Annotated in this window: 108 protein-coding genes and 2 tRNA genes (2 of these 110 only partly in view); 59 read left to right on the forward strand and 51 right to left on the reverse strand. The window is 72.3% G+C overall.

The window, feature by feature from the left end:
* Window positions 1-901 carry the 5' portion of an HD domain-containing phosphohydrolase gene (locus tag ASG32_RS27315; RefSeq protein ID WP_056532491.1) on the reverse strand. Its footprint begins 137 nt before the window's first position, so the window shows 901 of its 1,038 coding nt (coding positions 1-901); the start codon lies at window positions 899-901; its stop codon lies beyond the left edge, outside the window.
* Between the two features lie 53 nt (window positions 902-954).
* The gene (locus ASG32_RS27320) at window positions 955-2,346 is read right to left on the reverse strand and encodes a Tad domain-containing protein (protein ID WP_082558077.1); all 1,392 of its coding nucleotides are present in this window, start codon (window positions 2,344-2,346) and stop codon (window positions 955-957) included.
* A gap of 428 nt (window positions 2,347-2,774) precedes the next feature.
* Here ASG32_RS27320 and ASG32_RS27325 point away from each other — a divergent pair, with 428 nt between their 5' ends.
* A complete protein-coding gene (locus ASG32_RS27325) occupies window positions 2,775-3,386 on the forward strand; it encodes a TadE/TadG family type IV pilus assembly protein (protein WP_056532494.1) in 612 nt (203 codons plus the stop codon).
* Complete coding sequence (locus tag ASG32_RS27330) at window positions 3,380-3,967, forward strand: TadE/TadG family type IV pilus assembly protein (protein ID WP_056532499.1); 588 nt, start codon at window positions 3,380-3,382, stop codon at window positions 3,965-3,967. The genes ASG32_RS27325 and ASG32_RS27330 overlap by 7 nt, the downstream gene beginning before the upstream one ends.
* Window positions 3,968-4,055: 88 nt before the next feature.
* Here the strand turns inward: ASG32_RS27330 and ASG32_RS27335 are convergent, their stop codons facing one another.
* The gene (locus ASG32_RS27335) at window positions 4,056-4,277 is read right to left on the reverse strand and encodes a hypothetical protein (RefSeq protein ID WP_020092213.1); all 222 of its coding nucleotides are present in this window, start codon (window positions 4,275-4,277) and stop codon (window positions 4,056-4,058) included.
* Between the two features lie 454 nt (window positions 4,278-4,731).
* On the opposite strand from ASG32_RS27335, the gene ASG32_RS27340 reads away from it, so the two are divergent.
* Window positions 4,732-4,899, forward strand: coding sequence for a hypothetical protein (locus ASG32_RS27340; RefSeq protein WP_244492242.1), 168 nt, complete (start codon window positions 4,732-4,734; stop codon window positions 4,897-4,899).
* 60 nt (window positions 4,900-4,959) lie between these two features.
* Here the strand turns inward: ASG32_RS27340 and ASG32_RS35410 are convergent, their stop codons facing one another.
* Window positions 4,960-5,157 (reverse strand): TonB family protein, encoded by a 198-nt coding sequence (locus ASG32_RS35410; RefSeq protein ID WP_244492244.1) that lies wholly within the window; start codon window positions 5,155-5,157, stop codon window positions 4,960-4,962.
* 278 nt (window positions 5,158-5,435) lie between these two features.
* On the reverse strand, window positions 5,436-6,185 hold the full coding sequence (locus ASG32_RS27350) for a sigma-70 family RNA polymerase sigma factor (RefSeq protein ID WP_056532505.1): 750 nt from the start codon (window positions 6,183-6,185) through the stop codon (window positions 5,436-5,438).
* Between the two features lie 299 nt (window positions 6,186-6,484).
* Between ASG32_RS27350 and ASG32_RS27355 the strand changes: the two genes are divergently transcribed.
* Window positions 6,485-6,730, forward strand: a complete 246-nt coding sequence (locus ASG32_RS27355; protein ID WP_020092217.1) for a hypothetical protein — start codon at window positions 6,485-6,487, stop codon at window positions 6,728-6,730.
* Between the two features lie 37 nt (window positions 6,731-6,767).
* On the opposite strand, the gene ASG32_RS27360 is transcribed toward ASG32_RS27355, so the two are convergent.
* The 7 genes from ASG32_RS27360 to ASG32_RS27390 form a co-directional block, all read right to left on the reverse strand.
* Window positions 6,768-7,085 (reverse strand): metal-sensitive transcriptional regulator, encoded by a 318-nt coding sequence (locus ASG32_RS27360; protein ID WP_026604783.1) that lies wholly within the window; start codon window positions 7,083-7,085, stop codon window positions 6,768-6,770.
* Window positions 7,086-7,173: 88 nt separating this feature from the next.
* Entirely contained in the window at window positions 7,174-8,031 is an 858-nt protein-coding gene (locus tag ASG32_RS27365; protein WP_020092219.1) for a manganese catalase family protein, read from the reverse strand.
* 422 nt (window positions 8,032-8,453) lie between these two features.
* Window positions 8,454-8,735 carry a hypothetical protein gene (locus tag ASG32_RS27370; protein ID WP_020092220.1) on the reverse strand — a complete coding sequence of 94 codons (282 nt, stop codon included), beginning with the start codon at window positions 8,733-8,735 and terminating at the stop codon, window positions 8,454-8,456.
* Between the two features lie 123 nt (window positions 8,736-8,858).
* A tRNA-Thr gene (locus tag ASG32_RS27375) sits at window positions 8,859-8,933 on the reverse strand.
* Between the two features lie 102 nt (window positions 8,934-9,035).
* Entirely contained in the window at window positions 9,036-9,470 is a 435-nt protein-coding gene (locus ASG32_RS27380) for an NUDIX hydrolase (RefSeq protein ID WP_020092221.1), read from the reverse strand.
* 226 nt (window positions 9,471-9,696) lie between these two features.
* Entirely contained in the window at window positions 9,697-11,361 is a 1,665-nt protein-coding gene (locus ASG32_RS27385) for a heme biosynthesis HemY N-terminal domain-containing protein (protein ID WP_056532507.1), read from the reverse strand.
* Window positions 11,362-11,486: 125 nt separating this feature from the next.
* Window positions 11,487-13,415: a translation initiation factor 2 gene (locus ASG32_RS27390; protein ID WP_244492246.1), complete on the reverse strand. Its 1,929-nt coding sequence runs from the start codon at window positions 13,413-13,415 to the stop codon at window positions 11,487-11,489.
* On the opposite strand from ASG32_RS27390, the gene ASG32_RS35415 reads away from it, so the two are divergent.
* Window positions 13,405-13,806, forward strand: coding sequence for a hypothetical protein (locus ASG32_RS35415; RefSeq protein WP_244492248.1), 402 nt, complete (start codon window positions 13,405-13,407; stop codon window positions 13,804-13,806). The genes ASG32_RS27390 and ASG32_RS35415 overlap by 11 nt on opposite strands.
* Here the strand turns inward: ASG32_RS35415 and ASG32_RS27395 are convergent.
* The 5 genes from ASG32_RS27395 to ASG32_RS27415 all read right to left on the reverse strand — a co-directional run bounded on the left by ASG32_RS27395 (window position 13,803) and on the right by ASG32_RS27415 (window position 18,384).
* A complete protein-coding gene (locus ASG32_RS27395; RefSeq protein ID WP_056532516.1) occupies window positions 13,803-14,510 on the reverse strand; it encodes a uroporphyrinogen-III synthase in 708 nt (235 codons plus the stop codon). The two genes, ASG32_RS35415 and ASG32_RS27395, sit on opposite strands and share 4 nt — an antisense overlap.
* Window positions 14,511-14,513: 3 nt before the next feature.
* Window positions 14,514-15,389 (reverse strand): aldose 1-epimerase family protein, encoded by an 876-nt coding sequence (locus tag ASG32_RS27400; protein ID WP_056532521.1) that lies wholly within the window; start codon window positions 15,387-15,389, stop codon window positions 14,514-14,516.
* 76 nt (window positions 15,390-15,465) lie between these two features.
* Window positions 15,466-17,217 (reverse strand): ABC transporter ATP-binding protein, encoded by a 1,752-nt coding sequence (locus ASG32_RS27405; protein WP_056532523.1) that lies wholly within the window; start codon window positions 17,215-17,217, stop codon window positions 15,466-15,468.
* Between the two features lie 79 nt (window positions 17,218-17,296).
* Complete coding sequence (locus ASG32_RS27410) at window positions 17,297-17,560, reverse strand: hypothetical protein (RefSeq protein ID WP_348271903.1); 264 nt, start codon at window positions 17,558-17,560, stop codon at window positions 17,297-17,299.
* A gap of 137 nt (window positions 17,561-17,697) precedes the next feature.
* On the reverse strand, window positions 17,698-18,384 hold the full coding sequence (locus ASG32_RS27415; protein WP_056532524.1) for a hypothetical protein: 687 nt from the start codon (window positions 18,382-18,384) through the stop codon (window positions 17,698-17,700).
* A 291-nt stretch (window positions 18,385-18,675) separates the two neighbouring features.
* Between ASG32_RS27415 and ASG32_RS27420 the strand changes: the two genes are divergently transcribed.
* On the forward strand, window positions 18,676-19,341 hold the full coding sequence (locus ASG32_RS27420; RefSeq protein ID WP_020092230.1) for a response regulator transcription factor: 666 nt from the start codon (window positions 18,676-18,678) through the stop codon (window positions 19,339-19,341).
* Entirely contained in the window at window positions 19,341-20,666 is a 1,326-nt protein-coding gene (locus ASG32_RS27425; RefSeq protein WP_056532525.1) for a sensor histidine kinase, read from the forward strand. The genes ASG32_RS27420 and ASG32_RS27425 overlap by 1 nt, the downstream gene beginning before the upstream one ends.
* Window positions 20,667-20,675: 9 nt before the next feature.
* Here the strand turns inward: ASG32_RS27425 and ASG32_RS27430 are convergent, their stop codons facing one another.
* Window positions 20,676-22,067: a PLP-dependent aminotransferase family protein gene (locus tag ASG32_RS27430; protein WP_056532528.1), complete on the reverse strand. Its 1,392-nt coding sequence runs from the start codon at window positions 22,065-22,067 to the stop codon at window positions 20,676-20,678.
* Between the two features lie 114 nt (window positions 22,068-22,181).
* Here ASG32_RS27430 and ASG32_RS27435 point away from each other — a divergent pair, with 114 nt between their 5' ends.
* Together ASG32_RS27435 and ASG32_RS27440 are read left to right on the forward strand one after the other, a co-directional pair.
* A complete protein-coding gene (locus ASG32_RS27435; RefSeq protein WP_056532530.1) occupies window positions 22,182-22,505 on the forward strand; it encodes a DUF1127 domain-containing protein in 324 nt (107 codons plus the stop codon).
* 40 nt (window positions 22,506-22,545) lie between these two features.
* Window positions 22,546-23,448: an EamA family transporter gene (locus ASG32_RS27440; RefSeq protein ID WP_056532532.1), complete on the forward strand. Its 903-nt coding sequence runs from the start codon at window positions 22,546-22,548 to the stop codon at window positions 23,446-23,448.
* 101 nt (window positions 23,449-23,549) lie between these two features.
* On the opposite strand, the gene ASG32_RS27445 is transcribed toward ASG32_RS27440, so the two are convergent.
* Window positions 23,550-23,626: transfer RNA gene (locus ASG32_RS27445), tRNA-Asp, on the reverse strand.
* A 383-nt stretch (window positions 23,627-24,009) separates the two neighbouring features.
* Here ASG32_RS27445 and ASG32_RS27450 point away from each other — a divergent pair.
* From ASG32_RS27450 to ASG32_RS27555, 22 genes are all read left to right on the forward strand, one after another.
* The gene (locus ASG32_RS27450) at window positions 24,010-24,375 is read left to right on the forward strand and encodes an NADH-quinone oxidoreductase subunit A (RefSeq protein ID WP_007560754.1); all 366 of its coding nucleotides are present in this window, start codon (window positions 24,010-24,012) and stop codon (window positions 24,373-24,375) included.
* Between the two features lie 42 nt (window positions 24,376-24,417).
* Complete coding sequence (locus ASG32_RS27455; RefSeq protein ID WP_010686017.1) at window positions 24,418-25,005, forward strand: NADH-quinone oxidoreductase subunit B; 588 nt, start codon at window positions 24,418-24,420, stop codon at window positions 25,003-25,005.
* 9 nt (window positions 25,006-25,014) lie between these two features.
* Window positions 25,015-25,662 carry an NADH-quinone oxidoreductase subunit C gene (locus ASG32_RS27460; RefSeq protein WP_056532537.1) on the forward strand — a complete coding sequence of 216 codons (648 nt, stop codon included), beginning with the start codon at window positions 25,015-25,017 and terminating at the stop codon, window positions 25,660-25,662.
* Between the two features lie 16 nt (window positions 25,663-25,678).
* Window positions 25,679-26,869, forward strand: a complete 1,191-nt coding sequence (locus tag ASG32_RS27465) for an NADH-quinone oxidoreductase subunit D (RefSeq protein ID WP_020092237.1) — start codon at window positions 25,679-25,681, stop codon at window positions 26,867-26,869.
* Window positions 26,870-26,879: 10 nt separating this feature from the next.
* Window positions 26,880-28,241 carry an NADH-quinone oxidoreductase subunit NuoE gene (gene nuoE / locus ASG32_RS27470; RefSeq protein WP_056532541.1) on the forward strand — a complete coding sequence of 454 codons (1,362 nt, stop codon included), beginning with the start codon at window positions 26,880-26,882 and terminating at the stop codon, window positions 28,239-28,241.
* A gap of 9 nt (window positions 28,242-28,250) precedes the next feature.
* Complete coding sequence (gene nuoF / locus ASG32_RS27475) at window positions 28,251-29,552, forward strand: NADH-quinone oxidoreductase subunit NuoF (protein ID WP_056532544.1); 1,302 nt, start codon at window positions 28,251-28,253, stop codon at window positions 29,550-29,552.
* A 192-nt stretch (window positions 29,553-29,744) separates the two neighbouring features.
* Entirely contained in the window at window positions 29,745-31,826 is a 2,082-nt protein-coding gene (gene nuoG, locus ASG32_RS27480; protein ID WP_056532547.1) for an NADH-quinone oxidoreductase subunit NuoG, read from the forward strand.
* 13 nt (window positions 31,827-31,839) lie between these two features.
* Window positions 31,840-32,862 (forward strand): NADH-quinone oxidoreductase subunit NuoH, encoded by a 1,023-nt coding sequence (nuoH, locus tag ASG32_RS27485; RefSeq protein WP_020092240.1) that lies wholly within the window; start codon window positions 31,840-31,842, stop codon window positions 32,860-32,862.
* Window positions 32,863-32,889: 27 nt separating this feature from the next.
* Window positions 32,890-33,378 carry an NADH-quinone oxidoreductase subunit NuoI gene (nuoI, locus tag ASG32_RS27490; RefSeq protein ID WP_007560744.1) on the forward strand — a complete coding sequence of 163 codons (489 nt, stop codon included), beginning with the start codon at window positions 32,890-32,892 and terminating at the stop codon, window positions 33,376-33,378.
* 222 nt (window positions 33,379-33,600) lie between these two features.
* Complete coding sequence (locus tag ASG32_RS27495; RefSeq protein ID WP_020092241.1) at window positions 33,601-34,221, forward strand: NADH-quinone oxidoreductase subunit J; 621 nt, start codon at window positions 33,601-33,603, stop codon at window positions 34,219-34,221.
* 34 nt (window positions 34,222-34,255) lie between these two features.
* Complete coding sequence (gene nuoK / locus ASG32_RS27500) at window positions 34,256-34,561, forward strand: NADH-quinone oxidoreductase subunit NuoK (protein ID WP_010686008.1); 306 nt, start codon at window positions 34,256-34,258, stop codon at window positions 34,559-34,561.
* 82 nt (window positions 34,562-34,643) lie between these two features.
* Window positions 34,644-36,767: an NADH-quinone oxidoreductase subunit L gene (gene nuoL / locus ASG32_RS27505; RefSeq protein ID WP_056532550.1), complete on the forward strand. Its 2,124-nt coding sequence runs from the start codon at window positions 34,644-34,646 to the stop codon at window positions 36,765-36,767.
* Between the two features lies 1 nt (window position 36,768).
* Window positions 36,769-38,289, forward strand: a complete 1,521-nt coding sequence (locus ASG32_RS27510; protein WP_020092243.1) for an NADH-quinone oxidoreductase subunit M — start codon at window positions 36,769-36,771, stop codon at window positions 38,287-38,289.
* Window positions 38,290-38,299: 10 nt separating this feature from the next.
* Window positions 38,300-39,745 (forward strand): NADH-quinone oxidoreductase subunit NuoN, encoded by a 1,446-nt coding sequence (gene nuoN / locus ASG32_RS27515; RefSeq protein WP_056532553.1) that lies wholly within the window; start codon window positions 38,300-38,302, stop codon window positions 39,743-39,745.
* A 7-nt stretch (window positions 39,746-39,752) separates the two neighbouring features.
* Window positions 39,753-40,556 (forward strand): biotin--[acetyl-CoA-carboxylase] ligase, encoded by an 804-nt coding sequence (locus ASG32_RS27520; RefSeq protein WP_056532563.1) that lies wholly within the window; start codon window positions 39,753-39,755, stop codon window positions 40,554-40,556.
* A 16-nt stretch (window positions 40,557-40,572) separates the two neighbouring features.
* Window positions 40,573-42,246, forward strand: coding sequence for a ribonuclease J (locus ASG32_RS27525; RefSeq protein WP_056532566.1), 1,674 nt, complete (start codon window positions 40,573-40,575; stop codon window positions 42,244-42,246).
* A gap of 201 nt (window positions 42,247-42,447) precedes the next feature.
* Window positions 42,448-42,852, forward strand: a complete 405-nt coding sequence (gene mce, locus ASG32_RS27530) for a methylmalonyl-CoA epimerase (protein WP_020092246.1) — start codon at window positions 42,448-42,450, stop codon at window positions 42,850-42,852.
* Window positions 42,853-42,857: 5 nt separating this feature from the next.
* Window positions 42,858-43,184 carry a DUF1467 family protein gene (locus ASG32_RS27535; RefSeq protein ID WP_020092247.1) on the forward strand — a complete coding sequence of 109 codons (327 nt, stop codon included), beginning with the start codon at window positions 42,858-42,860 and terminating at the stop codon, window positions 43,182-43,184.
* 507 nt (window positions 43,185-43,691) lie between these two features.
* Complete coding sequence (gene proS / locus ASG32_RS27540) at window positions 43,692-45,017, forward strand: proline--tRNA ligase (protein ID WP_020092248.1); 1,326 nt, start codon at window positions 43,692-43,694, stop codon at window positions 45,015-45,017.
* 9 nt (window positions 45,018-45,026) lie between these two features.
* Window positions 45,027-46,349 (forward strand): lipoprotein-releasing ABC transporter permease subunit, encoded by a 1,323-nt coding sequence (locus ASG32_RS27545; RefSeq protein ID WP_082558078.1) that lies wholly within the window; start codon window positions 45,027-45,029, stop codon window positions 46,347-46,349.
* Between the two features lie 13 nt (window positions 46,350-46,362).
* Complete coding sequence (locus tag ASG32_RS27550) at window positions 46,363-47,076, forward strand: ABC transporter ATP-binding protein (RefSeq protein ID WP_020092250.1); 714 nt, start codon at window positions 46,363-46,365, stop codon at window positions 47,074-47,076.
* A 299-nt stretch (window positions 47,077-47,375) separates the two neighbouring features.
* Window positions 47,376-47,636, forward strand: coding sequence for a hypothetical protein (locus ASG32_RS27555; protein ID WP_056532569.1), 261 nt, complete (start codon window positions 47,376-47,378; stop codon window positions 47,634-47,636).
* A gap of 173 nt (window positions 47,637-47,809) precedes the next feature.
* On the opposite strand, the gene ASG32_RS27560 is transcribed toward ASG32_RS27555, so the two are convergent.
* Window positions 47,810-49,177, reverse strand: coding sequence for a glycosyltransferase (locus ASG32_RS27560; protein WP_244492250.1), 1,368 nt, complete (start codon window positions 49,175-49,177; stop codon window positions 47,810-47,812).
* A gap of 440 nt (window positions 49,178-49,617) precedes the next feature.
* Here ASG32_RS27560 and dnaE point away from each other — a divergent pair, with 440 nt between their 5' ends.
* Window positions 49,618-53,136: a DNA polymerase III subunit alpha gene (gene dnaE / locus ASG32_RS27565; RefSeq protein ID WP_056532572.1), complete on the forward strand. Its 3,519-nt coding sequence runs from the start codon at window positions 49,618-49,620 to the stop codon at window positions 53,134-53,136.
* A 188-nt stretch (window positions 53,137-53,324) separates the two neighbouring features.
* Here dnaE and ASG32_RS27570 read toward each other — a convergent pair whose 3' ends face one another.
* Window positions 53,325-53,999 carry a L,D-transpeptidase gene (locus ASG32_RS27570; RefSeq protein WP_056532575.1) on the reverse strand — a complete coding sequence of 225 codons (675 nt, stop codon included), beginning with the start codon at window positions 53,997-53,999 and terminating at the stop codon, window positions 53,325-53,327.
* 101 nt (window positions 54,000-54,100) lie between these two features.
* Here ASG32_RS27570 and ASG32_RS27575 point away from each other — a divergent pair, with 101 nt between their 5' ends.
* Window positions 54,101-55,012, forward strand: a complete 912-nt coding sequence (locus tag ASG32_RS27575) for a LysR family transcriptional regulator (RefSeq protein ID WP_020092257.1) — start codon at window positions 54,101-54,103, stop codon at window positions 55,010-55,012.
* A 64-nt stretch (window positions 55,013-55,076) separates the two neighbouring features.
* On the opposite strand, the gene ASG32_RS27580 is transcribed toward ASG32_RS27575, so the two are convergent.
* The gene (locus tag ASG32_RS27580) at window positions 55,077-55,700 is read right to left on the reverse strand and encodes a hypothetical protein (RefSeq protein WP_056532577.1); all 624 of its coding nucleotides are present in this window, start codon (window positions 55,698-55,700) and stop codon (window positions 55,077-55,079) included.
* A gap of 175 nt (window positions 55,701-55,875) precedes the next feature.
* Here ASG32_RS27580 and ASG32_RS34630 point away from each other — a divergent pair, with 175 nt between their 5' ends.
* Window positions 55,876-56,019 carry a hypothetical protein gene (locus tag ASG32_RS34630; RefSeq protein ID WP_020092259.1) on the forward strand — a complete coding sequence of 48 codons (144 nt, stop codon included), beginning with the start codon at window positions 55,876-55,878 and terminating at the stop codon, window positions 56,017-56,019.
* A 69-nt stretch (window positions 56,020-56,088) separates the two neighbouring features.
* Here ASG32_RS34630 and ASG32_RS27585 read toward each other — a convergent pair whose 3' ends face one another.
* Window positions 56,089-56,784 carry a gamma-glutamylcyclotransferase gene (locus tag ASG32_RS27585; RefSeq protein WP_056532580.1) on the reverse strand — a complete coding sequence of 232 codons (696 nt, stop codon included), beginning with the start codon at window positions 56,782-56,784 and terminating at the stop codon, window positions 56,089-56,091.
* A gap of 20 nt (window positions 56,785-56,804) precedes the next feature.
* Window positions 56,805-57,230 (reverse strand): hypothetical protein, encoded by a 426-nt coding sequence (locus ASG32_RS27590; protein WP_056532583.1) that lies wholly within the window; start codon window positions 57,228-57,230, stop codon window positions 56,805-56,807.
* Between the two features lie 136 nt (window positions 57,231-57,366).
* On the opposite strand from ASG32_RS27590, the gene recO reads away from it, so the two are divergent.
* On the forward strand, window positions 57,367-58,086 hold the full coding sequence (gene recO, locus ASG32_RS27595; RefSeq protein ID WP_056532586.1) for a DNA repair protein RecO: 720 nt from the start codon (window positions 57,367-57,369) through the stop codon (window positions 58,084-58,086).
* A gap of 175 nt (window positions 58,087-58,261) precedes the next feature.
* Window positions 58,262-60,508: a DNA topoisomerase IV subunit A gene (gene parC / locus ASG32_RS27600; RefSeq protein ID WP_056532589.1), complete on the forward strand. Its 2,247-nt coding sequence runs from the start codon at window positions 58,262-58,264 to the stop codon at window positions 60,506-60,508.
* A gap of 284 nt (window positions 60,509-60,792) precedes the next feature.
* Here the strand turns inward: parC and ASG32_RS27605 are convergent, their stop codons facing one another.
* From ASG32_RS27605 to gltX, 4 genes are all read right to left on the reverse strand, one after another.
* On the reverse strand, window positions 60,793-61,041 hold the full coding sequence (locus ASG32_RS27605; RefSeq protein WP_020092265.1) for a hypothetical protein: 249 nt from the start codon (window positions 61,039-61,041) through the stop codon (window positions 60,793-60,795).
* Between the two features lie 73 nt (window positions 61,042-61,114).
* Window positions 61,115-61,996: an AlkA N-terminal domain-containing protein gene (locus ASG32_RS27610; protein ID WP_056532592.1), complete on the reverse strand. Its 882-nt coding sequence runs from the start codon at window positions 61,994-61,996 to the stop codon at window positions 61,115-61,117.
* 68 nt (window positions 61,997-62,064) lie between these two features.
* Window positions 62,065-63,354: a citrate synthase gene (gene gltA, locus ASG32_RS27615; protein ID WP_020092267.1), complete on the reverse strand. Its 1,290-nt coding sequence runs from the start codon at window positions 63,352-63,354 to the stop codon at window positions 62,065-62,067.
* Window positions 63,355-63,643: 289 nt separating this feature from the next.
* Window positions 63,644-65,071: a glutamate--tRNA ligase gene (gene gltX / locus ASG32_RS27620; RefSeq protein WP_056532595.1), complete on the reverse strand. Its 1,428-nt coding sequence runs from the start codon at window positions 65,069-65,071 to the stop codon at window positions 63,644-63,646.
* A 193-nt stretch (window positions 65,072-65,264) separates the two neighbouring features.
* Between gltX and ASG32_RS27625 the strand changes: the two genes are divergently transcribed.
* Window positions 65,265-67,580: a ComEC/Rec2 family competence protein gene (locus tag ASG32_RS27625; protein WP_056532598.1), complete on the forward strand. Its 2,316-nt coding sequence runs from the start codon at window positions 65,265-65,267 to the stop codon at window positions 67,578-67,580.
* On the opposite strand, the gene lexA is transcribed toward ASG32_RS27625, so the two are convergent.
* Window positions 67,574-68,302 (reverse strand): transcriptional repressor LexA, encoded by a 729-nt coding sequence (gene lexA, locus ASG32_RS27630; protein ID WP_056532601.1) that lies wholly within the window; start codon window positions 68,300-68,302, stop codon window positions 67,574-67,576. The genes ASG32_RS27625 and lexA overlap by 7 nt on opposite strands.
* Before the next feature lie 250 nt (window positions 68,303-68,552).
* Between lexA and ASG32_RS27635 the strand changes: the two genes are divergently transcribed.
* The gene (locus tag ASG32_RS27635; RefSeq protein WP_026604787.1) at window positions 68,553-69,002 is read left to right on the forward strand and encodes a hypothetical protein; all 450 of its coding nucleotides are present in this window, start codon (window positions 68,553-68,555) and stop codon (window positions 69,000-69,002) included.
* Window positions 69,003-69,020: 18 nt separating this feature from the next.
* Here ASG32_RS27635 and ASG32_RS27640 read toward each other — a convergent pair whose 3' ends face one another.
* Window positions 69,021-69,236 (reverse strand): hypothetical protein, encoded by a 216-nt coding sequence (locus tag ASG32_RS27640; RefSeq protein WP_020092272.1) that lies wholly within the window; start codon window positions 69,234-69,236, stop codon window positions 69,021-69,023.
* A gap of 342 nt (window positions 69,237-69,578) precedes the next feature.
* Between ASG32_RS27640 and fae the strand changes: the two genes are divergently transcribed.
* Window positions 69,579-70,118 carry a formaldehyde-activating enzyme gene (gene fae, locus ASG32_RS27645; protein WP_020092273.1) on the forward strand — a complete coding sequence of 180 codons (540 nt, stop codon included), beginning with the start codon at window positions 69,579-69,581 and terminating at the stop codon, window positions 70,116-70,118.
* 39 nt (window positions 70,119-70,157) lie between these two features.
* Here the strand turns inward: fae and ASG32_RS27650 are convergent, their stop codons facing one another.
* The 4 genes from ASG32_RS27650 to ASG32_RS27665 form a co-directional block, all read right to left on the reverse strand.
* Window positions 70,158-70,622 carry a hypothetical protein gene (locus tag ASG32_RS27650; protein WP_056532603.1) on the reverse strand — a complete coding sequence of 155 codons (465 nt, stop codon included), beginning with the start codon at window positions 70,620-70,622 and terminating at the stop codon, window positions 70,158-70,160.
* A 67-nt stretch (window positions 70,623-70,689) separates the two neighbouring features.
* Window positions 70,690-73,974, reverse strand: a complete 3,285-nt coding sequence (locus tag ASG32_RS27655; RefSeq protein WP_056532606.1) for an error-prone DNA polymerase — start codon at window positions 73,972-73,974, stop codon at window positions 70,690-70,692.
* Window positions 73,971-75,656 (reverse strand): DNA polymerase Y family protein, encoded by a 1,686-nt coding sequence (locus tag ASG32_RS27660; RefSeq protein ID WP_056532609.1) that lies wholly within the window; start codon window positions 75,654-75,656, stop codon window positions 73,971-73,973. Before ASG32_RS27660 ends, ASG32_RS27655 begins: the two co-directional genes overlap by 4 nt.
* On the reverse strand, window positions 75,583-76,368 hold the full coding sequence (locus ASG32_RS27665) for a hypothetical protein (RefSeq protein ID WP_056532612.1): 786 nt from the start codon (window positions 76,366-76,368) through the stop codon (window positions 75,583-75,585). The genes ASG32_RS27660 and ASG32_RS27665 overlap by 74 nt, the downstream gene beginning before the upstream one ends.
* Before the next feature lie 225 nt (window positions 76,369-76,593).
* On the opposite strand from ASG32_RS27665, the gene ASG32_RS27670 reads away from it, so the two are divergent.
* On the forward strand, window positions 76,594-77,478 hold the full coding sequence (locus ASG32_RS27670) for a collagen-like protein (RefSeq protein ID WP_056532615.1): 885 nt from the start codon (window positions 76,594-76,596) through the stop codon (window positions 77,476-77,478).
* Between the two features lie 10 nt (window positions 77,479-77,488).
* On the opposite strand, the gene ASG32_RS27675 is transcribed toward ASG32_RS27670, so the two are convergent.
* Window positions 77,489-78,706 (reverse strand): TIGR03862 family flavoprotein, encoded by a 1,218-nt coding sequence (locus ASG32_RS27675; protein WP_056532618.1) that lies wholly within the window; start codon window positions 78,704-78,706, stop codon window positions 77,489-77,491.
* A gap of 256 nt (window positions 78,707-78,962) precedes the next feature.
* Here ASG32_RS27675 and ASG32_RS27680 point away from each other — a divergent pair, with 256 nt between their 5' ends.
* Window positions 78,963-80,510, forward strand: coding sequence for an MDR family MFS transporter (locus ASG32_RS27680; protein WP_056532621.1), 1,548 nt, complete (start codon window positions 78,963-78,965; stop codon window positions 80,508-80,510).
* A 271-nt stretch (window positions 80,511-80,781) separates the two neighbouring features.
* On the forward strand, window positions 80,782-81,816 hold the full coding sequence (locus ASG32_RS27685; protein ID WP_056532624.1) for a TerC family protein: 1,035 nt from the start codon (window positions 80,782-80,784) through the stop codon (window positions 81,814-81,816).
* Window positions 81,817-81,840: 24 nt separating this feature from the next.
* Here ASG32_RS27685 and ASG32_RS27690 read toward each other — a convergent pair whose 3' ends face one another.
* The 3 genes from ASG32_RS27690 to ASG32_RS27700 form a co-directional block, all read right to left on the reverse strand.
* Window positions 81,841-82,596, reverse strand: coding sequence for an N-acetylmuramoyl-L-alanine amidase (locus tag ASG32_RS27690; RefSeq protein ID WP_056532626.1), 756 nt, complete (start codon window positions 82,594-82,596; stop codon window positions 81,841-81,843).
* Window positions 82,593-83,333, reverse strand: a complete 741-nt coding sequence (locus ASG32_RS27695; protein ID WP_056532629.1) for a TerB family tellurite resistance protein — start codon at window positions 83,331-83,333, stop codon at window positions 82,593-82,595. The genes ASG32_RS27690 and ASG32_RS27695 overlap by 4 nt, the downstream gene beginning before the upstream one ends.
* A gap of 152 nt (window positions 83,334-83,485) precedes the next feature.
* Window positions 83,486-83,755 carry a hypothetical protein gene (locus ASG32_RS27700; protein WP_012318984.1) on the reverse strand — a complete coding sequence of 90 codons (270 nt, stop codon included), beginning with the start codon at window positions 83,753-83,755 and terminating at the stop codon, window positions 83,486-83,488.
* A gap of 251 nt (window positions 83,756-84,006) precedes the next feature.
* Between ASG32_RS27700 and ASG32_RS27705 the strand changes: the two genes are divergently transcribed.
* Window positions 84,007-84,696 (forward strand): urease accessory protein UreE, encoded by a 690-nt coding sequence (locus ASG32_RS27705; RefSeq protein ID WP_056532632.1) that lies wholly within the window; start codon window positions 84,007-84,009, stop codon window positions 84,694-84,696.
* A 95-nt stretch (window positions 84,697-84,791) separates the two neighbouring features.
* Here the strand turns inward: ASG32_RS27705 and ASG32_RS27710 are convergent, their stop codons facing one another.
* From ASG32_RS27710 to ASG32_RS34210, 3 genes are all read right to left on the reverse strand, one after another.
* Complete coding sequence (locus ASG32_RS27710; protein ID WP_056532787.1) at window positions 84,792-85,217, reverse strand: GFA family protein; 426 nt, start codon at window positions 85,215-85,217, stop codon at window positions 84,792-84,794.
* A 164-nt stretch (window positions 85,218-85,381) separates the two neighbouring features.
* Window positions 85,382-85,597, reverse strand: a complete 216-nt coding sequence (locus tag ASG32_RS27715; protein WP_056532635.1) for a hypothetical protein — start codon at window positions 85,595-85,597, stop codon at window positions 85,382-85,384.
* Between the two features lie 13 nt (window positions 85,598-85,610).
* Window positions 85,611-85,781: a hypothetical protein gene (locus ASG32_RS34210; RefSeq protein WP_157862090.1), complete on the reverse strand. Its 171-nt coding sequence runs from the start codon at window positions 85,779-85,781 to the stop codon at window positions 85,611-85,613.
* Between the two features lie 321 nt (window positions 85,782-86,102).
* Between ASG32_RS34210 and ASG32_RS27720 the strand changes: the two genes are divergently transcribed.
* On the forward strand, window positions 86,103-86,978 hold the full coding sequence (locus ASG32_RS27720; protein ID WP_056532638.1) for an SDR family oxidoreductase: 876 nt from the start codon (window positions 86,103-86,105) through the stop codon (window positions 86,976-86,978).
* 68 nt (window positions 86,979-87,046) lie between these two features.
* Here the strand turns inward: ASG32_RS27720 and ASG32_RS27725 are convergent, their stop codons facing one another.
* From ASG32_RS27725 to motA, 3 genes are all read right to left on the reverse strand, one after another.
* Window positions 87,047-88,657, reverse strand: coding sequence for a cache domain-containing protein (locus tag ASG32_RS27725; protein ID WP_244492252.1), 1,611 nt, complete (start codon window positions 88,655-88,657; stop codon window positions 87,047-87,049).
* Between the two features lie 934 nt (window positions 88,658-89,591).
* Window positions 89,592-90,452, reverse strand: a complete 861-nt coding sequence (locus tag ASG32_RS27730) for a flagellar motor protein MotB (protein ID WP_056532644.1) — start codon at window positions 90,450-90,452, stop codon at window positions 89,592-89,594.
* A gap of 22 nt (window positions 90,453-90,474) precedes the next feature.
* Window positions 90,475-91,338 carry a flagellar motor stator protein MotA gene (motA, locus tag ASG32_RS27735; protein WP_020092314.1) on the reverse strand — a complete coding sequence of 288 codons (864 nt, stop codon included), beginning with the start codon at window positions 91,336-91,338 and terminating at the stop codon, window positions 90,475-90,477.
* A gap of 291 nt (window positions 91,339-91,629) precedes the next feature.
* Here motA and dusA point away from each other — a divergent pair, with 291 nt between their 5' ends.
* The gene (dusA, locus tag ASG32_RS27740; protein WP_082558080.1) at window positions 91,630-92,688 is read left to right on the forward strand and encodes a tRNA dihydrouridine(20/20a) synthase DusA; all 1,059 of its coding nucleotides are present in this window, start codon (window positions 91,630-91,632) and stop codon (window positions 92,686-92,688) included.
* A 21-nt stretch (window positions 92,689-92,709) separates the two neighbouring features.
* Here dusA and ASG32_RS27745 read toward each other — a convergent pair whose 3' ends face one another.
* Genes ASG32_RS27745 through cobS form a run of 3 tightly spaced genes read right to left on the reverse strand, consistent with a single transcriptional unit; the run spans window position 92,710 to window position 94,497 of the window.
* Window positions 92,710-93,402 carry a TIGR02281 family clan AA aspartic protease gene (locus ASG32_RS27745; RefSeq protein ID WP_056532650.1) on the reverse strand — a complete coding sequence of 231 codons (693 nt, stop codon included), beginning with the start codon at window positions 93,400-93,402 and terminating at the stop codon, window positions 92,710-92,712.
* Window positions 93,399-93,611: a DUF1289 domain-containing protein gene (locus ASG32_RS27750; RefSeq protein WP_020092317.1), complete on the reverse strand. Its 213-nt coding sequence runs from the start codon at window positions 93,609-93,611 to the stop codon at window positions 93,399-93,401. The genes ASG32_RS27745 and ASG32_RS27750 overlap by 4 nt, the downstream gene beginning before the upstream one ends.
* A 52-nt stretch (window positions 93,612-93,663) precedes the next feature.
* On the reverse strand, window positions 93,664-94,497 hold the full coding sequence (gene cobS, locus ASG32_RS27755; protein WP_056532653.1) for an adenosylcobinamide-GDP ribazoletransferase: 834 nt from the start codon (window positions 94,495-94,497) through the stop codon (window positions 93,664-93,666).
* 86 nt (window positions 94,498-94,583) lie between these two features.
* Between cobS and cobT the strand changes: the two genes are divergently transcribed.
* Entirely contained in the window at window positions 94,584-95,624 is a 1,041-nt protein-coding gene (cobT, locus tag ASG32_RS27760; protein ID WP_056532656.1) for a nicotinate-nucleotide--dimethylbenzimidazole phosphoribosyltransferase, read from the forward strand.
* 139 nt (window positions 95,625-95,763) lie between these two features.
* On the opposite strand, the gene ASG32_RS27765 is transcribed toward cobT, so the two are convergent.
* Window positions 95,764-97,356: an ABC transporter substrate-binding protein gene (locus ASG32_RS27765; RefSeq protein WP_056532659.1), complete on the reverse strand. Its 1,593-nt coding sequence runs from the start codon at window positions 97,354-97,356 to the stop codon at window positions 95,764-95,766.
* Window positions 97,357-97,473: 117 nt separating this feature from the next.
* Here ASG32_RS27765 and ASG32_RS27770 point away from each other — a divergent pair, with 117 nt between their 5' ends.
* From ASG32_RS27770 to queC, 4 genes are all read left to right on the forward strand, one after another.
* A complete protein-coding gene (locus ASG32_RS27770) occupies window positions 97,474-98,151 on the forward strand; it encodes a GntR family transcriptional regulator (protein WP_056532662.1) in 678 nt (225 codons plus the stop codon).
* 104 nt (window positions 98,152-98,255) lie between these two features.
* Window positions 98,256-99,209 carry a dihydrodipicolinate synthase family protein gene (locus ASG32_RS27775; protein ID WP_056532666.1) on the forward strand — a complete coding sequence of 318 codons (954 nt, stop codon included), beginning with the start codon at window positions 98,256-98,258 and terminating at the stop codon, window positions 99,207-99,209.
* 100 nt (window positions 99,210-99,309) lie between these two features.
* Window positions 99,310-99,666: a 6-carboxytetrahydropterin synthase QueD gene (queD, locus tag ASG32_RS27780; protein ID WP_020092323.1), complete on the forward strand. Its 357-nt coding sequence runs from the start codon at window positions 99,310-99,312 to the stop codon at window positions 99,664-99,666.
* Window positions 99,656-100,375 (forward strand): 7-cyano-7-deazaguanine synthase QueC, encoded by a 720-nt coding sequence (gene queC / locus ASG32_RS27785; RefSeq protein WP_056532669.1) that lies wholly within the window; start codon window positions 99,656-99,658, stop codon window positions 100,373-100,375. Before queD ends, queC begins: the two co-directional genes overlap by 11 nt.
* On the opposite strand, the gene ASG32_RS27790 is transcribed toward queC, so the two are convergent.
* Window positions 100,362-100,928: a TetR/AcrR family transcriptional regulator gene (locus tag ASG32_RS27790; RefSeq protein ID WP_056532672.1), complete on the reverse strand. Its 567-nt coding sequence runs from the start codon at window positions 100,926-100,928 to the stop codon at window positions 100,362-100,364. The genes queC and ASG32_RS27790 overlap by 14 nt on opposite strands.
* 160 nt (window positions 100,929-101,088) lie before the next feature.
* Here ASG32_RS27790 and ASG32_RS27795 point away from each other — a divergent pair, with 160 nt between their 5' ends.
* The 6 genes from ASG32_RS27795 (at window position 101,089) to ASG32_RS27820 (ending at window position 106,488) form a co-directional block, all read left to right on the forward strand.
* Complete coding sequence (locus tag ASG32_RS27795; protein ID WP_056532675.1) at window positions 101,089-102,051, forward strand: quinoprotein relay system zinc metallohydrolase 2; 963 nt, start codon at window positions 101,089-101,091, stop codon at window positions 102,049-102,051.
* A 42-nt stretch (window positions 102,052-102,093) separates the two neighbouring features.
* The gene (locus ASG32_RS27800) at window positions 102,094-102,948 is read left to right on the forward strand and encodes a quinoprotein dehydrogenase-associated SoxYZ-like carrier (RefSeq protein ID WP_056532678.1); all 855 of its coding nucleotides are present in this window, start codon (window positions 102,094-102,096) and stop codon (window positions 102,946-102,948) included.
* 2 nt (window positions 102,949-102,950) lie between these two features.
* The gene (locus tag ASG32_RS27805) at window positions 102,951-103,547 is read left to right on the forward strand and encodes a rhodanese-like domain-containing protein (protein WP_056532682.1); all 597 of its coding nucleotides are present in this window, start codon (window positions 102,951-102,953) and stop codon (window positions 103,545-103,547) included.
* Window positions 103,548-103,670: 123 nt separating this feature from the next.
* Window positions 103,671-104,489, forward strand: coding sequence for a 3-methyl-2-oxobutanoate hydroxymethyltransferase (panB, locus tag ASG32_RS27810; RefSeq protein ID WP_020092329.1), 819 nt, complete (start codon window positions 103,671-103,673; stop codon window positions 104,487-104,489).
* A gap of 13 nt (window positions 104,490-104,502) precedes the next feature.
* The gene (locus tag ASG32_RS27815; RefSeq protein WP_020092330.1) at window positions 104,503-104,784 is read left to right on the forward strand and encodes a DUF333 domain-containing protein; all 282 of its coding nucleotides are present in this window, start codon (window positions 104,503-104,505) and stop codon (window positions 104,782-104,784) included.
* Between the two features lie 147 nt (window positions 104,785-104,931).
* Window positions 104,932-106,488: a serine hydrolase gene (locus ASG32_RS27820; RefSeq protein ID WP_056532684.1), complete on the forward strand. Its 1,557-nt coding sequence runs from the start codon at window positions 104,932-104,934 to the stop codon at window positions 106,486-106,488.
* 9 nt (window positions 106,489-106,497) lie between these two features.
* On the opposite strand, the gene ASG32_RS27825 is transcribed toward ASG32_RS27820, so the two are convergent.
* On the reverse strand, window positions 106,498-107,493 hold the full coding sequence (locus tag ASG32_RS27825; RefSeq protein WP_020092332.1) for a membrane protein: 996 nt from the start codon (window positions 107,491-107,493) through the stop codon (window positions 106,498-106,500).
* Window positions 107,494-107,710: 217 nt separating this feature from the next.
* Here ASG32_RS27825 and thiE point away from each other — a divergent pair, with 217 nt between their 5' ends.
* The 3 genes from thiE to ASG32_RS27840 all read left to right on the forward strand — a co-directional run bounded on the left by thiE (window position 107,711) and on the right by ASG32_RS27840 (window position 110,014).
* On the forward strand, window positions 107,711-108,439 hold the full coding sequence (gene thiE, locus ASG32_RS27830) for a thiamine phosphate synthase (protein ID WP_056532687.1): 729 nt from the start codon (window positions 107,711-107,713) through the stop codon (window positions 108,437-108,439).
* Window positions 108,436-109,251: a bifunctional hydroxymethylpyrimidine kinase/phosphomethylpyrimidine kinase gene (thiD, locus tag ASG32_RS27835; protein ID WP_056532690.1), complete on the forward strand. Its 816-nt coding sequence runs from the start codon at window positions 108,436-108,438 to the stop codon at window positions 109,249-109,251. The genes thiE and thiD overlap by 4 nt, the downstream gene beginning before the upstream one ends.
* A 136-nt stretch (window positions 109,252-109,387) precedes the next feature.
* Window positions 109,388-110,014, forward strand: coding sequence for an XRE family transcriptional regulator (locus tag ASG32_RS27840; protein ID WP_020092335.1), 627 nt, complete (start codon window positions 109,388-109,390; stop codon window positions 110,012-110,014).
* On the opposite strand, the gene ASG32_RS27845 is transcribed toward ASG32_RS27840, so the two are convergent.
* Window positions 109,989-110,714: the 3' portion of an AraC family transcriptional regulator gene (locus tag ASG32_RS27845; protein WP_244492254.1), read on the reverse strand. 48 nt of this gene lie beyond the right edge of the window; 726 of the gene's 774 nt are visible here — the last part of the coding sequence; the start codon falls outside the window, past its right edge; it ends in the stop codon at window positions 109,989-109,991. The two genes, ASG32_RS27840 and ASG32_RS27845, sit on opposite strands and share 26 nt — an antisense overlap.

Raw genomic sequence — 110,714 nt, forward strand, 5'->3', positions numbered from 1 at the left:
TGTAGGGCCGCTCGGTCACCAGGGCGTCGAACACGTCCGCCACAGCCACGATGCGGCCCGAGAGCGGGATCCCCTCGCCGCGCAGGCCCTTCGGGTAGCCGGTGCCGTCCCAGCGCTCGTGGTGGCTCTCGGCGATCTCGGCGGCGAGCCGCACGACGTCGGAGGTGCTGCCCTCCAGGATCCGCCGGCCGCGCTCGGCGTGCTTCTCCATCTCGGCGCGCTCCTCGGCGGAGAGCGGTCCGGGCTTGAGCAGGATCGCGTCGGGCACGCCGATCTTGCCGACGTCGTGCATCGTGGAGGCGAGCTTCAGGATCCGGATCTCCTCCGGGCCGAAGCCGAGGTTCCGGGCGATGACGCCCACGTAGCCGGCCACCCGGGCGATGTGGTCGCCGGTATCGGTGTCGCGGTGCTCGGCGGCCCGCATCAGCAGGGCGATGATCTCGCGCTCCCGCGCCTCGATGACGGCGACCGCCGCCGCGACCTCGCGGGCGAGCCACGCGGCCCGGTCCTGCTCCTGCCGGTGGGCCGCGCTGATCTTCATCAGGTTGGTGATGCGGGCCTGGATCTCCACGGGATCGCAGGGCTTGCCGAGGAAGTCGGTCGCGCCCGCGCGCAGGGCCTCGTGGCGCAGACTGCGCTGGTCGAGGCTCGTCACCATCACGATCGGCACGTGCGCGAAGCCCGGGACCGCCCGCGCCGCCGCGATCACCTCGAGGCCCGTCAGGCCGGGCATGTCGTAGTCGGTGACGACGACCCCGATCCGGTCGACATGCGCCCGCAGGAAGTCGAGCGCCGTCACGGGACACGTGAAGGCGACCGGCTCGCAGTCGGCCACGGGCTTGAGCGCCTGCGTGATCAGCAGGTTGTTCATCTCGGAATCGTCGAGGATCAGCGCGAGCACCGTGTCACTCCCAGGCGACGAGTAGTCGACGCAGGATCCGCATCGCGTCCTCCCTACTGGGACAGCAGCAGCTTGCCCGAGAGGGGTCCGACCCCCTTCGGCACCGGCACGCTGGTCCCGTCGTAATTGGCGTTCAGATAGAGGTTCGGGCCCTGGTACAGGTTGACCTGCTGGGCCACGATCACCGTGTAGGCCGACTGGTCGGCGACGGGCTTGTCGGCGTCGATCACCACGCGGCCGGCCGGCAGGTAGAGCGTCCCCAGCATGGTCCGCGCGTTGTCGCTGATGATGCGGTAGGTCCGCATGGGCTTGGTCGCCGCCAGCGGCGGCGGGGTCGGCGACGGTGGCGGCGGCCCGGGCAGCAGCGGCGTGACGATCTGGTCCACCAGGCCGGCGAGGATCGCCGCGGGGTCGACGGGATCGCTGACCGTGCGCTCTTCCATCATCAGCAGGCCGGCCATGGGGCCGGTGGTCGGCGCCGACAGGCTGATCGTGGTCTTCTTGTCGAAGAGCAGACCGCCCTTGTTGCCGGTGAAGTAGAAGGCGACGTCGGTCCCCGTCATGGCGGCATTCTTGTCGACGATGAGCGGGCCGTCCTTCATCACGTAGATGCCGGCGCGCAGCGTCACGGAGGCGTTCTTGGTGATGTACAGGCCGCCGCAATAGGTGCCCGGATCGAGGGTGACGCTCTGGTCGACGATGTTGCCGGAGGTGTCGCGCTTGCTGTTCGCCGAGGACGGGATCGCCGTGCACGCGCCGACCGGCGGCGCTGCCCGGTCCTTCAGGGGGTCCTGGATCGGCGGGCAACCCGTCTGCGGCGGCGGCGCGAAATTCGCGCGGGCGCCGTCGAAGCCGCCCGCCGTGCAGATCGTCTGCGCCCGGGCATAGGCGCTGTCCTTGCCGACCATGCCGCGCGGGCTCTGCGAGTTGCTGTAGAGCGAGCAATCCTGGGCGGTCACCTCGGCGCTCTTCTCCAGCTCGAACGCGCCGGCGGCGAGCGGGTCCAGCGTCAGGAGGCACAGGCGCATCTTGCCGACGACGCGGACCGTCGAGCGGACCGAGACCTTGACGGTGGGCACCCCGACGAAGCCGCCGAAAGCGAGCTTGACGGTCTCGTCGACCGTCGTGGCGACGCTGGTCTTGTCGTCCGCCACGTCGACCCGGAGGGCGTAGGGACTCTCGGGCCGCGGCGCCGCCTGGGCGTGGACTGTGTCGACCACGATGCTCTTGGCCGCCGCCGAGGTCGAGACGGCGAGCTTGAGGTAGTTGCCGGCCGCGAGGACTCCGGCATCGGCCGCGTTCTGGAGCTGGCTGCGCCGCGAGGCGAGGCGGGCGTAATCGATGCCGCCCCCGGTCAGGCCGAGCAGCACCACGGCGCTCAGGCCGAAGGTCAGGGCGACCGAGCCCGACCGGTCCGTCAGGGCCCGCGGGCCGGCGCGGAGCACTCTCCAGAACAGGGAAATGGACGCGTCTCCCAGGGCGGGACCGGATCGGCGGCTGCGGCGGCACCGGCCACCGAACCGTTGGCCTAAGGCACAGCTCCTAAAAATCCGTGGCGTCCGAGCACCGCGAAGCTATCGCCACGCGATAGAGCCGCCTTTAGCTGTGAACAACTTCTATATGCGGCCGCACAATGCCCGGCACGGTCTCGACGACTGATCGCCTCACCGGCCTGCCGCCGAATGAACACAACGGCACACAACCTCAGGGTGAATTTGCGTCCTCATCACAGATCGCGGCCGCAAAATCTTGCTGAACCCGCAATTTCTACCCAGATTTGAACCGTTTTTAAACGGCCTCATCATAGGGTTATTTCTGTCCGCGCCTCTACGGCCGGACGGCCGCAGGCACGAACCTGCAGAGTTCGTTTGGCATGATGGGCATCTTTCGGCGCGTCGCGACCGTCCGCCGTCCGGGCGGGACCGAGGGCCGCGCCGGCACGGCCGGACGCGTCCGACGGTTCGCCGGCCACCGGACCGGCGCCTCAGCGGTGGAGTTCGCGCTCCTGGCCGCGCCGTTCCTGGCTCTCCTGGGCGTCGTGGCGGAATCCGGCGTCATCGCCATCGAGCAGCAGACGCTGGATATCGCGGTCGACCGGAGTGTCCGGCAGCTGCGAACCGGCACCTTCCAGGACGGGTCCGACGGCAGCGATCCGAGCGAGCGCCTCCGCAGGATCGTCTGCACCGGCCCCTCGGCGCTGTTCCCCTGCGCCGACCTGCGCCTCGACGTCTCCCGGACGCCCTCGTTCTCGACCTCGCAGCCGGCGGAGCCGTTCGACAAGACCACGAAGACCTGGACGCAGGGCTTCGGCCAGCGCTTCGAGTGCCCGCAGGGCGGCGACACCGTCACGGTCCGGGTCGCCGTGCCGGTGATGCGGCTGTTCCAGATGCTCGATTTCACCGGCCGGATCATGGCCGACAAGACTCAGCTGCTGGTCACGACCGAGATCTTCCGGGCCGAGGATTACGAGCCCAAGCCGTGCTGAGCGGTCGCCTGCGCGCCCGCCTGATCCGCCTGATCGGCGACCGGGAGGGCGTGAGCGCGATCGAGTTCAGCGTGATCGCCCCGATCCTGCTGCTGATCCTGATGGGGTCGATCGAGCTGCCCCGCGCCTACATGATCGGGAAGCGGCTCGACAACGCGGCGGCCACGATGGCGGACCTGATCTCGCGCGGCAGCTACGCCGACCTCAAGCCGGTCTTCGCCGCGACGAGCGCGATCTCCAACCCCTACGACGTGAGCCGGGCGAGCATCGTGCTCACGGCGGCGGGCACCTACAGCGACGGCAGCTCGGCGGCGACCAAGGTCTGCTCGAGCGCCGAGTCCAACGGACAGGCCCGCACAGCGGGCTCCTCGCTCGGCGCACCGCCCGCCGGGATGACCCGGAACGGCGACCGCTTCGTCGTGTCGGAAGTCACGATGACCTACCACCCGATCTTCCCGGTCCTCTCGAACCTGACGCGGTGGACCTTCCGGTACAAGAAGATCTGGCCGGTGCGCGGCGGCGAGATCTACAACGGGCAGAGCGAGGTGGTTCTGCCGGGGGGAAAACCCTGCCCGGCCTGACAGGTAGGCTGACGCTTCGTACCGGGCCGGCGCTGCGGCCGGCGCCACCGGATGGCCCGGTGACGCCGGATCGCGGACACGCCCCGCCTCAGCGGGCCGGGACCGCGGTGGCGACGACCCGGCGCGAGGCCGGGCTCGCCGGGACGAGACGCGGCGTCGTGGCCAGCTCGGAGGCCGGCCGCACGGCGGCCGTGGGACGCGCCTGCTCGCGATAGAGCGGCGGCGTCAGCGCGATGCTCTCGTCGGCGCGGGCGGCCCCGATCATCGGAACGGCAGCGAGGGCGGCGAGAACGATGGTGCGAACGGTCATGATCTGAAGTCCTCTCGTTGTCCGGGGCATCCCCGGCTTCGAGGGGATATTTACGCTGCAGAGCAACATGATCCAAACAGATGCTATCGATTTTCATTATCGATCTCGTCAATGATGGATCGCCGGTGAAACTGCCGGTCGGCGCCGCCTGCTGCCTGGCTCGCATTCTGCATCCCCGGCCCGCCGAGCGGCCGGCGCGGAGTTGAGGCGTTGCTGGACTCGGACCGTGACCGGGTCGTTCTATGACGGACGGCCCCAGCGGACGGGCCGAGTTAATGGAAAATTAAAACTCCCCCCCGAATGTCGGGCGCGCGGTCGAAAATCTTCGAAATACCAGAGGTTTAGCGCGTAAATTTTATCTGTTCGCGCGGAAGGAGATGGCCCGTTGCTGGTTGCGGCCCTGCTTTTCGCGGTGGGCATATGGGAGGGCTGGCGGTATCGGGCATCGGTTCTGATGGCCAGCTCGATGCTGGTCACCCTCGGGTGGCTGGCCCTCTCGATCTTCGTCTGGGCCCAGCTCGACACCGAGAAGGTGCTGCTGCTCTTCGCCTACCTCACCGCCCTCCAGGCCGGCTATCTCGTCGGGGCCTATATCAGCGCCGATACCGGCCCGAGCCGCTGACCGGTCCGGCGGCGCCGCCGGGATTGGGGTCGGGCCGGCAGACGCATACTCGGCGCGCGCTCAGTGGCCGAGCGCGACCGGGATGCTGAGATCGACGATCCCGTCCACACCCAGGAGTGCGGCAGGCGGCGCGGGCGCCGGACTGATGCCCTGCACGGCGCGGAGCGCCCGGTGATCGAGCTTCACCGAGCCCGAGCTCTCCTCGATCTCCGCGCCCTGAACCGCACCGTCCGCGGCGATCTGCACGTGGACGACCACGGTTCCGCGGCCACGGCCGGCCGCGTCCCGGCGCGGTCCGCGGCATCGATCCGCGTGACGAGGTCGGAGAGCCAGGCCCGCGCTGCGGGTCCCGGTGCGGTCCGCGCCGCCACCGCCGCCGACGAAAGGGCGAGGCCGAACACGACGGCAGCGGCGATCACGGCGCGCGGCAGCATGGGGAGCGGCGACATGGGGAACGGCGGCTCCTCGAGCCCGGGATCGGGGATCGACCCTACGCGCAGAGGCGGGTCCCTAGCGACCCCGTCCGCCGGTCGCCGTCACGAGACAGCGGTGGATTTCCGGCCCTTCGGTCCCGCGGCGGCCAGCATGATGTCGTCGCTGCCGACCTCGAGGCCGGTGTAGCCCAGCATCTCGGCGAGTTGCGTCCGGGCCCGCCATACCCGGCTCTTCACCGTGCCGATGCGGCACTGCATGACGGCGGCGGTCTCCTCGTAAGTGAGGTTCTCGATCGCCACGAGCACCAGCGCCTGCCGCATCGGCGGCGCCAGGCGGTCGAGGGCGGCCTGGACGTCGCTCAGGTCGAGATGGCCGCCCTGCTCGGGCAGCGAGACCATCCGCTCCGCCTGCGCGCCGTCCTCGTCCTGCACCTCGCGCCCACGCTTGCGGTGCTCGTTGTAGAACTGGTTGCGCATGATGGTGAACAGCCACGCTTCCAGGTTCGTGCCCGGCGCGAAGCTCGCGCGCGAGCGCCAGGCCCGGAGGAGCGTGTTCTGCAGGAGGTCGTCGGCACCGACATGGCTGCGCAGGAGCGAGCGGGCGAAGCGCTGCAGGTTCGGCACCAGGGCGAGGAGCGAGGCCTGGAACGCCTTCTCGCGCCCGTCCTGCGCCCGGCCGAAGGCGCCGTCGAGCAGCCTCAGCAGTTCGGCGAAGCGATCCGCGATGGTCGGCTCGACGTTGTCCTGCGCGTAGGTCGCCGCGAGCAGATGGCCGAGGTGATACTGCACGCTGTCGGGGAGCCGGGGGCCCTGCGCGTCGATTGTATCAGCGTCGAGCGAGAGTTCGAGCATGATAGCCGATCACCTGAAGGGTACGAAAAATCGCGTGGCGCCATTAATCGCTGAATACGCCGCATCCGCCGCAACATAGATCAGCGGATCGGCACATCTTCGGATCAATATATGCTGGCATCCGCGACAATCGCGACAGAGATGTCGACGGAAAGAGGGAGTTCGATGAGGTCATACGCACCGGAAAACTGTTCGCCGCACGGCCGTATCTGCGGCAGCGCACGCGAAGATCTCGCTGCTGCGAATGCCCGCCCCGAGCGGGGCGGCCGCAGGACGCTCTCGACCGCGGGATCGCGCCCATGACCCGGCTCTCGGATCTCGAGGACGATCCCGCCTTCCAGGAGGCCGTCCTCGCCGTTCGGGGCGCGGCCAGCACCCTGAGCGGCCGGGCCGTGACCGTCGAGGAGGCCCGGTTCCTCGTCGGCATCGCCCTGACGACCTTCGCGCATGCCGGCGGTCTCGAGGAGCCCAGCCGCAGCCGGCTGGCCCGTTTCTCGGCGCGCATCGGGCCAGGCACCGTCGTCGAGACGCTGACCAAGCACTGAGCGTGGGCGCCGGGGGGTGCGGGCCGGCCGCCCGCGCCTATCCGGCCTCCGCCATGGCCGCCCGCAGAACCCGGAGGAGGTCCGCCATGACCGCCTCCCGGTCCGGATCGCGCGCCGCGAGGCGGAGCCCCGCGGCGACGTGCTGGTCGATGATCAGGAGGCCGACCTCGCGCAATGCCGCGGTGGCGGCCCGGATCTGCTGGATCTCGTCGAGGCAGTGCCTGTCGGCCTCGACCATCGCCCGCAATCCTCGAACCTGACCCTCGATCCGCGCCAGTCGCCGGACCAGCGGGGCGCGCTCCGCGTCGGTCCGGGCGAGGCAGACACGACCGTCGACGAGCGTGCCGCGTGTCACCGTCCTGCGAGCCACCTGTTCCCGTCCGCGCGCGGGTCGCGGCGCACCGGAGCGCCGCGACCTCGGGTGAGCCGTCCCGGCCGGCGGATCAGCCGATCTGCTGGCTCTCGGCACCGCTGTCGGGCCGGGCCGGGCCGAGCACCGGCTCCTCGCCCATCGGCTGGTTCTGGACGACGCTGAACTCGCCCTTGCCGTCGAGCGACGGGCCCTGGGTCCAGCGCCCGGCCGGCGGCGGCGAACCGTCCGCCGACGTGGAGAAGAAGTTGTAGTTGAACTTCTGGTTCTCCTTCTCCTGCGGGAAGGAGTTCGGGATCGGCAGCGTTCCGGCGTGGCCGCCGAGTTCCTCGATCACCGCCAGCCATTGCTGCTGGTGCATCGTGTCCCGGGCGATGAGGAAGCTCCACATGTCGCGCATGCCCGCATCGTTGGTGGCGTTGTAGAGCCGCACCGCTAGGACGCGCCCGGTGCTCTCGGCGGCGACATTGCAGTACATGTCGGCCGCGATGTTGCCGCTGGCGTAGATGTGGCTCATGTCGAAGGACTGGCCGTCAGAATTACCCGGGAAGGCGGCCATGCCGGTCGACAGCAGCGTCTTGTGCAGCATGCCCTCGGCGATGTGGCGCGGGTTCTCGCCGCCCATCACGGCACCGACGATCGCGTCGGCCGCGCCGGCCTCCTGGACCTTGGTAGGGGCGTTCTCGAGGTTCAGCGCCACCGCAGTCGCGAGCATCTCGATATGGCCGATCTCCTCGGTGGCCGTATTGAGCAGCATGTCGCGGTACTTGGTCGTCGGGGCGCGGTTCCCCCAGGCCTGGAAGAAGTACTGGAAGGCGACCCGGATCTCGCCCTCGATGCCGCCAATCGCCTGCTGGAGCATGCGGGCGTAGATCGGGTCGGGACTGTCGACCTTGACCGGGTACTGAAGCCGCTTGTCGTGATAGTACATGATGTCTGTCCCTCGCGAGAGGCACGGCGTGCTCAAGCCCACCGCACGATCGGCCGTCGGCCCGGTACTCCGTGGGAGCATCGCGCCTTGCACTCTGTCCAACCCCGCCTCGGGACCACGGTTCGATCTTTCGCGAATTTTATAACGATCAATATTTGACCGAACGCATTTTCCCGCGCCGCGCCAGGGTATTGTCGTGAAAATCCACGATCAGGGCCGCGCCTAACCGGCCAGAATTACACAATGTAAGTTAAGGGCGCTTCACCCATGTTAAGGGGGCGCCGCGAATGACCGGATCAGCGGCCCCTTTCTCTGCCCGCGATGCGCCGCGTGAGCGCGCTCGGTGGTCGGACAGGGGACAGTTCTCTCGGGATCGCCGGGCGCGCGCGGCGCGGCCGCGGAACGCGCCGCTCTACGAGCGCCTACAGGAGCCCGGTGCGCCGGGCGAGCATGATCCCGAAGGCGAGGCAGGCGGCGAGGCTGACGGCCAGCATGGCGACGTTGGTCCAGAACCGGACCGGCCGGCTGGACCCGTCGATCCCGCTCGCCCGCAGCCGCACCCACGGCACGTAGAGGTAGAGGGCGATCAGCGTCAGGATCAGGAACGCGAAGGTGGCGACCCGCCCGGTGATCAGGGCCGCGCCGGCCAGGACCGCCCATCCGATGACGAGGCCCAGCATGGTGAACAGGGCTGTCGAGTTCACGTCCGCGCGTCCCCTTCAGCGGATGGTGTCGGCCGGGCAGCCGACGCGATCCTCAGTCTGCGACGGGTTCCGCTAGGGAACCGTTAGCATCGTCCGAACTGATTGCGAGATCGGGAAGGTTTCTGGTGCTGCGAGAGAGGATTGAACTCTCGACCTCTTCATTACCAATGAAGTGCTCTACCACTGAGCTACCGCAGCAGGTGACCGGGGCGCTCCCGCGAGGGCGTCTCCGTCCGGCCGAGTGGGGCCATAACGGATCGCCGCCGGGTTGGCAACGCCGTGTTGCGCTTCCGCGCCGTTTTAGGTGCGCGATGCGGCCCGGATCAGGGCGGCGAGCCCGGGCTCGGACACGGCCTCGGCGGCGTCCGACGGGGTGAACCATCGGAGTTCCCGCTGGCGCGCCTCCGGGAAATGCTTGAGCTGCTTGCGCACCTCCAGCGGAAACACCTTCACCTGGCACAGGACGGTGTCGAGGTTCCTCAGACGCTTCTGGTAGAGGTACAGCCCGATCGGCCGCTTGCCGACCGCACCGCGCAGGCCGGCCTCCTCGTAGGCCTCCCGCGCGGCCGCCTCGAACGGCTTGCGACCCTTCATCGGCCATCCCTTGGGGATGACCCAGCGGCGGCTCTCCCGGGAGGTCACCAGCAGGATCTTGGTCTTGCCGTCCCGCCCGTGCCGGAACGGCAGGGCCCCGACCTGCCGCCGCGGCTCGCCGTCCTCCTCGAGGACGGTCACGGGCGCACCCGGCGACGCGGGACGCCCCTCCGATCCGACCAGATCGACGGCGCGCGCGGGCTGTGAGCGGGCTGGGGGATGATCGGATCCTCGGTCGGCAGCTCACGACAAGCTACACGGCGCGCCGGCTCATTCAACTTGCAATAGTCGAACGCCCCGGCGTGTCCGTGACCCCGCGGCGCTCCTGTCATCTCGCGCTCGGACGGCCGGCGCGCCGTGAAACCGGTCACCCGATCCGACGAACCGGCCGCTCACCCGAGCCGGAAGGCGGCAGCGCCGCCGACGCCATCCCGGCCGAGACCGGGTCGGCACCGGCCGCCTTCGAGGCGCTCGCCTTCGCCGGAAGGACGGTCGGGATCGGGCCGGTGGAGGTCGACGCCGCGGACGCGACCGAGGCCGAGGACGCGGCCTGGGCCGACGCGGAGGTCGACGCGGGTGTCGGCGACGGGACCGGAGCAGTCGCGGCGGCGGGGGACACGGTCGGAGGCGACACGGGGACCGATGAGGCGAGCGGTCTGGCGCCCGGCGCCGCGGCGTTCGGGGCCGCCGGCACGAGGGCCGTGCCGGCGGCATCCGCCTCCGGCTCCACCGCGGGCGCGGCACCGAGCGTGTTCGGGGGCTCGCGCCACGCGAAGGCGTCGAGGCGCCCGGTCACCGGCGAGACCGGCGCCCAGATATCGGTGGCGATGCCGTCGGCGATCCACACGCGGTCGCGCGGGGCGCGGGCGGCCCGGGCCAGCCACTCGCGGGCCTGACCGGAGGCGGCCCCGTGCTCGGCCTCCTCGATGGCCGCCATCATCAGGCAGGCCCGGGCGGTCGGACGGTCGGAGAGCAGGGGCTTCACGGCCTCGCGGGCCCGCTTGTAGTCCCGCGCGTCGAGGGCGGCCTGGCCCAGGGCGAGGCGGGATTCGGGGTCCCAGACCGACAGCTTCGCCAGGACTTCGGCGCGGGCGAGGCGGTCGCGGACCGAATCGCCGGGACGCAGGCCCAGATAGACCTTCGCGAGGTCGGGATGGGGATTGGCCTTCCAGGCCGCCTCGACGATCCGGGCGGCCTTCTTGACGTCGCCGCGACGGGCGAGGAGGCGGCCGGCGATGCAGGCCGCCGGCACGAGGTCGGGGGCGAGCTTGACCGCCTGCAGGGCCCGCTCCGTGGCGATTTCCGGCTCGCCGGCCTCGCGCTCGCCAGCGATGGCGGTGAGGAGCACCGCCCGCTGGCGTCGGGCCGCGGCCTTGTCGATCAGTCCGAGGGACGAGCGGCGCTCGATCGTCTCCAGGGCGGCCGCCCAGTCGCCGTCGGCGCTCTGCGCCTCCAGAAGGGCCTCGTTGGCCCAGGTCACGCTCGGGGCGAGGCGGGCGGCCTCGGTGGCGTAGGCGCGGGCGGCCGTCTCGTCCTCGCGGCGCCGGGCCTCGACGAACAGGCCGCGCAGGCCCAGGACCCGGGTCTCGGGATCGTCGACCATGCGCTGGAAGGCGCTCTCGGCCGCGTCCCGGTCGCCGGAGATCTGCGCCGCCTGCGCCTTCAGCAGCAGGGTCAGCGGCTCGGTGCCGAGGAGCCGCTCGGCGTCGCCCGCGAAGCGGCGGGCCGCCAGGGGATCGCCCGAGCCCACCGCCACCATGCCGCGGGAAAGGGCCGAGAGGCCCTTGGTCCGGCGCCGCTCGGCCGAGCCGCGGACCAGGGCCTCGGGCAGGCCGATGACACCGCGCACGATCGCCCAGAGGACGCCTAGGACGATCGCCGCCGCGATCACGCCGACGAGGGCGACCGCGAGGCTGGTGCCGATCTGGTAGCCGTTCCAGACGACGGTGACGGTGCCGGGCCTGTCGGCGATCCAGACCGCCCCGAAGGCGGCGAGTGCGAGCAGGGCCAGGAAGGCGAGGGCGCGCCACATGGGGTCAGTATCTCCTGTCGGCGGCCGGCTGGCGGCCGTCGCGGGGTGCGGGAGGAGCGGGGCGCCTGCGCGCCCGCTCGGAGATGGTGCGGCCGCGCAGCGCGCGGATCGGGGCCCTCACCGGCCTAGCGCCCGGGGGCAGCCTGGGCCGGCTGGGCGGCGCCGACCGGCAGGGCCTTGAAGGCGCCATCGAGCAGCGCGCGCACGGCCTGCTCGGCCTCGGCCCGGGCCTTGAGCTTGGCGCCGAAATCCCCGGCCTGCTCCTGGGCCTCGGCCGGGAGCGCCGCGAAGGCCGCCGAGGCCGCCGGCAGGTCGCCGCGGTCGAGGGCCGCCTGGACCTTGCTCTCCGGATCGTCCGCGGCCTCGGGAGCGGGTGCGTCGGCCTTGCGGATCTGCACGAGACCGTCGGCCATGCTGAGGAGCTTGGTGCGGAAATCGCCGGTCTCGGCCGCACTCTTGGCCCGCTGCGCCTGCCGCTTGGCCGCGATCCGCTCGGCGATCGGCCGGAACGTGTCGGCAAGATCCCCAGCCGAGGGAGCACCGCCGTCGGCGAAGGGCGCCAGGGCCTTGGCTTGCGCGTCGGTCCCCGGATCGAGCTTGCGGAGGGTCGCGAGCGGCTCGGCGTAGCTCGTCCCGGATTCCAGGGCGGCCGCCACGCGGTCGGCGACGACGACCCGGAGCGCCGCCTGGACGGTGCTGGCCTCGGCGCGCTGCGCGACGCTCTTGTCCAGGGCGGCGATCTGGTCGGCCTGCTCCTGCAGCCGCCGGTCGACCGCCTTCGCGGCCTCCGCGGCCTGGGCCTGTCCGGCCTCGGCGGCGGTGCGGCTCGCCTGGGTCGCCGCCTGGACCGCCTCGGTCGCGGCCTTCACCCGCGCGTCGACGGCCTGCTGCAGCGCGTCGAGGCGCTGCCCCAGGGCTGCGTCGGCCTCGGAGTTCGCCTTGGTCTTCTGCTCCACCTCGCTCTGCAGCGCCGCGACCTTCCGGGCGGCCTCCTCGGCCGCGCCCTTGTTGGCGCCGCCATCCTCCACCGCCTTCAGGCGGGTCTCGAGGTCGGCTATCTGCTTCGCGTTGTCCTGGACCACGCCGAGCTTCGAATCGGCCGGTTGGTCGCGGCCGGGCTCCTGACCCGGCTCCTCCTGCAGGGCCGCGACGCGCTGGTCGAGGCTGTCGAGGCGGGCGACGAGATCCGGCGGCACGGCGGGGGCCTGACCGGAGGCCTGACCGGCCGCTTGCCCGTCGGCGGTGGACGCGGGCGCCGCACCGGACTTGTCCAGGGCCTGCTTGGCGCTCGCCTCGGCGGCGGCGACGCGCTTGTCGAGCGCCGTCACGGCGTCGCGCGGGGCCAGCCCGTCGAGACGCTTGTCGAGGGACGCGAGCTGGCCGGAGAGCCTCTGATCCAGGGCGCTCAGGCGCGGGTCGGGACCGATCCCGGCCTTCTCGGCGCCGAACAGCAAGCCGGCGCCGATCACGCCGCCGAGCAGCCCCGCGGCCGCGAGCGAGCCGAACCCGGCCCGGGCCCGGCCGGCGGGCGCGGCGGCGCTCCTGCTGGGATCGACGGCGGCCACCGCGGGGATCGGGCCCTTCGGCGGCTCCTTGCCGTCCCTGGAGGCGTCCTTGGAAGTATCCCTGGAAGCGTCCTTGGAAGCGTCCTTGCCCGGCTCCTTGCCGGCGGCCGGCGGATCCGGGATCCGCTTGGCCTTCAGGTCGATGATCGGGCCGGCCGTCACCGCGCTGGCCGCCGCCGGGCCCGCGGCGCCGGGTGCGCCTCCCCCCGGACGGGGACCGCCCTGCGGGCCGGGTCCGGGCTGCGCGGCCTTCGGATCGATCTTCGCGCCGGACATCCCGGACGCGGCGGTGGAGGCCGTCGACGACGACGAGGGGGACGCTCCGGTCCTGCCGTCGGAGACCGACGACGCGGCGCCCGCCGTCACGGGATCGGGCTTCGCACCGGCCGACTGGGCGGCCGGGCCAGTCGACGGCTTCAGGCTGTCGGCCCCGGAGACCGGCTTGCCGGCGTCGGCCTTCGGATCGGTCGTGCCGGGCTTGGCGGTCACGACCGGGTCGGTCGCGGGCCTGGGCGGCGTTCCGGACGCGGATCCCTGCGGCCCCCGCACGCCGCCGGCGGCGGTGGAAGAGGTGGAGGCCGACATCGAGGCCGACGTGGAAGCGGACGTGGAAGCGGACGTCGAGGCCGACGTGGAGGCTGTGGACGCCGACGTCGCGGCCGGTCGGGACGCGCCACCGGGCGGGCTGGACTGCCCGGGCTTGCCGGGCGCGGCGTCCGGCTTCCGGCCGCCGGGGCCGGGCTTGTCGGCGTCGCTGGGTGGTGGCGTCACGGGCAAGTCCTCCAACTCTTCGGCGTCGCCGCGCCCCCCTAGCACCGCGGCGGCGCCGGGCGCGAGGGCGAGATACGGCGGCCCGGCCTCCCTGTCACCGCGCGGTTAGCCCGGTCGCCCTGTCAGGGCGCCGAGCAGGTCCGCTTCGCGCGGCCGTGCCGCGACGAAATGGACCGGAACACCGGCCGCTTCCAGGGGTGCCGCAACATCCGGCGATAGGCAGTAATGCCTCAGCCGGCGGAAAGCTCCGCCGTGCTCCGATCCATCCGCGAGGGCAAGGGCGACGGCGGCGCTGCGCCGGGAATAGTGAAGGGCTGCCTCGAGGCGGTTCCCGGCGAGTTCGCGGCCGACCGCCGGCGGCAGGCGGTCCAGCGGTTCGGCCCGGTACGCCACGAAGGCCGTGACCCGGAATCCGGCGGCCGTGAGCGTCGCCGCCGGTTCCGGCTTGCGCTCGGCTCCCGTCGCGTGGAGGAGCGACTGGCCGGGCGGCAGCGTCGCCGCCACCAAGCCGGCGAGGCCCGCGGCGTCGCCGGGCCCCTCCCGGACGGGGCCGAGACCGGCCGCGCGGGCCAGGGCGGCCGTCCGCGCGCCGACGGCGAAGACCGGGAGGCCGAGCAGGGCCTGGGCGTCGCGGATCGCTGGAACCGCGTTGGCGCTGGTCAGAAGCAGCGCGGCGAAGGGTCCCATGGGCGGGGCCGCCGCGGTCGGCCGTACGGCCAGGACGGGCGCCACCAGCGGCGCGTGGCCGAGTTCGGCCAGGGCCGCCCCGGTCCGCGTCGCTCCCGGCTCGGGCCGCGCCACCCAGATCCGCAAGGGCTAGGTCTCCAGCGTCAGGCGGACGCCGTGGCGCGCCGCGGCGCCCGGGGCGAGCAGACGCTGCGAATCGCGCGCGGCGAGGTCGCCCGCGAAGTCCGACCAGTCGGCGTAGCCGGTCCAGCACTCCAGCGACAGGAAGGGTGCGGTCGGCTTGGTCCAGACCGCCAGGTGGGGGAAATCCGCCATCTCCATGCGGATCGATCGTCCGGGGCCGGTGAAGCGCATCCAGCGGCTGCGGGCGTTCCGGAACACGAAGGCCTCGGTGAAGAGCGCCGGATCGAGGGACAGCGTGTCCCCGGCGAGGGGGATCGGCTGCTCGTCGCGCAGCAGCAGGCCGCCCGGGCCGACCTGGGGGGCGAAGGGCCGCTCCGCCTCCTCGAAGGCGACCGCGTAGCCGCCGTCGCGGGCGCGGGTGCCGCCCGCGAAGGGCCACGGGAAGGCCGGGTGGAAGCCGAGGGCGTAGGGCAGGGGGGCGGCGCCGGGATTGGCGACGGTCACGTCGAGGTCGAGCCCCGCCGGGCGGACCCGCGCGGCGATGTCGAGCCGGAACGCGAACGGGTAGTGCGCCCGCGTCTCGGGCCCGTCGGTCAGGCGCAGGGTCAACGCGTCGGCGCTCCGGTCGACCACCGCGAAGGGCAGGTCCCGGGCGAAGCCGTGCTGGGCCATCGGGTAGCGCTCGGACCCGACCGTCACGTGCCCGCCCGCCGAGGCGCCGACCACCGGGAAGAGCCAGGGCGCGTGGCGGTTCCAGTGCTCGGGATCGCCGCTCCAGAGATACTCGGTCCCGCCGACCCGCCACGAGACCGGCTCGGCCCCGTCAGTCGCGAGCGTCGCGGTGGTGCCGTCCGGTGCGGTCAGCTCGATGCGCGTGGTCACGGTGCTCTCCCGGTCTGCCTCGGTGAGCCGAGGTAACGGAGGCGGGGCCGGACGCAAGGCCCCGGCGCGCGGTTGCTCAGGCCGCCGTTCCGAGCCCCGGCAGGACCGTCTCGGGCGGCCCGGAAGCGACGATCCGGCCGGCCTCCAGGACGTGGACCGCGTCGGCGCCCTCCAGGGTCGAGAGGCGGTGGGCGATCAGGATCAGCGTCCGCCGGCCCGAGAGCGCGCGCAGCGCCCGCATCACGGCCGCCTGCGTCTCGTCGTCGAGGGCCGAGGTCGCTTCGTCGAAGACGATGACGTCCGGATCGTGGTAGAGCGCCCGGGCGATGCCGACGCGCTGGCGCTGGCCGCCGGACAGCCGCGCCCCGCGCTCGCCGACCCGCTCGGCGTAGCCGTGCGGCAGGGCGGCGACGAAGTCGTGGGCGCCGGCGAGCCGCGCCGCCCGCTCGACGGCGGCGAGGTCCGGCGCGTCGAGGCCCAGCGCGATGTTCTCCGCCACGGTCCCGTCCACCAGGAACACCTCCTGCGGGACGTAGCCGATCCGGTTCTGCCACGCGGGCAGGGTGCCGGCATCGAGGGGCCGACCGTCCACGGTGATCCGTCCGGCGGTCGGGCTCAGCACGCCGAGGATCAGGCCCGCCAGCGTCGACTTGCCCGAGCCGGTGCGCCCGGCAAGGCCGACCGTAGCGTTGACCGGGATCGTCAGGTCGATCCCGGCGAGGGCCGGACGGCCGGTGCCGTAGTCGAAGCCGAGGCCCTCGAGACGGATCGCTCGCGCGAAGGGCAGCCGCTCCGCGGTGCGGGGCCGGGATGCGCGCTCGTCGGCGAGCTCGTCGACGATCACCCGCACCGCCGGCAGGGTGAAGCGCATCAGCGCCACCGAGGTGAAGATGTTCTGGAAGGCCGGCAGCATGCGGTAGCCCGCGAAGGCGAACAGGCCGAGCAGCGGCAGGATCCCGGCGACGTCGAGCCCCTGGGCGAGCGCGAACAGCACCACCACGATCACCCCGCCGAAGGCCAGGGCCTCGATGACGAAGCGCGGCATCTGGCCGGTGAGCTGGCTCGCCGCGGTGGCGAGGGCGTAGGCCCGGGCCGGGGCGTCGAACCGCGACGCGAACGCCTCCGCGCGCCCGTAGAGCTTCAGCTCGGTGAGCGCCCCGAAGGTCTCCTGCACGATCCGGAAGCGGGCCTCGTTGTCGGCGACGGTGCGGCCGCCCAGCCGCGCCAGCCGGGCGCGCATCACGAGGTAGATCCCGACATAGAGGCCGCCGAAGCCGCCCCCCAGGATCAGCGCGAGCTGCGGCGCGTAGGCCAGCAGGAAGGCGATCACCGCGAGCGCCGAGCTCGCCCGCGAGGCGAGCACCGTGGCGGGCGTCAGCGCGCCGATCACCAGCCGGTCGGTCTCGGACAGCACGTTCTTGGCGAGCTCGGCGCTGTTGGCCGTCGCGAAGAACAGCCGCTCCCGGTCGAGGTAGCGGAACAGCAGCCGCCGGCTGAGGCTGTAGCCGGCCAGGTGCGTGAACCGGAGCTGCGCGTAGGTCAGCCCGGCATTCACCAGCGCGGTGACGAGGATCGCCGCGAGCGCCGCGCCGCCGGTCACCAGCAGGAAGCCGCGCTCGTCGGTCAGTCCGAGGGCGCTCCGGGCCTGGGCCAGATAGGGGATCCGGGTCGCCGCCGACGGGTCCCCGACCAGCGTCAGGAACGGGATCACCGAGGCGACGCCCACCACCTCGAGCAGCGCCGCCGCCGCGAGGCCGAGGGCGATCAGGGCGAGCCGGCGCCGGTCGGCCGACCGCATGGCGCGGACGAGGTCGATCAGCGCGCGCATGGCATCGCGGGGTCTGGCGGGACGGCTCGCATGGTCGGGCCGGGCTTAAGCGCGCCGTCCCGGCCTGTCCACGTCGGGCTCAGTCGAGCTTCTTCAGGGAGCCCAGGTCGACCTCGCCGTCCTGGTCGGTGAAGGTCAGGGTCTTGGCCGCCCCGTCCGCCTGCGCGACGCCGCCGATCCGGTGGTCGCCGCTGTCGTAGGTCGAGACCTGCCCGTCGCGGTCGACGAGGAGGCGGCGCTTGTCCGGGAAGAACGCGTACTTCATCCCGTTCTGCGCGCCGCTGGTCGCGGGCTCGCCGAGATCCTTCGGCCACCAGGGCTCCGCGCCCTTCATCGGTTTCATGGGCTTTATGGGCTCCATGGGCTTCATGGGTTCCATCGGCTTCATCGGCTCCACGGCGCGCACCTCCTGTCCGGCGATAGACAGGAGGACGCGGCAGGCGCGGAAGGGTTGCACGCCGCGCCCCGCCCGGGCGCCGCTCAGAGCGGCGGCAGCCCCGGCGCCGGGCGCTCGCGCACCTGGCCGTCGAAGCCGACATGGAGCCGGTGCTCGCGGCCGTCCCGGTCCTTCGCGGCCACCTCGACGTGGCGCGGCCCGCGACCCGTGACCCGCACGTCGCCGTAGCCCGCCGCCTGGACCGAGGCGATCAGGGCGGCCATGTCGGGCTTCGGCCCGAGACCGAGCCGGTCCTTGGCCCAGTCCAGGCTGCCGGTCGGAGGGCCGCCGGCCGGCCCGAGCAGCAGCGTGCGCCCGTCCCCGTGGGTCAGGACCCGGGCGTGCAGGAAGCCGGTCTCGAAGCGGCCCTGCACCGTCACGGTCTCGCCCTTGGCGACGAGGCCGCCGCCCTCGCCCTCGCGGCCCGTCTCCACGAGGGCCCGCCCGGTCCCGTCCTGCACCACGAACTTGTTGCCGAAGATCTCCGCGACCTCGCCCTTGATGGCGGTCGCGCCGGAGGGGGCCAGGGCCTGGATCGCCACCGGCGCGACCGGCGTCGGCTGGAACGGCGTTCCCTGCGCCAGGGACAGGCCGACGGCGCCCAGGGCCAGCGGCAGCGCCACCGCGCCCACCACCCAGGTCCGCCGCGGCACCGCCCGCGACGCCGGCTTGGCGGCCTCGGTCTCGCGGACTTCCCGCGCGGTCCCGTCGATGGTCTTGTCGTCGCTCATGATCTCATCCTCTGAAGGGTCCGGATCGGCTCGATCCGATGCCCCTTCCTAGGGAGGCGCCGGCAATCCGGTCTGAACCGCGCGGTTCAGGCCCGGTTAAACGCGCCGCCCTAGAGCGCTCCGTGCGGAACCCGTGCGGGTTCAGAGGCTTGGCAGCGGGCGTTGATGCGGGCCGACAGGTCGGCGCCCGGGCGGCCGTCCCGGGAGCCGACGTGAGACCACGGCCCTAAGTGCCCGCGGCAGCGGGCGAAATCGGCCGGCCGCCGCGGTCCAGACGGGGAGGTGAGACCGGTGAAGATCCTGCTGGTGGAGGACGACGCCGCCCTCGCGGCGGAGGTCGCCAAGGTCCTGCGCGCCGAGAACTTCGTGCTCGACCACGCCGCCACCGGCGAGGACGCCCAGCATCTCGGCGAGACCGAGGGCTACGACGCCGTCGTGCTCGATCTCGGCCTGCCGAAGGGCGACGGCGTCTCGGTGCTGCGGGCCTGGCGCGGGGCCGGCCGGACCCTGCCGGTGCTGGTGCTCACCGCCCGGGACGGCTGGAGCGACAAGGTCGCGGCCTTCAAGGCGGGGGCGGACGACTATCTCGTGAAACCGGTGCGCGTGGAGGAGCTGGTGATCCGCCTCCGCGCCCTCGTGCGCCGGTCCCAGGGCGGGGGAGCGAGCCGGATCACCTGCGGTCCCCTCAGCTTCGATCCGGGTCTCGGCGCCTTCGAGCACGAGGGCCTGCCGCTCAAGCTCACCGGCCTGGAATGGCGGGTCCTGTCCTGCCTGATGCTGAACCGCGAGACCGTGGTGCCGCGCCCGCACCTGATCGAGCGGGTCTACGAGGGCGACGCCGACGTCGATTCGAACTCCGTCGAGGTGATCATCACGCGCCTGCGCCGGAAGATCGCGCCGGCGCGGATCGAGAGCGTGCGCGGCCACGGCTACCGCCTGCACGCGGAGCCCGCCTGATGGTGGCGACGGCGCGGCGCCGCTCGCTCCGCACACGGCTGCTCGCGTCGGCCCTGGTGCTGGTGCTGGCGGCCCTGGTGGTGGCGGGCCTCGCCATCGGGGTGATCCTGCACCGCTTCGTGCGCGGGCAGCTCGACGGCCGGCTCGACGCGCAGATCACCGCCCTGCGGGCCGGGCTCGAGGCCGGCGTCCTCCCGCAGGATCTCGACGCGCCGCCCTTCGACCGGCCCGGCCCCGGCTGGGCCTGGGAGGTGCGCCGCGGCGCCGGGACGATCCGATCCGGCTCCCTGCGGGGCGGGGACATCCGCCTGTCCGATCCCGGACCGGACGACGATCCGGGCCGGCCGCACCCGGCCTCGGGCACGGGGCCGCGCGGCGAGCCCCTCGTCGCCCGCGTGCTGGCCGTGCCCGGGCCCGAGCCGGCGACGATCGTGGTGGCGGCGCCGGAGGGGGAGCTGCGCGGGCCGCTGCGCGAGGCGCTGACGAGCCTCGCCCTGGCGCTCGGCATCCTCGGCCTGTGCCTGGTCGCGGGCCTGGCCTTCCAGGTGCGCCTGGGCCTCGCGCCGCTGACGCGCCTGCGCGCGGACCTCGCGTCGGTCCGGGCGGGGCGGCGCGAGCGCGTGCCGGCGGACCAGCCGGCCGAGATCGCGCCGATGGTGGCGGAACTCAACGCGCTCCTCGACCAGAACGCGCAGAACCTGGAGCGCGCCCGCGGCCACGTCGCCAACCTCGCCCACGCCCTCAAGACGCCGCTCGCCACCCTGTCGATGGCCCTCGCCGAGCCCGCCCGCGACCCGGACGGCGCCCTGCGCCGGCAGGTGGACGACATGGACCGGCGGGTGCGCCACCACCTCCGGCGCGCCCGGGCCGCCGCCCTGGCGGGCTCGGCCCGGGGCCGCACGGCCCTGGCGCCCCGGCTGTCGGACCTGCGCGCGGCGCTGGCCCGGATCCACGCCGAGAAGGGCGCGGCGATCGACCTCGACGTCCCGGAGACGCTTTCGGTCTCCTGCGAGGGCCAGGATCTCGACGAGATGCTCGGCAACCTCGTGGACAATGCCTGCCGCTGGTGCCGCGGCCGCGTGCGGGTCTCCGCGACGGCGCGCGACGGCGCGGTGGCCGTGGTCGTGGAGGATGACGGGCCCGGCCTCGACCCGGCGGCGGCCTCCGCCGTCATGGCCCGGGGCCGGCGCCTCGACGAGGGCGTGCCGGGCCACGGCTTCGGGCTGCCGATCACCCTGGAGCTCGCCGAGCTGTACGGCGGCGGCCTGAGCCTCGGGCGGTCGGATCTCGGCGGCCTGCGGGCGGAGTTGCGGCTGCCGGCCTGACCGCGCCCCTCAGCCCAGCGCCACCCGCAGGATCGGCCGGATCCGCGGATCGGCGCAGTGGGCCACGTTGAAGCGCATGTAGCCGTTCCACGCATCCGACAGGCTGAACGAGGTCCCGGGCGCCAGCACCATGCCGCGGGCCAGCGCCCGGCGGGCGACGTCGGCGCCGTCGCGCCCGTCCGGAAGGCGCATCCACAGGAAGAAGCCGCCTCGCGGCTGCGCCCAGGTCTCGAGTCCGCAGGCGCGCAGCTCCGCGGACGCCTGCACCATCGCGCCGGCGAGCCGGCGGCGGGTCTCGGCGAGGTGCCGCCGGTAGGCGCCCTCGGTGATCAGCGCGTGCACCAGCGCGGCCGTGATGTGGCCGTTGCCGAGGCTGAGGGCGAGCTTGAGGTCGACCAGCGGCTCGACCCAGTCGGCCCGGAGCGCGATCCAGCCGCAGCGCGCGGCCGCCGACAGGGTCTTGGAGAAGCTGCCGATCTGGATCACCCGCTCCAGCCCGTCGAAGCCGGCGAGCCGCGGGGCGGCCTCGGGCTCGAGGTCGCCGAAGATCTCGTCCTCGACGATGAGCGTGTCGTGCGCCTCGCACAGCTTGAGGAGCCGGTGCGCCACGGTCGGCGCGAGGCTCGCCCCGGTCGGATTCTGGAGGGCGGCGTTGGTCAGGTAGAAGCGCGGCCGGTGCTGCTCCAGCAGGGTCGCGAGCGCTTGCAGGTCCGGCCCCTCCGGCGTGATCGGCACGCCGACCACCGCCACGCGCTGCGCGCGCAGCAGCGCCAGGAAGTTGAAGTAGCAGGGATCGTCGACCAGCACGGTGTCGCCGGGCTGGAGCAGGAACCGGCAGACGAGGTCCAGCGCCTGCGTGGCCGATTCGACCAGCACGATCTGGTCGGGCTCGGCGCCGACGCCCTTCTCGCCGACCTTGCGGGCGATCTGGTGGCGCAGGGGCTCGTAGCCCAGGGGCCGGTCATAGTTGGTCATCTCGGCGAGGTCGGCCCGGGCCACCCGGCGCAGGCCCCGGCGGATCGCCTCGTGGGGCATCCAGGAATCGGGCAGCCAGCCGGCCCCGGGCTTCAGCTGGTCGGAGCCGGCCTGCTGCGCCTGCCGGGTGATCCAGAGCGGGTCGACGATCCGGTCGAGCCGCGGCCCCATCGCCTGGAGCGAGAGCGGCCGGGTCTTGCCGGCGACGTAGAAGCCCGAGCCCGGCCGCGGCACCACCGCGCCCTCGGCGGCGAGGCGCTCGTAGGCCTCCACGACGGTGGATTTCGAGACGCCCATCGTCTCCGCGAAGGCCCGGACCGAGGGGATCCGCACGCCCGGGACCAGCCGCCGCGCCGCGATCCGCTCGCGGATCTCGCCGACCACGGCCTCGACGCGCGTCCCGGGGCTTCCGACTGCGACCGCCATCCGTACTGCTCTTTCGTCCGGACAATTCTTCCGAACCGTACCGAAGTGTTCCTGTCGCCGCCAGCCCCCGCCCGCCAGGATCGCGACGCCCCGGAACGATGGAGGAGGGGATCCATGACTCAGTGCCTGACAGAGACCGCCGCCCTGGAAACCCGGATCGGATCCCGGATCAGATCGCGCGGCGGATGGCTCGCCCGGATGGCCGGGCCCGTGCTGACGGTCGCCGCCGAGGTGCGCGCGGGCCTGTCGCGGGCGGCGATGAACCGGCGCGTTCTCCAGCGCCTGTCGACCCTGTCGGACCGGGAACTGAAGGATATCGGCCTGACGCGGCAGGACGTGGCCGATGCCTGCGTGCCCGGCACGGGCGACGCGATCCACCTGCTGGTCGGCCGGCGCGACGAGCGACGCCACGCCCGGGCGGCCGTGCGGCCTTGGTGATGCGGTGGTGACGCGGCGGCGTGCGGCGTAGGGTGCGCGCATGACGCTGCGCGACGGGCTCGCCGCAATCCTGGTGGTCACGATCCTCGGGCTGGCCTTCGTGGCCATCAAGGTCGGCCTGGAGACGGTGCCGCCGCTGATGCTGTGCGCCCTGCGCTTCGGCTTCGCGGCGCTGCCGGCGGCGCTGGTGATCCGGCCGCCCCGGGCCCCCGTCGCCCTGGTGGCGGGGTTCGGCCTTGCCCTCGGGGTCGGCCAGTTCGGGCTGCTCATGACGGCGATCCGCCTCGGCATGCCGGCCGGGCTGTCGTCGCTCCTGATCCAGGTCCAGGTCCCGTTCACCGTGGCGCTCGCCTGGGCGCTGCAGGGGGAGCGCCCGCGCCGACGACAGATCCTGGGCGGCAGCATCGCGCTCCTCGGCGTCGCCGCGGTGGCGCTCGGGCGGGGCGGAGGCGCCCCGCTCGGCCCGCTGATCCTCGTCGTCGGTGCGGCCCTGTCCTGGGCCAGCGCGAACGTCGTCGCGAAGCGGATCGGCCGGGTCGACCGCCTGGCGCTGATGGTCTGGAGCAGCCTCGCCACAACGCCGCCCCTGCTCATCCTGTCGCTGATCATCGAGGGGCCCGGGGCGCTCACGGCGCTGGCGCATCCGAGCTGGGGGGCGATCGGATCGGTCGCGTTCCAGGCCTACCCGACGACGCTCCTCGCCTTCGGCCTCTGGAACGGGCTCCTGACCCGCTACCCGGCGGCTGCCGTGACCCCCTTCGCCCTGCTGGTGCCGGTGGCCGGCATCCTGAGCACGCATCTCGTCCTGGGCGAACCGCTGAGCGCCGACATCCTGGCCGGGGGAGGCCTGATCCTGACGGGTATCGCCCTCAGCCTGCGCGGGACGCGGCCGGGCGCGGTCGCTCCACCGGGTCCTTCCCCCGAATCGTCGAAGGTGGCCTGACCGCTCGGCCGAGCCATCACCCGTCCCCGCTCGGGCACGCGGGACTGCGCATCGGCACGGTGCACCGCGAGACGAATTCTGATGGTGATATCGGGGGGACGTGGCGCGGGCGACGGGGCTCGAACCCGCGACCTCCGGCGTGACAGGCCGGCACTCTAACCAACTGAGCTACGCCCGCACGGCGTGGTCGCTTCGAAGGGGCGTTTCGCCCGGCGACGGGGCGGGGTTTATGGGGCGCCCGGTGCCCTGTCAAGCGCGTCCCGCACGGATTCGCATCCGCCACGATCCGCGACCGCCGCCGCAGGCATACCAGCCCCCCGACTCGGGCCTGCGCGCTTCCGTCGTGTTGCGCCGGCGCCGCGCAAGCCCATCTCGGACATGACCGACAGGACGACCGACAGGATGGCTGACAGCGCGCTTTGTGCGACGCGACAAGCCATTGTCACGGGCCGGCGGCTCGACTAAGCCTCCGGCCGCGCGCATCCTGGCATAAGAACAATTCCACGGGCGGATCCGGGTCGGCGTCGCACCGCGGTTTCACTCGTCTCGCGAGGCCCTGGCATGACCGGATTGTTGGCGGATTACCTGCCGCTCATCGTGTTCATCGGCGTGGCGCTGTTCATCGCCACGGCGCTCCTGGTCGTGCCGTTCCTGGTGGCCTTCAAGAGCCCCGATCCGGAGAAGCTCTCGGCCTACGAGTGCGGCTTCAACGCGTTCGACGACGCCCGCATGAAGTTCGACGTGCGCTTCTACCTCGTCGCCATCCTGTTCATCATCTTCGACCTCGAGGTCGCGTTCCTCTTCCCCTGGGCGATCACCTTCGGGGACCTGGGCTGGTTCGGCTTCTGGTCGATGATCGTCTTCCTGGGCGTGCTGACCGTCGGTTTCGTCTACGAGTGGCGCAAGGGCGCCCTCGAATGGGATTGATCTCCCGCCGCTCGCCGCCCGCACAGAATTCTTGAGTCGCCGATGGCCCTGATCACCGACACCAACCGCGCCCCCGCGATCGCGCCCCAGCCGAAGGGGATCATCGATCCCAACACCGGCCGCCCGATCGGCGCGGACGACCCGACCTTCCTGTCGATCAGCGACGAGCTCGCCGACCGGGGCTTCCTGCTCACCACCACGGACGAGCTGATCAACTGGGCCCGCACGGGCTCGCTGATGTGGATGACCTTCGGTCTCGCCTGCTGCGCGGTCGAGATGATGCAGATGTCGATGCCGCGCTACGATTGCGAGCGATTCGGCTTCGCACCCCGCGGCTCGCCGCGCCAGTCCGACGTGATGATCGTCGCCGGCACGCTCACCAACAAGATGGCCCCGGCTTTGCGCAAAGTCTACGACCAGATGCCGGAGCCGCGCTACGTCATCTCCATGGGCTCCTGCGCCAACGGCGGCGGCTACTACCACTATTCCTACTCGGTGGTGCGCGGCTGCGACCGGGTGGTGCCGGTGGACATCTACGTGCCCGGCTGCCCGCCCACCGCCGAGGCGCTGCTCTACGGCGTGCTGCTGCTGCAGAAGAAGATCCGCCGGACCGGCACGATCGAGCGCTGAGGAGCGGCCATGACGAACGGCATCTCGATCCTGCCCCACACCCAGCCGGCCTACGGCGACGACGCGGTCTCGGCCCTGGCCGAGCGTGTCCTCGGCGCCCTCGGCCCGGCGGTCGTGTCCCACACCGTCGCGTTCGGCGAGCTGACGCTGGTGGTCCAGGCCTCCGACATCGTCTACGCGCTGACCTACCTGCGCGACGATCCGGCCTGCGCGTTCCGCAACTTCATCGACATATGCGGCGTGGACTACCCGCAGCGCGAGAAGCGCTTCGACGTGGTCTACCACCTGCTCTCCCTGCGCCATAACCTGCGCATCCGGGTGAAGGTGCAGACCGACGAGGTGACGCCGGTCCCCTCCGTGATCGAGGTCTTCCCGGCGGCCAACTGGTACGAGCGCGAGACCTACGACCTCTACGGGATCCTGTTCTCGGGCCATCCCGACCTGCGCCGCCTGCTCACCGATTACGGCTTCGAGGGGCACCCCCTGCGCAAGGACTTCCCGCTCACCGGCTTCGTCGAGGTCCGCTACGACCAGGACCAGGCGCGGGTCGTCTACGAGCCGGTGCAGCTGACGCAGGAATTCCGGAACTTCGACTTCTTGTCCCCGTGGGAAGGCACCGACTACGTGCTCCCCGGCGACGAGAAGACGTCGGCTTGAGCCGCGGAGAGCGTCCGTGACCGAACACAACATCCGCAACTTCGCGATCAACTTCGGCCCGCAGCACCCGGCGGCGCACGGCGTGCTGCGCCTCGTGCTGGAACTCGACGGCGAGGTGGTCGAGCGGGTCGACCCGCATATCGGGCTGCTCCACCGCGGCACCGAGAAGCTGATCGAGTACAAGACCTACCTGCAGGCGACGCCCTATTTCGACCGGCTCGACTACGTGTCGCCGATGAACCAGGAGCACGCCTTCTGCCTGGCGATCGAGAAGCTCGCCGGGATCGAGGTGCCGCGCCGCGCGCAGCTGATCCGTGTGCTGTTCTGCGAGATCGGCCGCCTGCTGTCGCACCTGCTCAACGTCACCACGCAGGCGATGGACGTCGGCGCCCTCACGCCCCCGCTCTGGGGCTTCGAGGAGCGCGAGAAGCTGATGATCTTCTACGAGCGGGCCTCCGGCGCCCGGCTCCACGCCAACTATTTCCGGCCCGGGGGCGTCCACCAGGACCTGCCGCCGAAGCTCATCGACGACATCGACGCGTTCTGCGACCCGTTCCTGCAGGTCGTCCAGGACCTCGACGACCTCGTCATGGCCAACCGCATCTTCAAGCAGCGCAACGTCGATATCGGCATCGTGTCGGTCGACGAGGCGATGGAGTGGGGCTTCTCGGGCGTGATGGTGCGCGGCTCGGGCATCCCGTGGGACCTGCGCAAGGCGCAGCCCTACGAGTGCTACGAGGAGATGGAGTTCGACATCCCCGTCGGGAAGAACGGCGACACCTACGATCGCCAGGTGATCCGCATGGAGGAGATGCGCGAATCCGTGCGCATCATGAAGCAGTGCGTCGCCAAGCTGCGCGAGCCCGCCGGCCAGGGGCCGATCGCCTCCGTCGACGGCAAGTTCGCGCCGCCGCCGCGCCGGGAGATGAAGCGCTCGATGGAGGCGCTCATCCACCACTTCAAGCTCTACACCGAGGGCTTCCACGTACCCGAGGGCGAAGTCTACGCCGCGGTCGAGGCGCCGAAGGGCGAGTTCGGCGTGTACCTGGTGTCCGACGGGACCAACAAGCCGTATCGCTGCAAGATCCGCGCGCCGGGCTTCGCGCACCTGCAGGCGATGGACTGGATGTGCCGCGGGCACCTCTTAGCCGACGTGTCCTGCGTGCTCGGCACGCTCGACATCGTATTCGGCGAAGTGGATCGGTAAGACAGAAGCGATGGCAAACCGCAGACTCGCCCCGGCCTCGGAGCAGCCCGAGAGCTTCGCGTTCTCCCCCGAGAATGCCGAGTGGGCCAAGACCCAGATCGCCAAGTACCCGGAGGGCCGCCAGGCCTCGGCGGTGATCTCGCTCCTGTGGCGGGCGCAGGAGCAGAACGGCGGCTGGCTGCCGCGGGCGGCCATCGAGGCGGTGGCGGCCGAGCTCGGCATGCCGAACATCCGCGTGCTGGAGGTCGCGACCTTCTACACGATGTTCGCCCTCGAGCCCGTGGGCCGCTTCTGGATCCAGGTCTGCGGCACGGTCCCGTGCGATTCCTGCGGCGCGCGCGGCCTCAAGGAGATGCTCCAGGCCCGTCTGGGCCCGGCCGGCCACGTCTCGGCCGACGGCAATTTCTCGTGGCTCGAGGTCGAGTGCCTCGGCGCCTGCTGCAACGCGCCGATGGTGCAGATCAACCAGGATTACTACGAGGACCTGACGCCCGAGTCCCTCGGCCAGCTGATGGACGACCTCGCCGCCGGTCGGCCCGTGAAGGTCGGCTCCCAGACCGGGCGCGTCTCGTCCGAGCCCCAGGACGCCGTGAACACCCTCACCGACCCGACGCTGTTCGACGGCTCGCGGGTCGGCGCGTGGCGCAAGCGCTTCGAGGAGGCCGGCAAGGCGGAGGAACCGGCCGCCCAGACCGGTGAAGCCGCGTCCAGCACGCAGCAGGCCGCCGAGAACCCGAAGCCGGCCCGGCCCGACGCCGGCCGCCCGGTCGAGCGTCCCGTGAGCGACGCCCCGGCCCAGCGCGCCGCCAACGGCGAGAGCCCGGTGAAGCCCGAGGATCGCGCCGACGCGGCCGAGCGCGGCCGCTCCACCGCCAAGCACGGCGCCGCCCGGCCGGGCGACGCGGACGTGCTCGACACGCCGGCCAAGCGCGTCGCCGAGGGCGAGCCCGCCGCCGGCGAGCAGGGCCACCAGGCGGTGCCGAACCGCGACGCCGTCCCGCAGCAGCCGGAGGCCTCCGGCGCCAGCGAGGGCGAGGTGGCGGCCGAGACCGAGGAGGCGCGCATCGCCGGCGCGCTCGCGGCCCTGCCGAAGGACGCGAGCCCCGAGCAGAAGGCCGACGCCGTGGGCAAGCGGCCGCCGGGGCTGGAGGCCGCCCGCGCCGGCAAGCCGGACGAGCTGACGCGCATCAAGGGCATCGGCCCGGGTAACAGCCAGCGCCTGAACGGGCTCGGCATCTACCATTTCGACCAGATCGCCGCCTGGTCCCGCGACGAGATCGCCTGGGTCGGCACCTACCTCGCGTTCCCGGGTCGCATCGACCGGGAGAACTGGGTGGGGCAGGCCAAGGCCCTGTCGGCGCCGGCTCAGTGAGGACCTGACATGCTGTCGGATCAGGATCGCATCTTCACCAACCTCTACGGCCTGCACTCGCCGGGCCTGGAGGCCGCCAAGAAGCGCGGCGCGTGGGACGGGACCAAGTTCCTGCTGGAGCAGGGCCGCGACTGGATCATCGAGGAGATGAAAGCCTCCGGCCTGCGCGGCCGCGGCGGCGCGGGCTTCCCCACCGGCCTCAAATGGTCGTTCATGCCCAAGAAGTCCGACGGGCGCCCGCACTACCTCGTGGTCAACGCCGACGAGTCGGAGCCGGGCACCTGCAAGGACCGGGAGATCATGCGGCACGACCCGCATCTCCTGATCGAGGGCTGCATGCTGGCCTGCTTCGCGATGAGCGCGCATGCCTGCTACATCTACATCCGCGGCGAGTACGTCGCCGAGAAGCACGCCCTCCAGAAGGCCGTGGACGAGGCCTACGCGGCCCGCCTCGTCGGCCAGTCGAACGTCCACGACTACCCGTTCGACATCTACGTCCACCACGGCGCCGGCGCCTATATCTGCGGCGAGGAGACGGCGCTCATCGAGAGCCTCGAGGGCAAGAAGGGCATGCCGCGGCTGAAGCCGCCGTTCCCGGCCAATATGGGCCTCTACGGCTGCCCCACGACCGTGAACAACGTCGAGTCGATCGCGGTCGCCGGCACGATCCTGCGCCGGGGCGGCGCGTGGTTCGCCGGCCTCGGCGGCAAGAACAACACCGGCACCAAGCTCTTCTGCGTCTCCGGGCACGTGAACAAGCCGTGCAACGTCGAGGAGGAGCTCGGCATCACCTTCCGCGAGCTCATCGACCGCCATTGCGGCGGCATGCGCGGCGGCTGGGACAACCTGCTGTGCTCGATCCCGGGCGGCTCGTCGGTGCCGCTGGTGCCGGCCGAGCAGATCGTCGACGCCAAGATGGACTTCGACACCCTGCGCAACCTGGGCTCCGGCCTCGGCACCGCGGCGGTGATCGTGCTCGACAAGTCCACCGACATCGTCGCGGCGATCACCCGGATCTCGTACTTCTACAAGCACGAATCCTGCGGCCAGTGCACGCCCTGCCGCGAGGGCACCGGCTGGATGTGGCGCGTCATGCAGCGCATGACCGAGGGCCGCGCGCAGAAGCGCGAGATCGACATGCTGTTCGAGGTCACCAAGCAGATCGAAGGTCACACGATTTGCGCGCTGGGCGACGCGGCGGCCTGGCCGATCCAGGGCCTGATCCGGCACTTCCGCCCCGAGATCGAGAAGCGCATCGACCGCTACACCGCCAACCCGCACAGCGAGCCTGTGCCGATGGCCGCCGAGTAAGGGCGCTATGCCGGTGTCCAACCCACAGCCTTATCCTGAGGTGCCTGCGTCAGCGGGCCTCGAAGGAGTTCTCCAGAGGTCGCGAGGCGGGCTGGACATCTCCTTCGAGGCTCGGCTGCGCCTCGCACCTCAGGATGAGGGCGTGGGTGGGATCCGGCCTCGCGCGTTTGGGCCAGTTTACGAGACGATCCGATGACAAAAATCCTCGTCGACGGCACCGAGGTCGACGTCCCCGCCGATTACACGCTGCTCCAGGCCTGCGAGGCCGCGGGGGCCGAGATCCCGCGCTTCTGCTTCCACGAGCGCCTGTCGATCGCCGGCAATTGCCGCATGTGCCTCGTCGAGCTGAAGGGTGCGCCGAAGCCCGTGGCCTCCTGCGCCTACGCGGTGAAGGATTGCCGCCCCGGCCCGAACGGCGAGCCGCCTGAGGTGCTGACGCGCTCGCAAGGCACCAAGAAGGCCCGCGAGGGGGTGATGGAGTTCCTCCTCATCAACCACCCGCTCGACTGCCCGATCTGCGACCAGGGCGGCCACTGCGACCTGCAGGACCAGGCCATGGCCTACGGGGTCGATTCGACCCGCTACACGGAGAACAAGCGCGCGGTCGAGGAGAAGCATATCGGTCCGCTGGTGCGGACCGCGATGAACCGCTGCATCCACTGCACCCGCTGCGTGCGCTTCCTCGCCGAGGTGGCGGGCGTGCCCGACCTCGGCGCGATCGGCCGCGGCGAGGACATGGAGATCACCAGCTACCTCGAGCAGTCGATGGCCTCGGAGCTCCAGGGCAACGTCGCCGACCTCTGCCCCGTGGGCGCCCTCGTGCACCGGCCGCAGAGCTACAACGTCCGGCCGTGGGAGCTGAACAAGACCGAGTCGGTCGACGTGATGGACGCGGTCGGCTCCTCGATCCGCATCGACACACGCGGCCGCGAGGTCATGCAGATCGAGCCGCGGATCAGCGAGGAGATCAACGAGGAGTGGATCTCCGACAAGACCCGCTACCACATCGACGGGCTGCGGATGCAGCGCCTCGACCGGCCCTACCTGCGCGAGAACGGCCGGCTGCGGCCCGCCTCCTGGGGTGAGGCGTTCCAGGCCACCGCCGCCAAGGTGAAGGGCGCGGATCCGAAGCGCGTCGGCGCCATCGTCGGCGACCTCGCGGGCGTCGAGGAGATCTTCGCGCTCCGTGAGCTGATCAGGAGCCTCGGCTCGCCGAACCTCGACTGCCGCCAGACCGACGCCGGCCTCGACCCGGCGCTCGGCCGCGCCTCCTACATCTTCAACCCGACCATCCCGGGCATCGAGGCGGCGGACGCGATCCTGATCGTCGGTGCCAACCCGCGCACCGAGGCCTCGCTGCTGAACGTCCGTATCCGCAAGCGCTGGCGCATGGCCCCGCTGGCGGTGGGCGTGATCGGCGAGCCGGTCGACCTGACCTACCCGAGCCACTACATCGGCGCCGGCCCCGACTCGCTCGCGGCGCTCGCCCGCGGCGAGCACAGCTTCCTCGAGATCCTCAAGGAGGCGAAGGCGCCGCTCGTGATCGTCGGCGCCGATGCTGCACCGGGCATCCTGGCCGCTGCCGCCTCCCTCGCGAAGGAGATCGGCGCGGTCTCGGCCGAGGGGAACGGCTTCGGCGTGCTGCACACGGCCGCGGCCCGGGTCGGCGCGCTCGATCTCGGCTTCGTGCCGGGGGAGGGCGGCCTGACCTTCGCGCAGATGCTGGAGCCGGGCGCGCTCGACGTCCTATTCAACCTCGGCGCCGACGAGCGCGACGTCGCCCCGGGCGCCTTCGTGGTCTACCAGGGCAGCCACGGCGACCGCGGCGCCGCCCGCGCCGACGTGATCCTGCCGGGGGCCGCCTACAGCGAGAAGTCGGCGACCTGGGTGAACACCGAGGGCCGGGTCCAGATGGGCAACCGCGCCGCCTTCCCGCCGGGCGACGCCCGCGAGGACTGGGCGATCCTGCGCGCGCTCTCGGACGTGCTGGGCAAGCGCCTGCCGTTCGACTCGCTGACCGCGCTGCGCCGCGCGCTCTACGCCGCCCACCCGCATCTGGCGGCGGTCGGCGCCGTCGAGCCGGGCAACGTGACCGAGGCGGTCGACCGGCTCGCCGGCATCGGCGGCGCCGCGACCGGCCTGGCCTTCGCGTCGCCCGTGACCGACTTCTACCTCACCAACCCGATCGCCCGCGCCTCGCGGATCCTCGCGGAGTGCTCGCGCCTCGCCCGGGAGCGCGCCGCCGAGGCGCGGCCCCTCGCGGCGGCCGAGTAGGAGCTCAAGACCGATGACGCCGCTCGAAATCCTCGGGACCGTGCTCCTGATCGTGCTGAAGAGCTTCGTGCTGCTCTCGGCACTGCTCGTCTTCATCGCCTACGCGCTGCTCGCCGACCGGAAGATCTGGGCTGCCGTGCAGCTCCGGCGCGGCCCGAACGTGGTCGGGCCGTTCGGCCTGTTCCAGTCCTTCGCCGACCTGATCAAGTTCGTGATCAAGGAGCCGGTGATCCCGGCGGGCGCCAACAAGGCGATCTACCTGCTGGCGCCGCTGGTCTTCGCGATGCTCGCCCTGTCGAGCTGGGCGGTGATCCCGCTCGCGGACGGCTGGGCGATCGCCGACATCAACGTCGGCATCACCTACATCTTCGCGATCTCGTCGCTCGGCGTGTACGGCGTCATCATGGGCGGATGGGCGTCGAACTCGAAATACGCCTTCCTCGGCGCCCTGCGCTCGGCGGCCCAGATGATCTCCTACGAGGTCTCGCTCGGCTTCGTGATCATCTGCGTGCTGCTCTGCGCCGGCTCGCTCAACCTCTCGCGCATCGTGATGGCGCAGGACACCAGCCTCGGCCTGTTCGGCTGGTACTGGCTGTGGCTGTTCCCGATGTTCGTGGTGTTCTTCGTCTCGGCGCTCGCCGAGACCAACCGCCCGCCCTTCGACCTGCCGGAGGCGGAGTCGGAGCTCGTGGCCGGCTACATGGTCGAGTACTCCTCGACGCCGTACCTGCTGTTCATGCTCGGCGAGTACGTCGCCATCATGAGCATGTGCGCCCTCGGGACCATTCTGTTCCTGGGCGGCTGGCTGTCCCCGATCCCGTTCGCGCCCTTCACCTGGGTGCCGGGCGTGATCTGGTTCACCCTGAAGGCCAGCTTCCTGTTCTTCCTGTTCGCGATGGTGAAGTCCATCGTGCCCCGCTACCGCTACGACCAGCTCATGCGTCTCGGCTGGAAGGTCTTCCTGCCGATCTCCCTGATCTCGGTCGTCGTCGTCGCCTTCGTGCTCAAGCTGACCGGCCTCGCGCCGGGCGCCTGAGCCCCCCTTCGCATCGGAGATCCGGGCATGAAGCTCGATCAGGTCGCCAAGAGCCTCCTCCTGAAGGAGTTCGTGTCCGGGATGATCCTCGGCATGCGCTACTTCTTCAAGCCGAAGGCCACGATCAACTACCCCTTCGAGATGGGCCATCGCGGTCCGCGCTTCCGGGGCGAGCACGCGCTGCGCCGCTACCCGAACGGCGAGGAGCGCTGCATCGCGTGCAAGCTCTGCGAGGCGATCTGCCCGGCGCAGGCGATCACCATCGAGGCGGGCCCCCGGCGCAACGACGGCACCCGCCGCACGACGCGCTACGACATCGACATGGTGAAGTGCATCTACTGCGGCATGTGCCAGGAGGCCTGCCCGGTGGACGCCATCGTGGAAGGGCCGAACTTCGAGTTCTCGGTGGAGACCCGCGAGGAGCTTCTCTACGACAAGCAGAAGCTCCTGCTGAACGGTGACCGCTGGGAGCGCGAGATCGCCCGCAACATCGCGATGGACGCGCCGTATCGCTGAGCCGTCGTCCCGGGCACCGGTCGCCGGTGCCCGGCAGAAGATGACGCGAAAACAAGGCCCTAGAGCGTCGCACCGGTTCCCGGTTCCGGTGGGATGCTCTAGAGCCATGCCGGGGGCGCTGTTGTGCCCCCGTCGACCGGGTTCTATAGACGGGCCGCCCGCCGCGGACCGTCTCCACGCACGGCAGAAGGGGCCGCTCCGGCGGCCGATCCCGATCAGCGCATGACCGCAGCAGCCGCCTTCTTCTATCTGTTCGCGAGCATCACGGTCGCGTCGGGCTTCATGGTGATCGCCTCGCGCAATCCCGTCGCCTCGGTGCTGTTCCTGATCCTCGCCTTCGTGAACGCCGCCGGACTGTTCGTCCTGATGGGCGCCGAGTTCCTCGCGATGATCCTCGTGGTCGTCTACGTCGGCGCGGTCGCGGTGCTGTTCCTGTTCGTGGTGATGATGCTCGACGTCGATTTCGCCGAGCTGCGCCAGGGCTTCCAGCAGTATCTCCCGATCGGCGCCCTGATCGGCGCGATCTTCCTGGTCGAGATCCTGCTGGTCGTCGGCTCGTGGAGCATCGACCCGGGCCTCGTCCAGGCCCCGCTCGGCAACGTCGCCTCGGCCGAGAACCTCACCAACGCCCAGGCGCTGGGCCGCGTGATCTACACGGACTACGCCTACTTCTTCCAGCTCGCCGGCCTGATCCTGCTGGTCGCCATGATCGGCGCCATCGTGCTGACGCTGCGCGACCGGCCGGGCGTCAAGCGCCAGAACATCGCGGTCCAGAACGCCCGCACCCAGGCCATGGCGGTCGAGACCCGCAAGGTCCCCTCGCGCCAGGGTGTCGAGGTCTGATGCGCGCGCTGATGAGAGCCGGAGGAATCGAACGATGATCGGCCTGAGCCACTACCTCACCGTCGCGGCGATCCTGTTCACGCTCGGCGTGCTCGGCATCTTCATCAACCGCAAGAACATCATCGTCATCCTGATGTCGGTCGAGCTGATCCTGCTCTCGGTCAACATCAACCTCGTCGCCTTCTCGACGCAGCTGAACGACATCACCGGACAGGTCTTCGCCCTGTTCGTGCTGACCGTCGCGGCCGCCGAATCGGCGATCGGCCTCGCCATCCTGGTGGTGTTCTTCCGCAACCGCGGCTCGATCGCGGTGGAAGACGTCAGCATGATGAAGGGCTAGGGCCTTCCCCTTCGCGCGCCCCGAGTGACATCCGGACGCCGCCGCTTCGCGGCCGGCCCGGAGGACGGACTGCAAGAGAGCGATGTATCACGCGATCGTCTTCTTCCCGCTCATCGGCTTCCTGATCGCCGGCCTGTTCGGCCGGTACATCGGGGCGCGGGCCTGTGAGTACATCACCACGTCCTTCCTCGCCTTCACGGTGCTGATCGCCTGGGGCGTGTTCATCGACGGCGGGCCGGCCGAGCGCGTGCAGGTGGCGTCATGGTTCGCGGCCGGCGACCTCCAGGTCGACTGGGCCTTCAAGGTCGACACCCTGACCCGGGTGATGCTGGTCGTCGTGACCACCGTCTCGACCCTCGTGCACCTCTACTCCGTGGGCTACATGGAGGAGGATCCGCACCGGCCGCGCTTCTTCGCCTACCTGTCGCTGTTCACCTTCGCCATGCTGATGCTGGTGACCGCCGACAACCTCGTCCAGATGTTCTTCGGCTGGGAAGGCGTGGGCCTCGCCTCGTACCTGCTGATCGGCTTCTGGTACGAGAAGCCCTCGGCCAACGCCGCCGCCATGAAGGCGTTCATCGTCAACCGCGTCGGCGATTTCGGCTTCTCGCTCGGCATCTTCCTGGTCTTCGTGCTGACCGGCTCGGTGGCGTTCGACGCCGTCTTCGGCAAGGTCGACGCGATCAAGACGCTCAGCTTCCACCTCCTCGGCTACGACTGGAACGCCCTGACGCTGGCCTGCCTGCTGCTGTTCATGGGCGCCATGGGCAAGTCGGCGCAGTTCCTGCTGCACACGTGGCTGCCCGACGCCATGGAGGGCCCGACTCCGGTCTCGGCGCTGATCCACGCCGCCACCATGGTGACCGCCGGCGTGTTCATGGTCGCCCGCCTGTCGCCGCTCTTCGAGGAGGCGCCGAACGCGCTGATCGTCGTGACGGTGATCGGCGGCATCACGTCCCTGTTCGCGGCCACGATCGGCCTCGTGCAGAACGACATCAAGCGGGTGATCGCCTATTCGACCTGCTCGCAGCTCGGCTACATGTTCGTGGCGCTCGGCGTCGGCGCCTACGCGGCCGGCGTGTTCCATTTGTTCACCCACGCCTTCTTCAAGGCGCTGCTGTTCCTCGGCGCCGGCTCGGTCATCCACGCGATGCACCACGAGCAGGACATGCGGAACATGGGCGGCCTGCGCCGGTACATCCCCTACACCAGCGCCATGATGGCGATCGGTTCGCTCGCGCTGATCGGCTTCCCCTACACGGCCGGCTACTACTCGAAGGACGCGATCATCGAGGCGGCCTACGCCTCGACCCGCCCCGGGCACACGCTCGCCTTCCTGTGCACCGTGGTGGCGGCGTTCTTCACCTCGTTCTACTCCTGGCGCCTGTTCTTCATGACCTTCGAGGGCCCGGCCCGCTGGGGCGCCCACGCCGCCCAAGACCAGCACCACGCGCCCGCGATCGCCCACGCGACTACGGCCCACGCGACCATGGCCCACGAGGCCGACGGCGCGCCCGGGCACACCGAGGGCGTCGCCCACGACGACAAGGGCCACGACATCGAGCCGGCCCACAAGAGCGACCTCGTCGCCGACGACCACCACGGACACGGCCACCACGGCGACCACACGCCCCACGAGAGCCCGCTGGTGATGACGATCCCGCTCGCGGTGCTCGCCTTCGGCGCGCTGTTCGCCGGGATCATCTTCCACAATCGCTTCATCGGCAAGGGGATGGAGGCGTTCTGGGGCCACGCCCTGGCGCACGGCCCGAACAACCACATCATGCACGAGATCCACGACGTCCCGGCGCTGGTCTCGTACTCGCCGCTGATCATGCTGATCCTCGGCTTCGTCGTGGCCTACTGGATGTACATCCGCCGGCCGGAACTGCCGGGCGCGCTCGCCGCGCAGCAGCCGTCGCTGTACCGGTTCCTGCTCAACAAATGGTACTTCGACGAGATCTACGACCGGATCTTCGTCCGCCCGGCCAAGGATTTCGGCCTGTTCCTCTGGAAGCAGGGCGACGGCCGGATCATCGACGGCCTCGGGCCGAACGGGATCGCGGCGCGCGTCGTGGACGTGACCCGCGGCGTGGTCCGTCTCCAGACCGGCTACGTCTACCACTACGCCTTCGTCATGCTCATCGGCGTCGCCGGCCTGATCAGCTGGTACCTGATGTCCGGCCTGCCCAAGGGTGCACACTGACATGCTCGGCCTCGGCATCCTCTCCGGCCTGCTGATCGTGCCGCTCTGCGGCGCGGCCTTCATCCTCACGCTGAACGGCGACGAGGAGTCGGTCGCTCGCAACAGCCGCTGGGCCGCGCTCGCCACCACGATCGTCACCTTCCTGCTCTCCCTGGTGGCGTGGAGCCGCTACGACACCGCCTCGTCGAGCTTCCAGCTCGTGGAGAGCCACGCGTGGCTCACCGAGACGATCCGGTTCAAGCTCGGCGTCGACGGCTTCTCGATGCCGCTGATCCTGCTGACCACGTTCCTGATGCCGTTCTGCATCGGCGCCTCGTGGCACTCGATCCACTTCCGGGTAAAGGAGTACTTCGTCGCCTTCCTCGTCCTCGAGACGACGATGATCGGCGTCTTCGCCGCCCTCGACCTAGTGCTGTTCTACCTGTTCTTCGAGGCCGGCCTGATCCCGATGTTCCTGATCATCGGCATCTGGGGCGGCGCGCGCCGGGTCTACGCCAGCTTCAAGTTCTTCCTCTACACCCTGCTCGGCTCGGTGCTGATGCTGCTCGCCGTGATGGCGATGTACTGGCAGGCCGGCACCACCGACATCCCGACCCTGCTGCAGTACCGCTTCCCGGTGCAGATGCAGACCTGGCTGTGGCTCGCCTTCTTCGCCTCCTTCGCGGTGAAGATGCCGATGTGGCCGGTCCACACCTGGCTGCCCGACGCCCACGTGGAGGCGCCCACCGCCGGCTCGGTGATCCTGGCGGGCATCCTCCTGAAGATGGGCGGCTACGGCTTCATCCGGATCTCGCTGCCGATGCTGCCGGTGGCGAGCCACGACTTCGCGCCGTTCGTCTTCGCGCTGTCGGTGATCGCGATCATCTTCACGTCGCTCACCGCGATGATGCAGACCGACATCAAGAAGCTGATCGCCTACTCGTCGGTGGCCCATATGGGCTTCGTGACGCTGGGCCTGTTCACCCTGAACGAGCAGGGCATCCAGGGCGCGCTGTTCCTGATGATCTCCCACGGGATCGTGTCGGGGGCGCTCTTCCTCTGCGTCGGCGTCGTCTACGACCGGATGCACACCCGCGAGATCTCGGCCTATGGCGGCCTCGTGAAGCGGATGCCGCTCTACGCAGTGGCCATGATGGTGTTCACGATGGCCAATGTCGGCCTGCCGGGCACCTCGGGCTTCGTCGGCGAGTTCCTGGCCATGCTCGGCGCCTTCAAGGCGAACCCGAACGTGGCGTTCTTCTCGACCTTCGGCATCATCCTGTCGGCGGCCTACGCCCTCTGGCTCTACGCCCGGGTGATCTACGGGAAGCTGGAGAAGCCGAATCTCCAGGGCATCCTGGATCTCGACACCCGCGAGAAGATCATCCTGGCGCCGCTGGTCGTCCTGACGATCTACTACGGCGTTCACCCGGCCCCCGTGCTCGACGTGTTCGCGCCCTCGACCGACGCGCTGATGGCGAGCATCAAGACCGCGCTCTCGAACACCCAGACGGCCGCCGCGGCGCTGCCGATCCCGCGCTGAGGCGGACACCATGACAACCGTCCACTCCGTCCTGCCCTCGCTGGCGCCGCTCATGCCCGAGCTGATCCTCGGCGTCGGCGTCATGGGCCTGATCCTCTACGGCGCGTGGCGCGGCGACCGCTCCGCCGAGACCGTGAGCATCGGCGCCCTCGCCCTGCTCCTCGTCGCCCTGTCGGTGGTGATCTCGCAGCCGGTTCACGGCCGGGTCACGACCCTGTCGGGCGCGTTCGTGTCCGATTCCTTCGCCAAGGTGATGAAGTCGCTGGTGCTGCTCGGATCCTCGGCGACGATCCTGCTGGCGCACGACTTCTTCAAGCGCGAGCGCATCGACCGGTTCGAGTTCCCGGTCCTGATCGTGCTCTGCACCATCGGCATGATGGTCATGGTCTCGGCCAACGACCTGATCGCGCTCTACCTGGGCCTGGAGCTGCAGTCCCTCGCCGCCTACGTGATCGCCGCCTTCCACCGCGACGACGTGAAGTCCACCGAGGCCGGCCTCAAGTACTTCGTGCTCGGCGCGCTCTCCTCCGGCATGCTGCTCTACGGCGCCTCGCTGGTCTACGGCTTCACCGGCACGGTCTCGTTCCCCGGCATCGTCTCGGCGCTCAACGAGAATGCCGGGTTCGGCATCGTGCTGGGCATCGTGTTCCTGGCGGCCGGCGTGTGCTTCAAGCTGGCGGCCGTGCCGTTCCACATGTGGACGCCCGACGTCTACGAGGGCTCGCCGACCCCGGTGACGGCCTTCTTCGCCTCGGCGCCCAAGATGGCCGCCGTGGCGATGACCGTGCGGGTCTTCATCGGCGCGATGCCGGACGTGACGGCGATCTGGCAGCAGATCTTCATCTTCGTCTCGATCGCGTCGATGGCGCTCGGTTCGTTCGCGGCGATCGGCCAGACCTCGATCAAGCGCCTGATGGCCTACTCGTCGATCGGCAATATCGGCTACGCGCTGATCGGCCTGGCCTCCGGCTCGGAGGAGGGGATCAGCGGGCTCGTCACCTACATGATCATCTACCTCGCGATGACGCTCGGCACCTTCGCGATCATCCTGTCGCTCCGGCGCCGGGACGTGATGTTCGAGAAGATCGAGGACCTGTCGGGCCTGTCGCGGACCCATCCGTGGCTCGCCTTCTGCCTCGCCGCGATGATGTTCTCGCTGGCCGGCATCCCGCCGCTCGCCGGGTTCTTCGCGAAGTTCTACGTCTTCGCCGCCGCCATCAAGGCGGGTCTCGTGACGCTGGCGGTGATCGGCGTGGTGACCAGCGTGGTGGGCGCCTACTACTACCTGCGCGTCGTGCGGATCATGTACTTCGACGAGCCGAAGGAGCCGTACGAGGCGATGGCCCCGGGCCTGCGCATCGTGCTCGCCCTGTCGAGCGTCGTGGTGGTGCTGTTCTTCCTGCTGCCCGGGCCGCTGGTCGGCGCCGCCGGCCGGGCCGCGAAGTCGCTGTTCTAGGACGGCCTTGACCTACCGACTCGGGCCCTCGGCGCGCGCCGAGGGCCACCGCCTGCACGTCCACGACACCCTCGGCTCCACCAACACGGAGGCCGTGGCGCGCGCGCGCGCCGGCGAGACAGGCCCGCTCTGGGTGGTGACGCACCGCCAGGAGGCGGGCCGCGGTCGGCGGGGCAACAGCTGGTCCTCGCTCCCCGGCAACCTCGCGGCGAGCGTGCTCTGGCCGGTCGCCGGGGTCGCGCCGGACCACCTCGCCGAGTTGGGCTTCGTGGCCGGCCTCGCCCTGATCGAGGCGCTGGAGGCGGCCTGCGGCACCCTGCCGGATACCGGATCCGGCGCCGGGGCCCGATCTTTTCAGCTCAAATGGCCGAACGACGTGCTGCTCGGCGGGGCGAAGCTCGCCGGCCTGCTCCTGGAGGCGGAGACGCTCCCGGGCGGGCGGCGTGCCGCGGTCATCGGCTTCGGCGTGAACGTCGCGGCGGCGCCGGAGGGCCTCGGGGCCGCGAGCTTGGCGGCGGTGGGTTACGCGTGCGGCGCCGAGGCGCTACTGGAACATCTCTCGGACCGGATGGCCGCGCGGGCGCGCGCCTGGGACCGGGGACGGAATTTCGCTGACCTGCGCGCGGCCTGGCTCGCGCGGGCCGCGGGTCTCGGATCGGAGATCGCGGTGCACAGCGGCGGTCACATCCTGCGGGGCGTGTTCGAGACGATCGACGAGGGGGGGCGGCTCGTGATCCTCGCCCCCGACGGGAACCGGCATACCGTGACGGCGGGCGAGGTGCATTTCGGATCGGCCGCGACGGCGGCCTGAGTTTGGACGACGACAGATGGTTAAGGGACAGGAGGAGCTGGTCTTCCTGCCGCTCGGCGGCGTGGGCGAGATCGGGATGAACGCGGCGCTCTACGGGTTCGGCCCGGAGAAGGGCCGGAAGTGGATCATGGTCGATTGCGGCATGGGCTTCGCCGGCGAGGAGCAGATGCCGGGCGTCGATCTGATGTTCCCCGACCTCTCCTTCATCGAGGAGCGGCGCAAGGACCTGCTGGGGATCTTCATCACCCACGCACACGAGGACCATATCGGGGCGATCTCGGAGCTGTGGCCCCGGCTCAAGGCGCCGGTCTACGCGACCCGCTTCGCCAAGAACCTGCTGGAGACCCGGCGCCTGTCCGAGCCCGGCGCCCCGAAGGTCGAGCTGCGGGAGGTGAAGCCCGGGCGGCGCGTGACCATCGGGCCGTTCGAGCTCGAGTACGTGCCGGTCTCGCACTCCATCCCGGAATCGAACGCCATCGCCATCCGCACCGCGGCGGGCCTCGTCCTCCACACTGGCGACTGGAAGATCGACCCGACCCCGGTGGCCGGCTCGGTGACGTCGCCGGAGGCGTTCACGGCGCTCGGGGACGAGGGCGTCCTCGCCATCGTCTGCGACTCGACCAACGTCGTGCGCGAGGGCTTCTCGCCGAGCGAGAAGACCGTCGCCGAGACGCTGAAGACGCTGATCGCGGACGCGCCGCACCGGGTCGCCGTGACGACCTTCGCGTCCAACGTGGCGCGCATCCGCGCGGTCGCCGAGGCCGCCGCCGCCTGCGGGCGCGAGGTCATCGCGGTCGGCCGCGCCATGGACCGGGTGATCGACGTCGCCCGCGAGTGCGGCTACCTCGACGGCCTGCCCGAGTTCCGCCGCTCCGATTCGTGGAAGAGCCTGCCGCGGGAGCGCGTCGTCGCGCTGCTCACCGGCTCACAGGGCGAGCCGCGGGCGGCGCTCGCCCGCGTCTCCCGCCGCGACCACCCGGATATCAGCCTCACCGCCGGTGACCAGGTGATCTTCTCCTCGCGCGCCATCCCGGGCAACGAGCGCGATGTCGGCTCGATCATCAACGACCTGATCGAGCAGGGCGTCGAGGTGATCACCGACCGCACCGACCTCGTCCACGTCTCCGGCCACCCGCGCCGGGACGAGATGGTCGAGATGTACCGATGGACCCGCCCGGGCACCGCGATCCCGGTCCACGGTGAGGCCCTGCACCTCGACGAGCACGCCCGCTTCGCGCGGGCGCAGGGCGTGCAGAACGTGGTCAAGGCCCGCAACGGCAGCCTGATCCGCCTGAGCCCCGGCAAGCCCGAGGTGATCGACCACGTGAAGGCCGGCCGCCTGTTCAAGGACGGCGACGTCCTGATCGACGAGAAGGACCGGGCGATCCCTGAGCGGCGCAAGCTGATGCAGGCCGGCCTGGTCTCGGTGGCGATCGCTATCGACGAGGACGGCGTCGTGCTCGGTGAGCCGGCGGTGGACATCATCGGCCTGCCGAACCGCGGCCGGTCCGGCGAGCCGCTGATCGAGACCGTGGTGGACGCCGTCTCCCGCACCCTGTCGGGGATGTCGCGTGGCAAGCTCAAGGACTCGGAGAGCGTCGAGAAGACGGTCGACCGGGCGGTGCGCACCGCGGTCAACGAGGTGTGGGGCAAGAAGCCGGCCTGCCACGTGCAGGTGGTGGAGGTGTGAGGCTGGCTGCCGATCCCGGGGCGCTGTAACCTGCGGGGCCGCGCGGCAGCCGACCTTTACAGATCGGCTGCCGGAGGCGGCGCGAATCCCCTCTCCCGCGCGGGAGAGGGGGCAGGTCGCGTCCGGGTGTACGGGCGGAGCCGGCCCCGGGAACAAACGAAGCTCCCGGTCAGGGAGCCAGCATGCTGGGGAGGAAACACCATGATCGGCCGTCTCAACCACGTGGCTATCGCCGTGCAGGATCTCGACGCCGCCTGCGCGGTCTACCGCGACACGCTGGGCGCGACGATCACCGCGCCCCTGCCGCAGCCCGAGCACGGCGTCACCGTCGTGTTCGTCGAGCTGCCGAACAGCAAGATCGAGCTGATGTCCCCCCTGGGCGAGGGCTCGCCGATCGAGTCCTTCGTGGCCCGCAACCCGGGCGGCGGCATCCACCACGTCTGCTACGAGGTCGACGACATCCTGGCCGCCCGCGATCAGCTCAAGGCGCAGGGCGCCCGGGTGCTCGGCACCGGCGAGCCGCGGATCGGCGCGCACGGCAAGCCGGTCCTGTTCCTGCACCCCAAGGACTTCCTCGGCACCCTGGTCGAGCTGGAGCAGGTGTGAGCCGGATGATGAACGCGCTGGCCCGCTCGACGCCGGTGACCCTGGCGGCGATCACCGTCCTGATCGCCGCCTTCGTGGCGGCGGCGGTGAGCCTGTTCAAGCTGACGGTGGGCGGGGCGATCGCCCTCTACTTCGTGGTCTGGTGGACGCTGCTCTTCGCGGTCCTGCCCCTGCGCAACCAGCCGGAGACGCGGCCCAGCCACGTGGTGCCGGGCCAGGATCCCGGGGCGCCGGCGGCGCCGCGACTGCGCGAGAAGGCGATCTGGACGACGCTGGTCGCGGGCGCGGCCTTCCTCATCGCCCTGGCGGTGTTCCCGCTGACCGGGCTCTAGGACGGCTTGGAGCGGCGATCCGGGAAGCGCCGCCGCGGCGGGCCACCGCCCGAAACCAGATGGGCGCGGGCCTAGCGGGTGGTTCGACACGGCCGCGCCGACCGGACCCAAGAATAAAAAAAGCAAGGCCCGAGGCCTTGCTTTCAAGCTTCACTGGCTCGACCTTGAAATATCCCTCGCATTGGCTGCGGGGCGGTCGCTTTTCCTCCCGAGACTCGGACCTTGCGCCACCTCTTCCGGGCGTCGCAAACATCGCCGGACGCTTATAGGAACAACAATTCGTGTTGTCACCGGGTCTGCGAGAAAAATCTGCGCTTTCTTGCCGGCAAATGGGCATACCGCTTTCCGCCTAGGCAGCGGCCTCAGCGCGGCCGGGCCGCCGCCTCCGGTTCGCCGCGATTACGCCCCGCCGTGGTCGCGCAGTGCTTGTAATTTGCGTCTCCGGCGTGTTGTGTGCCGGCGCGCCGCGGCTCCTCCCGGCCGATCCTCTTCCAAGACTCTGACGACATGCGTCTCTCCCGCTACTTCATGCCGACCTTGCGCGAGACGCCCAAGGAAGCCGAGATCGTCTCGCACCGGCTGATGCTGCGCGCCGGCCTGGTCCGCCAGGAAGCCGCCGGCATCTACGCCTGGTTGCCGCTGGGCCTGCGGGTTCTGGAGCGCGTCTGCGCGGTGATCCGGCGGGAGCAGGACCGGTCCGGCGCCGTCGAGATCCTGATGCCGACGGTGCAGTCCGCCGAGCTGTGGCGGGAATCCGGCCGCTACGACGCCTACGGCAAGGAGATGCTGCGCCTAAAGGACCGGCACGACCGCGAGATGCTCTACGGCCCCACAGCCGAGGAGATGGTCACCGAGATCTTCCGGGCGAGCGTGCGCTCCTACAAGGACCTGCCCAAGAACCTCTACCAGATCTCGTGGAAGTTCCGCGACGAGGTGCGGCCGCGCTTCGGCACGATGCGCTCGCGCGAGTTCCTGATGAAGGACGCCTACTCGTTCGATTTCGACCAGGCCGGCGCGCGCCACGCCTACAACCGGATGTTCGTGGCGTACCTGCGCACCTTCGCGGGCCTCGGCCTGAAGGCGATCCCGATGCGCGCCGATACCGGCCCGATCGGCGGCGACCTGTCCCACGAGTTCATCATCCTGGCCAAGACCGGCGAGAGCGAGGTCTTCTGCGACAAGGCCTATCTCGACTTCGACATCCCGCCAGCGACCGTCGATTTCGACGACGTCGCCGCCCTCCAGGGCATCGTCGATGCCTGGACCTCGCACTACGCGGCCACCGAGGAGATGCACGAGCCGGCGGCCTTCGCGGAGGTTCCGGAGGACAACCGCATGGCGGCCCGCGGCATCGAGGTCGGGCACATCTTCTACTTCGGCACCAAGTATTCCGAGCCGATGGGCGCCAAGGTCGCCGGTCCGGACGGGATCGAGCGGCCGGTCCATATGGGCTCCTACGGCATCGGGCCGAGCCGGCTGGTCGCCGCCATCGTCGAGGCCAGCCACGACGAGGCCGGGATCATCTGGCCGGACTCGGTGGCGCCGTTCGACGTCGCGCTGATCAACCTCAAGGTCGGGGACGCGGCCACCGACGCCGCCTGCGCGCAGATCCAGTCCGACCTCGAGACCGCCGGCCTGTCGGTGCTCTACGACGACCGCGACGAGCGTCCCGGCGCGAAGTTCGCCACCGCCGACCTGATCGGCCTGCCCTGGCAGGTGATCGTCGGGCCCAAGGGCCTGGCGGAGGGCAAGGTCGAGCTGAAGCGGCGTGCCGGCGGCGAGCGCGAGAGCCTCGCGACCGTCGATCTGCTGGCACGCATCCGGCGCGTCTGAGGCGTGCCGATGGCCGCCTCAGCGAAGCTGGACCGGGTTCGGACCTTCGCGGCCTCGTTCGCGGCCTCCTTCGCGGCCTCGTTCCGCCAGGGCACCGCGCCCTTCGCGCCGTTCGAGTGGATCCTCGCCGGCCGCTACCTGCGCGCCCGGCGCCGGGGCGGCGGCGTCTCGGTGGTGGCGTTCTTCTCGGTGCTCGGCATCGCGCTCGGCGTCGCCACGCTGATCATCGTCCTGTCGGTGATGAACGGCTTCCGCGCGGAACTGCTGTCGAAGATCGTCGGCATCAACGGCCACCTGTTCGCGACGCCCATCGACCGGCCGTTCAACGACTGGACCGACCTGTCGGACCGGCTGTCGAAGGTGGCGGGCGTGCGCGCCGCGGTGCCGCTGGTCGAGGGCCAGGCCTTCGCCTCGTCGCAGTACGGCGGATCCGGCGTCATCATCCGCGGCGTGCGGGCGGCCGACCTCGACGCGCTGGCGGCCGTGTCCTCGGCGATCCGCGGCGGCACCCTCGAAGGTTTCGACGACGGCACCGGCGTGCTGATCGGGCGGCGGCTCGCCGACACGCTGGGCCTGCAGGCCGGCGACACGATCACGCTGGTCACGCCCAAGGGCTCGTCGACGCCCTTCGGGACGGCGCCGCGCACCAAGAGCTATACGGTCAAGGCGGTGTTCGAGGTCGGCATGACCGAGTTCGACCAGACCTTCGTGTTCATGCCGCTGGCCGAGGCCCAGGCGTTCTTCAACAAGGACGGCGACGTGAGCATGATCGAGATCTACGTCGACGATCCCGACCATGTCGGCGACATGCGCGAGCCCCTGGAGATGGCGGCCGAGCGCCCGATCCTGCTCACCGACTGGCGCCAGCGCAACCGGACCTTCTTCGGGGCCCTGGAGGTTGAGCGGAACGTCATGTTCCTGATCCTCAGCCTGATCGTCGTGGTGGCGACCCTCAACATCGTCTCCGGCCTGATCCTGCTGGTGCGCGACAAGTCGAGCGACATCGCGATCCTGCGCACCATGGGGGCGACGCCGGGCACGATCATGCGGGTGTTCCTGATCAACGGCGCGCTGATCGGCGTCGTCGGGACGCTCAGCGGGCTCGGCCTCGGCGTCCTGATCACGCTGAACATCAAGCCGATCCAGCACGTGCTGTTTCCGGGCGCATGGGACCCGACGGTGCGGTTCCTCGCCGAGATCCCGGCCCAGATGAACCCGAAGGAGATCACCGCCGTGGTGATCACCTCCCTGCTGCTGTCGCTCGCGGCGACGCTGTATCCCTCCTGGCGCGCCGCCCGGCTCGATCCGGTGCAGGCCCTCCGCTACGGCTGACGGGCCGCATCCGATGAGCGATTCGAGCCAGACCGCCGGCGACCAGCCGGTGCCGGCGCTGTTCTTCTCCCGCGTCGAGCGGCGCTACGCCCAGGCCGAGGGTGCCCTCGAGATCCTGCGCGGGGCCGACCTCGCGATCTGGCCGGGGGAGTTGGTCGCGCTGGTGGCGCCGTCGGGAGCCGGCAAGTCGACCCTGCTGCACCTCGCCGGCCTGCTGGAGCGGCCGGACGGGGGCGAGATCTATATCGGCGGTCAGCCCACGGCCGCGATGGCGGATTCCGAGCGCACGCGCCTGCGGCGCGAGGAGATGGGTTTCGTCTACCAGTTCCACCACCTGCTGCCGGAGTTCTCGGCGCTGGAGAACGTGGTGATGCCCCAGCTCATCCGCGGCCTGAAGGCCCCGGAGGCGAAGGCCCGCGCCACGGAACTCCTGAGCTTCCTCGGCCTCAAGGAGCGGCTGCCGCACCGTCCGGCGGAGCTGTCGGGAGGCGAGCAGCAGCGCGTCGCCATCGCCCGGGCGGTGGCCAACGGCCCGCGGCTGCTGCTCGCCGACGAGCCGACCGGCAACCTCGATCCCGGGACGGCGGGCCACGTCTTCTCGATCCTGATGGCCCTGGTCCGCGCCTCGGGGCTCGCCGCCCTGGTCGCGACCCACAACCTGGAATTGGCCGCCCGCATGGATCGGCGGGTCACCATCCGGGACGGGCTGATCACGCAGCTCGACTGAGCGGGCCACCCGCTGAGCAGGTCTCCCGTGTGCCGGCGCAGCGACGGCACGCGCGGCGGCGCGCCCCTTGCACGCCGCGCCCCGGCAGCCTCGATCAACCACAGGGCGCATCGCTCCCGGCCCGCGACGCCAGCCGGGCCGCGGACCTCCGAGCCACGCAAGTGCACGCGATCTTTAATCCGTCGCGCCGCGTGCGACGCGTCACGTCGCGGAAGACACCGGGCCCCTATCTTATGATCACGCAAGACAAAACAGAGCCGAACAACCGGCCTGTACTGCGTTATCTCTGGAGCCTGACCATGAATACCCGTATCGCCGCAGCCGTCACCGCACTTGTCCTTGGCGTTGCCCCGATCTCGTCCGCTCTGGCGGCGAACGGCGCCCGCTGGACGGGCCTCGCTCCCTACGAGGTCGAGACCACGGGCTCGCTCGGACTGGGGGTCCACGACAATCCCAACTACGTCGGCTGCCCGCTGAGCTCGGCCGCCGAGGGCAACGCCGACCAGCAGACCCGGCCGGTGAAGCAGTACGGCCAGACCTCCGGCGGCTACCGCTGCTGAGCCGACGCGAGGACGGATGAAGCTCAAGGCTCTCTCCTACGTCATGATCGGCGCCTTCGTGAGCGGCCTGCTCATGACGTTCGTCGGTTCGGCCACCGCGCTGCTCGGGCAGTAATCGAAAGGGCGCCGCTTCCGTCGGAGGGGGCGCCCCCCGCGTTCGGGCAGCCGGCGGGTCAGGACGCGCGGGACGGGCCGGGACCGGACTCGGCGGCCGTCAGCCGCTCGACGTAGTCGCAGGCGTCGAGGACGGCGTCGCGGCCGTCCGCCATCCGCGCCCGGGCCGCCGCGCAGGCCCGCGTCACCGCGGGGTCGGCGAGCAGCCGGCCGAGGACCCGCGCCGCCCGCGCGGGCCGGAAGGCGCGGCGGCTCAGGGTGGCGCCGAGATCCCGATCCTTCAGCCGCCGCCCCTCGTCGAAATGGTCGAAGGCCACGGGCACCACCAGCTGCGGGACGCCCGCGGCCAGCGCCTGCGCCACCGTGCCGACGCCGCCGTGGTGGACCAGCGCCGCGCTGCGCGGCAGCAGGGCGCTCAGAGGGGCGTAGGGCAGGTGGATGATCCCGGCCGGCAGCGGCTTCGGGATCTGCCCCCCCTGCGGGGCGAGCAGGACGCCGCGCCGGCCCATGCGCCGGCACAGCCGCACCGCGGTGTCGAAGAAGCCGGCGCCCTGGCGCATGGCCGAGCCGTAGGTGAACACGATCGGCGGGTCGCCCGCCTCGAGGAACGCTTCCAGCTCCGGCGGCATGGACGCCACGTCGCCGAAGCGGTCGACCAGCGGGAAGCCGAGCTGCACGGCCTGGCCCGGCCAGTCGGCCTGCGGCTCCGCGTACCAGTCGGGGAACATCAGGAGCATGCCGGTCGGGCTGTTCCACCAGTGCCGCAGCCGGTAGACCGGATCGAGGCCGAGACGCGCCCGCAGGGCGTTCAGCGGCGGGAGGGTGAACGGGCCGACCGCCACTTTGTCGACGCCGAGATTCACGTAGGCCCGCAGGGCGGCCGGCAGGACGCGCGGCAGCGGCAGGCCCGGCAGGCGCGGCGGATCGTACCGGCTCTCGATCAGGAACGGCATGACGTGCAGCGTCGCGGTCGGCAGATCGTAGAGGTCCTGCGCGAGCCGCGCCCCCCAGCCCAGCGGCGAGGCGACCACCCGCAGGTCGATCCCCCGGGCGCGGGTCGCGCCGAGCCACAGGCAGGCCGGCTCGGCCACCCGCAGGGCGTAATCGAACATCGGGCGGAACCCCTGCTGCGGGTGCCACAGATCCGGCTGGCGGATCACCGCCTCGTAATCGGCGACCGTGCCCAGGGGCTGGAAGGCGAGGCCGGCCCGGCGGGCCATCGCCTCGAACGGGGCCGGGGCCGCCAGCGAGACGCCGTGGCCGCGCTTCAGGAGCTCGTGCCCCAGCGCGATGAACGGAAGCACATCGCCGTGTGTGCCGACGGCCACGAGGGCGACGTCGAACCGTTCGACCGTCCGGTGCTCGGGAATGGCTTGCTCCTTCGAACTCCCCAGCCAGTGACGAGCTCGTCTCGAAGGCGGGGGCATGCCAGCCCGCCCGATCCGCATCAAGACACTTTTTACCCTGTCGAAGAAACGGGGCCACCCTGTGATCCGCAGACCCTTTCCATAGAACAAAACATGAACATACTAGGGCCGGAACACAGGAGGCAGGTCGATGCTGAAGCGGGTGATCCTGACCGGAATGGTCGAGTTCATGGCGTTCGGGATGCTGTTCGCGGCGGTGGGCGCCTGGGCGATAGCCTTGGCACCGGTTCGTTAGCCGGATTTTTCCGAAGACTGCCCGGTTCCGTCCGCGGACGGGTTATGCACAGGCGATCGCCCCGTAGGCGCCGATTGTCCACAGGGCCGGGCCGAACTGGTGCTTCCGGGGCACGACCGGTGGATATCGTCCGGCGGCGGCGCGGCGCACGTCGACTTGAGGCCGGCGAGCGGGGATGCTGCCCGACCCCGGAACAAGGTCGGCCATGCCACGCCAGCTCAAGGAGGTCGGATTCGTCCACCTCCACGTCCACTCGTCCTATTCCCTGCTCGAAGGGGCGCTGAAGGTCGGCTCCCTGATCAAGGCGGCGGTCGCCGACAGGCAGCCGGCCCTGGCCCTGACCGACACCAACAACCTGTTCGGCGCGCTGGAATTCTCCGAGAAGGCGGCCGGGGAGGGCGTCCAGCCGATCGCCGGCGTGCAGCTCTCTGTGGCGTTCGAGGCCGCGGACCCGCACCAGCGCCAGGCGCCGACCAGCCACGGCGTCGTGCTCCTCGCCCAGGACGAGTCCGGCTACGCCAACCTGCTGCGGCTGGCGAGCCGCGCCTATTTCGACACGGCCCTCGGCGAGGCGCCGCGCCTCGATGCCGGAGCGCTCGCGGGCGCCTCCGAGGGGCTGATCGCGCTCACCGGCGGGATGGCGGGCCCCCTCGACGCGGCCTTCCGGGCGGGCCGGCCGGAGCTCGCCCTCAACCGCCTGAAGCGCCTGAAGGAGACGTTCGGCGAGGACCGGCTCTACGTGGAGATCCAGCGCCACGGCCAGTCCGAGGAGGCGCGGATCGAGACCGCGCTCCTCGACCTCGCCGGCCGCCACGGCCTCGGGATCGTGGCGACGAACGAGCCCTACTTCGCCAAGCCCGACGACTACGACGCCCACGACGCGCTGCTCGCCATCGCGGAGGGCCGCCTCGTCTCGGATGAGCGCCGCCGCCGCCTGACGCCGAGCCACGCCTTCAAGACCCGGGCCGAGATGGCCGAGCTGTTCCGCGACCTGCCGGACGCGCTCCAGGCGACGGTCGAGATCGCCATGCGCTGCGCCGTCCGTGCGCGGACCCGCAAGCCGATCCTGCCGAATTTCGGCGCCGTGGCGGCCGGCGAGACGCCGCCCATGGCGGAGGCCCTGGCGGAGGCGTCCGACGCGGGCGCGCGGGCGGTCTCGGCCGACGAGCCGACCGAGCTGCGCCGGCAGGCCGAGGCCGGGCTGGAGCTGCGCCTGAAGCAGCACGGCACGGCGCCGGGCTTCTCCGAGGAGGATTACCGCAAGCGCCTCGAATTCGAGCTCGACGTCATCGTCAAGATGAAGTTCCCGGGCTACTTCCTGATCGTCTCCGACTTCATCAAGTGGGCCAAGGACCACGACATCCCGGTCGGTCCGGGCCGCGGCTCGGGCGCCGGCTCGCTGGTGGCGTGGTCGCTGCTCATCACCGACCTCGACCCGCTCCGGTTCGGCCTGCTGTTCGAGCGCTTCCTCAACCCCGAGCGCGTCTCGATGCCGGATTTCGACATCGACTTCTGCGTCGAAGGCCGCGAGCGGGTGATCCGCTACGTGCAGCAGCGCTACGGCGAGGGGCAGGTCGGGCAGATCATCACCTTCGGCACGCTGCTCGCCCGCGGCGTGCTGCGCGACGTCGGCCGCGTCCTGGAGATGCCCTACGGGCAGGTCGACAAGCTGACCAAGCTCGTGCCGCAGAACCCCGCCAACCCGGTGACGCTCGCCCAGGCCATCGAGGGCGAGCCCAAGCTCCAGCAGGCCATGGAGGAGGAGCCGATCGTCGGCCGCCTCATCGACATCTCCAAGAAGCTCGAAGGCCTGCACCGGCACGCCTCGACCCACGCCGCCGGCGTGGTGATCGGCGATCGGCCGCTCGAGGAGCTGGTCCCGCTCTACCGGGACCCGAAGACCGGCATGCGGGTCACCCAGTTCAACATGAAGTGGGTCGAGCAGGCGGGGCTGGTGAAGTTCGACTTCCTGGGCCTCAAGACCCTGACGATGCTGCGGTGCTGCACCGATCTGCTGAAGCAGCGCGGCATCGACATCGACCTCGCCTCGCTGCCGCTCGACGACCCGAACACCTACGGGCCGATGGGCCGGGGCGAGACGGTCGGCGTGTTCCAGGTGGAATCGGCCGGCATGCGCAAGGCGCTCTGCGAGATGCAGGCCGACCGGCTGGAGGACATCATCGCCCTGGTGGCGCTCTACCGGCCGGGCCCGATGGCCAACATCCCGGTCTATTGCGAGCGCAAGCTCGGCCGCGACGCCGGCAACGAGGCGTCCTGGTACCCGGATCCGAAGCTGGAGCCGATGCTGAAGGAGACCTTCGGCATCATCGTCTACCAGGAACAGGTGATGGAGATCGCCAAGGTGCTCGCCGGCTACTCGCTCGGCGAGGCCGACATGCTCCGGCGCGCCATGGGCAAGAAGATCCGCGCCGAGATGGACGCGCAGCGCGACCGGTTCCTTAAGGGCTGCACCGAGCGCGGGCTGACCAAGGCCAAGGCCAACGAGATCTTCGACCTGCTCGCCAAGTTCGCCGATTACGGCTTCAACAAGAGCCACGCGGCGGCCTACGCGCTGCTGACCTACCAGACCGCCTACCTGAAGGCGAACTTCCCCGTCGAGTTCCTGGCCGCCGCCATGACCCTCGACATCGACAACACCGACAAGCTGGCCGAATTCCGCCAGGACGCGCAGCGCCTGAAGATCACGGTCGAGCCGCCCTCGATCAACACCTCCGGCGAGGTGTTCGCGGTGCGCGACGGCAAGATCTTCTACGCGCTGGCCGCCATCAAGGGCGTCGGCCGCGAGGCGGTGCGGGCGCTGGTGGAGGCCCGCGGCGACCGGCCGTTCAAGGACCTCGCCTGCCTCGCCCGCCGGCTGAACCCGCGGATGATCAACAAGCGCACCCTGGAGAGCCTCGTCCAGGCCGGGGCGCTCGACTGCATCGAGCCCGACCGCGCGCGCGCCTTCGCGGCGGTGGAGCCGATGATGAAGCTCGCCGCCAGCGCGGCGGAGGCGGAATCGGCCGGCGTCACCGACATGTTCGGCGGCGTGGTGGCGGACGACGTGTCCCTGCGGATCCCGCCGCACGAGATCTGGCCGATGGCCGACACGCTCAAGCGCGAGTACGCGGCGATCGGGTTCTTCATCTCGGGCCATCCGCTGGATGAGTACGGCGACCTCTTGGACAAGCTGCGGGTGCAGAGCTGGACGGATTTCTGCCGCGCCGTGCGGGCCGGGACGTCGAGCGTCGGCCGCGTGGCGGCCTCCGTGCTCGACCGGGCGGAGCGGCGGACCAAGACCGGCAACAAGATGGGCATCGTCACCCTGTCGGACCGGACCGCGCATTTCGAGGCGATCATCTTCTCCGAGGGGCTCGGCCAGTACCGCGACATCCTGGAACCGGGCCGACCGCTGGTCCTCCAGCTCCAGGCGAACCTGGAGGGCGAGGACGTGCGCGCCCGCATCCTCACCGCGGAACCCCTCGACCAAGCGGTCGCCCGCCACCAGAAGGGCATCCGCATCCATCTGAGCGACCCGCGCGGCGTCGCGCCCGTGCAGCAGCGCCTGTCGATGCGGGGCGAGAGCGAGGTCTCGCTGATCCTCAAGCTCGACGGCGGCGAGCGCGAGGTGGAGATCCGGCTGCCGGGCAAGTTCCAGGCGAGCCCGGCGCTCGCCGGCCAGCTCCGGACCGTGCCCGGGGTGGTCCAGGTGGAGGTGAGCTGAGGGGCGGCTGATACCAAGCGCCTGTGGGTTCGGTCGGCCCGCGCCGTCTTCGCGAGCGGAGCGAAGCGATCCAGGGACGCGCCACGCTCGATGAGGGCGCGCGACACGGGGTTGCTCCGCTCGCACGGACGGGTAGGCTTTTGTGAGTTCTGTCGCCGGGAATTGTAGGTGCGTGCCCGTCGAGGCCCTCAGCTCGCCGCCGTCCCGCTGGCCGCCAGCACCACCGCCCGGCTCCCCACCGGCACGCGGGCGTACAGGTCGATGATGTCCTGGTTCAGGAACCGCACGCAGCCCGACGACACCATCGTGCCGATGGTCTGCGGCTCCGTGGTGCCGTGCAGGCGGTAGAGCGTGTCGCCTCCGTCCCGATAGAGGTAGAGCGCCCGCGGACCGAGCGGATTGCCGGCCCCGCCGGGCAGGCCGCCGGCATAGGGCCCGTAGCGCTCGGGCTCCCGCTTGATCATGGCCTGGGTCGGCGTCCAGCGCGGCCATTCGGCCTTGCGGGCGATGACGGCCGCGCCTCGGAAGTTGAACGCCTCATCGCGCCCGACGCCCACGCCGTAGCGGATGGCGCGCCCGCCCTCGCGCACGCAATAGGCGTAGCACGCCGAAGGATCGACCACGATCGTGCCCGGCGGCTCGGCCGTGGCGTAGGCCACCTCCCGGCGCAGGAAGCGCGGGTCTATCGCGGACAGGTCCACCGCCGGCACGGGGAAGGGCTCGCCGTCGAGCGCGGCGTAGAGGGCCGTGTAGGCCGGGTCGACGGGCGGGCGCAGCGTGGCGACGGGGCGCGGCTCGCGGGTGACGCAGCCGGCGACGAGCAGGGGCGTGCCGGCGAGCAGGCTGCGGCGGGTCGGAAACATCGATGCTGCGCTCCAAGGTCTGGCGACGACGCACAGAACCGCCACGCGGCCGCCCCGTCCATCGGCTATGGGGTGATCACACCCATAACCGGATGGCATCCATGGATCTGACGCTGGCCCTGCGCGCGTTCCTCCGGACCGTCGAGCGCGGCTCGATGACCGCGGCCGCACGCGACCTCGCGGTGTCGCAGCCGGCGATCAGCAAGCATCTGCGCAATCTGGAGGCCCAGGTCGGTGCGCGGCTCCTCGAACGGTCCGCCCGGCTGGTGCGTCCGACCCAGCAGGGCCAGCGGCTCTACGCGGCCTGTCAGCCCGCGCTCGCCACGATCGACGCCGCCCTGGAAGATGCCCGCACCGAGGCCGGCCGCATCGAAGGCCGGCTGCGGCTGCACGCGCCCGCCTGCATCGGGGCGGCCCATCTGCACCGGATCGTGGCGGCGTTCCAGGCCGAGAATCCGCGGGTCACGGTCGATCTCGTGCTGGACAACCGGCTGATCGACCTCGTCTACGAGGATTACGACCTCGCGCTCCGCTACGGCCGGCCCCACGGGCAGGACGTCGTGACGCGGCGGCTCGGCTGGGTGCGCCGCATCCTGGTCGCCGCCCCGGCATACTTGGCGCGGGCCGGCGGCATCGACGCGCCCGGGCAGATCGCCGACCGGGCCCTCGTGACGACCACGTCGGCCCTGGACGACCGGAACACGCTCGTACTCCAGCACGGGCGCGAGACGCTGAGCCTCGCCGTCCGCCCGGCCCTGCGGACCAACAGCGCGGAGGTGCTGTTGGCCGAACTGCGCGCGGGACGGTACATGGGCCCGGTCCAGCACCTGCTGGTCGCCGAGGACTTGGCGGCCGGCCACCTCGTCCGCGTCCTGCCCGCGTACGAGGTGCGCTCGACGGACGCCTATCTGGTCTACCCGTCCGTCCGCCACATGCGCCCGGTCGTCCGCGCGTTCACCGACTTCGCCGTGCCGCGCATTCGCGCCATCGAGGGGATCAGCCACGCCGGTTGACCGGCTCCGGTGCGCTGCGGCCACGACGAACGGGCCGGGGTGGCCGACCGCCGCGATCGCGACCCTAGAACGGCGCCGCGAGGCAGCCGCTCAGGGCGCCCTTCAGCGCGGCGGCGTCGGCCTCCGCCACCGTGAACGTGGCCGTCAGGGTCGCGTCCTCGCCGCGCGGACTCGCCTGCGTCCAGGTCAGCTTCGTCCCGGGCTGGACGAGGGCCAGGGCGACCCCGCGCAGCGGATCCTCGCCGCGGCGCGCGCCCGCCACCGTCAGCGTGAAGCCCGCATCGGCCCCGGTCGCGGCGCCGCGGACCGGCATGCGCACGGAGCGCACGCTGCCGGCGCTGGAGACCAGGAGGCCGGTCAGGGGCTTCTCGCTGTCGGCCCCTTCGAGGCCCGCGAAATCGAAGCGCGGCGCCAGTTCGGCGAAGCGCGGCACGGTCAGCGCCGCCGACAGGCCGGTGCCGCCCGGATCGCAGGCGACGTGCAGGGTCGCCGGCCGCTGGTCCGCCGCGAGGGTCGCGGTGCCGCTCAAGTCCGCGCTGCCGCCGGGCGCCCGGGCGCTGCCGGCGAGCAGGGGGGTCCGGCCGGTCAGGATGTCGGACAGGCTGTCGCCGCGGCTCAGCGGCCCGGCAAGCAGAGCAACGGCGGCGATGACGACCACCGCCAGGGCCACGCCGATCCGGAGCCGCATCCTATCCTCCGCCTGTGGACATCACGGGCCGGCGGCATAGACGATCGCGGCCGCATCGCAACCCTCCGTTCACCACGTCCGCAGGGAATCGGCCGCCGACGCGCCCGCGTGCACCGCAGCAACTCGGCAAAAACCGATCGTTCCTATGCACCGACGCTCAACCTTGAGCGTCGCCATGCGCACGAAGATCCTGCTCGTCCTCACTCTCCTCGTCTACGTCACCACCGGCCGCGCCCCCGGCATCCGGGAGCCGCGCAATCCGGACGCGGAGCACGGCGGCGGGCGCCTCGTGGTCGCGACCAAGCGGGCCTGGATCTGAACCGCTGCCCGGTCGACGCGACCGTCCTCGCGAGCGCGGCTGCACCGACGCGCTCGACAGGAGACGGTCTCACCCCCCGGGCGCGCAGGCCCTGAGGCGCGCGGCCACGAGGGCCTGGAGGCTCCAGAGGTGGCGGTCGCGGATGCCGAGGCGCTCGCAGGCCTCCACGGTCCGGAACAGGTACTCGGCGCTCGGCCCTTTGTGGCCGCAGGCCGCGGCGATCTTCTCGGCGATCTCGGAATCCGAGAGGCGTCCGGCGTAGCGGTCGCTGGCGCGGTTCGCCAGGAAGGTCAGGGCCGGGACGGTCCCGGCCTCGGTGGCGACCGGCAGCCAGCGGGCGACGTAGCCGCGGCCGCGCATCTCGCGGCGCCAGACCGGCATCAGCGCCTCGCGGATCTCCATGCCGGGCAGGCGGAAGGCCACGCCCCGGCACAGGCCGCCGCGGTCCAGCGCCAGGACGAAGCCCGGCCGTTCCGGCGTGCCGCGGAACCGCCGCTGGAGCAGGCAGAAGCGGCGGTGGAAGCCGCGCACCGTCCCGATCCGGCGCTCGGCCACCGGGAATTCCGGGTTCCACATCAGCGAGCCGTAGGCGAAGACCCAGAGGTCGCTGCCCTCGCGCCCGGCGACGATCGCGTCGAGCCCCGGGCGCAACTCGGCGTCCGACAGAACCTCGAGCGCGCTCGGGTCGTCGGGGATCGGGACGGAATGGGCGCGGGCGATCAGGTCGAGGCTGAGGTCGAGATTGCGGACGGACGCGGCGGGCATGGGCCCTCAACGCCCGGGCCTCACGGCTTGTTGCCCAGCGCGTCGAGTTCGGGGAAGGGCCGGGTGCGGTGTCCGGTGCAGACCTCGTCGTCGTCGAGCACCGTGAGCCGGTCGTTGTCGTAGCGCAGCGCCACCCTCGGACGCTCGGGCTTGCCGAAGGTCCGGCCGTACATCCGGCCCGACACGCAGTAGATCACCCCGCCCCCCTCGGCGATTGGCCCGGCGATCCGGCTGCCCGCGAACCGCACCGGCAGCAGCGAGACCGCGCCGAAATCGACCTGCCTCAGCGCCAGGGCGGCGATCCGCCGGAGGAGGGCCGGGGAGGGGTCGGCCTCGGCGGCGGGCTCGGCGGCGGGCTCGGCGGCGGGCTTCGGTGCGCGCGGCGCGGCCTGCGCGCCGGCGGCGAGGAGGACCAGCAGGGCGGCGAGGGCGGCGCGGAGCGGCATCGGTCATCGCTACCCGGCCAAGGTTGCCCGAGGCTGGGACCGCGCGGGGCAGCGCCGGCGGCCGCGGCCCCCTATATGAGAGACAGGCGCGGAGCGCGCCTCTCACCCGATCTCTCACACGAAGACGCGACGTTCGATGCAGTGGACCGACGACGCCCTGGTGCTCGGCCTGCGCCGGCACGGGGAGACCGGCGTCATCCTCGAGGCCATGACCGAGGCCCACGGGCGCCATCTCGGCCTCGTGCACGGTGGGCGCTCGCGCCGGATGCAGCCCGTGCTGCAGGCCGGGAACCGGGTCCGCGTGACGTGGCGGGCGCGCCTCGACGAGGGTCTCGGCGCCTACGCGGTCGAGCCCCTCGAGTCACAGGTCTCGCGGCTGATCGGATCGAGCCTCGCCCTCTACGGCATGAACCACATGGCCGCGCTGCTGCGGCTCCTCCCCGAGCGCGACCCGCATCCGGCGCTCTACGCGGCGGCGGGGATCCTGGTCGAGCACCTCGACGACCCCGCCATCGCCCCGCCCCTGATGGTGCGGTTCGAGCTGGCGATCCTGTCGGAACTCGGCTTCGGCCTCGACCTCACCGCCTGCGCGGCCACCGGCGGCAACGACGCCCTGGCCTACGTGTCGCCGAAGAGCGGCCGGGCGGTCAGCGCCTCGGCCGGCGAGCCCTACCGGGACCGTCTCCTGGCGCTCCCGACCTTCCTGCACGCGGGCGGTTCCCCGGGTCCCGACGGCGTTGCCCAAGGGTTTACCTTGACGGGATACTTCCTCGACCGGCACGTCTGGGGCCCCCGCGGCCTCGGGCCGCCCGAGGAGCGGGCGCGATTCGTTGCGCTCGGCCGCGAGGCCGGGTAATGTTCGTGTTCTGTTCTTGATACCCCGTCGTCGTTCCGGGTGCCGAAGGCGCGCCCGGAATCCAGAACCACCGTCCGCGCGCACGCGCGGGACGTCGGCGGCTCTGGATTCCGGGCCCCGCTGCGCGGCCCCGGAATGACGGCGCGCGGTGAAGACGTTGTAGTGAGGAGCCGTCATGGGCCAGCCCTTCGAGCCGCCGTCCGGCGACGGGATCGAGAGCGTCGAGCTGAAATCCGCGCTGGAGGAGCGCTACCTCGCCTACGCGCTCTCCACGATCATGCACCGGGCCCTGCCGGATGCCCGCGACGGGCTGAAGCCCGTGCACCGGCGCATCCTGTACGGGATGCGGCTGCTGCGCCTCGACCCGACCACCGCGCACAAGAAGTGCGCCAAGATCGTCGGCGACGTGATGGGCGACTTCCACCCCCACGGCGACCAGGCGATCTACGACGCGCTCGTCCGGCTCTCCCAGGACTTCGCCCAGCGCTACCCCCTGGTCGACGGCCAGGGCAATTTCGGCAACATCGACGGCGACGGTCCCGCGGCCTACCGCTACACCGAGGCGCGGCTCACCGAGGTCGCGCGCCTCCTGCTCGACGGGATCGACGAGGACACGGTCGACTTCCGCCCGTCCTACAACGGCGAGAAGGAGGAGCCGATCGTCCTGCCGGCGGCCTTCCCGAACCTGCTCGCCAACGGCAGCCAGGGCATCGCGGTCGGCATGGCGACCTCGATCCCGCCGCACAACGCCGCCGAGCTGTGCGACGCGGCGCTCTACCTGATCAACCATCCCGAGGCGACCTCGGGGCAGCTCGCCAAGTTCGTCCAGGGCCCGGACTTCCCGACCGGCGGCATCCTCGTCGATTCGGCCGAGTCGATCGCCGAGGCCTACCGGACCGGGCGGGGCGCCTTCCGGGTCCGCGCCCGCTGGGCCAAGGAGGATCTCGGCCGCGGCACCTGGAACATCGTCGTCACCGAGATCCCCTACGGCATCCCGAAGGGCCGGCTCATCGAGAAGATGGCCGAGCTGCTGCAGGAGAAGAAGCTGCCGCTGCTCGCCGACGTGCGCGACGAGTCGGCCGAGGACGTACGCGTGGTGCTGGAGCCGCGCTCGCGCACGGTCGACCCGGTGATCCTGATGGAATCGCTGTTCCGGCTCACGGAGCTCGAGACCCGCATCCCGCTCAACCTCAACGTCCTGGTCGGCGGCCTCGTGCCGAAGGTGATCGGGCTCGCCGAGTGCCTGCGCGAGTGGGTCGACCACCGCCGCGTGGTCCTGCAGCGCCGCTCGCGCTACCGCCTCGGCCAGATCGACCGGCGCCTCGAGATCCTGGGCGGCCTGCTCATCGTCTATCTCGACCTCGACGAGGTGATCCGCATCATCCGCGAGGAGGACGAGCCGAAGGCCGCCCTCATGGCCCGGTTCGAGCTGACCGAGCTCCAGGCCAACGCGATCCTCGACACCCGCCTGCGCTCCCTGCGCAAGCTGGAGGAGATGGAGCTGAAGCGCGAGTTCGAGGCGCTGACCGCCGAGAAGGCCGAGATCGACGCCCTGCTCGCCTCCGAGCCGGCGCAGTGGAAGGCGATCCAGGCGCAGATCCGCGCGGTGAAGAAGACCTTCGGGCCCGAGACCAAGCTCGGCAAGCGCCGCACGACGCTGGCGAGCCCGCCGGATGTCGGCGGCATCGACTTCACGGCGGCCCTGGTCGAGCGCGAGCCGATCACCGTGATCGTCTCGACCAAGGGCTGGATCCGGGCGCTCAAGGGCCACGTCGCCGATCTCTCGGGCGTCGCGTTCAAGGGCGACGACACCCTGAAGATCGCCTTCCCGACCGAGACGACCCAGAAGATCCTGCTGCTCGCCACCAACGGCAAGGTGTTCACGCTCGAGGCCTCGAAGCTGCCGGGCGGCCGCGGCTTCGGCGACCCGGTCCGGCTGATGGCCGACCTCGACGACGGCACCGAGATCGTGGCGGCGCTGCCGTACCGGCCGGAGACCAAGCTGCTGATCGCCGGCTCGGACGGACGCGGCTTCGTGGCGCCCGCCGACGCGCTCGTGGCCAACACCCGCAAGGGCAAGAGCGTGCTCGGCCTCGACGGCGACGCCACGGCCGCCGTGCTGGTGCCGGCCGACGGCGATCACGTGGCGGTGGTGAACACCGAGAAGCTGCTGCTGGTCTTCCCGGTCTCCGAGGTGGCGGAGCTCGCCCGCGGCAAGGGGGTCCGGCTGCAGCGCTGCCGCAGCGGGACGCTGCTCGACGCGCACGTGTTCAAGCTCGCCGACGGCCTGCCCTGGCAGGACGGCTCGGCCGAAGGCCGGCTCGCCAACGTCTCGGTGCTGGAGAAGTGGCTCGGTCACCGGGCGGAGGTCGGGCTGATGATGGCGCGCAGCTTCCCGAAATTCGAGCGGTTCGGACGGTGAGGAGCCGCGGAGGGTGAAGGATTCCCGACCCACCACCATATCCTGAGATGCCGGAGAGGAGTCGCCTCGGGGGAGACCTCCGGTCAGCCGCGCAATCCCTGGAGCCGCCTTCGAGGCGGCTCCGCCGCCCCTCGAGATGCGGGCGCGATTGGGAGTGTCTGGAACGGTCCCCGCGGTGCGGAGGCCCAGTCCTCAATGCGCCCGCTGGGCGAGCCAGAGCGCACCGAAGGCTAGCACGCCGCCGCCGATCGGAACCGCGAGCAGGAGTAGAAGCTGAGCTGTCGTCATGGGCGAAGGTTCCGCAATGCGCGCCTCACAGCCCAATGTATGGCGCCACTCATGATCCAGCAAACCACCATGGCGATGAGCACGGGCGCGAAGTGCGGACGATCCGACAGGGCAGTCGAGATGAACGGCGCGAAACCGCCGACGGCGAAGATCGCGACCGCGAGGCCGTTGGCGTAGGTGGCCGTGAACTTGATCCGCTCGTTCGCAACAAGCGTGTCGCGCGCTTCGCTGTCCGCTTCCGACATCGAACCTGAGCCCCCCGGCCGGCCGCAAGCTTAGCCGATATCGGCGATGCGGAACATGAACCTCTCGGTCGCCTCATCGCCCCGTCGCGGACGCTTCGTCCGCCGCCCAGAGGTGCTGCGCCGCGTAGGCGCGATACGGCCGCCACGCCTCGGCCCGGGCCAGGAGCGCCGCCGGGCTCGGACGCCCGGTGGCCCCCTCCAGCGCCCGCAGCAGCCCGACATCGCCCACCGGCAGGGCGTCCGGCAGCTTGAGCGCCCGCATGGCGATGTACTGCGCCGTCCAGGGACCGATCCCGCGGATCGCCGTGAAGCGCAGCACCGCGGCCTCGAGCGACTCCGCCGGGGCGAACAGGTCCGGATCGGCCAGCGCCGCCGCGGCCAGCGCCCGGATCGCCGCGCCGCGGGCCCGCGGCATGTTGAGCGCCAGGGCGACGTCCGCCTCGACCAGATCGGTCGGCGCGGGAAACACGTGGGTCAGACCGCCTGCCGGCTCCGCCAGCGGCGTCCCGAACGCCGCCACCAACCTGCCCGCGAGCCCGATCGCGGCCGCCACCGAGACCTGCTGGCCGAGGATCGCCCGGCAGCCGGTCTCGAACGGGTCCCAGGCCCCCGGCAGGCGCAGACCCGGCCGCGCCGCGACGAGCGGGGCCAGGACCGGGTCCCCGCCGAGGCAGGCCGCGACGGCGGCCGGATCGGCGTCGCAGTCGAACAGGCGGCGCAGGCGTCCCGCGACGGCCTCTTCGTGCCCCGCCTCGACGCCGCGCAGCGCGACGTGCAGGCAATCCGCGCCCGGTGCCACCGTCAGGAGCCCGTGCCGCCCCGCGACGCTGATCGTGCGCGCGTAGGAAGCCGCGGGATCCGTCGCCTCGACGCCCGGGATCGCCCGCTTGGCGAGGAACGCGCGGATCGCCGGCCAGTCGTAGGGCGGCCGGACGGGCAGGCGGCGTTCGATCACCTCCGCGAACGCGAAGGGCGGCCTCTCGGCCGCCCCGCTCGACGCTTCCCGGGGCAGGTGGTCCCGCCTCAGCCGCGCTGGTCCACGGCCACGTAGTCGCGCTGGGCCGGACCGACGTAGAGCTGGCGCGGACGGCCGATCTTCTGCGACGGGTCCTCGATCATCTCGGCCCACTGGGCGATCCAGCCGACGGTGCGGGCCACCGCGAACAGCACGGTGAACATGTCGGTGGGGAAGCCCATCGCCTTGAGGGTGATGCCCGAGTAGAAGTCGATGTTCGGGTAGAGCTTCTTCTCGATGAAGTACTCGTCCTTGAGCGCGATCTGCTCCAGCTCCATGGCGACGTGGAGCAGCGGGTCGTCGGTCTTGCCGAGCTCCTTGAGCACCTGGTGCGTGGTGTTCTGCATGATCCGCGCGCGCGGGTCGTAGTTCTTGTAGACGCGGTGGCCGAAGCCCATCAGGCGGAACGGGTCGTTCTTGTCCTTGGCCTTGGCGACGTACTTGCTGACATTCTCGGGGGTGCCGATCTCCATCAGCATCTTGAGGGCCGCCTCGTTGGCGCCGCCATGGGCCGGGCCCCACAGGCAGGCGATGCCGGCCGCGATGCAGGCGAAGGGGTTGGCGCCCGAGGAGCCGGCGAGCCGCACCGTCGAGGTCGAGGCGTTCTGCTCGTGGTCGGCGTGCAGGATGAAGATCTTGTCGAGTGCCCGGGCGAAGACCGGGTTCACCTCGTACTCCTCGCACGGCACCGCGTAGCACATGCGCAGGAAGTTCGACGTATAGTCGAGGTCGTTCTTCGGGTACACGAAGGGCTGGCCGATCGAGTACTTGTAGGCCATCGCGGCGAGCGTCGGCATCTTGGCGATCATGCGGATCGACGCGATCAGCCGCTGGCTCTCGTCCGTGATGTCGGTGGAATCGTGGTAGAAGGCTGAGAGCGCGCCCACCGAGGCGACCATCACGGCCATCGGGTGCGCGTCGCGGCGGAAGCCGGTGAAGAACCGGTTCATCTGGTCGTGCACCATGGTGTGGCGCGTGACCCGGTACTCGAAATCGGCCCGCTGGGCGGCGGTCGGCAGGGCGCCGAACAGCATCAGGTAGCAGGTCTCGAGGAAGTCGCCCTTCTCGGCGAGCTGCTCGATCGGGTAGCCGCGGTAGAGCAGCACGCCCTCGTCACCGTCGATGTAGGTGATCTTCGACTCGCACGAGGCCGTCGAGGTGAAGCCCGGGTCGAAGGTGAAGGCGCCGGTCTGGGCGTAGAGCTTGCCGATATCGATCACGTCCGGCCCGATCGTGCCGGTTTTCACCGGCAGTTCGATCGACTTGCCGTCCACGGTGATGGTGCTGGGTGCGCTCATGGATCGTGGACCCTTCTCTGGCGACGTGGCGGATGCCGGCCTCGGGCTGCCCGAGTCGGTCCCGGGGGCCTGAGCACACGCATTATGCTGCGGGTGCTCACAGCCATGGGTTACCCAAACGGCAGTGCAGCAGCAACGGGGTCGGTGACAACCCGCCCCCGTCGCCAAGCGAATTCCGCCAACCGATTTCCACCCAACGCAATCCGGGTCGGGGCCGGCAGTTCCCTGTCCGCTCCCGGTCCGCGCGCGGCGGTCCCAGCGCCGCCTCGTCCCCGCCTCGTCCCTGCCCTCAGCCCTGCGGCGCCTGATCCCCGAGGCGCGCCAGGCTTTCCTCCCGGCCGAGCACCGCCATCACGTCGAACAGGGGCGGGGAGGTGGTGCGGCCGGTGAGCGCCGCGCGCAGGGGTTGGGCCACCTGCCCGAGCTTGCAGCCGGCCGATTCCGCGTACTGCCGCACCGCGCCCTCGGTGGAGGTCGCGCTCCAGTCGGGCAGCGCCTCGAGCACCGGCCGCACCCCGGCGAGGCGGCCGCGCCCCTCGTCGGAGAGCAGGGCGCGGGCCTTGTCGTCGAGCGCCAGGGGCCGCTGGGCGTAGAGGTAGTAGGCGCTGTCGAGGAGCTCGATCAGCGTCTTGGCCCGCTCCTTCAGGCCCGGCATGGCCTGGACGAGCTTGTCCTTGAGATCGGGCCGCAGCGGCGCCGACAGGCCGCGCTCCGGCCCGACGTTGGGCAGGATGGTCTCGATCGCCGCGACGAGGTCGGAATCGGCGCTGGTGCGGATGTAGAGGCCGTTGAGGTTGGCGAGCTTGGCGAAGTCGAACCGCGCCGCGGAGCGTCCGACCGCGCCGAGGTCGAAGGCCGCGACCATCTCGTCGGTGGAGAAGACCTCCTGGTCGCCGTGGCTCCAGCCGAGCCGCACGAGGTAGTTGCGCAGGGCCGCCGGCAGGTAGCCGAGATCGCGGTAGGCCTCGACGCCGAGCGCGCCGTGGCGCTTCGAGAGCTTGGCCCCGTCCGCTCCGTGGATCAGCGGGATATGCGCCATCCTCGGGATGTCCCATCCGAGGGCCGAGAAGATCTGGCTCTGGCGCGCCGCGTTGGTGAGGTGGTCGTCGCCGCGGATGATCTGCGTGACGCCCATGTCGTGGTCGTCGACCACGACGGCGAGCATGTAGGTCGGCGTCCCGTCCGAGCGCAGCAGGACGAGGTCGTCGAGGTCCTTGTTGGCCCAGGTCACGCGGCCCTGGACGGCGTCCTCGACCACGGTCTCGCCCTCGGTCGGGGCGCGCAGGCGGATCACCGGCTTGACCCCGGCGGGGGCCTCGGACGGGTCGCGGTCGCGCCAGCGGCCGTCGTAGCGCGGGGCGCGCCCCTCCGCGCGGGCGGTCTCGCGCATCTGCGTGAGCTCCTCGGCGGTGGCGTAGCAGTGATAGGCGCGGCCCGCGGCCAGCAGCTCCTCGGCGACCGCGCGGTGGCGCTCGGCGCGGGCGAACTGGAAGACCACGTCGCCGTCCCAGTCGAGGCCGAGCCAGGAGAGGCCGTCGAGGATCGCGTCGATCGCCCCCTTGGTGGAGCGCTCGCGGTCGGTGTCCTCGATGCGCAGCAGCATCGTGCCGCCGGTGTGGCGGGCGTAGAGCCAGTTAAACAAGGCCGTGCGGGCCCCGCCGATATGCAGGTAACCCGTGGGCGAGGGGGCGAAGCGCGTGACGACGGCTGAGGACATCGGTCCGGTATGTTCCGGGGCTGGTCGCGGACGGGGCGCGACGGACGGCGAAGGGGCGGCGGAGCGGCGAGGGGCTCGACAGGGCGCCCGTAGCACGAAGAACCCGCTGTAGCACGGGCCGGCGGATGCGTTAAGAATCGCCCGCAGAATCGCCCGGCCCCGACGACAGGTCGCGCGGAGCGGGGCGGCGGCGATGCGGCGGATCGGCGCGAGGCGGGCGGACGGCGCGGTCGCGCTGATCGGCCCGCGCGCCCGAGCCCTTCCCGCCGCCCTCCTGGCCGCCCTCCCGGCGCTCCGCGACTGGGTCGTCGCCGGCCTCGCCCGCGAGGCCGAGCAGCGCCGGCTGTTCCCCTGGCTGGCGGTAGCCTTCGGCGGCGGGATCCTGGTCTACTTCGCGGCGGCCGACGGCGCGCCGAGCCTCGCCGCCCCCCTGATCGCGGCCGCCCTCGCGCTGGCGCCGGTCCCCGTCCTCGGCGCGCGGCCGGCGGCCCTGGCGGCGGCGCTCGCGGTGGCGGCCGCGTTCCTCGGCTTCGCGGCGGCGACCTGGCGGGTCTCGCAGGTCGCCGCACCGATCCTCACCCGCACCACGATCGGCCCGCTCGTCGGAACGGTCGAGGCCCTGGACGAGCGCGAGGTCGGCGCCCGGCTGGTGATCCGGGTGGAGAGCTTCGCCGGCCTCGCGCCGGAGGCGCGGCCCGCCCGGGTCCGGGTCTCGTTCCGGAAGGCGCCGATCCCGCGTCCCGGGGACGGCGTCGCCGCCACGGCCCGGCTGCTGCCGCCCCCGGAGGCGGCCCGGCCCGGCGGCTACGACTTCGCCCGGGACGCCTATTTCCAGGGGATCGGCGCGGTGGGCTCGCTGATCGGCACCGTCACCGTCCGGGAACCGTCCGGGCCGCCGCCGCTGGGCCTGCGGCTCGCCGCTGCGCTCGACGCGGCGCGCAACGGGCTCACGCGCCGGATCGCGGAGGCCGCCGGCGGCCAGGCGGGTGCGGTGGCGGCGGCCCTGGTGACGGGCAAGCGCGGCCTCATCGGGCCGGCCACCAACGACGCGCTCCGCGCCGCCGGCATCTACCACGTGGTGTCGATCTCGGGCCTCCACATGGTGCTGGCCGCCGGCGTGGTGTTCTGGCTGGTGCGGGCGCTCCTCGCCGCGGTGCCGCTGTGCGCGCTGCTCTGGCCGATCAAGAAGATCGCGGCCGGCTTCGCCATGGTCGGCGTCACCGCCTACTGCGCCTTCTCGGGCTGGGACATCGCGGCCGAGCGCTCGCTGATCATGACCCTGATCATGCTCGGCGCGATCCTGGTGGACCGGCCGGCCCTGTCGATGCGCAACCTCGCCCTCGCGGCGCTGATCGCGCTCGCCCGCGAGCCGGAGGGCCTGCTCGGCCCGAGCTTCCAGATGTCCTTCGGCGCCGTGGCCGGGCTGATCGCCTGCGCGCGGCTGATCGACGGGCGGCTGCTCGTGCGCCCCGGGGCCGGGCGGATCGGGCGGCTCGTCGGGACCGGCCTGTCGGCGATCACCGGGACCCTGGCCACGACCCTGGTGGCGCAGGTCGCGACGGCCCCCTTCGCCACCTACCACTTCCAGACGGTCCAGCCCTTCGGCCTCGTCGGCAACGCCCTGACCCTGCCGCTCGTCTCCCTGGTGGTGATGCCCGCCGCGGTGATCGGCTGCCTCGCCTATCCCTTCGCCCTCGACCGGCCTGTCTGGTGGCTGATGGGGCAGGCGGTGGCCGGGATGCTGGCGATCTCGGACTGGATCGCCGGGTTCGAGCGGGCGGTCCTGGTGCTGCCGGCCTTCGGCGCCGGGGCGCTGGCCCTGCTGACCGCCGGCCTGCTGCTGGGGACGCTGCCGGCCTCGCGCCTGCGCTGGCTCGCCGTGCCGCCGGTCCTGCTCGGGCTCGTCCTCGCGGCCCGGCCCAACCACTACGACCTCTACGTCGACCGGCAGGGCGCGGGGGCTGCGGTGCGGGGCCCGGACGGGCGGCTCGCGGCCCTCGGCAGCCCTTCGGGCTTCGTCCTCGAGCAGTGGCTGAAGGCGGACGGCGACGGGCGGCGGCCCGCGGCGCTGATCGTCCGGTCGGGCAGCGGGCGCTGCGACCGGCTCGGCTGCACCGCCCGGCTGCCGGACGGGCGGGCGGTCGCCCTGGTCCGGGACCGGCGGGCCTTCCCGGAGGATTGCGCCCGCGCCGCGGTGCTGATCACGGGCCTCGCGGCGCCGCCCACCTGCACGGGGCCGCTGGTGATCGACCGGCGCGTCCTCGCCGCCCGCGGGGCCGTGGCCCTCCGGACCGACGGCGACGGCTTCGCCGCGCGCTACGCCCGGGACGACGCCCGCGCCGTGCCCTGGCGGCCGGCCGCCGGGCACGGGCCGGGACCGCCGCGGCCGGTCACCGCGGAGCCGGGCGACCGCCCCGCGGAGGACGGGATCGCCGCGACGCCGGAGGCCGACGCCGCGCCGGGCGGAGACCTCGCCCCCGGCGACGCGCCGGCCGAGCCGCTTCAGTAGCGGCGGACGAGGCTCACGAGGCGGCCCTGGATCCGGACCCGGTCGGGCCCGAGCACGCGGGTCTCGTAGGCCGGGTTGGCGGCCTCGAGGGCGATCGACGAGCCGCGGCGGCGCAGGCGCTTGAGCGTCGCCTCCTCGTCGTCGATCAGCGCCACGATGATGTCGCCGGTATTGGCCGTCTCCTGCTTGCGGATGACCACGAGGTCGCCGTCCAGGATGCCCGCCTCGACCATCGAGTCGCCGCGCACCTCGAGGGCGTAGTGCTCGCCGCCGGCCACGAAGTCCGGCGACAGGGTGATGGCGTGGCTCTGGTTCTGGATCGCCGAGACGGGCGTACCGGCCGCGATCCGGCCCATGACCGGGATCGAGATGGCGCGGCCGGACTCGTCGATCATCCGCGTGCTCGCCGGGGCCGGCGGCGGCTTGGACTTACCGCCCTCGACCACGCTCGGCGTGAAGCGGCGCGGCTCGGCGGGGGCCTGAGTCGCCGGAGCGGCCTGGGTCAGGCTCTCGGGGATCCGGATCACCTCGATGGCGCGCGCCCGATTCGGGAGGCGCCGGAGGAAGCCGCGCTCCTCGAGTGCCGTGATCAGCCGGTGGATGCCGGATTTCGACTTGAGATCGAGGGCATCCTTCATCTCGTCGAACGACGGCGGGACACCGCATTCCTGCATCCGGCTCTGGATGAATCGCAGGAGGTCCAGCTGCTTGCGCGTGAGCATCGACGGGGGACTCGCGGCTTGGCGGACCGCCACGTGACGGTCTCCGAAACAAATCACGAACAGGTTAAACGTTCCGCAAGTGTTCCGCAAGAGCGGCACCGCTCGGCCCGGCGCGCCGCGGGCGCGCCCGCGGGAGAAGGTCGAGAAACGCATTGACGGCGCAAGCGGAGCCGTTTCAATGCATCGCGGCGCCCCGCCGGGAAGGCGGCGGATCCGGGGTGCGGGCTGGGACCCTCTTGGAATGACGAGGATGCGACGACCCGCAGCTCTGCTGCCCCTCGGCCTCGCCGCCCTCGGCCTCGCCGGCTGCACCACCGGATTCTCCTACATCTCGCGGAACTACGTGGCGCTCACTCCCCAGGTCGTCACGATCGGCTGCAAGGAGCCCTACGAGGTCTACGACAACCGGCAGCTGCGCCGGATGCTGATCGTGTCCAACGCCCTGCGCGAGTATACCGGCTGCAACCTGAGCGAGGTCCGGATCGATCCGGAGCCGGGCGCCACCCGGGTGAAGCGCTTCCGCACCGCCGCCCGGGCCTATCTCGACGAGACCGTGCGCGAGGATTGCCGGATCACCGGCGAGACCGTGTTCGATCCGCTGAAGACCGAGTTCGCCTACGCCTGCGACGCGCCGATCGAGAAGCGCGGCACCGTGGTCCCCCGCCTGCCGGGCCGCAATCCGGGCCTCGGCGTGCGCTGACCGGCCGGCGGCGCGTCCTCAGGCGCCCGGCTTCGGGAAGGTCCGCTCCGCGGCGTCGCCGGCGGCGGCCAGCAGGGCGCGGGCGAAGGCCCGGGCCTCCGTCCGGTCGAGCACGATCGCGGCGGTGACCGGCGCACCGCCGAGGTCGGCGAGGGCGAGTTCCAGGCGCACCCCGTCGGGCACGGCGCTCGCCTGAAGGCTCCAGCCGGAGCCCCGGTCCGTGCTCTCCGCCATCGTGTTCCTCCCGCATGCCCGGCACGGCGCCGCGCGCCCACCGGAACGGCCAGGCCCGGGACCGCTCCCGGAGCCGCGCTCCGATCTTCCCTGCCTCGCCTGTCCGCGTTCCTCAAGGCCACAGGCCGCGTTCCTCAAGGCCACAGGCCGCGCGGGGGTGGAGATGCGCGCCGTCGCGGATGCCGGCGGCCGCATCGCGGCGATACGGGGCGGCACGGGGCTGCGCCCGCGCCGCGGCGCGGGCGAGGGCAGGGGCGGCCGGGATGGGGGCCGGCCTCGGGGCGATTGACGCGAGGCCGCCGATGATGTCTCCCGCGGGCTCCGATCAGGTGGAGTTCGAACATGCAAGAGATCTGGTTCCGCACGGGCGAGGCCACGGTGCTGGCGGCCGAGGGCCAGTACACCGACGCCATGCCGGAGGTGCTGATCGGCTCGGTGCGCGGCCCGGTCGGTCAGGCCTTCGCGTCGATGATGGGGCAGGTCCAGGGCCACACGCGGATGTTCGTGGTGCGCGACCTCAACCAGCTCGTGCGCCCGGCCACGATGATGACCACCAAGGTCACGATCCACACGGCCGAGTATGCCGAGCTCCTCGGCGGCGTGGTCCAGGCCGCCACCGGCGACGCGATCGTGGACTGCATCATCGAGGGCATCCTGCCGAAGGACGGGCTCGACGAGCTGTGCATGATCATCATGATCTGGCTCGATCAGCGCTGCGCCGAGGACGACAACCTCGACCAGAAGGACCTCTACCGGACCAACTACGAGGCCACGAAACTCGCCATCGCCCGCGCCCTCAAGGGCGAGCCGACGGTCGACGAGCTGATCGCCAACCGGAAGACCGTGAAGCACTACGCGCTCGACGGCGTGATCGAGTACTGAGCGGGCCCAGGCCACGCATCCTGCCGGCTCAGGTCCGCCTCAGCCCGGCGGGATGCGCCCCACCGAGCAGAGGGTCCGCATCGCGCTGCTGCCCGGGTCGGTGTAGCAGGAGGCCGACCAGCCGTTCTGCTGGATGAACGACTTGCGCCGCTCCGCCAGCGCGGTCCGGTAGGCGGTGGCGATGATCGGCTCGACGGTCGCGGCCGGTTGGCCGACGAGGATCTCGGAGGCCACCGACAGGTCGCGGAAGAAGGTCGCCGAGGGACTCGGCTCGGCGGAGGTCGCCTGCACGATCGGCTCGGCCCGGCAGGTCACGTCGAACTTGATCGGGCCGGCCACGCGGATGTCGATGCTGGGGCCGGCGCGCTTGCCGACCCGGCCGCCGATCGCGTCGGCGATCTGGCGGGTGAGGTCGTCGCAGCTGTCGGCCCGGGCGGCCTCCGCCAGGAGGGGCAGGGCCGCGCAGGCGGCGAGGAGGAGGCGCGGGACGGCGAAGCTCGACATCGCCGCACTCTACGCGCGGCGCAGGGCCTGTCGAGGGGCTGGTCGAGGGCCGCTCGAAGGGCCGGCCTCAGTGGAAATCCCGGCTGGGGAACACGCGCCGGTCCGGGGGCACGCCGAAATCCGTGTTCTCGGGCGGCAGCTTCATGCCGGCCTCGCGCAGATCGCGCAGGGCGGCGGTGAGGTCGCGAAACCCCTCCGCCACGAGGTGGACCACCCCGTCCGCCCGCTGGATCCGGCCGCGCACGGCGAGGAACCGCGCCTGCATGGCGATCCGGCGGTTCGCCTCGAACACGGTCTTCCAGACGATCACGTTGGCAATACCGGTCTCGTCCTCCAGCGTCAGGAAGACCACGCCCTTGGCGGTGCCGGGCCGCTGGCGGATCAGCACGAGCCCCGCCACCGTGACCCGCGCCCCCTGGGGCAGCGCCGGATCGAGATGGGCCCGGGCCGGGATCGCGCCGATCCGGGCGAGCCGCCCCCGGAAGAACGCGACCGGGTGCCCCTGGAGCGACAGGCCGGTGGCGGCGTAATCCTCGGCCACGGTCTCGGACGGGGCCAGGGGCTGAAGGTCCACCGCCGGCTCGTGCCGGAACAGGCCGTCATCGGCGTGCCACGCGAAGAGCGGCAGGGGTGCGTCGAGGAGATGGGCGCGGCGCTCGCTCGCATCGGCCTTGGCGGCCTTGCGGGATGACGTCCCCTCCAGGGTGCGGACCATCCACAGGGCGGCGCGCCGGTCGAGGCCGAGCGAGCGGAACGCGTCCGCCTCGGCCAGCCGCTCCAGGGCGTTGCGGGGCAGGGCGAGGGACGCCTGCAGGCCCTCAATGCTGGCGTAGCCGTTGGCGCGCAGCCGCACGAGCCGGCGCATCGCGGCCTCGGGCAGGCCGCGCACGACGCGCAGACCGATCCGCACGGCGTGCAGCGCCGGATCCCCGGCCGGCTCCAGGGTGCAGTCCCAGTCGCTGGCGTTGACGCAGACGCCCCGGACCTCGACCCCGTGGGCCCGGGCGTCGCGCACCAGCTGGGCCGGCTGGTAGAAGCCCATGGGCTGGGCGTTGAGGATCGCGGCCAGGAAGACGTCGGGGTGCCGGCACTTCATCCAGGCCGAGGCGTAGACGAGGAGCGCGAAGCTCGCCGCGTGGCTCTCCGGGAAGCCGTAGGTCGAGAAGCCGCGGATCTGCGCGAAGCAGCGCTCGGCGAAGTCCTGCGGGTAGCCCCGGCGGGTCATGCCGCCCACGAACTTCTCCGCGAAGCCGCCGATCGACCCGACGTGGCGGAAGGTCGCCATCGCCCGGCGCAGCCCATCGGCCTCGGCCGGGGTGAAGCCCGCCGCCGTGATGGCGATCTGCATGGCGTGCTCCTGGAACAGCGGCACGCCGTAGGTCTTCTGCAGGACCTCCTTCAGCTCGTCCGCCGGGCCGTGATCCGGGTGCGGGGCCGGGTACTCGACCGGGTCGATCCCGGAGCGTCGCCGCAGGTAGGGATGGACCATGTCACCCTGGATCGGGCCGGGGCGCACGATCGCGACCTGCACCACGAGGTCGTAGAACTCCCTGGGCTTCAGGCGTGGCAGCATCGACATCTGCGCCCGGCTCTCGACCTGGAACACGCCGACGGAATCGGCCTTCGTCAGCATCGCGTAGGTCGCGGGATCGTCCTGCGGCAGGTCGGCCAGCGTCTCGTAGAAGGTGCCGTGATCCTTCTCCAGGAAATCGAGGCCGCGCTTGAGGCAGGTCAGCATGCCGAGCGCCAGCACGTCGACCTTCATCAGGCCGATCGCGTCGATGTCGTCCTTGTCCCACTCGATGAAGGTGCGGTCCGCCATGGCGCCGTTGCCCACCGGCACGGTCTCGTCGAGGCGGCCGCGGGTCAGCACGAAGCCGCCGACATGCTGCGACAGGTGGCGGGGGAAGCCGATCAGCTGGTGGGCGAGGTCGAGCGCCTGCCGGATCGCCGGGTTCTCCGGGTCGAGCCCGGCCTCGCGCACGTGCTGGTCCGGCATGCCGGTGCCCCAGGAGCCCCAGACCGTGTCGGCGATCGCCGCGGTCACGTCCTCGGTCAGGCCCAGGACCTTGCCGACCTCGCGGATCGCCATGCGAGGCCGGTAGTGGATCACCGTGGCGCAGAGGGCGGCCCGCTCCCGGCCGTAGCGGGCGTAGAGGTGCTGGATCACCTCCTCGCGGCGCTCGTGCTCGAAGTCGACGTCGATGTCGGGGGGCTCGCCGCGGTTCTCCGAGATGAAGCGGGCGAAGAGCAGCCGGTGCTTCGACGGGTCCACCGCGGTGATGCCGAGGCAGAAGCACACGGCGGAATTGGCCGCCGAGCCGCGGCCCTGGCACAGGATGCCCCGGCCGCGGGCGAACTCGACCACGTCGAACAGGGTCAGGAAGTAGCGGGCGTATTTCATCTTGGCGATGAGCCGCAGCTCCTCGCGCAGCGTCGCCGCGACGCCGTCCGGGACCTCGCCGCCGTAGCGCCAGCGCGCCCGCTCCCAGGTCTTCTCCTCCAGGTATTCCTGCGGCGTGCGCCCGGGGGGCACCGGCTCGTCCGGGTACTCGTAGTGCAGCTGCGACAGGCTGAACTCGCAGGCCTGCGCGATCTCGACGGTGCGGGCGAGCGCCTCCGGGTGGTCGGCGAACAGCCGCGCCATCTCGGCGGCGGGCTTCAGGTGGCGCTCGGCATTGGCCTCCAGCCGGTAGCCGGCGTCCTCGATCCGGCAGCCTTGGCGGATGCAGGTGACCACGTCCTGCAGCGGGCGTCGCTCGGGATGGTGGTAGAGCGCGTCCGAGACCGCGACCATCGGGGCGCCGGAGGCCGCGCCCAGCTCGGCGAGCAGCCCGAGGCGCCGCCGCTCGTCGCCGCGGCGCGTGTGGCTCGCACCCAGGAAGGTCCGGCCCGGGGCGGCGGCGGCCAGCGCCTCCAGCCGCGCCCGGAACCCCTCCGGCAGGCGCCGGGCCGGCGGCATCGCGATGAACATCTGCCCCTCGGCGGCCTCCACCATCTCGGCGAAGGAGAAGCGGCACGCGCCCTTGCGGACGCGCCGGTTGCCCAGGGTGAGCAGCCGGCAGAGGCGCCCCCAGGCGCCCCGGTCCATCGGGTAGGTGACGGCCTCGAACCCCTCCTCGGTGACGAGGCGCACCCCCGGCAGGATCCGGATCGGTGTGCCTTCCTGGTCGAGCGCCAGCGCCGCCGCGTGCGCCCGGACCACGCCGGCCACGGTGTTGCGGTCGGCGATGCCGATGGCCGCGAGGCCGTAGGACGCCGCCTGCACGACGAAGTCCTGCGGATGGGAGGCGCCGTGCAGGAAGGAGAAGTTCGTGGTGACGGCGAGCTCGGCGTAGGCGGGGCCGCTCACGCGAAGAGCCCGTGGACGTACCACGCGGCCGGGCGATCAGGGGCGTGCGGGCCGTCGCGGTAGAGCCAGAGCCGGTGCCCGGCCTCGCACTCGATGCGGTAGTAATCGCGATCCGCGCCGGGCGCGCGCCACCATTCGGCGGCGATCCGCTCCGGCCCCTCGGCATGGGCGACGCGGTGGATCCGGGCGCGCCAGCGGAAGCGCCGGGGCGGCCCCTCCGGGACGGTCGAGAGCACGTCGAGGGCGGCCTCGCCGCGGGGGAAGATCACCAGGGGGCGGGGCGGGAGGTGGTCGGGCCAGGGGGACGCGCCGGTGCGCGCCTCCTCTTCCGCCGCTGGGCCGGAAGGCTCAGCCATCACGGTTGAACGCCGACGCTGAAGGAGCGCATCCGGCCCACTCTGCCGTTCGGGAGCGGGGGGCGGGAGAGGCGCCCGTAGCCGGCCGACGCCTCGATCGGTCGACGGTCCGTGCCCCATTCCGGCAACCCAGACCCGGTCCCGGTCGGCCCGCTCCGGCAGGTGGCTCGCCCGCGGCTCGAGCCGCAGGAGCGCCCGCCCGAGGCGCTGCGCCAGGGCGTCGGCCAGGAACCCGATCCCGTCGCCCGGGTCCGCCGCGCCGAGATCCGTCTGGCGGGCCGGCATGGGGCCGGTCACCGTCACGGCGAGCGCCACCGTCTCGAAGCCGAAGCCGGCGTCGAGGGCGGGGCCCAGCCGGTCGAGGCGCAGGGCGACGAGGGCCGCGACCCGCTCAGGATCGCGCTCGGGGCGGGACAGGCCGAGATCGATCACCCGCAGGGCGCCGTCGACCCGGTGCAGGCCGAGGCGCAGGGCGCAGGCGCCGAGCCCGTCCCGCTCCAGCCGCGGCGCGGTCTCCGCCATCAGGTCCCGGGCGGTCCGGACGATGTCCGACTGCCGCCCGATCGGGTCGAGGAAGCCGCGGGCGGCGGCGTAGGCGGCCGCCTCCGTCAGGGGCGCCAGCGGCTCGGGCCGGCGGCCCAGGGCCTGGTCGAGGCGCAGCAGCAGCGCCGCGCCGAAGCGGCGGGCGAGGGGCCCCCGGGGCAGGGCGTCGAGCTCGCCGATCCGGCGCAGGCCGAGCCGCTTCAGGCCCGCGACCGTGCCGGGATCGAGGCGCAGGGCGTCCACCGGGAGGGCCCGCAGGGCCTGCGAGGCCCCGCCCGGCGGCACCACGACCGGATCGGGCCCGCCCTGCCGCGCCAGCGCGAAGGCGGCGCCGGGCGTGTCGGCCAGCGCGATCCCCGCCGGTACGCGGCTCCGCGCGAGCCGGGCGGCCAGGTCCGCGACGAGGTTCGCCTCGCCGCCGCGCAGGTGGCTCGCGCCGGCGACGTCGATGTAGAGCCCGTCCGCCGCCTCGCCCGGCCCGAACGGCGCCACGTGGGGCGCGTAGCCGCTCGCCCAGCGGCAGAGCCGCAGCAGGGCGTCCCGGTCGGCCTCCGGGTCGGCCGGGTAGACCTGGAGCGGCACGCCGATCCGCGCCCGGACCCGGCCGAGGGGCTCGCCGACCCGGAGGCCGAGGGCGCGGGCCTCCGGGTCGAGGGCCACGAGCCGCAGGCCGCCGGACCCCTCGGCCGCCACCGCGAGGGGGCCGCGCTCAGGCGCGAGACCGGCCCGCCGCAGCCGCGTCACCGGCCAGTGGCTCAGGCAGATGCAGACGATGCGCGGCATGGTCCCACTCCAGAAGCCAGTCGCCGCCCCGCCCGTTGCGGCAGCGCTCGAGCCGCGCCCGCCAGCGCGGCCTGTCCAGGGTCCCGAACCGGTCCCGCGCCGCCGGGGCGGCGGCGATCCGCCAGCGCGTGGCGGCCCCGTTGGGCAGACCGGCCGGCGCCGGCCGCAGGATCAGCAGCAGCGGCGGCGCCGGCCCTTCCGCGGCGAGCTGCAGGCGCCGGCCCGGCTTCAGCGGCAGCCCGTCCCGCAGGAGGCCGATCAGGGCCGTGAGCGCCCGCGCGTGCAGGGCCGCCTCCAGGGCGCGGAACACCTCCGCGTCGCTGCCGGCTTCCAGCAGCAGCAGGCGGCCGGGGTCGAGGCCGAGGCCGGCGAGGCCGTGCCCGTAGGGCAGGGGCTCGCCGGGCGCGGCGGCGATCAGCGCTTCCCCCGGCTCCCGGGCGAGCTGGCGGGCGCAGAGCGCCAGGGCGAAGCCCAGGGCCGCGATCGCGTCCGCGGGCTCGGCCGGCGCGATCTCGTGGGGCGGCCCGAGGGCGAGACCGCCGCCGGGCAGGTGCGCGTCGAGATCCGGAACGCCCAGCGGCAGGACCGGGGCCGGATCCCGGCCGCGATCCGGCGGCGCGAGGCGCGCCCGCAGGACCGCCAGCCGGGCCCGGGGATCGCCCCGCGCGATCGCCGCCTCGGTCTCGTCGGCAGGGTCCAGCTCCATCTCCATCGGCTCCGGTCATGCTGGACGATAGGAACATAACAGGAACATGCACAAACGGTTTCCGCGGGGTCCCGGAATCGCGCGTGGCGGCAGCGGCTTGGCCTGTGGACGGCTGTGGACGCCTGTGGAATCGGCCGCCCCCGCGGCGTCCGAGGTCGCGGTTGACCGCAATCGCAGGGCGAGACCAATGTCCGGACGCCGCGCGCGTGACGCGGCCGAACCGGACCGCGCATGCGCTCAGCCCTCAGCTCAGCCCTCACCCTGACGCTCCTGCTCGCCCTGCCGGGCGCGGCGCTCGGCCAGCAGGCGGATCCGCCGGGTGCCGCCGCCCCGGATCCGGCCGCGTCCGCCCCCGCGACGGGGCGGGCGCGCCCGGCCCGTCCGCGGGTCCGCCACGCGCAGGCCCCGAGCCAGCCGATCATGGTCTACGACGCGCGGATCGAGGCCGGCGACCTGAGGATCTCGGGCTCCGTGCGCAAGCCCGGCGCGATCGTGGTGCTGGACGACGACATCTCGATCCAGGCCGACCGGCGCGGCCGGTTCACCTTCCGGCTGCCCTACCGGCCCTCGACCTGCGTGGTGACGCTGAAGGCGGAGCCGGACGAGCGCGAGGCGGTCGTGGCGAACTGCGCGCCCGAGGGTCCGCCCGGACCGCCCGGTCCCCAGGGTGCGGCGGGACCGCCCGGCGAGACAGGGGCCAAGGGCGAGACCGGCCCCAAGGGGGATCAGGGTCTCAAGGGGGATCAGGGCCTCAAGGGCGATACGGGTCCCCAGGGCGAGCCCGGCCCGAAGGGGGAGCCCGGTGCCACGGGCGCGGCCGGCCCACAGGGCGCACCGGGCCCGAAGGGCGACACGGGAGCCTCGGGCCCGCCGGGCGCACCGGGCTCGCGGGGGCCGATCGGGCCGCAGGGCGGCCCGGGCCCGAAGGGCGAGGCCGCCAGCCTGCGGCCCGTGCGCAAGTCCGACTGCCCGGGAGGCTGCGCGATCACCTGCGGGACCGGAGAGATGCTGGTCACGGCCCACTGCCTCAAGGGCGGCGCGCCGACCTACGACGGGGAGGGCGCCAGCTGCCCGGCGGAGGCGACCGGCATCGTCGGGTTCTGCACGCGGCCGTGAGCCGGGCGGGTCAGCCGCCGGTCTCGCGCAGCCAGTCGAGCATCCCGGCGGCGGCCGACCGGCCGCCCGCGAAGGCGCCCTGGAGGAGGTAGCCGCCGGTCGGCGCCTCCCAGTCGAGCATCTCGCCGGCCAGGAACAGGCCGGGATGGGCGCGCAGCATGGACCGCCCGTCCAGCGCGTCGAGCCGGACGCCGCCCGCCGTCGAGATCGCCCGCTCGATCGGCGCGGAGGCGGTGAGGGTGACGGGCGCCGCCTTGATCAGCCCGGCGAGGGCCCCGGGCTCCGCCGGGAGGGCGGCGCCGGCCGCCTCGCGCAGCAGCCCCGCCGCCGCGGGCGCGAGGCCCGCGGCCTTGCGCAGCCGGGTCGCGGCCGAGTCGCCCGGCCGGGCGCCGGACAGGCGGCGGGCGAGGGCGTCCCGGGTCAGGTCCGGGCGGAGATCCACGACGAGCCGCGCGCTGCCCCCGGCCGCGATCGCCTCGCGCAGGACGCGCGAGAGGGCGTAGACCGCCCCGCCCTCGAGGCCTGCCTCGGTGATCACGGCCTCGCCCCGCATTGTGGTGCCCGCGCAGGTGAGCGCCACCCGCTTCAGCGGCGCGCCGGAGAACCGCTCCCGGAACAGGTCGGACCACGCCGCCGCGAAGCCGGCATTGGCCGGACGCAGGGGCGACACCGCCACGCCGAGCCCCTCGAGGAGCGGCACCCAGCGCCCGTCCGAGCCGAGGCGCGGCCAGCTCGCCCCGCCCAGCGCCAGCAGGGTGGCGCGCGGCCGGATGTCCAGGGGACCGTCCGGGGTCTCGAAGCGCAGGCCCCCGGCGATCCCCGTGAGCCGGTGGCGGGTCCGGATCCGGACGCCGAGGCGGTCGAGCCGCGCCAGCCACGCCCGCAGCAGGGGCGAGGCCTTGAAGCTGCGCGGGAAGACGCGCCCGCTCGAGCCGACGAAGGTCGGCTCGCCGAGATCCGCGCACCACGCCCTGAGCGCGTCGGGCGGGAAGGCCGCGATGGCCGCGTCGAGGGCGCCGCGCGGATGGTAGCGGGCGAGGAACTCGGCCCGCGCCTCGCCGTGGGTGATGTTGAGGCCGCCGCGCCCGGCGATCAGCAGCTTGCGGGCGACCGACGGCATGCGCTCGTAGACCGTGACCGCGCGGCCGGCCTCGCCCAGCACCTCGGCCGCGGCGAGCCCGGCGGGCCCCCCGCCCACGATGGCGATTGCGTCCCTGTCATCCGGCATGGGGCGGGAGAGCGACAGCCCGGCCCCCTCTGTCAAGGGCGAAGGTCGGATCGGCGCCGGGCGCCATGGGCCGGCCTCCGGCGTTGCGCTAGGAAACGGACACGCCCGAACGCACGTTCTTCCCGATCCCGGGCGCCGCGGTTACCGGTGCACCGACCCGCGACCGCGGCCCGCCCGCGCCCCCCTCATGCCGCCCCAGGCCCCGTCCGCCCCGGACGGTCGGCCGGCACGGTCCGGATCAGAGGCTCTCAGACACGTGGCCAGTCCCGTCGCCGTCACCGAGATCCAGCCGCAGGCCCAGGCGCAGGCCCAGGCGCGGCCCGCCCCGCAGGCCGCGCTCAGCCCCGGCGAGATCCGCGCCATCGTCTACGGGCTGATGACCGCGATGCTGCTCGCGGCCCTCGACCAGACCATCGTGGCGACCGCTATGCCGACCATCGGCCTCGACCTCGGCGACGCCGCGAACCTGCCCTGGATCGTCACCGCCTACCTGCTGGCCTCCACGGCGGTGACCCCGCTCTACGGCAAGCTCAGCGACATCCACGGCCGGCGGGTCATGCTGCTGATCGCCATCGCGACCTTCGTGGTCGGCTCGCTCGCCTGCGCGCTCGCGCCCACGATGGTGGCGCTGGCGCTCGCCCGGGGTCTCCAGGGTGTCGGCGGCGGCGGGCTGATCGCCCTGGCGCAGACCATCCTGGCCGACATCATGTCGCCCAAGGAGCGGGCGCGCTACCAGGTGGTGATCGCGGGCGTGTTCGTGACGGCCTCGGTGGCGGGGCCGCTGCTCGGCGGCCTCTTCGCCCAGCACCTGCACTGGTCGCTGATCTTCTGGATCAACCTGCCGATCGGCGTCCTCGCCTTCGCACTCACCAACGCCAACCTCAAGCGCCTGCCCCGCCACGAGCGCCGCCACCGGCTGGACTATCCCGGCGCCGCCCTGATGGTGGCGGGCTCCGTCACCCTCCTGCTGGCCCTGAGCTGGGGCGGGGTGCGCTACCCCTGGGACTCCGCACCGGTCCTCGCCCTCCTCGCCGGGGCGGCCGTGCTGGGCGGCGGCTTCGCGGCGCGGCTCGCCACGGCGGCCGAGCCGCTGATCCCCACGGAGGTGCTCAAGGACCGGGTGGTCTACAGCGCGACGCTGGCGGCGTGCTTCGCCATGGGCACCTTCATCGGGCTCACCATCTACGTGCCGATCTTCCTCGAAGGGGTGATCGGGCTCTCGGCGAGCGAGTCCGGGGTGGCCCTGGTGCCGCTGATGATCGGCACCGTCACGGGCGCGACCCTGTCGGGCCGGTCGATGCTGCATTTCCGGCACTACAAGCGCGTGCCCCTGGCGATGATGTGCGTCAGCCTCGCCTGCTGCGCCACCATCGCCTGGCAGGGCCGGGCGCTGCCCTTCTGGCTCATGGAGGTGCTGTTCGCGCTGCTCTCCATGGGGATCGGGACGATCCTCCCGCTCTCGACCATCTCGATCCAGAACGCGGTGGAGACGCACCAGCTCGGCATCGCCACCGCCGCGATGAACTTCTTCCGCTCCCTCGGCGGGGCGCTGATCGTGGCGGCCTTCGGCACGATCGTGCTCGGCGGCGCCGCGGGCGGGGCGGGGGGAGGGGCCCACGACGTGGAGAGCCTGATCCGCGGCGCGGACCCGGCCCAGCTCGCCCTGACCTTCCGCCACGTCTTCATGGCCGCCTGCCTCGGCCTGCTCGGGGCCTTCACGTTCCTGGCGCTGATGGAGGAGCGGCCCCTGCGCGAGCGCACGTCGCCCAGGATGGCCGCCGAGACCCCGGAGGCCTCCGCCTGACGGCCTCGCGGCACCGGACGCGTTCCCTCAACCCCCGCGTTCCCGTCCGGGACCGGAGGTCGTCCCGACACGCGCGCCCGCGTCGCGTCGGGGCCACGGGAAGCGGATAGCGTCACCGGACCGCGCGCTGGCCGGGCGCTCTGCCCTTGATTCGCCCGGATCACCCCTTACGTCGGCCCCATCGGCTGCGGGCCCCTCTGGCGGGCGCTCCTCAGCGCCCGTGATGTCGGAGCCGATGCTTTCCATATGGAATCAGCATCAGGTCCCGCACATGATGGACGTCCTCACCGTCGTATGGCTCGGCAAGCCGTTGTGGATGTGGCTCGGGTTCCACGTCCTGATCGCCTGCCTGCTCGCCTTCGACCTCGGGCTCCTCCACCGCGACAAGGACCACGAGATCGGCGTCCGGGAGAGCCTGCTGCTCACCGGCTTCTACCTCGCCCTCGGCCTCGCCTTCGGCGGCTGGATCTGGTGGTACCTCGGGCCGTCTTCCGCCGAGGAGTACGTCACCGGCCTCGTGGTCGAGAAGTCGCTGTCGATGGACAACGTCTTCGTCATCGCGATGATCCTCACGGCCCTGGGCATCCCGCGGGCGGCCCAGCACCGGGTCCTCCTCTGGGGCATCCTGGCGGCCGTGGTGCTGCGCGGCCTGATGATCGGGCTCGGCGCCGCCCTGGTGCACGAGGTGCACTGGGTTCTCTCCCTGTTCGCCGCCTTCCTGATCTACGCCGGCCTGAAGATCCTGCTCTCGGGCGACGAGGAGGAGGGCGACTTCCAGAACAGCGCCGTCGTGCGCTGGTTCAAGACGACCTTCCGGGTCACGCCCGACCTGCACGGCCAGCGCTTCACCGTGCGCAAGACCGACCCGAGGACCGGCAAGGTCGCCCTGTACTTCACCCCGCTGGCCCTCGCCCTGGTGCTGGTGAACGGCGCCGACGTGATCTTCGCGGTCGACAGCGTGCCGGCGATCTTCGCGATCACCACCGACACGTTCGTGGTCTACACCTCCAACATCTTCGCGATCCTGGGCCTGCGCGCCCTCTACTTCGCGCTCGCCGCGATGGTCGACCGGTTCGCCTACCTGAAGACGGCGCTGGCCTTCATCCTGATCTTCATCGGCGCCAAGATCGTGGTCGCCGACACGTTCGGGCTCATCCACGTGCAGCCCTGGGTCTCCCTGGTGGTGACCCTGACGCTGCTGGCGGCCGGCGTCTTCTACAGCCTCTGGCGGACCCGGACGGACGCGCCGGTCGCGCCGGCCCCGGAGGCCGGGCACTCCCGTGAGGCCCGGGCCCACCGCGCCTGAGGGGGCCCGGCGGGCGCCCGGCCCTCAGGCCGCCGGCAGCGCCGCGATCAGGTCGCGCAGGGTGGTGATGGTCGAGGCGTCGGCCACGCCGTCCACCCGCGCCGGGCGGAAATGGCGCTGGAACGCGGTGACCACCGCCTGGGTGCGCGCGTCGAACAGCCCGGTCACCGGCAGGTCGTAGCCGTAGAGCGCGAACATCGCCTGCAGCGCCTCGACGGGCTGGCCGGCATCGCCCCGCGCGAAGAACCGGCCGTCCTGGAGGCGCGCGGGGGGCACGCGGTGCCCCACCCCCGCCGCCGCCAGACGGTCCCACGGGAAGATCTCCCCCGGATCCTCCTTGCGCTCGGGCGCGACGTCGGAATGGGCGAGCACCCGCTCCGGCGGGATCGGCCAGCGGGCGAGGATGTCCCGGGCCAGCGCGATCACCGCCTCGACCTGGGGCTCCGGGTAGGGCGGCAGGCCGCCGGCATGGCCCGGATGGACGATCTCGATCCCGATCGACCGGGAATTGACGTCGGTCTCGCCCTTCCAGGCGCCGGCGCCAGCGTGCCAGGCCCGGCGGGCCTCCGGCACCATCTGGACGATCCCGCCATCCTCGAACACGAGGTAGTGCGCCGAGACCTCGCTCAGCGGGTCGCGCAGGCGCGCGAGGGCGGCGGCCCCGCTGTCCATCCCGGTGTAGTGCAGGATCAGCATGTCGAGCGGCCCCGCGCGGCGGGCGCCGTGGTTCGGCGAGGGCGCGACGCGGCGGGCGAGGGGGCTGTCGGGGGTCAGGCTCACCGCAGCCCGCGCTCCTGCGCGATCCGGTCATAGGCGGCGTTGATCGCGGCGAGCCGCCGCGTGGCGATGGCCACCGCCTCCGTCGGCAGGCCGCGGGCGAGCGCCCGGTCCGGGTGGTGCTCGGCCACCAGCGCCCGGTGGCGGGCCTTCACGGCGGCGTCGTCCGCCTCGCGGTCGAGCCCGAGGACGCCGTAGGGATCGTCCGGCAGCCGCACGTGGCGGGCGGCGATGCGCCGGAACGCCGCCTCGTCGAAGCCGAAGATGCCCGAGACCGCGCGCAGGTAGCGCTCCTCGGCCTCGTGCAGCGCCCCGTCGGCGCCGGCGATCTGGAACAGGCCGTCGAGCACGTCCTCGAGGAGCGCCGGCTCGTCGCCGAAGGTGGTCGCCAGCTGCTGGGCGTAAACCTCGAAGCCGCTCGTGGTCTTCTTGGCGAGGTCGAACAGGCGCTCGACGCCCGCCCGCGCGGACGGCTCCACCTGCACGACCCGGCCGAACGCCTCGACCTCCGAGGGCAGCACGACGCCGTCGGACTTGGCCATCTTGGCGGCGAGCGCCACGAGTCCGGTGGTGAACACGACGTCGCGCGGCGTCCGCCCGAAGGGCGCGCCGACGCGGTCGAGCAGGAAATGACCGGCGACCCCGCCGATCAGCGCCCCGAGGGGGCCGCCGATCGCGAGGCCGAATCCGGCGCCGCCGAGTTTGCCCCAGACGCCCTGAGTCTTGGTCGCCTGAGTCATGGGACGACCGGTCCCGGCGCTGATCCTCGGCTCGGCTCTGTCATCGGCGGCGGCGGGGTTCCGGCACCGGGACGGGCCCGGCCGAGCGACGGGATAGCCGCTCCGCACGCCGCGAGGAAGGGCCGGGACGCGCCCGGCCCGCCCCCTTCAGCTCAGCGGCAGTACACGTTGCCGTAGGCGTCGCGATAGGTGCCGTAGGGGCAGCGCGGCGCGGTCGAGGCGCCCACGATGGCGCCGCCGGCGCCGCCGATCGCGGCACCCGCCAGGGCACCGCCCGCGCGGCCGGTGGCCGCCGCGCCGATCGCGGCACCGGTCAGGGCGCCGAGGCCGGCGCCGCCCAGAGCCCGGTCCTCCGGGGTGTTGCAGCCGGCGAGCGAGAGGGCGGCGATGGTGGCGATGGCGGCGGCCGTCAGCTTCTTCATGGTCCCCAGAACTCCCTTGTGAATCCGGTCCGGCCGGTGGCCGTGATCGTTGCGGATCGGGTCGAGCTTAGCAGGAAAGGAATGTCGGCCATACGGCTAAGGTTCCATCGGACGCGAGACGCGTTGCGAGACGAGTTGCGCCCGGTTCCCGTCTCGCCCTATGCCACGTTCGGAGGCGCTCCGGCCGCGGTGCCGCGACGCCCTATCCGGCACCACGCCCGGCACCAGTCCGGCACATGTCCGAGGGTCCCATGCCGACAGCCACCACGATCGTCCGCCGGGCCGCGGTCCGCGCCGACCGCGTCGCCGACACGGTGACCCTCGACCGCGCGGGCCGGGCTGCCGTCGCCGGATCCCTGGTCGCCGAGGGCGGCCTCGGCTTCGACGTCGCGCTCACCAAGGCCGCGGCGCTCGAGGACGGCGACGCCCTGCGCCTCGACGACGGCCGGCTCGTCGCGGTGCGGGCGGCCGCCGAGGATCTCCTGGAGGTGCGCGCCGAGAATCCGGCCCGCCTGCTGCGCCTGGCCTGGCAGCTCGGCGGCAGCCACGTGGACGCCGAGATCGGCGCGGACGTGCTCTACGTGCCGGCGACGCCCGCCGCGGCCGAGCTGGTGCGCGGGCAGGGCTGCGTCGCGACCCCGGTCTCCCGTGCCTTCCGTCCCGAGCAGGCCGCCCACGATCACAGCACCTGTGGGCACGATCACGGGCACGACCATCACGCCCACCATCATCACGACCACGGGCATGAGCACGGCCATGACCACGGGCATGACCACGCTCACGCGCACGATCATGGGCACAGCCACGATCACGGGTACGAGAAGCACGGCCACGATCATGTCCACGGTCACAGCCATGATCACGGCCATGATCACGAGCACGGGCACCAGAGGCACGGCCACGTGCACGGTCCCGGCTGCGGCTGCGGCCACGATCACTAGCGGTTGAGCCGGGCCCGATCGGGGATCCCGCACCGGGCCCCGACCGCGGACGGTCCGCCGCCGTCACGCGGCCCTCACGCAGCCCTACGCGGCCGTCACTCTGCCGGGACGAAGCGCAGCGTGCCGGCGCGCCGCGTGGGCTGGCCGGTGTCGTTCGTGTGATTGACGCCGTCCATCACCGGGACCTCCGGAAAGTCGAAGGGGCTGACCCCGTCCAGGCAGGCCACGTTGACGGCGTGGACGTTCGGGTCCGACCGCCGCTGATGGTGCGTGTAGACGCCGCAGCGGGAGCAGAAGAAGTGCTGCGCCGCCCCGGTATGGAACCGGTAGGTCGTCAGCGCCTCCGCCCCCTCCAGGATCCTCACCCCGCCCGGCCGCGCCATGACGACGACGGCGCCGCGCATGCGGCAGTAGGAACAAGTGCAGCGTCGGATCGACGCGAGATCCCCGTCGAGGGCCGCCTCGAAGCGCACCGCCCCGCAGTGGCAGCGTCCGGACCGGGTCGTCGCGTCGTCCGCCATGGTGCTGGGCATCCCGTGCGTTTTCCTGCGACCGGGCGCGGCGGCAGAGCCGGCCGGCACCTTGAACCCTAAGTTTCCGGCACCGTGCGGACAATCACCATGTCGTCACACGATGTGTCAGGAAAACTCACGCAGGGTCGTCGGCGGCCCGAGATCCTTGCCGGTCACAGGCGCTTCGGGATGGGCCTGAGGCAGTACCGGCGCGCCGCCTCGGCGGACAGGCTGTCCTGGGCGGCCACGCACTGGTCGAGGGTGAGGCCGATGCTGGCCGCGTAGGGCTCGTTGGGCGACAGCGCCGCGCGGGCGAGGGCCGCCAGGTACAGCAGGAACGCCGCGACCGCGACGACCAGCGCGGCGACGAGGACGCGGTTCAGCAGCATCGCCGGCGACCGCTCACGGGATCCCGACCAGCAGCAGCGCGAGCGCGAGCACCGTGAGTCCCGCTCCGATCAGCGTCACGGCGGTGTAGTCGCGTCCGGACCGCCGCGCGGGCGCGCGACCGGGCCGGATCGTGATCCGCGCCCCGGATCCCTGCGCGGGACCCGGATCCCCGGGCTGGCTCACTGCAGCAGACCCCACAGGCCCGTCGCCAGTCCGAAGGTGAGCGAGAGCATCGCTGCGCAGATCAGGACCCGGTCGATCACGCGGGCGGCCCGATCCTCCGGCTGAACGTCGATCATGGCGGGACCTCCTCTCGGCCAGAGTGACGAGCGGCTGTTGCTGAGCTGTGTCGGCCGCTCGCCGGCACACGGGTTCGTGTTGTCCGCGAGGGGGGAGGGGGGCGGGCGGCCTCGAACGGGGCTGTGCCGGCGGGGCGCGGCGCCAGGGCACCGGAACACCCGGGATGCCGTGCGGTTGGACCGGCATCCCCATCGGAGACGACGCGTGACCACGGATCCGCTGCACAAGTATCCCCGCCCGCCCTTCGCGGCGCAGCCCCAGAGCTTCCCCGGCAAGACCGGTCGCATGGAGCCCGAACCCGACCACGGCGAGGCGAGCTACAAGGGCTCGGGCAAGCTGACCGGCCAGGCCGCGCTGATCACCGGCGGCGATTCCGGTATCGGCCGCGCGGTCGCCATCGCCTTCGCCCGGGAAGGGGCCGACATCGCCATCTCCTACCTGCCGGACGAGCAGGCCGACGCGGAGGCGGTCGCCCAGTGGGTCGAGAAGGCGGGTCGGCGGGCACTGCTCCTGCCGGGCGACCTCAAGGACGCCGCCTACGGGCGCCAGATCGTCGCCCGCACGGTCGAGACGTTCGGGCGCCTCGACGTGCTGGTCAACAACGGCGCGTTCCAGCAGCCGAACGAGGACCTCGCCGGGATCGACGACACCGTGTTCGAGGACCATTTCCGCACCAACGTGTTCGGCGCGTTCTACGTGACCAAGGCGGCGCTCGCCCATCTGAAGCCCGGCGCCTCGGTGATCTTCACCTCCTCGGTGAATTCCAAGCACCCGATGCCGTCGCTCATGGCCTACAGCGCCACCAAGGGCGCCCTGAGCAACATGGTGCTCAGCTTGGCCCAGCTCCTCGCCGAGAAGGGCGTGCGCGTGAACGGCGTGCTGCCCGGGCCGATCTGGACCCCGTTCATCCCCTCCGGGATGAGCCAGGATTCGGTGAAATCCTTCGGCAGTCAGGTTCCGTTCGGTCGGCCCGGACAACCGGCCGAACTCGCCTCAGCCTACGTGATGCTGGCCTCCGACGAGAGCAGCTACACGTCGGGCGCGCTCGTCACGGTGGCCGGGGCCATGCCGGTGTTCTGACGCGCCTCGCCCGCGCGTTTCACGGACAGGCCCCGCGGCAGCGGCGCCCGTCCGGGGCGACGGCGCGCTCAGGCGGCGCGCATCTCGACGAGGAAGCGCATCACCTCGGCGCGCAGGGCCTCGGCGCTGCGGCAGACGTCGCCGGCCGCGGCACCGACCTCCCCGGCCACGCGGTGCGTCGCCTCCGCCGCCGACGAGGCCGAGACCACGTTCGCGCTCACCGCGTCGGTCCCCCGGGCGGCCTCGTCGATGTTCTGCGAGATGTGCCCGGTGGCGAACCGCTGCTGCTCGACCGCCGCCGCGATCGCGCTGGCGATCGCGTTCATCGTGTCGACGGTCCTCCCGATCGAGTGGACCGCGCCGACCGCCTCCGTCGTTTCGCCCTGGATCGCCGCGATCTGCGCGGTGATCTCCTCCGTGGCCTTCGCGGTCTGCCCGGCCAGGCCCTTCACCTCGGCGGCGACCACCGCGAAGCCGCGCCCCGACTCGCCCGCCCGCGCCGCCTCGATCGTGGCGTTCAGCGCCAGCAGGTTGGTCTGCTCGGCGATCGCCGAGATGATCCGCACGACTTCCCCGATCCGCTCCGCCGCCCCGGCGAGGCCGCGGATCTGCCGGTCGGTCCGCTCCGCCTCGCTGACCGCCTGACCGGCGATCGCGGCCGACTTGGTGACCTGGCCGCCGATCTCGCCGATCGAGGCGGACAGCTCCTCGGTCGCCGCCGCCACCGTCTGCACGTTGGCGGCGGCCTGCTGCGCCGCCCCGGCGGCCGAGCCGGCCTGCCGCGACGCCTGCGCGGCGGTGTCGGCCATCGCCCGACAGGCCTCCCGCATGCCGGCCGCGGCGGTGTCGACCCGTGCCAGGAGCTGGCTCGCCTCGGTGTCGAAGCTGCGGGTCACCGCCTCCATCCACTGGGCCCGCTCCTGCCGACGCTCCTGCTCGGCGCGCTGCTCGGTCGACAGGGTCCGCGCCTCGATCATGCTGTCCCGGAACACGCCGGCGGCCTCGGCCATCTGGCCGATCTCGTCGCGCCGGCCGAGACCCGGGATGGCGACGTCCGTCGCGCCGCCGGCGAGGCGGCGCAGGGCGGCCGTGAAGGCGCTCAGGGGGCGGGTGATGCTGCGCGCCAGCAGGAACCCGACCAGCCCGATCGCGATCCCGAGGGGTATCAGCCAGAGCAGGGTGGTGACCATCCGCGCCCGGTCCAGGGCGTGGATGTCGTCGACGTACAGGGCCGAGCTGATCACCCATTGCCAGGGCTCGTAGGCGAGCGAGTAGGCGACCTTCGGGGCGGGCTCGGTCTCGCCGAGGCGGGCCCAGCGGTACTCGGTGAAGCCGCCGCCCTCCCGGGCGTGCTGGATCATCGTCCAGACGAAGGTCTTCTTCATCGCCGCGTCGTCGCGGGACCGCGTGCCCTCGATCTTGGGATCGGGATGCACGACGTTGCGGCCGATGTTGCCCGGCTCCGAGCTGTAGACGAAGACGTAGTCGCCGCCGTTGTAGCGCATGGCCCGCAGCGCCTCCGCCGCGCGCCGCCGCGCCTCGTCGGCCGAGACGGCGCCGGCCTCCGCCTGCCGGGCGAACGCCGCCACGATGCCGTGCGCCGACTCGACCTGGGCGCGGATGGCGGCCTTGCGCCCCTCCATCATCACCGCGCCGACGGACGAGACCTGGACGCCCACGATCGATATGAATGCCAGTAGGATGCAACTGATAAGACAAAATATCTTTCTACCGATCGTCATCTCAAATATTCCCGATTGTAAATAAAATCATACCGCGAAGCTCGCGGATCGAATCGACTGTCCTTCAGCGCCGCGCCCGCCGATCATCTGCCGAACATTGGAATAATTCCATTCCGGCCACACATGCGAGATATGCTTCATCGCGCTCCCGGCGGAGCGGTCGGCCGGGACGATCGACCTCGTCGCGGACGGTCTCGTGCCGCCGTCGCACGGCCCGCGGGCGCCGATCGGCGGGCCGGACCGCGAGCGGTCAGGCCAGTCGAAGGCGGCGACGGACGCGCGCATCGCGGCGCCGGAGCGGGCGAGGCAGGAACACGACGTTCGAGAGGTGCACGCCGCGCGACACGCGGCGGGTCAGCGAGCCGCCGGTCGTCCACGCCCGCCCGTCGACCGCGCTCGACCGGCTGCTCCGGGCGGCCTGCCGCCGGTCCGCTTCCGGGAGTCAGGGCGGGGGAGGCGGGTTGCGCGCAGGTCCCGGCGGTGAATCGTCGGACGCTGTCGCGCCCCGTGGAGCGCGAGGCGGGCGGCCCGACCGCGACATCGATTTCCGGCGTCCCGGCCGAGAGGATGCCCGGGGCTGACCCGGATCGCGCCGGTGCGGCCTCGAGCCCGGAAACTCCGAGCGCGGCGGGCTCAGGGATCGCGGTGCCGCTCGCGGGCGACGCGCGCGCCGCCGCGCCGTCAGCCTACCGCCTCGGCGCGGCGCGGGCGCTCGGCCCGGTCGCGGGCCACCCGCGCCGCCTCGACCTCGCGCGCCGGAAGCGACGCGGCGGCGCGCGGTCCCGCGCGGAGCGCATGACGCGCCGCGGTGACGTGAGGCGGCATCGACGGCGCGCCGCGTCGCGGTCCGACGCGGCGCGCCGCTCCGGCGTCAGCGGAGAAGGTTCGGGGGCACCGGCGGGCTCGCGTTGAGCAGCGTGATCGTCACCCGCCGGTTCGGCGCGAGGTAGGGATTGTCCGGGAAAACCGGCTCCGTGTCGCCGCGTCCCGACACGGAGGAGAAGTTGTCGTTGGGAACCCCGGCACCCGACAGGACCTCGCGCACGGCGAGGGCACGCCCGGCGGAGAGGTTCCAGGGCTCGCCGGCCCGCGTCGAGCCCGGGCGCGCGACGGCCGTGTAGCCGGTGATCGACAGGCGGTTGGGCAGCCGCCGGATCGCGGGCGCGAGGGCCTCCAGCACGCGACGGGTGCGGTCGTAGGGCTCGACGGACCCCTCGCGGAACATGGAGCGGCCGTCCTGGTCCACGAGGGAGACGTTCACGCCCTCCTTGGTCTGCTCGATCACGATGTTCTTCGACAGTTCGGCGATGTCGGGCATCGTCTGGAGCGCCTGCCGGAGGCTGGCTATGGCGCTGAAATTGGCCTCCACGTTGGCGACCGGGCGGCTGGCATCCACGTCGCTGACGCGCCCCGGGCTGGTCGGGCGCGTGATCTCCTCCCGCTCGGCGGAGCCCCGCTCCGCGTCGCGGGGCGTGGACGGCTTGTTGCCGGACGTGTCGAGGGCGGTCCCGTACAGGATTCCGCCGGCGCCGCTGGTCGCAGGGCTCAGAGCCGCCGGCGAGAAGTACTCCGCCAGGCCGATCTTCTGCTCCTGCGTCGTCATGCTGATCAGCCACATCAGCAGGAAGAACGCCATCATGGCGGTCACGAAGTCCGCGTAGGCGATCTTCCAGGCCCCGCCGTGGTGGGCGTGGGCGGCCTTCTTGACCTTCTTGATGATGATCGTCGCCATGGACTCCCTCCCGGATGTCGGATCAGCTCTGGGCGGGCAGAGCGGCGGTCGCCGCTTCCACTTCGTTGAAGGTCGGGCGGACGTCGCTCATCAGGGACTTGCGGGCGAACTCGACCGCCATCACCGGCGGCTGGCCGGCGATGTGGGCGAGCAGCCCCGCCTTGAGCGAGAGATAGTACTTGGACTCGGCCTCGAAGAGGCTCTTGAGCGACTGCGCCATGGGCCCGAAGAAGCCGTAGGCCACGAAGACGCCGAAGAAGGTGCCGACGAGCGCGCCGCCGATCAGGTGTCCCAGCACCTCCGGCGGCTCCTTGATCGCCCCCATCGTCTTGATCACGCCGAGCACGGCGGCGACGATGCCGAGCGCCGGCGTCCCGTCGGCGAGCGACTGCATGGCCGAGACGACGCGCTCCTGCTCCTGGTGGTGCGTCTCCAGTTCCTCATCCATGAGCGCGTCGATCTCGTGGACGTTGTTGGCGCCCAGCGTCACCATGCGCATGTAGTCGCAGACGAACTCGACCGCGTGGTGGTTCGCCGCGAAGGTCGGGAAGGCGTTGAACAAGGTCGACTCGCCCGGATCCTCAATGTGCGGCTCGAGCGCCATCGCACCCTTCTGCTTCGCGAGCTTGAACAACGAATACTGCATTCCCAGCAGCTCGACATAGGATTGCTGGTTGTACTTGGGGCCCTTGATCAGCGTGCCCAGCATGGCGGGCACGGCCTTGAGCACCGGCCCGGTGTTGCCGATGACGAAGGCGCCGATCGCCGCACCCAGGATGATGACGAACTCGAACGGCTGCCACAGAACCAGCAGATGGCCGCCCATCGCCGCGTAGCTGCCGAAGACGCAGGCGAAGACGATCACTGTGCCGACGATCAGCCGCATGATGTGCCATCCTTGCGCGGCGGCAGATGCACCCCGCGCGACGCTACCAATGACCTGGGAAATCACTGATCTTGGTTAACGGCGCGTTTAGAGCCGCGGCAGCGCGCCGGTCGACGGTCCGGGCCCCGCGGTGAACCGTGCCGTCTCTTTTGACGACGATCCGGGCGTGATACCCCGTCGTCCCGTGCTTCCCCGCGGACTCGACGATGGTCCCCATCGCGCTCCCCGCGGTGGGACCGGACGGGGCCCAGCAGGCACGCCACAGCCGGATTCCGAGCAGTCCGACGCCCGATGGGGCATCGCCGAGGTACAGCACGAGAGCGACAGCAAGTGATTGCCGCAACGGAAGAACCTGGAAATCTCAGCGGATGGCGCTTCTCCGTCGCACCGATGATGGACTGGACGGACCGCCACTGCCGGGCGTTCCACCGGTCCCTCTCGGCGCGCGCCCGCCTCTACACCGAGATGGTGACGACCGGCGCGGTGCTGCACGGGCCGCGGGAGCGCCTGCTCGGCTTCGCGGAGATCGAGCACCCGGTGGCGGTCCAGCTCGGCGGCTCGGACCCGGCGGACCTGGCGCGGGCCGCCCGGATCGCCGCGGATCTCGGCTACGACGAGGTCAATCTCAACGTCGGCTGCCCCTCGGACCGGGTGCAGGAGGGCCGCTTCGGCGCCTGCCTAATGCGCGAGCCGGCCCTGGTCGGCGACTGCGTCGCCGCCATGAAGGCCGCGGTCTCCGTGCCGGTGACGGTGAAGTGCCGAATCGGCGTCGACGACCAGGACCCCGAGGCGGCGCTCGACACCCTGGCCGACGCCGTGGTGGCGGCGGGCGTCGACGGGCTGATCGTCCACGCCCGCAAGGCCTGGCTCCAGGGGCTCTCGCCCAAGGAGAACCGGGACGTGCCGCCCCTCGATTACGGCCGCGCCGCGCGGCTGAAGCGGCGGCTTCCCGGCCTGCCGATCGCGGTCAACGGCGGCCTGCGCGACCTGGATTCCGCGCGGGCGCGGCTCGCCGAGGTCGACGGCGTCATGGTCGGCCGCGCCGCCTACACCGAGCCGGCGCTCCTGCTCGGGGTCGATCCCGACCTGTTCGGCGTGCCGGCGCCGGCCCCCGACGCCTTCGCGGCGGTCGCGGCGTTCGAGCCCTACATCGCCGCGTGCCTCGCCCGGGGCGAGCGCCTCCACGCGGTCACCCGGCACATGCTCGGCCTGTTCAACGGCCGGCCGGGCGCGCGGGCCTTCCGGCGCCACCTCTCGACACACGGCATGCGCCCGGAGGCCGACCTCGCGACCCTGCGGGAGGCGGTGGCGCTGGTCTCCCGCGCCGCCCCCGAGGCCCGCGCCGCCTGAGCGCCTTGCGCGGCGGCCCGGTCAGGGCCGCCGCAGGATCAGGCGGTCGCCCCGGACCTCGTAGCCGGAGAGCCGCGACAGGAAGGTCTGGCCGAGGAGGTTCGCCGAGAGCGCGCCCGGCTTGGCCACCATGGCGTTGACGCGCCGCTCGGTGATCGTCCCGACGCTGAGCGAGTCGAGCTGGGTCGGCGCCGCGTAGGTGATGCCGTTGGCGGTGGAGACGCGGGCGGTGAACTCGGAGGGCGCGGGCGTGAGCCCCAGCGCGGCGGCGTTCTCGGCGGTGAGCACGACGCTGCTCGCCCCGGTGTCGAACAGGAAAGGCTGCACCCGGCCGTTGACCAAGGCGTCGACCCGGAAATCGCCGTCCGCCCGCCGGGTGACCGTGACGGCGCCGTCGCCGCTCGAGGTCGCGCTCCCGGGCCGGAGATCGCCGAGCACCCGGGCGCCGACATCCTGGATCCGGTCGCGGTAGCTGTAGCCGATCACCAGGGCGAGGCCGATCAGCGCCCAGGCCAGGAGCGCCTGCAGGTTCGCGCCGAGCCGGGCCGTGAACTGCCGCCAGAACCCGGCCACCACCAGGAGCAGGATCGTGCCGGTCCAGGCGAGGTTCGCCAACTGGTCGGGCTCGATCACGCCGCCGACGCTGTCGCTGCCGTCGCTGAGGACCAGGGCGACGAGAACCAGGGCGAGGGCCGCGAGGCCGAGATAGATCATGACGGCAGCGGCGCTTCCAGGGGGGTGAGGCCGGCGGCCCGCATCCGGGCGCCGAGCCCCGCCATCACGGCGCGGCGCCGGTCTTCCGACAGCGAGCCCCAGGCGGCGATCTCGTCGCGGGTCCGGCCGCAGCCGCAGCACAGGCCGGTCGCGGCGTCGAGGACGCAGACCTTGGTGCAGGGCGAGGAGGGTTTCGGCGCGGGCGGCATCGGTGATCCTTGGCCGGGGGATCGTGGCCGGGTCAAGACGCGGCGGCCTCCCTCAATCCGCCACGCCCGCCGTCGCCGCCACCAGGGCCAGCAGGGCGGCGATCTCCGCGACCTGCTGACAGGCGCCGATGACGTCGCCGGTCTGGCCGCCGATCCTGGCGCGCGCCAGCCGGGTCAGGCCCAGGGCCGCGAGGCCGGCGCACAGGATCATCAGAGCGACCCCGCCGACAGGCAGGCCGAGGGGCACGGCGCCGAGCGCCAGCACCGCGCCGAGGCCCAGCGCGGTGGCGAGGCTCGCCCGGCCCGGGCGGCCGACCGAGGCGGAGAGGCCGCCCGGCCGCGCCGGCGCGAGCAGCACCATCGGGGCGAGGGCGGCGACCCGCGACAGGGCGGCCGCCAGGATCAGGCCGGTCACGGCCGCGTGGCCGATCCGGTCGAGGAGCGTCGCCAGGGCGCCGATCCGCAGGGCCAGCGCCAGGACCAGGGCGGCGCCGCCGTAGGCCCCGATCCGGCTGTCGCGCATGATCTCCAGGCGGCGCTCCCGCGTGGCGCCGCCGCCGAACCCGTCGGCGACGTCGGCGAGCCCGTCCTCGTGGAGGGCACCGGTCGCCACCACGGCGACCGCCACCGCGAGGGTCGCGGCCAGGAACGGCCCGAGCCCGACGGCCCAGCCGGCCGCCAGCACCAGGGCGGCGGGCAGCGCCAGGATCAGGCCGGCCAGCGGCAGCATCCGCGGCAGGGTGGTGAAGTCGGGGCTCCGGTGCGGGTCCGGCTCGCCGGGCAGTTGCGGCACCGGCAGGCGGGAGTAGAAGCGCAGGCACCCGGCGAGGTCGTAGAGGGCGCCGCGCCCGGGCCAGTCGGCCTCCCCGCCGGTCTGCCTGTCCATCGCGGCCTCTCGCATCCGCCCGCCACCGCGCGCCGCTCCCGTATAGTCTCCCCGTCCGGAGGCGCCCACAGGAAATCATCGCCGCCATGACCGATTCGACGACCGCTCCCGAACCCGGCCCCTTCGACGACATCCGCAACCTGCTGAAGGCGATGCCGGGCCCCGACGCGGAGGCGAAGGAAGCCGTCGCGGCCCGGGACGCGACCCTGACGAAGCCCGCCGGTTCGCTGGGACGCCTGGAGAGCCTCGTGACGTGGCTGGCGGCGTGGCAGGGCAAGGCGCCGCCGACCTTCGACCGGCCGCTGGTCTGCGTCTTCGCCGGCAGCCACGGGGTCACGCGCCGCGGCGTCTCGGCCTTCCCGGACGCGGTCAACCGCCAGATGCTCGACAACTTCGCCGCCGGGGGCGGGGCGATCAACCAGATCTGCGCGGCCTACGGCCTCGGCTTCAAGGTGTTCGACCTCGCCCTCGACATGCCCACCGGCGACATCGCGGAGGCGCCGGCCCTCGACGAGCGCGCCACGGTCGCCACCATGGCGTTCGGCATGGAGGCGGTGGCCGCCGGCACCGACTGCCTCGGCATCGGCGAGATGGGCATCGGCAACACCACGGTGGCGGCCGCCCTCTACGCCGCCCTGTTCGGCGGCGACCCCGCCCACTGGGTCGGGCGCGGCACAGGAGTCGACCGGGACGGCCTGTCCCGGAAGGTCGCGGCCGTGGAGGCGGCGCTCGCGCACCATGCGGGCCACCTCGACGACCCGCTCCAGGTCCTGGCGCGCCTCGGCGGCCGGGAGATCGCCGCCATGGCGGGGGCGATCCTGGCCGCGCGGCTGCAGCGCATCCCGGTGGTGATCGACGGCTACGTGGCGACCGCCGCCGCGGCCGTGCTGCACGCCGCCGACCCAAATGCCCTCGACCACTGCCTCGCCGGCCACGTCTCGGCGGAGGGCGCCCACGCGGAGGTTCTGGAGCGGCTCGGGCTGGTGCCGCTGCTGGCGCTCGGCATGCGCCTCGGCGAGGCCTCGGGCGCCGGCATGGCGATGGGCCTGCTGAAGGGCGCGCTCGCCTGCCACACCGGCATGGCGACCTTCGCGCAGGCCGGCGTGTCGGGGAAGGGCGCGGGCTGAAGACGCGCGGGCACCTGCGCCCTCGCGTCTTTGCGAGCGGAGCGAAGCAATCCAGCGGCGCCACGCCCATCAGCGGCCCGCTGCCCTGGGTTGCTTCGCTGCGCTCGCAAAGACGAACCTTCCTCGGGAGCGCCCGGACTCAGGCGGTCTTCTCGATGTTCCAGAAGAACTGCACGGGCGCCATCACCATGCCCTTGAGCTTCGCGCTGACCGCCATCGGCTGCTGCACGAGGCCCGCGGGCGCGTAGGGCACGACCGCGAAGGCCCGCTCCTCGATGCGCGCGGCGAGCGCCTTCTGCTGCGCCTCGTCGCTGGTGGCGATCCACTCGCTGCGCAGGCCCTCCAGGGTCGGGTCGTCCGGCCAGCCGAACCACGCCGCCTGACCGTTGGCGCGGATCAGCGGGTGGAGCGCCGGGTTCAGCACGTCGGCCCCCGACCAGAGGGTGTGGAACAGCGACCAGCCGCCGGCATCGACCGGCCCGCGGTTGCCGCGGCGGGCGATGAAGCTGCCCCAGTCGGTCGAGACCAGATCGACGTTCATGCCGAGCTGCTTGAGCAGGTCCTGGGTCACCAGCGACTGGTTGTAGGCGATCGGCTGGTCGGCCGGGGCCAGCAGCACCACGCGCTCGCCCTTGTAGCCGGCCTTGGCCAGCATCGCCTTGGCCTTGGCGAGGTCCGCCTGCATGGCCGCGGCCCCGCCGGCCCCGGTTGACATCGGCGAGCCCGGCGTGAAGAAGGTCTTGGCCTCCCGGTAATATTCGGGGCTGCCGACCACCGCCTGCATGTAGTCGTCCTGCTTCATGGCCATCATCACGGCCCGGCGGATCTCGGGATTGTTGAACGGCGGCTGCGTGTGGTTGAACCGCATCAGCAGGATCAGCCCGAGCGGCACGTTGCGGATCTCGATCCCCGGCTTGCCCTTGAGGACGGGGATCAGGTCGATCGCCGGCTGCTCGTACCAGTCGACCGCCCCCTGGATCATCGCGCCCACCGCCGCCGAGGCCTCGGTGATGGCGAGCCACTCGATCCGGTCGACCTTGGCGACCTTGCCGCCGGCCGCCCAGGAGGGCGCCTCCTCGCGGGGTCGGTAGCCCGCGTGGCGGGTGTAGATCGCGTTCTGGCCGGGGATCCATTCCCGCGCCTCGAAGCGCCACGGCCCGGAGCCCGTGGCGTCGGCGATCGGCTTGGACGCGTCCTGGAGGGCGACGCGCTCCGGCATGATGAAGGGCACGTTCGAGGACAGCTTGCCGAGCGCCGCCGGGAGCAGGGGGAACGGCCTCTTCAGCGCGACCGTGAAGGTCCGCGCGTCCTCCTGGCCGTACCCCTCCACGAAGCCCGCCAGGGTCTGGCCGAACGCGTCCCGCTTGGACCAGCGCGCGATGGACGCGATGCAGTCCTTGGCCTCGACGGGGGAGCCGTCGTGGAACGTGAGGCCGTCGCGGAGATGGAAGGTCCAGCGCAGGCCGTCGGGCGCGGTCTGCCACTCGCTCACCATCTGCGGCTGGATGCGGAAATTCTCGTCGGTGGCGAACAGCGTGTCGTAGACGAGATAGCCGTGATTGCGGATGACGTAGCTCGTGGCGACGATCGGATCGAGGGACGGCAAGGGCGTCGACGGGATGAAGCGCAGCACGCTGCCGCCGCCGGGCTGGGCCCGGACCAGGTGCGGGAGGCCGAGGCCGGCGGCCGCGCCTGCGGTACCGGCCAGGATCTGGCGGCGGGAGAGCGTCATCGCGGGCACCCTTGTCGTGATCGAGCCCGTTGCCCGATTGATTTTATACAATTTCAACACCGGAGCTCCGCCGTCAAGGGTCCTGCGGGGCATCCGGGGCCGACCGGGAGCGAGACGATGAAGAACCGGACCATCGCGGGCTCGATCGGGACCGAGATCCGGCGGCGCATCCTCGACGGCCGCTATCCGGCCGGCTCGCAGCTCCGCCAGGACGGCCTCGCGGCGGAGTTCGGCGCCAGCCGGATCCCGGTGCGGGAGGCGCTGTTCCAGCTCGAGGCCGAGGGCCTCGTGCGGATCCTGCCCCATCGCGGGGCCATGGTGGCGCCGCTCTCGGCAGCCGACGCGGCCGAGGCCCTCGAGCTCCGGGCCGCCCTCGAACCGCGCCTCCTGGCCCTCTCGGCGCCCCGCCTGACCGACGACGACTACGCCCGGGCCGACGCCCTGCTGGAGGAGTACGCCGCGGCCCTGCGGGCGGGCGCGACGGCGCGCTGGGGCGCCCTCAACACGGAGTTGCACCTCCTCCTCTACGGCCGGGCGGAGCGGCCCCGCGCCCTCGGTCTGGTCGGCTCGCTGCTGGCCGAGTGCGACCGCTACACCCGCCTCCAGCTCTCCACCGACAGCGCCGAGCTGGAGCGGGCCGACCGCGAGCACCGCGAGATCGTCCGGCTGTGCCGGAACGGCCACGTCTCGGCCGCCTGCGCCCTCCTGACCGACCATATCGACCACGTCGCCGCAGCGCTGATGGCGTTCCTCGGCGCGGCGCCTGGCCCGGCAAGCTCGGCAGCGATTGTATAAAATCCTTGCCAGACTCGCGCGGCGCTGCCATGGAGGGGCGAGCCGCCCCACGAGGCCAGCAAGGCCGGCCGGGACGGTCCCACCTCCCAGCAGGCGAGCCGGCGATGGCCTTCGATCGACACATCTTCTCCGGCACGATCCCGGCCCTGATGACGCCCTGCCGGCCGGACCGGACGCCCGACCTCGACGCCCTCGCGCGCAAGGGGCGGGAGCTCGTTGATGCCGGCATGTCGGCGGCCGTCTACTGCGGCTCGATGGGCGACTGGCCGCTGCTCACCGACGAGGAGCGGATGGCGGGCGTCGAGCGGCTGCTCGCCGCCGGCGTCCCGGTAATCGTCGGGACCGGCGCCCAGAACCCGAAGCGGGCCGCGGCGCTCGCGGCCCACGCCAAGGCGGCCGGCGCCCACGGCCTGATGATCATCCCGCGGGTCCTGTCGCGCGGCAGCTCGGCCGCGGCCCAGGAGGCGCATTTCGGCGGCATCCTGGAGGCGGCCGTCGACCTGCCGTCGGTGATCTACAACAGCCCCTATTACGGGTTCGAGACCCGGGCAGACCTGTTCTTCCGCCTGCGCGCCCGCCACCCGCACCTCGTCGGCTTCAAGGAGTTCGGCGGCGCGGCCTCGCTCACCTACGCGGCCGAGCACATCACCGGCCAGTCGCCCGACATCACCCTGATGGTCGGGGTGGATACCCAGGTGGTGCACGGCTACGTCAATTGCGGCGCCCGGGGCGCCATCACGGGCATCGGCAACGTCCTGCCGCGGGAGGTGCTCCACCTCGTCGCCCTGTGCGAGAAGGCCGCCGCGGGCGACGTCCGGGCCCGGCGCCGGGCCGAGGAACTCGACGCCGCGCTGGCGATCCTGTCGAGCTTCGACGAGGGGACCGACCTCGTCCTCTACTACAAGCACCTGATGGTGCTGGAGGGGAACCCGGAATACGCGCTGCACTTCAACGCCACCGACGCGCTCAGCGCCGGTCAGCGCCACTACGCGGAGACGCAGCTGCGCCTGTTCAAGGCGTGGTACGCGCAGTGGTCGGAGGCCGGCGCCGGGGCCTGATCCCCGGCCGCGCCGCCGAACGCAGGGCAGCCCGCCTTTGCGCGGGACCGCCCGTCGGCGCTATGGCGGGGGCGAGATCGGCCTTACCCGCGAACCGTCCATGAAGATCACCCAAGCCTTCACCTTCGAGGCGGCCCACCGGCTGCCGAACGTGCCCGAGACCCACCGCTGCCACCGGATGCACGGGCATTCCTACCGGGTCGAGCTGACGGTCGCCGGCCCGGTCGATCCCCACACCGGCTGGGTGATCGACTTCTACGACATCGAGTCGATCTTCGGGCCGCTGCTCGCCCGGCTCGACCACCACTGCCTCAACGAGATCGAGGGGTTGGAGAACCCGACCGCCGAGAACATCGCGGCCTGGATCTGGCAGCGCCTCCGGCCGGACCTGCCGGGCCTCGCGCTCGTGCGGGTCGCCGAGACCCCGATGTCCTGGGCCGAGTACGATGGCGAGTGACGCCGCCATCCCGGGGGACCGCGCCGCGCTGGTCCTGTTCTCCGGGGGCCAGGATTCGGCCACGTGCCTCGCCTGGGCGCTCGACCGGTTCGACCACGTCGAGACCCTCGGCTTCGACTACGGCCAGCGCCACCGGGTCGAGCTCGACCGCCGCGCGGCCCTGCGGGCGGGCACGACCGCCCTCGATCCCGCCTGGGCGGCCCGCCTCGGCGAGGACCACACGCTCGCCCTCGACGCCCTCGGGCAGGTCTCCGAGACGGCGCTGACCCGGGAGGCCGCGATCGGCTACGAGGCGTCGGGCCTGCCCAACACCTTCGTGCCCGGCCGCAACCTCGTGTTCCTGACCTTCGCGGCGGCGCTCGCCTACCGGCGCGGGCTCCGGCACGTGGTCGGCGGCATGTGCGAGACCGACTATTCCGGCTACCCGGATTGCCGCGACGACACCATCAAGGCCCTGCAGGTGGCGCTCAATCTCGGCATGGAGCGGCGCTTCGTGCTGCACACGCCGCTGATGTGGCTCGACAAGGCGCAGACCTGGGACCTCGCCGAGAGCCTCGGTGGGCGGCCGCTGGTCGACCTGATCGTCGAGGAGAGCCACACCTGCTACCTCGGCGAGCGCGGGCAGCGGCATCCCTGGGGCTACGGCTGCGGCACCTGCCCGGCCTGCCGCCTGCGGGCGGACGGCTACGCCCGGTTCACTGCGGCCTGAGGCCGTCGACCAGCACCGCCAGCGTCCCCCGGAAGGCGTCGGGGCTCGCGAACAGGCGCTCCATCAGGAGCGCCCCCTCCAGGGTGGCGACGACGTAGCGGGCGAGCGCCGCCGGATCCGCGCCGCCGCGCACGCTGCCATCTGCCTGGCCCGCGCGCAGGATGCCCTCCAGCCACGCGAGATGGTCCGCGAAGAAGGCCGCGACGTCCCGGCGCAGGCGCTCGGGCAGGGCCTCGCCCTCGATGGCCAGCGCCGCGCAGAGGCAGCCGAGCCCCTGCTCGACGCCGCCGAGATAGAGCCGCCCGTAGGCCTCGACCCGGCCCGGCCCGTCCGGCACGTCCCGGCGGATCACCTCCAGGGCCGCGGCGTAGCGCGCCGCGTAGGCCGCCACCAGGGCGGCGCCGAGATCGACCTTGGTGGGGAAGTGGTGGTGGATGCTCGCCTTGCGGATGCCCACCGCCGCCGCGAGGTCGGCGTAGCTGAAGCCGGCGAAGCCGCGGCCCCGCACCAGGGTCTCGGCCTGCATCAGCAACTCGGCGCGGGTATCCCTCATCGCGGCGATCGTCGCTCCAAAACGCGCCCTCATCAACGCACGAAGTCACGCGAACGTGCGGCCGCGGCGGGGACCGGCTCCCGGCGGCCCCTTGACGGACGATTAATCTACCTACTTAATGGTAGACAATCAAGAACGGGCAAGATCGGGAGGTTTCGGCATGACGGCACGCGCCGTCCATCCGCGGAGGCAGGCCGCCGGGCCGACGCGGCGGCACGCCCTCTTCGCGGGGCTCTGCCTGTGCTGCCTGCCGACGCTGGGCCGCGCCGCCGAGAGCTTCACGATGGAGGAGGTCGGGCCCGGCCTGTACGTGCGCAAGGGCCTAATCGCCGACGCCACCCGCGACAACGCCGACGCCATCGCCAATATCGGCTTCCTCGTCGGCAGGACCGGCGTGGTGGTGACCGAGTCCGGCGGCAGCCTCGCCGATGGCCAGTGGCTGCGCGCCGAGATCGCCAAGCGCACGGACAAGCCGATCACCCACGTGGTGCTGACCCACGTCCACCCGGACCACGTCTTCGGGGCAGGGGCCTTCGTCCAGGAAAAGCCGGTCTTCATCGGCCACGCCAAGCTCACCGAGGCCCTGGCGGCCCGGGGCGAGTTCTACCGCAAGCGGCTGATCGACCTGCTCGGCGAGGACCGGACCGGGCCGGTGGTCTACCCGACCATGACCGTCGCCGACACGGCCGAGATCGACCTCGGCGACCGGCGCCTGACCTTCACGGCGCACGGCCCGGCGCACACCACCTCGGACCTGTCGATGATCGATTCCGGCAGCGGCCTGCTGTTCCCCGCCGACCTGCTGTTCGTGAACCGGATCCCCTCCCTCGACGGCAGCCTCAAGGGCTGGCTCGCCGAGATCGAGCGGCTGAAGGCCATGGGTCCCGCCCGGGCCGTCCCGGGCCACGGCCCCGTCGCGGTCGACCTCGCCCCGGCGCTCGCCGACCTCTCCGGCTACCTGACCGCCCTGCGCGACGGCACCCGGGCGGCGATCGCCAAGGACGTGCCCATCGAGAAGGCCGTGACCAGCGTCGCGGCGGACCAGCGCGACAAGTGGGCCCTGTTCGACACCTACAACGGCCGCAACGTCACCGTGGCCTACCAGGAACTCGAGTGGGAATAGGTTTTTAGGATCCCCATATCCAAGCCAATCGGGAGGCACGCCATGACGCACAGGATCGGACAGACCTTCATCGGACAGACCTTCTCCAGCCTCGCCCTCGGCCTCGTCCTGGCGACGACGGCGCTGTCGGGACCGCTCGCCGGCGCCGCGCGGGCAGCCGGCGCCTCCGACACCGATCAGGAGCGGGCGGCCCGCTGGCAGGAGATCGCCAAGTCGATCTTCGGCGACCGCCAGATCGCCCCGACCGACAGCGTCGTGAAGATCGAGGCGCCGGCCCGGGCGCTCGACGCCGCCCTGGTGCCGATCACCCTGACGATGCCCAAGGACGGGCAGATCAAGGCGGTCTCGCTGATCATCGACGACAACCCGGCGCCCTACGCGGCCAAGTTCGAGTTCGGGCCGGCCGCCGACCCGGCCGAGCTGAAGCTGCGCGTGCGGGTCAACAACTACACCGACATGCACGCCGTGGTGGAGACCATGGACGGCAAGCTCTACGAGGCCAAGCAGTTCGTGAAGGCCTCCGGCGGCTGCTCGGCCCCGATGGGGATGAGCGACGAGGAGGCCATGAAGGGCATGGGCGAAATGCGCATGAAGTTCGCCGAGGCGGCGGCCGGCAAGCCCGTGGAGGCGACGCTGATGATCCGCCACCCGAACTTCTCCGGCATGCAGATGAACCAGGTGACCCGCGACTACACGCCGGCGCGCTACATCGACAAGCTCACCGTCTCGGCGGGCGACCGGAAGGTCTTCACCATGACGGGCGACATCTCGATCGCGTCGAACCCGGTGATCAACTTCGCGTTCAAGCCGGACGGCAAGCCGATCCAGGTGGCGGCCTCCGACAACCAGGGCGGCCAGTGGCAGCACAGCTTCACCGCGCCGAGCCCGACGAACTGACCATGCGGCGCCTCCTCCTGACCGGCCGGGCCGCGGCGGCCTGCGCCGCGCTCCTCTGCCTCGCCGCGGCGCCGGCCGATTCGCCGGTGAACGTGCCCGAGCCGGAGGGGCTCTACGCCGGTCCCCCGAAGGGCTACACGCCGCCGACCCTCAAGGGCGCCGCGGTGGTCGACGCCGACGCCGTCGCCGCCCTGATCGCCGGCCCCGACAAGCCGGTGCTGCTCGACGTGGCGGCGCCGGACCGCAAGCCGTCGAACTTCCCGGAGGGCCGCCTCTGGCTGCCGGTGCATCCGTCGATCCCCGGCGCCGTCTGGATGCCGGAGGCCGGCGCCGAGCCCCTGGCGCCGGCGCGTGAGGCGCTCTTCTACGCCCGCGTCGCGGCGCTGACCGGGGGCGACAAGGCGAAGCCCGTCGTGGTGTTCTGCCACGTCGAGTGCTGGGGCAGCTGGAACGCCGCCAAGCGGCTGGTGCTGAAGGGCTATACCGGCGTGCGCTGGTTCCCCGAGGGCGTCGAGGGCTGGCAGGAGATGCACGAGACCGCGAACCTGACGGTCGATCCGGACTGGAAGGCGGGCGCCGAGCCGCAGGCGGGGCGCTGACCCGCATCGCCGGGCATTGTAAGAGACGCCGCGGAACGAGGCTCGCGTGGCGGGGCGCGCGCTCTCCCGGGCGGGAGAGGGGGCCCGCGCCGCGTCCCGAGTGGCGGGAATGAGGTCTGAACCATGTCGCAGGTCGTGCAGTCCCGACGGCTCCGGGCGGTCGATATCGGCAAGCGCAAGGCCGAGGGGCGCAAGATCATCGCGCTCACCGCCTACCACGCCCACACGGCCGGCATCGTCGATCCCTATTGCGACTTCATCCTCGTGGGCGATTCCCTCGGCATGGTGATGCACGGGATGGAATCGACGATCCCCGTGACCCTGGAGATGATGATCCTCCAGGCCCAGGCGGTGATCCGCGGCACGCAGAAGGCGCTGGTCGTGGTCGACATGCCGTTCGGCTCCTACGAGGCGAGCCGGGAGCAGGCCTTCCTCAGCGCCTCCCGGGTTCTCAAGGAGACCGGCGCCGGCGCGATCAAGATGGAGGGCGGCGCCCATTTCGCCGAGACGGTGGCGTTCCTCGTCCAGCGCGGCGTGCCGGTGATGGGCCATATCGGCCTCACCCCGCAGGCGGTGAACACGATGGGCGGCTTCAAGGTCCAGGGCCGGGCCCCCGACGACGAGCGCCGCCTCCTGGAGGATGCCCGCGCCATCTCGGAGGCCGGCGCCTTCGCGATCGTACTCGAGGGCATCGTCGAGCCGGTGGCGCGGGCGATCGCGACCTCCCCCCAGGTCACCGCCGCCACGATCGGCATCGGCGCCTCGGCGGTCTGCGACGGCCAGATCCTGGTGCTGGAGGACATGCTCGGCCTGTCCGAGCGCACGCCGAAATTCGTGCGCCAGTTCGGGAGCCTGCGGACCCACATCGAGGACGCCGTGAAGGCCTACGCGGACGAGGTCCGGGCCGGCCGGTTCCCGGCCGACGACCACACCTACGGTTAGGGCAGGGCGGCCCATGACGCGCATGATCGGACCGTGGAGGGCGCCCGCCGCGTGGCCTGTCCGCGCGCTCGCGGTCTGCGCCGCCCTTGCCGGATCGGGGCCGGCCCGCGCGCTGGAGAATCCGGCCTCGGCCTTCTGCGCGACGATGGGCGGGCAGACGATCCTCGCGAAGCTGCCCGATGGCGGCACGATCGGGCTCTGCGCCCTTCCGGGGCGGAAGATCGTCGAGGAATGGACGCTGTACCGGATGCTCCGCGGCGTGAAGCCGGCACCCGGCGCCGACCCGTTCCGCTAGCCCGGCCCGGTTCCCGAACAGTCTTCGTCCGTGTCCGTCGGGCCGGCCCGCGCATTCGCGGCGCGGCCCGGGGCGGGGCGATTGATTTCGCCGGCCCGACGATGCCACTCTCGAGGTCCGAGCTCTCTCAGGCGGGATCGACGACTCATGCAGCGGGCCCGATCGCGCCGGCGCCTCGTCGGCGCGTGCCTCGCCCTCGGCCTGATCGCGGCCGGGCCCGGAGCCGGATCCGCCGGGACGCTGACGCGGGCGCAGGTCGAGGCGCAGCTGCCGGCGCTGGAGGCGCTGGCGCAGCGGGCCGTCGACGCGGGAGCGGTGCCGGGCCTCGCGGTCGCGGTCGTCCTCGGCGACGAGACGCTCCTCCTGAAGGGATACGGCCTCAGGCAGGCCGGGAAGCCAGAGCCGGTCGGCCCCGACACGGTCTTCCAGATCGCCTCCCTGTCCAAGCCCGTCACCGCGACGATCGTGGCCGCCCTGGTCGGCGACGGGGTGGTCGACTGGGATTCGCGCGTCGCGGATCTCGATCCCGCCTTCCAGCTGCACGAGCCCTACCCGACCGCGCAGGTCACGGTGCGCGACTTCCTCAACCATCGCAGCGGCCTGCCGGGGACCGCCGGCGACGATCTGGAGGCGATCGGCTTCGGCCGCGACGCGATCCTGCACCGGCTGCGCCTCGCGCCGCCCGCCTCCAGCTTCCGCGCCGGCTACGCCTACAGCAATTTCGGCTTCACCGAGGGCGCGGTCGCCGCCGCGAAGCCGACCGGCCAGCCCTGGGAGGCGGTGGCCCGGGACCGGCTGTTCCGGCCGCTCGGGATGACCGCTACCGGCACGACCCACGCGGATTTCCTCAGCCGGGCCGACCGCGCGGCGCTCCACGTCCGGGCCGGCGGCGTCTGGACCGCCAAGATCGAGCGGGATCCCGACGCGCAGGCACCGGCCGGCGGCGTCAGCAGCGATGTCCGCGACCTCTCCCGATGGCTGCGGCTCGTGATCGGCAAGGGCCGTTTCGAGGGCGCGCAGCGCGTCGCGGCCCCGGCCCTGGCGCAGACGCACGCCCCGCTCATGGCCCGCGGCCGCAACCCCGTGACCGGCGGCGCGTCCTTCTACGGCCTCGGCTGGAACGTCGAGTACGGCCGCCACGGCCTCGTCTGGGGCCACGCGGGCGCCTTCAGCGTCGGCGCGCAGACGCTCGTCTCGATCCATCCGGAGGCCGGTCTCGGGATCCTCGTCCTGACCAACGCCTTCCCGTCCGGCGTGCCGGAGGGGCTGGCCGACAGCTTCGCCGACCTCGTCTTCGACGGCCGCGTCGGCCGGGACTGGGTGACGGCCTGGGGCGCGGCCTACGAGAACCTGTTCGCGCCGGGCATCGCCGCCGACAAGGCGGCCTACGGCACGCCGCCGGCGCCGCCCGCCGCGCCCCTGGCGCTCTCGGCCTATGCCGGGCGCTACGCCAACGCCTATGTCGGCGAGGCCGTGGTGGCGGAGGCGGACGGCGCCCTGACGCTGACGGTCGGCCCCGCGGGCGCGCGCCGCTACCCCCTCCGGCACTTCGACCGCGACCTCTTCCTCAGCTTCCCGGACGCCGAGGCGCCCGACCGCCCCTCCGCCGTCCGCTTCGCCATCGGCAGCGACGGCCGGGCCGCCGCCGTGACGGTGGACGCGCTCGACGCGAGCGGGCTCGGCACCCTGGCGCGGCGAGACTGACCGCCGCCGTCACCCCGCCCGCCGCGACGGCAGCCGCAGGCCCGGGGCCGGGCGCTCCAGCAGCACCTCCCGGCGGAAGCGCACCAGCCGCGCCGGCCGGCCGGCGGCGCCGCTGGTCACGCTCTCGGTCTCCTCCACCAGCCCCTGCTGGGCCACGAGGCGCCGGAAGTTCTGCTTGTGCAGCTGCGTCCCCGACAGGGCCTCCACGGTCTTCTGCAGCTGCAGCAGGGTGAATTCCGGCGGCATCAGCTCGAACACCACCGGGCGGTACTTGATCTTGCCCCGGAGCCGGCCGATCGCGGTCGCGAGCACCCGCCGGTGGTCGAACGCCATGGGGACGCCGGTCGGGTCGTTCGGCAGGGCCGGGCCGGGATTGCCCCGCGCCTCCGGGATCAGCCCGGCCTCGAACAGCAGCTCGTAGCGCTCCAGGACGCGCTCCTCGTTCCACGTGCCGCCGTTCATGCCGAAGGTCAGGCCGAGGCGGTCGAGGCGGCGGGTCCGGGTGGCGCAGTCCGCGGGCTCGGACGCCCATTCGGCGAGCCGCGCCTCGATGGCGTCGAGCTGGCGCGGGCGCCCCTGCCGGAAATCCTCGTAGGGCAGGTAGCGGTACCAGTTCTGCCACGCGGCCTCGGCGAGCCCCGCCGGCCGCTCCTCGCGGACGAGCGCCAGATAGGCCACCGAGAGGGAGTGCACCCCCGACAGGGTCGCCGTGCCGGAGCGGTCGCGGTCGCCGAAGGTGTAGAGCTGCTCCACGTAGCCGAGGCGCTGGTGCGTCTGCCGCTCCACCCAGGCGCGCAGGCCCCGCTCCAGCGTGGCGTGCTCGGGGACGAGGGGGCCGGCCGGCAGGCCGTCGCCGCGGCCGGGCGCCTGGTCGGGGACCCGGATGGTCAGGGCGCGCGGCTCCCCCTTGGTCGCGGCGACGATCACCGCGACGAGGCCTACGGAGGAGCGCTCCGGCGGGGCCTGCCCCCCGCGCGCGTCCGTCTGCGCCGCGGCACCCGTCATCGTTCCTCGACCGTCCGTCCCCCGGGATGCGCCGTAGCGGATCCCACCTATAGGGGGACAGGATCGCCGCGCGTCAACGCCGCCGTATGACGGAGCGGGGGGGCCCGTCGACGCACCGCTGTCCACCCGCCGCTTGCCAACGCCGCGAGCCCTGCCCAAACAGGGGTCCGGGTAGGCTGGCACGGGACCGGCCGAGGCGGACCGAGCGACGACAGCGATGCCAGCGAGCGCGACTTCCCCCGCAGCTTCCCCCTCGACCCCGACCGGCAGCCGGGCCGTCGACCTGCGGCTCTACGGGCTCCTCGATGTCGGCGTCTGCGGCGCCGACGGGGCGCGGCTGGCGGAGCTCGGCGCCGAGGCGGTGGCAGGGGGCTGCACCCTGCTCCAGTACCGCGAGAAGGACATCGCCGATGCCCGCGCCGCCCTGGCGCGGATCCGGGCGATCCTGGCGGCGGTGGGCGGCCGCGTCCCGGTCCTCGTCAACGACCGCGTCGACCTCGCCCTCGCGGCCGGAGCCGACGGGGTGCATCTCGGCCAGGGCGACCTCCACCCGGCCGACGCCCGCCGGCTGCTGGGGGAGGGCGCGATCATCGGCCTCACCCTGAAGAAGCCCGCCCAGGCCGACGAATTGTACCGGCTGCCCGTCGACTACGCCTGCATCGGCGGCGTGTTCGCCACCACCAGCAAGGACAATCCCGACCCGCCGGTGGGCCTCGACGGCTTCGCCAGCATCGCCTTCCGCGCCCGCCTCGCCCGCGGGGCCGGCCTGCCGCTCGGCGCCATCGCGGGGATCGGGCTCGACAACGCCGCCGCGGTGGTCGCCGCGGGGGCGGACGGGGTCGCGGTGATCACCGCGCTGTTCGGCGCGGAGTCGGTGCGCCAGCGCGCCCGCGACCTGCGCGCGCGGATCGACGGCGCCCTGGCGGAGCGGGCCGGCGCCCGATGAGCGGCCCCGCGCCCATCGCGGTCACGATCGCGGGCTCGGATTCCGGCGGCGGCGCCGGCATCCAGGCGGACCTCAAGACCTTCTCGGCGCTCGGCGTCTACGGCGCCAGCGTGATCACGGCGCTGACCGCGCAGAACACGACGGGGGTCCAGGGCATCCACGACGTGCCGGCGGAGTTCGTCGCCCGGCAGATCGACAGCGTGTTCTCCGACCTCGCCGTGAGGGCGGTGAAGATCGGCATGCTGTCGCAGACCGCGGTGATCGCGGCGGTCGCCGAGGGCCTCGCCCGGCACGCCGGGTCGATCCCGGTCGTCCTCGACCCGGTGATGGTCGCCACCAGCGGCGACCGGCTGATCACCGACGACGCCGTGGCGACGCTCCGCGAGCGGCTGCTCCCGCGGGCCGACCTGATCACCCCCAACCTGCCGGAGGCGGCGGTGCTCCTCGGCGAGCCCGTCGCCGCGGACGCGGCAGCGATCGTGGCCCAGGCGCGGCGGCTGGTCGCCCTCGGCGCCCGGGCGGTGCTGATCAAGGGCGGCCACGGCGCGGGGCGCGAGAGCATCGACCACCTCGTCACGGCGGACGGCACCCTGCGGACCCTGTCGGCGCCGCGGATCGCGACGCGCAACACCCACGGCACCGGCTGCACCCTCTCGGCGGCGGTGGCGGCGGGCCTCGCCCAGGGCCTGGCCCTGCCGGAGGCGGTGGCGGAGGCCAAGGCCTACCTCACGGCCGCCCTCGCGGCGGCGGACAGCCTCGCGGTCGGGACGGGGCACGGGCCGGTCCACCACTTCCACGCCGTCTGGACTTAGAGGCCGATCCGGCCGCCGCTTTCCGGTGCGCACGCCGCCGCGCACGCCGCCCGCCGCCTTGCAACCGGGCGTCGATTGCGTTTGAAGAAGCGTACGATCGTTCGGATAATGGAACGGTGCAGGCGGATCGGGGACGATGCAGGATCAGGCGGAACGGCCCGACCGGGCGCGCGGGCGCGACCTGCTGACCGGCGCGCAGGTGCTCTCCGGCCAGCTCGGCAAGACCATCCAGCGGCTGCGCAAGGCCTACAACCTGTCGCTCTCGGAACTCGCCGAGCAGTCCGGCGTGGCCAAGTCGATCATCAGCCAGATCGAGCGCAACGAGACCAACCCGACGCTGGCGACGATCTGGCGCCTGTCCCAGGCCCTCGACGTGTCGATCGAGCGGGTGTTGGCGGCCGGCGACGAGGAGCCGTTTATCGAGAAGACCTCCCGGGCCGACACGCCGATCCTCGTCTCCGAGGACGGGAAGGTGCGGCTGGCGATCATCGGCTGGCTCAAGACGATCGAGTGGCTGCAATGGTACGAGGTCACGGCCGACCCGGGCGGCGTCCTCGACTCGGACCCGCACCAGCGCGGCTCGGTGGAGTCGCTCTCGGTCACCGAGGGGGCGTTCGAGGTCGAGATCGGCGGCGTCGTGCAGCGGGCGCGGGCCGGCGAGACCCTGCGCTATCGCTGCGACCGGCCCCACCTCGTGCGCTGCACGGACGGTCCGGCCCGGGCCACCATGGTGGTGATCATGAAGGCCGCCGTGATGGAGTGAGGCGGCCCGGTCGGCCCTCCGGCCCACCCTCGGCGCCCCGCGCGAGGGCGCGCACGCGGTAGTCGCGGGGGCTCAGGCCGTAGCGCTCCTTGAAGCGGCGGGAGAAGTGGGACTGGCTGAGGAAGCCGCAGCCATACGCCAAGGTCCCCAGCGGCATGTGGAGGCAGCCCGGATCGGCCAAGCGCTTGGCGGCCGCCTCGAGCCTGCGGTGCCAGATCCAGTCGGAGATGTGCCGGTCCTGCGCGCGGAACAGCGCCTGCAGCCGGCGCAGGGACACGCCGGCCGCGGCCGCGAGCCGGGGCGGGTCCAGGGTCGGATCGTGGAGATGGGCCTCGAGATAGGCCCGGGCGCGCTGCACCACGACGCTGTCCTGGACGGGCCGCTGCGCCTCCCGCGCGAGCCGCTCCGCGAGGCTGGCGACGATGAGGTCGAGCCCCGTGGAGACCATGCTCTCGGCCACCTGGGGCGTCAGCCGGTCGCCCAGGCTGAGCAGGTTGCCCAGGAACGACCGGGTCAGGGTCGCGGTCGGCAGATCGCCGCCGACAGTCACGCCGGCGAACAGGCGCGCGGAGCCCAGAGCCCCCTCCAGCCGCTCCCGCGGGATCCCGATGGCCAGCACCTCGCTGTAGCCGCTGTGCTCGATCGTCCAGGGTGTATTCGTATCCCGGATCGAGAAGTCGCCGACCCGATCCGTGCTCGA

The organism is Methylobacterium sp. Leaf361 (assembly GCF_001424445.1).
GTDB lineage: Bacteria > Pseudomonadota > Alphaproteobacteria > Rhizobiales > Beijerinckiaceae > Methylobacterium.

Excerpts from the sequence above, each read along its gene's own strand:
- ASG32_RS27325 (WP_056532494.1), top strand. The coding sequence starts at position 2,775 with ATGATGGGCATCTTTCGGCGCGTCGCGACCGTCCGCCGTCCGGGCGGG.
- ASG32_RS27335 (WP_020092213.1), bottom strand. The coding sequence starts at position 4,277 with ATGACCGTTCGCACCATCGTTCTCGCCGCCCTCGCTGCCGTTCCGATG.
- ASG32_RS27340 (WP_244492242.1), top strand. The coding sequence starts at position 4,732 with ATGGCCAGCTCGATGCTGGTCACCCTCGGGTGGCTGGCCCTCTCGATC.
- ASG32_RS27350 (WP_056532505.1), bottom strand. The coding sequence starts at position 6,185 with ATGCTCGAACTCTCGCTCGACGCTGATACAATCGACGCGCAGGGCCCC.
- ASG32_RS27355 (WP_020092217.1), top strand. The coding sequence starts at position 6,485 with ATGACCCGGCTCTCGGATCTCGAGGACGATCCCGCCTTCCAGGAGGCC.
- ASG32_RS27365 (WP_020092219.1), bottom strand. The coding sequence starts at position 8,031 with ATGTACTATCACGACAAGCGGCTTCAGTACCCGGTCAAGGTCGACAGT.
- ASG32_RS27385 (WP_056532507.1), bottom strand. The coding sequence starts at position 11,361 with ATGTGGCGCGCCCTCGCCTTCCTGGCCCTGCTCGCACTCGCCGCCTTC.
- ASG32_RS27405 (WP_056532523.1), bottom strand. The coding sequence starts at position 17,217 with ATGCGCGCGCTGATCGACCTCGTCCGCGCCATGCGGTCGGCCGACCGG.
- ASG32_RS27410 (WP_348271903.1), bottom strand. The coding sequence starts at position 17,560 with ATGAAACCGATGAAGGGCGCGGAGCCCTGGTGGCCGAAGGATCTCGGC.
- ASG32_RS27415 (WP_056532524.1), bottom strand. The coding sequence starts at position 18,384 with ATGAGCGACGACAAGACCATCGACGGGACCGCGCGGGAAGTCCGCGAG.
- ASG32_RS27425 (WP_056532525.1), top strand. The coding sequence starts at position 19,341 with ATGGTGGCGACGGCGCGGCGCCGCTCGCTCCGCACACGGCTGCTCGCG.
- ASG32_RS27430 (WP_056532528.1), bottom strand. The coding sequence starts at position 22,067 with ATGGCGGTCGCAGTCGGAAGCCCCGGGACGCGCGTCGAGGCCGTGGTC.
- ASG32_RS27435 (WP_056532530.1), top strand. The coding sequence starts at position 22,182 with ATGACTCAGTGCCTGACAGAGACCGCCGCCCTGGAAACCCGGATCGGA.
- ASG32_RS27440 (WP_056532532.1), top strand. The coding sequence starts at position 22,546 with ATGACGCTGCGCGACGGGCTCGCCGCAATCCTGGTGGTCACGATCCTC.
- ASG32_RS27450 (WP_007560754.1), top strand. The coding sequence starts at position 24,010 with ATGACCGGATTGTTGGCGGATTACCTGCCGCTCATCGTGTTCATCGGC.
- ASG32_RS27455 (WP_010686017.1), top strand. The coding sequence starts at position 24,418 with ATGGCCCTGATCACCGACACCAACCGCGCCCCCGCGATCGCGCCCCAG.
- ASG32_RS27460 (WP_056532537.1), top strand. The coding sequence starts at position 25,015 with ATGACGAACGGCATCTCGATCCTGCCCCACACCCAGCCGGCCTACGGC.
- nuoE (WP_056532541.1), top strand. The coding sequence starts at position 26,880 with ATGGCAAACCGCAGACTCGCCCCGGCCTCGGAGCAGCCCGAGAGCTTC.
- nuoF (WP_056532544.1), top strand. The coding sequence starts at position 28,251 with ATGCTGTCGGATCAGGATCGCATCTTCACCAACCTCTACGGCCTGCAC.
- nuoG (WP_056532547.1), top strand. The coding sequence starts at position 29,745 with ATGACAAAAATCCTCGTCGACGGCACCGAGGTCGACGTCCCCGCCGAT.
- nuoH (WP_020092240.1), top strand. The coding sequence starts at position 31,840 with ATGACGCCGCTCGAAATCCTCGGGACCGTGCTCCTGATCGTGCTGAAG.
- nuoI (WP_007560744.1), top strand. The coding sequence starts at position 32,890 with ATGAAGCTCGATCAGGTCGCCAAGAGCCTCCTCCTGAAGGAGTTCGTG.
- ASG32_RS27495 (WP_020092241.1), top strand. The coding sequence starts at position 33,601 with ATGACCGCAGCAGCCGCCTTCTTCTATCTGTTCGCGAGCATCACGGTC.
- nuoK (WP_010686008.1), top strand. The coding sequence starts at position 34,256 with ATGATCGGCCTGAGCCACTACCTCACCGTCGCGGCGATCCTGTTCACG.
- nuoL (WP_056532550.1), top strand. The coding sequence starts at position 34,644 with ATGTATCACGCGATCGTCTTCTTCCCGCTCATCGGCTTCCTGATCGCC.
- ASG32_RS27510 (WP_020092243.1), top strand. The coding sequence starts at position 36,769 with ATGCTCGGCCTCGGCATCCTCTCCGGCCTGCTGATCGTGCCGCTCTGC.
- nuoN (WP_056532553.1), top strand. The coding sequence starts at position 38,300 with ATGACAACCGTCCACTCCGTCCTGCCCTCGCTGGCGCCGCTCATGCCC.
- ASG32_RS27525 (WP_056532566.1), top strand. The coding sequence starts at position 40,573 with ATGGTTAAGGGACAGGAGGAGCTGGTCTTCCTGCCGCTCGGCGGCGTG.
- mce (WP_020092246.1), top strand. The coding sequence starts at position 42,448 with ATGATCGGCCGTCTCAACCACGTGGCTATCGCCGTGCAGGATCTCGAC.
- ASG32_RS27535 (WP_020092247.1), top strand. The coding sequence starts at position 42,858 with ATGATGAACGCGCTGGCCCGCTCGACGCCGGTGACCCTGGCGGCGATC.
- proS (WP_020092248.1), top strand. The coding sequence starts at position 43,692 with ATGCGTCTCTCCCGCTACTTCATGCCGACCTTGCGCGAGACGCCCAAG.
- ASG32_RS27545 (WP_082558078.1), top strand. The coding sequence starts at position 45,027 with ATGGCCGCCTCAGCGAAGCTGGACCGGGTTCGGACCTTCGCGGCCTCG.
- ASG32_RS27550 (WP_020092250.1), top strand. The coding sequence starts at position 46,363 with ATGAGCGATTCGAGCCAGACCGCCGGCGACCAGCCGGTGCCGGCGCTG.
- ASG32_RS27555 (WP_056532569.1), top strand. The coding sequence starts at position 47,376 with ATGAATACCCGTATCGCCGCAGCCGTCACCGCACTTGTCCTTGGCGTT.
- ASG32_RS27560 (WP_244492250.1), bottom strand. The coding sequence starts at position 49,177 with ATGCCCCCGCCTTCGAGACGAGCTCGTCACTGGCTGGGGAGTTCGAAG.
- dnaE (WP_056532572.1), top strand. The coding sequence starts at position 49,618 with ATGCCACGCCAGCTCAAGGAGGTCGGATTCGTCCACCTCCACGTCCAC.
- ASG32_RS27570 (WP_056532575.1), bottom strand. The coding sequence starts at position 53,999 with ATGTTTCCGACCCGCCGCAGCCTGCTCGCCGGCACGCCCCTGCTCGTC.
- ASG32_RS27575 (WP_020092257.1), top strand. The coding sequence starts at position 54,101 with ATGGATCTGACGCTGGCCCTGCGCGCGTTCCTCCGGACCGTCGAGCGC.
- ASG32_RS27580 (WP_056532577.1), bottom strand. The coding sequence starts at position 55,700 with ATGCGGCTCCGGATCGGCGTGGCCCTGGCGGTGGTCGTCATCGCCGCC.
- ASG32_RS34630 (WP_020092259.1), top strand. The coding sequence starts at position 55,876 with ATGCGCACGAAGATCCTGCTCGTCCTCACTCTCCTCGTCTACGTCACC.
- ASG32_RS27585 (WP_056532580.1), bottom strand. The coding sequence starts at position 56,784 with ATGCCCGCCGCGTCCGTCCGCAATCTCGACCTCAGCCTCGACCTGATC.
- ASG32_RS27590 (WP_056532583.1), bottom strand. The coding sequence starts at position 57,230 with ATGCCGCTCCGCGCCGCCCTCGCCGCCCTGCTGGTCCTCCTCGCCGCC.
- recO (WP_056532586.1), top strand. The coding sequence starts at position 57,367 with ATGCAGTGGACCGACGACGCCCTGGTGCTCGGCCTGCGCCGGCACGGG.
- parC (WP_056532589.1), top strand. The coding sequence starts at position 58,262 with ATGGGCCAGCCCTTCGAGCCGCCGTCCGGCGACGGGATCGAGAGCGTC.
- ASG32_RS27605 (WP_020092265.1), bottom strand. The coding sequence starts at position 61,041 with ATGTCGGAAGCGGACAGCGAAGCGCGCGACACGCTTGTTGCGAACGAG.
- gltA (WP_020092267.1), bottom strand. The coding sequence starts at position 63,354 with ATGAGCGCACCCAGCACCATCACCGTGGACGGCAAGTCGATCGAACTG.
- gltX (WP_056532595.1), bottom strand. The coding sequence starts at position 65,071 with ATGTCCTCAGCCGTCGTCACGCGCTTCGCCCCCTCGCCCACGGGTTAC.
- ASG32_RS27625 (WP_056532598.1), top strand. The coding sequence starts at position 65,265 with ATGCGGCGGATCGGCGCGAGGCGGGCGGACGGCGCGGTCGCGCTGATC.
- lexA (WP_056532601.1), bottom strand. The coding sequence starts at position 68,302 with ATGCTCACGCGCAAGCAGCTGGACCTCCTGCGATTCATCCAGAGCCGG.
- ASG32_RS27635 (WP_026604787.1), top strand. The coding sequence starts at position 68,553 with ATGCGACGACCCGCAGCTCTGCTGCCCCTCGGCCTCGCCGCCCTCGGC.
- ASG32_RS27640 (WP_020092272.1), bottom strand. The coding sequence starts at position 69,236 with ATGGCGGAGAGCACGGACCGGGGCTCCGGCTGGAGCCTTCAGGCGAGC.
- fae (WP_020092273.1), top strand. The coding sequence starts at position 69,579 with ATGCAAGAGATCTGGTTCCGCACGGGCGAGGCCACGGTGCTGGCGGCC.
- ASG32_RS27650 (WP_056532603.1), bottom strand. The coding sequence starts at position 70,622 with ATGTCGAGCTTCGCCGTCCCGCGCCTCCTCCTCGCCGCCTGCGCGGCC.
- ASG32_RS27660 (WP_056532609.1), bottom strand. The coding sequence starts at position 75,656 with ATGCCGCGCATCGTCTGCATCTGCCTGAGCCACTGGCCGGTGACGCGG.
- ASG32_RS27665 (WP_056532612.1), bottom strand. The coding sequence starts at position 76,368 with ATGGAGATGGAGCTGGACCCTGCCGACGAGACCGAGGCGGCGATCGCG.
- ASG32_RS27670 (WP_056532615.1), top strand. The coding sequence starts at position 76,594 with ATGCGCTCAGCCCTCAGCTCAGCCCTCACCCTGACGCTCCTGCTCGCC.
- ASG32_RS27675 (WP_056532618.1), bottom strand. The coding sequence starts at position 78,706 with ATGCCGGATGACAGGGACGCAATCGCCATCGTGGGCGGGGGGCCCGCC.
- ASG32_RS27685 (WP_056532624.1), top strand. The coding sequence starts at position 80,782 with ATGATGGACGTCCTCACCGTCGTATGGCTCGGCAAGCCGTTGTGGATG.
- ASG32_RS27695 (WP_056532629.1), bottom strand. The coding sequence starts at position 83,333 with ATGACTCAGGCGACCAAGACTCAGGGCGTCTGGGGCAAACTCGGCGGC.
- ASG32_RS27700 (WP_012318984.1), bottom strand. The coding sequence starts at position 83,755 with ATGAAGAAGCTGACGGCCGCCGCCATCGCCACCATCGCCGCCCTCTCG.
- ASG32_RS27705 (WP_056532632.1), top strand. The coding sequence starts at position 84,007 with ATGCCGACAGCCACCACGATCGTCCGCCGGGCCGCGGTCCGCGCCGAC.
- ASG32_RS27710 (WP_056532787.1), bottom strand. The coding sequence starts at position 85,217 with ATGGCGGACGACGCGACGACCCGGTCCGGACGCTGCCACTGCGGGGCG.
- ASG32_RS27715 (WP_056532635.1), bottom strand. The coding sequence starts at position 85,597 with ATGCTGCTGAACCGCGTCCTCGTCGCCGCGCTGGTCGTCGCGGTCGCG.
- ASG32_RS27730 (WP_056532644.1), bottom strand. The coding sequence starts at position 90,452 with ATGGCGACGATCATCATCAAGAAGGTCAAGAAGGCCGCCCACGCCCAC.
- motA (WP_020092314.1), bottom strand. The coding sequence starts at position 91,338 with ATGCGGCTGATCGTCGGCACAGTGATCGTCTTCGCCTGCGTCTTCGGC.
- dusA (WP_082558080.1), top strand. The coding sequence starts at position 91,630 with ATGGGGCATCGCCGAGGTACAGCACGAGAGCGACAGCAAGTGATTGCC.
- ASG32_RS27745 (WP_056532650.1), bottom strand. The coding sequence starts at position 93,402 with ATGATCTATCTCGGCCTCGCGGCCCTCGCCCTGGTTCTCGTCGCCCTG.
- ASG32_RS27750 (WP_020092317.1), bottom strand. The coding sequence starts at position 93,611 with ATGCCGCCCGCGCCGAAACCCTCCTCGCCCTGCACCAAGGTCTGCGTC.
- cobS (WP_056532653.1), bottom strand. The coding sequence starts at position 94,497 with ATGGACAGGCAGACCGGCGGGGAGGCCGACTGGCCCGGGCGCGGCGCC.
- cobT (WP_056532656.1), top strand. The coding sequence starts at position 94,584 with ATGACCGATTCGACGACCGCTCCCGAACCCGGCCCCTTCGACGACATC.
- ASG32_RS27765 (WP_056532659.1), bottom strand. The coding sequence starts at position 97,356 with ATGACGCTCTCCCGCCGCCAGATCCTGGCCGGTACCGCAGGCGCGGCC.
- ASG32_RS27770 (WP_056532662.1), top strand. The coding sequence starts at position 97,474 with ATGAAGAACCGGACCATCGCGGGCTCGATCGGGACCGAGATCCGGCGG.
- ASG32_RS27775 (WP_056532666.1), top strand. The coding sequence starts at position 98,256 with ATGGCCTTCGATCGACACATCTTCTCCGGCACGATCCCGGCCCTGATG.
- queD (WP_020092323.1), top strand. The coding sequence starts at position 99,310 with ATGAAGATCACCCAAGCCTTCACCTTCGAGGCGGCCCACCGGCTGCCG.
- queC (WP_056532669.1), top strand. The coding sequence starts at position 99,656 with ATGGCGAGTGACGCCGCCATCCCGGGGGACCGCGCCGCGCTGGTCCTG.
- ASG32_RS27790 (WP_056532672.1), bottom strand. The coding sequence starts at position 100,928 with ATGAGGGATACCCGCGCCGAGTTGCTGATGCAGGCCGAGACCCTGGTG.
- ASG32_RS27795 (WP_056532675.1), top strand. The coding sequence starts at position 101,089 with ATGACGGCACGCGCCGTCCATCCGCGGAGGCAGGCCGCCGGGCCGACG.
- ASG32_RS27800 (WP_056532678.1), top strand. The coding sequence starts at position 102,094 with ATGACGCACAGGATCGGACAGACCTTCATCGGACAGACCTTCTCCAGC.
- ASG32_RS27805 (WP_056532682.1), top strand. The coding sequence starts at position 102,951 with ATGCGGCGCCTCCTCCTGACCGGCCGGGCCGCGGCGGCCTGCGCCGCG.
- panB (WP_020092329.1), top strand. The coding sequence starts at position 103,671 with ATGTCGCAGGTCGTGCAGTCCCGACGGCTCCGGGCGGTCGATATCGGC.
- ASG32_RS27815 (WP_020092330.1), top strand. The coding sequence starts at position 104,503 with ATGACGCGCATGATCGGACCGTGGAGGGCGCCCGCCGCGTGGCCTGTC.
- ASG32_RS27820 (WP_056532684.1), top strand. The coding sequence starts at position 104,932 with ATGCAGCGGGCCCGATCGCGCCGGCGCCTCGTCGGCGCGTGCCTCGCC.
- ASG32_RS27825 (WP_020092332.1), bottom strand. The coding sequence starts at position 107,493 with ATGACGGGTGCCGCGGCGCAGACGGACGCGCGCGGGGGGCAGGCCCCG.
- thiE (WP_056532687.1), top strand. The coding sequence starts at position 107,711 with ATGCCAGCGAGCGCGACTTCCCCCGCAGCTTCCCCCTCGACCCCGACC.
- thiD (WP_056532690.1), top strand. The coding sequence starts at position 108,436 with ATGAGCGGCCCCGCGCCCATCGCGGTCACGATCGCGGGCTCGGATTCC.
- ASG32_RS27840 (WP_020092335.1), top strand. The coding sequence starts at position 109,388 with ATGCAGGATCAGGCGGAACGGCCCGACCGGGCGCGCGGGCGCGACCTG.